97 protein-coding genes and 5 tRNA genes (2 of these 102 only partly in view) are annotated in these 115,343 nt (G+C 48.4%); 49 read left to right on the top strand and 53 right to left on the bottom strand.

Going from position 1 to position 115,343, the window contains the following annotated elements:
* The 4 genes from ACHZA1_RS15275 to gcvT all read right to left on the bottom strand — a co-directional run.
* Positions 1-854 carry the 5' portion of an NAD(P)-dependent oxidoreductase gene (locus ACHZA1_RS15275; protein ID WP_320052728.1) on the bottom strand. It extends 70 nt beyond the left edge of the window, so only the first 854 of its 924 coding nucleotides appear in the window; the start codon lies at positions 852-854; the stop codon falls past the left edge of the window.
* Between the two features lie 78 nt (positions 855-932).
* On the bottom strand, positions 933-2,003 hold the full coding sequence (gene serC, locus ACHZA1_RS15270) for a 3-phosphoserine/phosphohydroxythreonine transaminase (protein WP_320052727.1): 1,071 nt from the start codon (positions 2,001-2,003) through the stop codon (positions 933-935).
* 371 nt (positions 2,004-2,374) lie between these two features.
* Positions 2,375-3,148, bottom strand: coding sequence for an MBL fold metallo-hydrolase (locus ACHZA1_RS15265; protein WP_320052726.1), 774 nt, complete (start codon positions 3,146-3,148; stop codon positions 2,375-2,377).
* Between the two features lie 92 nt (positions 3,149-3,240).
* Complete coding sequence (gene gcvT, locus ACHZA1_RS15260; RefSeq protein ID WP_320052725.1) at positions 3,241-4,344, bottom strand: glycine cleavage system aminomethyltransferase GcvT; 1,104 nt, start codon at positions 4,342-4,344, stop codon at positions 3,241-3,243.
* A gap of 244 nt (positions 4,345-4,588) precedes the next feature.
* On the opposite strand from gcvT, the gene ACHZA1_RS15255 reads away from it, so the two are divergent.
* Positions 4,589-6,154: a fused response regulator/phosphatase gene (locus ACHZA1_RS15255; RefSeq protein ID WP_320052724.1), complete on the top strand. Its 1,566-nt coding sequence runs from the start codon at positions 4,589-4,591 to the stop codon at positions 6,152-6,154.
* Between the two features lie 170 nt (positions 6,155-6,324).
* Here ACHZA1_RS15255 and ACHZA1_RS15250 read toward each other — a convergent pair whose 3' ends face one another.
* From ACHZA1_RS15250 to ACHZA1_RS15240, 3 genes are all read right to left on the bottom strand, one after another.
* The gene (locus tag ACHZA1_RS15250; protein WP_320052723.1) at positions 6,325-6,726 is read right to left on the bottom strand and encodes a hypothetical protein; all 402 of its coding nucleotides are present in this window, start codon (positions 6,724-6,726) and stop codon (positions 6,325-6,327) included.
* 106 nt (positions 6,727-6,832) lie between these two features.
* Complete coding sequence (gene clpB / locus ACHZA1_RS15245) at positions 6,833-9,430, bottom strand: ATP-dependent chaperone ClpB (protein ID WP_320052722.1); 2,598 nt, start codon at positions 9,428-9,430, stop codon at positions 6,833-6,835.
* Positions 9,431-9,628: 198 nt separating this feature from the next.
* Positions 9,629-9,832 (bottom strand): hypothetical protein, encoded by a 204-nt coding sequence (locus tag ACHZA1_RS15240; RefSeq protein ID WP_320052721.1) that lies wholly within the window; start codon positions 9,830-9,832, stop codon positions 9,629-9,631.
* A gap of 188 nt (positions 9,833-10,020) precedes the next feature.
* Between ACHZA1_RS15240 and ACHZA1_RS15235 the strand changes: the two genes are divergently transcribed.
* Both ACHZA1_RS15235 and ACHZA1_RS15230 read left to right on the top strand, forming a co-directional pair.
* Positions 10,021-10,992, top strand: a complete 972-nt coding sequence (locus ACHZA1_RS15235; protein ID WP_320052720.1) for a hypothetical protein — start codon at positions 10,021-10,023, stop codon at positions 10,990-10,992.
* 159 nt (positions 10,993-11,151) lie between these two features.
* Positions 11,152-12,198, top strand: a complete 1,047-nt coding sequence (locus tag ACHZA1_RS15230; protein WP_320052719.1) for a nucleoid-associated protein — start codon at positions 11,152-11,154, stop codon at positions 12,196-12,198.
* Between the two features lie 98 nt (positions 12,199-12,296).
* Here ACHZA1_RS15230 and ACHZA1_RS15225 read toward each other — a convergent pair whose 3' ends face one another.
* A complete protein-coding gene (locus tag ACHZA1_RS15225) occupies positions 12,297-12,701 on the bottom strand; it encodes a hypothetical protein (protein ID WP_320052718.1) in 405 nt (134 codons plus the stop codon).
* Positions 12,702-13,022: 321 nt separating this feature from the next.
* On the opposite strand from ACHZA1_RS15225, the gene ACHZA1_RS15220 reads away from it, so the two are divergent.
* A complete protein-coding gene (locus ACHZA1_RS15220) occupies positions 13,023-14,618 on the top strand; it encodes a glycoside hydrolase (RefSeq protein WP_320052717.1) in 1,596 nt (531 codons plus the stop codon).
* 361 nt (positions 14,619-14,979) lie between these two features.
* Here the strand turns inward: ACHZA1_RS15220 and ACHZA1_RS15215 are convergent, their stop codons facing one another.
* From ACHZA1_RS15215 to ACHZA1_RS15175, 9 genes are all read right to left on the bottom strand, one after another.
* Positions 14,980-17,163: a glycoside hydrolase family 3 C-terminal domain-containing protein gene (locus ACHZA1_RS15215; RefSeq protein ID WP_320052716.1), complete on the bottom strand. Its 2,184-nt coding sequence runs from the start codon at positions 17,161-17,163 to the stop codon at positions 14,980-14,982.
* Between the two features lie 5 nt (positions 17,164-17,168).
* Positions 17,169-19,619 carry a beta-galactosidase GalB gene (gene galB / locus ACHZA1_RS15210; protein ID WP_320052715.1) on the bottom strand — a complete coding sequence of 817 codons (2,451 nt, stop codon included), beginning with the start codon at positions 19,617-19,619 and terminating at the stop codon, positions 17,169-17,171.
* Positions 19,620-19,631: 12 nt separating this feature from the next.
* Positions 19,632-20,519, bottom strand: coding sequence for a hypothetical protein (locus ACHZA1_RS15205; protein WP_320052714.1), 888 nt, complete (start codon positions 20,517-20,519; stop codon positions 19,632-19,634).
* A 104-nt stretch (positions 20,520-20,623) separates the two neighbouring features.
* A complete protein-coding gene (locus ACHZA1_RS15200; protein WP_320052713.1) occupies positions 20,624-21,430 on the bottom strand; it encodes a hypothetical protein in 807 nt (268 codons plus the stop codon).
* A 149-nt stretch (positions 21,431-21,579) separates the two neighbouring features.
* Entirely contained in the window at positions 21,580-23,277 is a 1,698-nt protein-coding gene (locus ACHZA1_RS15195; RefSeq protein WP_320052712.1) for a RagB/SusD family nutrient uptake outer membrane protein, read from the bottom strand.
* Positions 23,278-23,288: 11 nt separating this feature from the next.
* Complete coding sequence (locus ACHZA1_RS15190) at positions 23,289-26,504, bottom strand: TonB-dependent receptor (RefSeq protein WP_320052711.1); 3,216 nt, start codon at positions 26,502-26,504, stop codon at positions 23,289-23,291.
* 37 nt (positions 26,505-26,541) lie between these two features.
* Positions 26,542-29,379 (bottom strand): TIM-barrel domain-containing protein, encoded by a 2,838-nt coding sequence (locus ACHZA1_RS15185; RefSeq protein WP_320052710.1) that lies wholly within the window; start codon positions 29,377-29,379, stop codon positions 26,542-26,544.
* Positions 29,380-30,318: 939 nt separating this feature from the next.
* Positions 30,319-34,416: a two-component regulator propeller domain-containing protein gene (locus ACHZA1_RS15180; RefSeq protein ID WP_320052709.1), complete on the bottom strand. Its 4,098-nt coding sequence runs from the start codon at positions 34,414-34,416 to the stop codon at positions 30,319-30,321.
* Positions 34,417-34,958: 542 nt separating this feature from the next.
* Entirely contained in the window at positions 34,959-37,022 is a 2,064-nt protein-coding gene (locus ACHZA1_RS15175) for a S9 family peptidase (protein WP_320052708.1), read from the bottom strand.
* A 549-nt stretch (positions 37,023-37,571) separates the two neighbouring features.
* On the opposite strand from ACHZA1_RS15175, the gene ACHZA1_RS15170 reads away from it, so the two are divergent.
* Both ACHZA1_RS15170 and ACHZA1_RS15165 read left to right on the top strand, forming a co-directional pair.
* Positions 37,572-38,345, top strand: a complete 774-nt coding sequence (locus ACHZA1_RS15170; protein WP_320052707.1) for a tetratricopeptide repeat protein — start codon at positions 37,572-37,574, stop codon at positions 38,343-38,345.
* Positions 38,346-38,470: 125 nt separating this feature from the next.
* Positions 38,471-39,844: a sodium:proton antiporter gene (locus ACHZA1_RS15165; RefSeq protein WP_320052706.1), complete on the top strand. Its 1,374-nt coding sequence runs from the start codon at positions 38,471-38,473 to the stop codon at positions 39,842-39,844.
* A gap of 124 nt (positions 39,845-39,968) precedes the next feature.
* Here ACHZA1_RS15165 and ACHZA1_RS15160 read toward each other — a convergent pair whose 3' ends face one another.
* Together ACHZA1_RS15160 and feoB are read right to left on the bottom strand one after the other, a co-directional pair.
* A complete protein-coding gene (locus ACHZA1_RS15160; RefSeq protein ID WP_320052705.1) occupies positions 39,969-40,175 on the bottom strand; it encodes a hypothetical protein in 207 nt (68 codons plus the stop codon).
* A 79-nt stretch (positions 40,176-40,254) separates the two neighbouring features.
* A complete protein-coding gene (gene feoB / locus ACHZA1_RS15155) occupies positions 40,255-42,774 on the bottom strand; it encodes a ferrous iron transport protein B (RefSeq protein ID WP_320052704.1) in 2,520 nt (839 codons plus the stop codon).
* A gap of 258 nt (positions 42,775-43,032) precedes the next feature.
* On the opposite strand from feoB, the gene msrA reads away from it, so the two are divergent.
* The 15 genes from msrA to ACHZA1_RS15080 all read left to right on the top strand — a co-directional run bounded on the left by msrA (position 43,033) and on the right by ACHZA1_RS15080 (position 56,911).
* On the top strand, positions 43,033-43,590 hold the full coding sequence (gene msrA, locus ACHZA1_RS15150; protein ID WP_320052703.1) for a peptide-methionine (S)-S-oxide reductase MsrA: 558 nt from the start codon (positions 43,033-43,035) through the stop codon (positions 43,588-43,590).
* A 412-nt stretch (positions 43,591-44,002) separates the two neighbouring features.
* Positions 44,003-44,413, top strand: coding sequence for an NADH-quinone oxidoreductase subunit A (locus ACHZA1_RS15145; RefSeq protein WP_320052702.1), 411 nt, complete (start codon positions 44,003-44,005; stop codon positions 44,411-44,413).
* Between the two features lie 6 nt (positions 44,414-44,419).
* Complete coding sequence (locus ACHZA1_RS15140) at positions 44,420-44,980, top strand: NADH-quinone oxidoreductase subunit B (protein ID WP_321426933.1); 561 nt, start codon at positions 44,420-44,422, stop codon at positions 44,978-44,980.
* The gene (locus ACHZA1_RS15135; protein WP_320052701.1) at positions 44,980-45,492 is read left to right on the top strand and encodes an NADH-quinone oxidoreductase subunit C; all 513 of its coding nucleotides are present in this window, start codon (positions 44,980-44,982) and stop codon (positions 45,490-45,492) included. The genes ACHZA1_RS15140 and ACHZA1_RS15135 overlap by 1 nt, the downstream gene beginning before the upstream one ends.
* A gap of 47 nt (positions 45,493-45,539) precedes the next feature.
* Entirely contained in the window at positions 45,540-46,754 is a 1,215-nt protein-coding gene (locus tag ACHZA1_RS15130; RefSeq protein WP_320052700.1) for an NADH-quinone oxidoreductase subunit D, read from the top strand.
* 38 nt (positions 46,755-46,792) lie between these two features.
* Entirely contained in the window at positions 46,793-47,320 is a 528-nt protein-coding gene (locus ACHZA1_RS15125) for an NAD(P)H-dependent oxidoreductase subunit E (RefSeq protein ID WP_320052699.1), read from the top strand.
* A gap of 11 nt (positions 47,321-47,331) precedes the next feature.
* The gene (gene nuoF, locus ACHZA1_RS15120) at positions 47,332-48,642 is read left to right on the top strand and encodes an NADH-quinone oxidoreductase subunit NuoF (RefSeq protein ID WP_320052698.1); all 1,311 of its coding nucleotides are present in this window, start codon (positions 47,332-47,334) and stop codon (positions 48,640-48,642) included.
* A 7-nt stretch (positions 48,643-48,649) separates the two neighbouring features.
* On the top strand, positions 48,650-49,588 hold the full coding sequence (locus tag ACHZA1_RS15115) for a 2Fe-2S iron-sulfur cluster-binding protein (protein WP_320052697.1): 939 nt from the start codon (positions 48,650-48,652) through the stop codon (positions 49,586-49,588).
* 8 nt (positions 49,589-49,596) lie between these two features.
* Positions 49,597-50,619 carry an NADH-quinone oxidoreductase subunit NuoH gene (gene nuoH / locus ACHZA1_RS15110; RefSeq protein WP_320052696.1) on the top strand — a complete coding sequence of 341 codons (1,023 nt, stop codon included), beginning with the start codon at positions 49,597-49,599 and terminating at the stop codon, positions 50,617-50,619.
* Positions 50,620-50,631: 12 nt separating this feature from the next.
* Positions 50,632-51,201, top strand: a complete 570-nt coding sequence (locus ACHZA1_RS15105) for an NADH-quinone oxidoreductase subunit I (protein WP_320052695.1) — start codon at positions 50,632-50,634, stop codon at positions 51,199-51,201.
* 97 nt (positions 51,202-51,298) lie between these two features.
* Entirely contained in the window at positions 51,299-51,799 is a 501-nt protein-coding gene (locus ACHZA1_RS15100) for an NADH-quinone oxidoreductase subunit J (protein WP_320052694.1), read from the top strand.
* A 2-nt stretch (positions 51,800-51,801) separates the two neighbouring features.
* Positions 51,802-52,131 carry an NADH-quinone oxidoreductase subunit NuoK gene (gene nuoK / locus ACHZA1_RS15095; RefSeq protein WP_320052693.1) on the top strand — a complete coding sequence of 110 codons (330 nt, stop codon included), beginning with the start codon at positions 51,802-51,804 and terminating at the stop codon, positions 52,129-52,131.
* A 22-nt stretch (positions 52,132-52,153) separates the two neighbouring features.
* Entirely contained in the window at positions 52,154-54,043 is a 1,890-nt protein-coding gene (gene nuoL / locus ACHZA1_RS15090; RefSeq protein WP_320052692.1) for an NADH-quinone oxidoreductase subunit L, read from the top strand.
* Between the two features lie 30 nt (positions 54,044-54,073).
* On the top strand, positions 54,074-55,513 hold the full coding sequence (locus ACHZA1_RS15085) for an NADH-quinone oxidoreductase subunit M (protein ID WP_320052691.1): 1,440 nt from the start codon (positions 54,074-54,076) through the stop codon (positions 55,511-55,513).
* An 18-nt stretch (positions 55,514-55,531) separates the two neighbouring features.
* Complete coding sequence (locus ACHZA1_RS15080) at positions 55,532-56,911, top strand: NADH-quinone oxidoreductase subunit N (protein WP_320052690.1); 1,380 nt, start codon at positions 55,532-55,534, stop codon at positions 56,909-56,911.
* 99 nt (positions 56,912-57,010) lie between these two features.
* Here ACHZA1_RS15080 and ACHZA1_RS15075 read toward each other — a convergent pair whose 3' ends face one another.
* Positions 57,011-57,820: a helix-turn-helix domain-containing protein gene (locus ACHZA1_RS15075; protein ID WP_320052689.1), complete on the bottom strand. Its 810-nt coding sequence runs from the start codon at positions 57,818-57,820 to the stop codon at positions 57,011-57,013.
* A 78-nt stretch (positions 57,821-57,898) separates the two neighbouring features.
* Positions 57,899-58,258 carry a VOC family protein gene (locus ACHZA1_RS15070; RefSeq protein ID WP_320052688.1) on the bottom strand — a complete coding sequence of 120 codons (360 nt, stop codon included), beginning with the start codon at positions 58,256-58,258 and terminating at the stop codon, positions 57,899-57,901.
* Positions 58,259-58,528: 270 nt separating this feature from the next.
* On the opposite strand from ACHZA1_RS15070, the gene ACHZA1_RS15065 reads away from it, so the two are divergent.
* Entirely contained in the window at positions 58,529-59,257 is a 729-nt protein-coding gene (locus ACHZA1_RS15065; protein WP_320052687.1) for a hypothetical protein, read from the top strand.
* Between the two features lie 547 nt (positions 59,258-59,804).
* Here ACHZA1_RS15065 and ACHZA1_RS15060 read toward each other — a convergent pair.
* From ACHZA1_RS15060 to ACHZA1_RS15040, 5 genes are read right to left on the bottom strand one after another with little or no spacing between them, the layout of a single operon-like run.
* The gene (locus ACHZA1_RS15060) at positions 59,805-59,981 is read right to left on the bottom strand and encodes a hypothetical protein (protein WP_320052686.1); all 177 of its coding nucleotides are present in this window, start codon (positions 59,979-59,981) and stop codon (positions 59,805-59,807) included.
* Between the two features lie 45 nt (positions 59,982-60,026).
* Entirely contained in the window at positions 60,027-60,821 is a 795-nt protein-coding gene (locus ACHZA1_RS15055) for a hypothetical protein (protein WP_320052685.1), read from the bottom strand.
* Between the two features lie 42 nt (positions 60,822-60,863).
* On the bottom strand, positions 60,864-61,286 hold the full coding sequence (locus tag ACHZA1_RS15050) for a hypothetical protein (RefSeq protein ID WP_320052684.1): 423 nt from the start codon (positions 61,284-61,286) through the stop codon (positions 60,864-60,866).
* Entirely contained in the window at positions 61,283-61,636 is a 354-nt protein-coding gene (locus ACHZA1_RS15045) for a phage holin family protein (protein ID WP_320052683.1), read from the bottom strand. Before ACHZA1_RS15045 ends, ACHZA1_RS15050 begins: the two co-directional genes overlap by 4 nt.
* A gap of 59 nt (positions 61,637-61,695) precedes the next feature.
* Positions 61,696-61,914, bottom strand: a complete 219-nt coding sequence (locus ACHZA1_RS15040) for a YtxH domain-containing protein (RefSeq protein ID WP_320052682.1) — start codon at positions 61,912-61,914, stop codon at positions 61,696-61,698.
* A gap of 188 nt (positions 61,915-62,102) precedes the next feature.
* Here ACHZA1_RS15040 and ACHZA1_RS15035 point away from each other — a divergent pair, with 188 nt between their 5' ends.
* The 3 genes from ACHZA1_RS15035 (at position 62,103) to ACHZA1_RS15025 (ending at position 65,598) form a co-directional block, all read left to right on the top strand.
* The gene (locus ACHZA1_RS15035) at positions 62,103-62,837 is read left to right on the top strand and encodes a hypothetical protein (protein WP_320052681.1); all 735 of its coding nucleotides are present in this window, start codon (positions 62,103-62,105) and stop codon (positions 62,835-62,837) included.
* A gap of 403 nt (positions 62,838-63,240) precedes the next feature.
* Positions 63,241-63,714, top strand: a complete 474-nt coding sequence (locus tag ACHZA1_RS15030) for a DUF6252 family protein (RefSeq protein WP_320052680.1) — start codon at positions 63,241-63,243, stop codon at positions 63,712-63,714.
* A gap of 540 nt (positions 63,715-64,254) precedes the next feature.
* Complete coding sequence (locus ACHZA1_RS15025) at positions 64,255-65,598, top strand: BNR repeat-containing protein (protein ID WP_320052679.1); 1,344 nt, start codon at positions 64,255-64,257, stop codon at positions 65,596-65,598.
* A 92-nt stretch (positions 65,599-65,690) separates the two neighbouring features.
* On the opposite strand, the gene ACHZA1_RS15020 is transcribed toward ACHZA1_RS15025, so the two are convergent.
* The 8 genes from ACHZA1_RS15020 to ACHZA1_RS14985 all read right to left on the bottom strand — a co-directional run bounded on the left by ACHZA1_RS15020 (position 65,691) and on the right by ACHZA1_RS14985 (position 74,629).
* The gene (locus tag ACHZA1_RS15020; protein WP_320052678.1) at positions 65,691-66,911 is read right to left on the bottom strand and encodes a glycoside hydrolase family 88 protein; all 1,221 of its coding nucleotides are present in this window, start codon (positions 66,909-66,911) and stop codon (positions 65,691-65,693) included.
* A 195-nt stretch (positions 66,912-67,106) separates the two neighbouring features.
* A complete protein-coding gene (locus tag ACHZA1_RS15015) occupies positions 67,107-68,357 on the bottom strand; it encodes a glutamate-5-semialdehyde dehydrogenase (protein ID WP_320052677.1) in 1,251 nt (416 codons plus the stop codon).
* A 64-nt stretch (positions 68,358-68,421) separates the two neighbouring features.
* Complete coding sequence (proB, locus tag ACHZA1_RS15010; protein WP_320052676.1) at positions 68,422-69,510, bottom strand: glutamate 5-kinase; 1,089 nt, start codon at positions 69,508-69,510, stop codon at positions 68,422-68,424.
* A gap of 1 nt (position 69,511) precedes the next feature.
* Positions 69,512-70,312 (bottom strand): pyrroline-5-carboxylate reductase, encoded by an 801-nt coding sequence (proC, locus tag ACHZA1_RS15005; RefSeq protein ID WP_320052675.1) that lies wholly within the window; start codon positions 70,310-70,312, stop codon positions 69,512-69,514.
* A gap of 18 nt (positions 70,313-70,330) precedes the next feature.
* Positions 70,331-70,774, bottom strand: coding sequence for a hypothetical protein (locus tag ACHZA1_RS15000; protein ID WP_320052674.1), 444 nt, complete (start codon positions 70,772-70,774; stop codon positions 70,331-70,333).
* 871 nt (positions 70,775-71,645) lie between these two features.
* Positions 71,646-72,623: a dihydroorotate dehydrogenase-like protein gene (locus tag ACHZA1_RS14995; protein WP_320052673.1), complete on the bottom strand. Its 978-nt coding sequence runs from the start codon at positions 72,621-72,623 to the stop codon at positions 71,646-71,648.
* A 587-nt stretch (positions 72,624-73,210) separates the two neighbouring features.
* Positions 73,211-73,885, bottom strand: coding sequence for a YggS family pyridoxal phosphate-dependent enzyme (locus ACHZA1_RS14990; protein ID WP_320052672.1), 675 nt, complete (start codon positions 73,883-73,885; stop codon positions 73,211-73,213).
* Positions 73,886-74,137: 252 nt separating this feature from the next.
* Positions 74,138-74,629 (bottom strand): hypothetical protein, encoded by a 492-nt coding sequence (locus tag ACHZA1_RS14985; protein ID WP_320052671.1) that lies wholly within the window; start codon positions 74,627-74,629, stop codon positions 74,138-74,140.
* Between the two features lie 881 nt (positions 74,630-75,510).
* On the opposite strand from ACHZA1_RS14985, the gene ACHZA1_RS14980 reads away from it, so the two are divergent.
* Together ACHZA1_RS14980 and ACHZA1_RS14975 are read left to right on the top strand one after the other, a co-directional pair.
* The gene (locus ACHZA1_RS14980) at positions 75,511-76,266 is read left to right on the top strand and encodes a hypothetical protein (protein ID WP_320052670.1); all 756 of its coding nucleotides are present in this window, start codon (positions 75,511-75,513) and stop codon (positions 76,264-76,266) included.
* Between the two features lie 195 nt (positions 76,267-76,461).
* Positions 76,462-77,013 carry a TlpA disulfide reductase family protein gene (locus ACHZA1_RS14975; protein WP_320052669.1) on the top strand — a complete coding sequence of 184 codons (552 nt, stop codon included), beginning with the start codon at positions 76,462-76,464 and terminating at the stop codon, positions 77,011-77,013.
* Between the two features lie 166 nt (positions 77,014-77,179).
* Here ACHZA1_RS14975 and ACHZA1_RS14970 read toward each other — a convergent pair whose 3' ends face one another.
* The 5 genes from ACHZA1_RS14970 to rpsA all read right to left on the bottom strand — a co-directional run bounded on the left by ACHZA1_RS14970 (position 77,180) and on the right by rpsA (position 83,492).
* A complete protein-coding gene (locus tag ACHZA1_RS14970; protein WP_320052668.1) occupies positions 77,180-78,595 on the bottom strand; it encodes an inorganic phosphate transporter in 1,416 nt (471 codons plus the stop codon).
* A 196-nt stretch (positions 78,596-78,791) separates the two neighbouring features.
* Positions 78,792-80,321 (bottom strand): glutamine-hydrolyzing GMP synthase, encoded by a 1,530-nt coding sequence (gene guaA / locus ACHZA1_RS14965; RefSeq protein WP_320052667.1) that lies wholly within the window; start codon positions 80,319-80,321, stop codon positions 78,792-78,794.
* A gap of 14 nt (positions 80,322-80,335) precedes the next feature.
* Positions 80,336-81,268, bottom strand: a complete 933-nt coding sequence (locus ACHZA1_RS14960; RefSeq protein ID WP_320052666.1) for a ribonuclease Z — start codon at positions 81,266-81,268, stop codon at positions 80,336-80,338.
* Positions 81,268-81,618, bottom strand: coding sequence for an STAS domain-containing protein (locus tag ACHZA1_RS14955; RefSeq protein WP_320052665.1), 351 nt, complete (start codon positions 81,616-81,618; stop codon positions 81,268-81,270). Before ACHZA1_RS14955 ends, ACHZA1_RS14960 begins: the two co-directional genes overlap by 1 nt.
* 20 nt (positions 81,619-81,638) lie before the next feature.
* Positions 81,639-83,492 carry a 30S ribosomal protein S1 gene (gene rpsA / locus ACHZA1_RS14950; protein ID WP_320052664.1) on the bottom strand — a complete coding sequence of 618 codons (1,854 nt, stop codon included), beginning with the start codon at positions 83,490-83,492 and terminating at the stop codon, positions 81,639-81,641.
* A gap of 323 nt (positions 83,493-83,815) precedes the next feature.
* Here rpsA and ACHZA1_RS14945 point away from each other — a divergent pair, with 323 nt between their 5' ends.
* The 4 genes from ACHZA1_RS14945 to ACHZA1_RS14930 all read left to right on the top strand — a co-directional run bounded on the left by ACHZA1_RS14945 (position 83,816) and on the right by ACHZA1_RS14930 (position 88,781).
* Positions 83,816-85,150: a UDP-glucose/GDP-mannose dehydrogenase family protein gene (locus ACHZA1_RS14945; protein WP_320052663.1), complete on the top strand. Its 1,335-nt coding sequence runs from the start codon at positions 83,816-83,818 to the stop codon at positions 85,148-85,150.
* A gap of 8 nt (positions 85,151-85,158) precedes the next feature.
* Complete coding sequence (locus ACHZA1_RS14940) at positions 85,159-86,100, top strand: UDP-glucuronic acid decarboxylase family protein (RefSeq protein WP_320052662.1); 942 nt, start codon at positions 85,159-85,161, stop codon at positions 86,098-86,100.
* A gap of 63 nt (positions 86,101-86,163) precedes the next feature.
* On the top strand, positions 86,164-87,039 hold the full coding sequence (gene rfbD, locus ACHZA1_RS14935; RefSeq protein ID WP_320052661.1) for a dTDP-4-dehydrorhamnose reductase: 876 nt from the start codon (positions 86,164-86,166) through the stop codon (positions 87,037-87,039).
* 2 nt (positions 87,040-87,041) lie between these two features.
* Positions 87,042-88,781, top strand: a complete 1,740-nt coding sequence (locus ACHZA1_RS14930; protein WP_320052660.1) for a phospho-sugar mutase — start codon at positions 87,042-87,044, stop codon at positions 88,779-88,781.
* A 90-nt stretch (positions 88,782-88,871) separates the two neighbouring features.
* Here the strand turns inward: ACHZA1_RS14930 and ACHZA1_RS14925 are convergent, their stop codons facing one another.
* A complete protein-coding gene (locus tag ACHZA1_RS14925) occupies positions 88,872-89,114 on the bottom strand; it encodes a hypothetical protein (protein ID WP_320052659.1) in 243 nt (80 codons plus the stop codon).
* Positions 89,115-89,223: 109 nt separating this feature from the next.
* Between ACHZA1_RS14925 and ACHZA1_RS14920 the strand changes: the two genes are divergently transcribed.
* Positions 89,224-90,189, top strand: coding sequence for a secondary thiamine-phosphate synthase enzyme YjbQ (locus ACHZA1_RS14920; protein WP_320052658.1), 966 nt, complete (start codon positions 89,224-89,226; stop codon positions 90,187-90,189).
* 2 nt (positions 90,190-90,191) lie between these two features.
* On the opposite strand, the gene ACHZA1_RS14915 is transcribed toward ACHZA1_RS14920, so the two are convergent.
* Positions 90,192-91,604, bottom strand: a complete 1,413-nt coding sequence (locus ACHZA1_RS14915; protein ID WP_320052657.1) for an ATP-binding domain-containing protein — start codon at positions 91,602-91,604, stop codon at positions 90,192-90,194.
* A 72-nt stretch (positions 91,605-91,676) separates the two neighbouring features.
* Between ACHZA1_RS14915 and ACHZA1_RS14910 the strand changes: the two genes are divergently transcribed.
* From ACHZA1_RS14910 to ACHZA1_RS14875, 8 genes are all read left to right on the top strand, one after another.
* A complete protein-coding gene (locus tag ACHZA1_RS14910; protein ID WP_320052656.1) occupies positions 91,677-92,300 on the top strand; it encodes a hypothetical protein in 624 nt (207 codons plus the stop codon).
* 4 nt (positions 92,301-92,304) lie between these two features.
* Positions 92,305-93,159, top strand: a complete 855-nt coding sequence (locus ACHZA1_RS14905; RefSeq protein WP_320052655.1) for a DUF3822 family protein — start codon at positions 92,305-92,307, stop codon at positions 93,157-93,159.
* The gene (locus ACHZA1_RS14900) at positions 93,150-93,689 is read left to right on the top strand and encodes an RsmD family RNA methyltransferase (RefSeq protein ID WP_320052654.1); all 540 of its coding nucleotides are present in this window, start codon (positions 93,150-93,152) and stop codon (positions 93,687-93,689) included. The genes ACHZA1_RS14905 and ACHZA1_RS14900 overlap by 10 nt, the downstream gene beginning before the upstream one ends.
* A gap of 97 nt (positions 93,690-93,786) precedes the next feature.
* Positions 93,787-93,860 (top strand) — tRNA-Asp (locus tag ACHZA1_RS14895).
* Between the two features lie 40 nt (positions 93,861-93,900).
* Positions 93,901-93,974 (top strand) — tRNA-Asp (locus tag ACHZA1_RS14890).
* 40 nt (positions 93,975-94,014) lie between these two features.
* Positions 94,015-94,088, top strand: a tRNA-Asp gene (locus tag ACHZA1_RS14885).
* Positions 94,089-94,128: 40 nt separating this feature from the next.
* A tRNA-Asp gene (locus ACHZA1_RS14880) sits at positions 94,129-94,202 on the top strand.
* 153 nt (positions 94,203-94,355) lie between these two features.
* A complete protein-coding gene (locus ACHZA1_RS14875) occupies positions 94,356-95,357 on the top strand; it encodes a lipid A-modifier LpxR family protein (protein ID WP_320052653.1) in 1,002 nt (333 codons plus the stop codon).
* A gap of 23 nt (positions 95,358-95,380) precedes the next feature.
* On the opposite strand, the gene ACHZA1_RS14870 is transcribed toward ACHZA1_RS14875, so the two are convergent.
* Both ACHZA1_RS14870 and ACHZA1_RS14865 read right to left on the bottom strand, forming a co-directional pair.
* Positions 95,381-97,261, bottom strand: a complete 1,881-nt coding sequence (locus ACHZA1_RS14870) for an ABC-F family ATP-binding cassette domain-containing protein (RefSeq protein WP_320052652.1) — start codon at positions 97,259-97,261, stop codon at positions 95,381-95,383.
* Positions 97,262-98,410: 1,149 nt separating this feature from the next.
* Positions 98,411-100,810: a TIM-barrel domain-containing protein gene (locus ACHZA1_RS14865; protein ID WP_320052651.1), complete on the bottom strand. Its 2,400-nt coding sequence runs from the start codon at positions 100,808-100,810 to the stop codon at positions 98,411-98,413.
* A gap of 393 nt (positions 100,811-101,203) precedes the next feature.
* Here ACHZA1_RS14865 and ACHZA1_RS14860 point away from each other — a divergent pair, with 393 nt between their 5' ends.
* From ACHZA1_RS14860 to ACHZA1_RS14850, 3 genes are all read left to right on the top strand, one after another.
* Positions 101,204-101,470, top strand: a complete 267-nt coding sequence (locus ACHZA1_RS14860; RefSeq protein ID WP_320052650.1) for a hypothetical protein — start codon at positions 101,204-101,206, stop codon at positions 101,468-101,470.
* A gap of 64 nt (positions 101,471-101,534) precedes the next feature.
* Positions 101,535-102,452 (top strand): alpha/beta hydrolase, encoded by a 918-nt coding sequence (locus ACHZA1_RS14855; RefSeq protein ID WP_320052649.1) that lies wholly within the window; start codon positions 101,535-101,537, stop codon positions 102,450-102,452.
* A gap of 28 nt (positions 102,453-102,480) precedes the next feature.
* Entirely contained in the window at positions 102,481-102,987 is a 507-nt protein-coding gene (locus ACHZA1_RS14850; protein ID WP_320052648.1) for an isoprenylcysteine carboxylmethyltransferase family protein, read from the top strand.
* A 67-nt stretch (positions 102,988-103,054) separates the two neighbouring features.
* On the opposite strand, the gene ACHZA1_RS14845 is transcribed toward ACHZA1_RS14850, so the two are convergent.
* The 3 genes from ACHZA1_RS14845 to ACHZA1_RS14835 all read right to left on the bottom strand — a co-directional run bounded on the left by ACHZA1_RS14845 (position 103,055) and on the right by ACHZA1_RS14835 (position 105,953).
* Entirely contained in the window at positions 103,055-103,459 is a 405-nt protein-coding gene (locus ACHZA1_RS14845) for a VOC family protein (RefSeq protein ID WP_320052647.1), read from the bottom strand.
* Between the two features lie 149 nt (positions 103,460-103,608).
* Positions 103,609-105,747, bottom strand: a complete 2,139-nt coding sequence (locus tag ACHZA1_RS14840; RefSeq protein ID WP_320052646.1) for a Tex family protein — start codon at positions 105,745-105,747, stop codon at positions 103,609-103,611.
* A gap of 77 nt (positions 105,748-105,824) precedes the next feature.
* Positions 105,825-105,953 (bottom strand): anaerobic C4-dicarboxylate transporter family protein, encoded by a 129-nt coding sequence (locus tag ACHZA1_RS14835; RefSeq protein ID WP_320052645.1) that lies wholly within the window; start codon positions 105,951-105,953, stop codon positions 105,825-105,827.
* A gap of 156 nt (positions 105,954-106,109) precedes the next feature.
* Between ACHZA1_RS14835 and ACHZA1_RS14830 the strand changes: the two genes are divergently transcribed.
* Positions 106,110-106,196 (top strand) — tRNA-Ser (locus ACHZA1_RS14830).
* 2,280 nt (positions 106,197-108,476) lie between these two features.
* Here ACHZA1_RS14830 and ACHZA1_RS14825 read toward each other — a convergent pair.
* From ACHZA1_RS14825 to ACHZA1_RS14815, 3 genes are all read right to left on the bottom strand, one after another.
* Positions 108,477-109,769 (bottom strand): hypothetical protein, encoded by a 1,293-nt coding sequence (locus ACHZA1_RS14825; RefSeq protein WP_320052644.1) that lies wholly within the window; start codon positions 109,767-109,769, stop codon positions 108,477-108,479.
* 175 nt (positions 109,770-109,944) lie between these two features.
* Positions 109,945-110,505, bottom strand: coding sequence for a hypothetical protein (locus ACHZA1_RS14820; protein WP_320052643.1), 561 nt, complete (start codon positions 110,503-110,505; stop codon positions 109,945-109,947).
* Positions 110,506-110,516: 11 nt separating this feature from the next.
* Positions 110,517-110,843, bottom strand: coding sequence for a hypothetical protein (locus ACHZA1_RS14815; protein ID WP_321426935.1), 327 nt, complete (start codon positions 110,841-110,843; stop codon positions 110,517-110,519).
* A 139-nt stretch (positions 110,844-110,982) separates the two neighbouring features.
* On the opposite strand from ACHZA1_RS14815, the gene ACHZA1_RS14810 reads away from it, so the two are divergent.
* Positions 110,983-111,642 (top strand): hypothetical protein, encoded by a 660-nt coding sequence (locus ACHZA1_RS14810; RefSeq protein ID WP_320052641.1) that lies wholly within the window; start codon positions 110,983-110,985, stop codon positions 111,640-111,642.
* Between the two features lie 104 nt (positions 111,643-111,746).
* Here ACHZA1_RS14810 and ACHZA1_RS14805 read toward each other — a convergent pair whose 3' ends face one another.
* Complete coding sequence (locus ACHZA1_RS14805; protein ID WP_320052640.1) at positions 111,747-112,136, bottom strand: DUF6591 domain-containing protein; 390 nt, start codon at positions 112,134-112,136, stop codon at positions 111,747-111,749.
* A gap of 111 nt (positions 112,137-112,247) precedes the next feature.
* On the opposite strand from ACHZA1_RS14805, the gene ACHZA1_RS14800 reads away from it, so the two are divergent.
* Together ACHZA1_RS14800 and ACHZA1_RS14795 are read left to right on the top strand one after the other, a co-directional pair.
* A complete protein-coding gene (locus tag ACHZA1_RS14800; RefSeq protein ID WP_320052639.1) occupies positions 112,248-112,490 on the top strand; it encodes a helix-turn-helix transcriptional regulator in 243 nt (80 codons plus the stop codon).
* Positions 112,491-112,559: 69 nt separating this feature from the next.
* The gene (locus ACHZA1_RS14795; protein ID WP_320052638.1) at positions 112,560-112,910 is read left to right on the top strand and encodes a hypothetical protein; all 351 of its coding nucleotides are present in this window, start codon (positions 112,560-112,562) and stop codon (positions 112,908-112,910) included.
* A 206-nt stretch (positions 112,911-113,116) separates the two neighbouring features.
* Here ACHZA1_RS14795 and ACHZA1_RS14790 read toward each other — a convergent pair whose 3' ends face one another.
* From ACHZA1_RS14790 to ACHZA1_RS14780, 3 genes are read right to left on the bottom strand one after another with little or no spacing between them, the layout of a single operon-like run.
* Positions 113,117-113,287: a hypothetical protein gene (locus ACHZA1_RS14790; protein WP_320052637.1), complete on the bottom strand. Its 171-nt coding sequence runs from the start codon at positions 113,285-113,287 to the stop codon at positions 113,117-113,119.
* A gap of 26 nt (positions 113,288-113,313) precedes the next feature.
* Positions 113,314-113,442, bottom strand: a complete 129-nt coding sequence (locus ACHZA1_RS14785) for a hypothetical protein (protein ID WP_320052636.1) — start codon at positions 113,440-113,442, stop codon at positions 113,314-113,316.
* 60 nt (positions 113,443-113,502) lie between these two features.
* Positions 113,503-114,729, bottom strand: a complete 1,227-nt coding sequence (locus ACHZA1_RS14780) for a site-specific integrase (protein WP_320052635.1) — start codon at positions 114,727-114,729, stop codon at positions 113,503-113,505.
* 255 nt (positions 114,730-114,984) lie between these two features.
* On the opposite strand from ACHZA1_RS14780, the gene ACHZA1_RS14775 reads away from it, so the two are divergent.
* Both ACHZA1_RS14775 and ACHZA1_RS14770 read left to right on the top strand, forming a co-directional pair.
* Complete coding sequence (locus ACHZA1_RS14775; protein ID WP_320052634.1) at positions 114,985-115,194, top strand: helix-turn-helix domain-containing protein; 210 nt, start codon at positions 114,985-114,987, stop codon at positions 115,192-115,194.
* Positions 115,191-115,343 carry the beginning of a HipA N-terminal domain-containing protein gene (locus ACHZA1_RS14770; protein ID WP_320052633.1) on the top strand. 177 nt of this gene lie beyond the right edge of the window, so only the first 153 of its 330 coding nucleotides appear in the window; the start codon lies at positions 115,191-115,193; its stop codon lies beyond the right edge, outside the window. Before ACHZA1_RS14775 ends, ACHZA1_RS14770 begins: the two co-directional genes overlap by 4 nt.

Genomic DNA, 115,343 nt, shown 5'->3' with positions numbered 1-115,343 from the left:
CCTGCATTTACGTTGGCCTCGGCAGTTTCGGCACCCATCTTCTTAGGGGTGAAGAATACGCGGTTGCCAAATTTTTCCTTCAGCTCGGCAGCGTTTCCTGGCTCGATATCCGAAACGTACTTAAAGTCGGGGCGCTCGGCCATCATCTTAACCAGCTCCGCCTCGTGGATAACCTCCTTACGAGCGGTGTTAACTAGCACGCCACCATTAGGCATCTTCGAAAGAAGGTCGAAGTTGATCGAGTTCTTGGTTTTATCGTTGGCAGGAATATGTAGCGATACGTAGTTGCAGGTAGCGTAAAGCTCCTCTACGGTACTGCAAACCTTGATACCCTCAGCAGCCATAGCCTCAGCCGACACGAAAGGATCGAAAGCGTAAACTTCCATTCCAAAGCCCTTGGCGATAGTTGCCACGCAGCGACCAACGTTTCCGTAGGCATGGATACCAATCTTCTTACCCTTAAGTTCGGCACCAGTACCTGGTTGGAACGAGTTACGGGCAATGTACACCATCATGCCAAAGGCAAGCTCGCCAACGGCATTCGAGTTCTGACCAGGAGTATTCATGGCTACCACACCCTTTTCGGTGCAAGCAGCAAGGTCAAGGTTGTCGTATCCGGCACCGGCACGTACAACCACCTTAAGATTTTTAGCGGCTTCAACCACCTCGCGGGTTACCTTGTCGCTACGAACGATAAGTCCGTCAGCATCGGCAACAGCCTTAAGAAGTTCGTCGTTTGAAGTATACTTTTCGAGAAGGGCCAATTCGAAACCAGCGCCTTCAACTATCTTTCTAATTCCATCAACAGCTTCCTTCGCAAAGGGTTTCTCTGTTGCAACAAGAACTTTAGCCATAGTAATAAGATCTATTCAGTTAGTAGTGTAAAAAAAGGTTGACTGCCGAAACAGCCAACCTTCCAAAAATATTTTATGCTAAGCGTTTTTCTTTTCGAACTCGCGCATGCAGTCAACCAAAGCCTGAACGCTTTCAATAGGAAGCGCGTTGTAGGTAGAAGCACGGAAACCACCCACCAAACGGTGTCCCTTAATACCTTCCATACCTTGGCTCTTAGCAAACTCTAGGAATTCTGCATCCTTCTCCTTGTGCTCAGGAGCCATAACAAAGCAGATGTTCATGATCGAACGGCTTTCCTTCTCGGCAGTTCCTACGAACATAGAGTTGCGGTCAATTTCGTCGTATAGCAACTGAGCCTTAGCCTTGTTAAGCTCGTACATCTTCTCTACGCCACCCATTTGCTTCATCCACTTAAGGGTTTCATTAACCGCGTAGATTGCAAATACAGGAGGAGTATTGAACATAGAACCATCCTTAATGTGAGTTCTATAGTCGAGCATGGTTGGAATTTGACGGCTAACCTTGCCAAGGATATCCTCGCGGATAAGCACGAAGGTAACACCAGCAGGTCCAAGGTTCTTTTGCGCACCACCGTAAATCATACCATACTTGGTAACATCAACCGGACGGCTCATGATATCAGAAGACATGTCGGCAACTAAGGTTACAGGGCAGTCTATATCGTGATGGATTTCGGTTCCGTAAATGGTATTGTTAGTGGTGATATGAACGTAGTCAATATCCGATGGAATGTTGAAGTTCTTTGGGTAGTAGTTAAAGTTAGCCTCAGCCGATGAAGCTAAGATCTCAACCTCGCCAAATAGCTTAGCCTCCTTAATTGCCTTCTTTGCCCAAACGCCAGTTTCAACATAGCCAGCCTTTTTTTCCATAAGGTTGAAAGGAACCATTGCAAACTGAAGGCTGGCGCCGCCACCTAGGAAAAGAACATGGTAGTTATCTGGAGCACCAATAAGCTCCTTGAAGAGCTGTTGAGCCTCTGCCATAATTGGCTCAAAGTACTTGGTTCGGTGAGATATCTCGATAAGAGAAAGACCTATACCATTTAAATCACGTACTGCATTTGCAGTGTTCTCAATAACCTGAGGTGCCAAAATACATGGACCAGCACTAAAGTTATGCTTTTTCATAGCTACATGTTAGTTAAATTCAACTGATTTGTGAGTTAGGTAAAAATGCAAAAAAAACAGCAACATCACAACCTTACCGGTTATGGTATATAAGATTTTTCCACTGCCAAAATTACAGTTTAAAAGAGAACTTCAAATATCACAAACAATTTTTAACTAATTCAGCGTTACAACTACCAATTTGCCTGATTTTAATATCGGTATAATTTTTACTAAATATATAGGAAGCATAATAGTCCGATGCTTGAATCAAGTTCGTAGCTGCGCACCCAGCTTCGCTGCGAGGCTTCTTCGTCATCCTCGGCCATTGCCCACTCCTATGCGCCCCCTTGGTATCGACAGAAAGAAGCGCCCTCTGCCATCCTTTTCACTTATATCGCAAAAAGTTCTGTTACTTGCGCTTGGTAGGCCACCTCCATTTCAACCTCAATTCCTCTGGATTTTAGCTCGTTTTGCACCGTCGTAAAGGCTAAGTCGTAGGTATTGCTGTTTTTACTAACGTGCGCTAAGTAGACCTTCTTCAGGTTGGGGTGGTAGCTATCGCCTATCAGCTTGCCAGAGTCGGCATTCGAAAGGTGCCCATTAGGGCTATGGATTCGCTGCTTTAGGTAGTACGGATAGTCGCAGCTTTGGAGCATATCGTAATCGTAGTTGGCCTCCAAAACCATGAGGTCGACATCGGCAAAATGGGCAACAACCTCTTCGGTACAGCAGCCGATATCCGTTGAAATGGCCATACGCTTGCCATTGGCCCCCTCTATGCGAAAGCCTACCGTTCGAACAGCATCATGGTTTACATCAAATGGAATAAACCTTACACCTTCGATTTCGAATGTGCCTTCAATGAAGCGTAGGTTGTGCGGCGCAATTTTCCCAAGCAAAGCTGCCGACGCCTGGTAGCTTTCTGGAGTAATGTAAATAGGGAGGTTCAGCTTACGGGAGAGGATTCCAACTCCTTTTATATGATCGTTATGCTCGTGGGTTACCAGGATTGCCTTAAGCATATGGGGATCGAGGCCAATGTCATGCATTCGGCCAATAAGCGTTTTAGCGCTAAAGCCGGCATCAACCAGGAATGGCAGGCCACCCACCTCAATATAGGTTGCATTACCTTCGCTCCCGCTTCCTAAAATCGAAATCTTCATTACTCCGTATTCCCCATTTGTGCGCCTTTCGACAGCGTTGTAAAAAAAAGGCGTAGGCAACGCCTACGCCTTAACTATTGGTGGTTCAAAAATTATCCTTTATAGAAAGGTAGCTTAGCAACCTTTGCCTTTAGCAGCTTGCCACGAACGCTAAGGCAGATTTCGGTGCCAACCTTTGCGAACTCTGGCTTCACGTAACCCATACCAATACCAATCTTAAGCATTGGCGACATGGTTCCTGAGGTTACCTCTCCGATTACACTACCTGCTGCATCGCAGATATCGTAGTGCTGACGAGGAATACCACGGTCGATCATCTCGAAACCAACAAGCTTACGGGAAACACCTTCCTTCTTTTGCTTAAGAAGTAGCTCCTTATCGATGAAGTTCTTTTCGTCGGTAAACTTGGTGATCCAGCCTAAGCCAGCCTCGATTGGCGAGGTGGTATCGTTGATATCGTTGCCGTATAGGCAGAAGCCCATTTCGAGGCGAAGCGTATCGCGAGCACCTAGGCCAATTGCGCGAATGCCCTCTTCCTTACCCGCTTCGAAGATTGCCTTCCAAAGCTTTGCGCCATCCGCGTTGGCTACGTAGATTTCGCAACCACCAGCACCGGTATATCCGGTTGTCGAGAGAATAGCATTCTTAATGCCAGCAACGTTTACCTTACGGAAGGTGTAGTACTCCATATCGGTAACGGTTTCCTCGGTAATCTTTTGGATAACCTGCATGGCTAACGGTCCTTGAATGGCAAGCTGGCAGATTTCATCAGAAGCATTGTAGATTTCCTTACCAGGTGTAAAACCAAATGCCTTACCCTGCTCAACAATCCAGCTCCAGTCCTTATCGATATTGGCAGCGTTAATAACCAATAGGTAGGTTTCACCATCGATGCGGTAAACCAAAAGATCGTCTACAATACCGCCCTTCCCGTTGGGGAAGCAGGAGTACTGTACCTTACCATCGAATAGAGCTGCAACATCGTTAGAGGTGATGTGCTGTACAAAGTCGAATGCCTTTGGGCCTTTCACCCAAACTTCTCCCATGTGGCTAACATCGAATACGCCAACCTTCTCGCGAACGGTAACGTGCTCGTCGTTAATACCAAAGTACTCTACTGGCATGTTGTACCCTGCGAAGGGAACCATCCGAGCACCTAACTCTATGTGAAAATTTGTAAAAGCTGTAGTTTTCATAGTGCGTTAAGCTATTTTGTGTCTAAGGCAAAGGTAGCGTTTTTCGAGCACCTCCAACAGTTTTTTCAAATCTGCCACTTCTTTTTAAAAAAATTCAAAAAAATGCGGTTTTCTGTTGAAAAATTGAAAGCAAACGGCGTAATATTGCTAACGGAAATGTAGGGCATTAGGATAATAATTTTCGAATCCATACGTTTTTTTTGTGCAATGAACTACTGGCTATTAATGAATAGGGGGAAATCTGGTGACACCAACAATTAGAAGTAAGCCCAAAGTATTGCTTGTTGACAACAACATCAACATCCTTAATACGCTTGCAACCCTGCTGCAAGATATCGACTGCGACATCTACAAGGCGACCAACGGGATGGAAGCTTTCGAGCAGGCCCTACACGTCAACTTCAACCTCGTCATTTCGGAGCTGTTCCTTCCCCAAATGGACGGAAACGAGCTGGTACGAAAGATCCGCCAGCTCAGCTACGGGAAAAGGTGCGTCTTCATCTTCCTCACCAACGCCATCAGCGAGGACATGCAGGTGAAGTGCATGAACGATGGAGCCGACGAGATCATCATTAAGCCGATAAAGAAAAAGATATTCAAATCGCAAATAGAGGGGATGATCTCCAGGATCAACGAGAACCAGACCTCCCGAAAAAAGCGCTCCAGAAATAGCCTCAACCCGGAGTTCGGCGAAATCGTATACTGCAAGGCCGAGAACGCGCATTCCCTGGTTGCCCACATCGCCCTTACGGTGAACGAGGTGACCAGCTACTGCGATTTTGAGGAGGTTTTCGCATCGAAGAGCATCTGGATGATCTTTATCGACGACAAGGCCACATGGGCCCTAAACCTGATCTACCGGATGGCCCACCACGTCGGGGCAAGCATCCCGATATGGCTCATCGCATCGCGCAAGGTATCGGAATCGCTGCAGATGAACTTCATCGAGAACGGCGGCTTTGGCATCCTCATCAAGTACAAGAACCCCGAGATCCTCGCCCACCAAATTGAGGTGCTGATCGATCGCGAAATCAGCATAAAGAACCAGTACGTCAGCTCGCTCAAGCAGGCCGTGCTCTCCTCACCCGTGCACTTCGCCCCCTCGCACAAGGAGGACTTCCCCACCTTTAGGCTCCGCATCAAGTACGAGCCCTTCACCAAGCCCGCCGGCGGCGACTTCTACGAGATCGTGAAGATGGGCAACGGCAACACGCTCATCCTCCTCGGCGATGTGATGGGCAAGAAGTGGGGCGCCTGGTTCTTTGCCAACGCCTACCTGGCCTACATCAGGGCCAGCCTTAAGGTATTCCCCGCCAAGAAGCAGCTCGAAATCGACAACAACCTGGGGCTGCTGCTCAGCGACATCAACCAGTTCCTGTACAAGGACATCCAGCTCTCGGATGCCTTTACCACCCTAACGGCCATCCTGGTAAACCCCAGCCAGCAGCAGGTAATCCTATCGTCGGCCGGCGCCATCTACCCCATTTTCTACTCGAAGAAGACCCAAAAGACGTCGGTCATCCCCATAAAGGGGAAGATCTTAGGAATTGTTGAAAACGAGAAGTACTCCTCCGAAATAATGCGCGTCCATCCAGGCGACCAGCTGCTCCTGGTAACCGATGGCTACACGGAGGCCTTCGACGCCACCAAGGAGAAGCAAATCGGAATCGAGAAGATTGCCTCGACCCTGGAAGCGCCGCTAAACGAGGGGGTCTTCGATCTCGACAAGCTGGAGCTGTCGATCATGGCCAACAACAGCATCGACTCGTTTAACGACGACCGCACCATGCTGCTCGTGGAGTTTAAGTAGCCCACCACGCCTCCAACAGCGAGCAGCCGAAATGCTTCTCCAACGAACATCCTGTAGGTTGGCTACTTTCGGGAGAACTAGCCCCCCCTACCCTCGACAGCTCCTCCCCGGCTCTCCGATGATGCCTCCCCCTCCCATGCGGCTCGGTGCGGCACTACCACTTTTTCCATTCAGGCTGTTACTTCTGGCATCCTGCCTGAGACCTTTTGCTCCCCGGTTGTCTCCTTTTGCTTCCTGTCTGAAATTTTTCGCGTCCCTCCTGTTGTTTTTCGCTTCCTGCCTGAAGCTTTTCGCATCCTGGCTGTCACTTCTCGCTTCCGGCCTGTAGCTTTTTGCCTTCCGGCTGTCACTTTTCGCTTCCTGCCTGAAGCTTTTCGCGTCCTGTCTGTCACTTTTCGCATCCTGTCTGTCACTTCTCGCTTCCCGCCTGTAGCTTTTAGCGTCCTGTCTGTCACTTCTTGCTTCCCGTCTGTAGCTTTTCGCATCCTGCCTGTCACTTCTTGCTTCCCGCCTGTAGCTTTTAGCGTCCTGTCTGTCACTTCTTGCTTCCCGTCTGTAGCTTTTAGCTTCATGTTTACATAAAAGAGCTAATATTCTACAGATAGTAGCGCAAAAAAAAAGGCCATCCGAAGCAGGGGAATCCTGCCCAGATGGCCTTCATGCTAGCTATCGTATGCCCTACTGGTTCCTATTTACGAATACGATGGCATCGTTCCTATAGCCTACCACGATGCTGTCGTCGCCGGTTACCGCGCCGCTCAGGATCTGCTTCGAGAGCTCGTTGACGATGAACTTCTGGATGGCCCGCTTGATGGGGCGTGCGCCAAAGAGCGGATCGAAGCCCACATCGGCAATAAAGTCGACGGCGCTATCCTCAAACTCGATGCTGATGCTGTTCTCGGCCAGCATGCGCCTCACCACCTCCAGCTGCAGCAGCACAATCTGCCTAATCTCCTCGCGGTTAAGCGGGGTAAACATGATGATGTCGTCGATACGGTTGATGAACTCCGGGCGTATCGTCTGCTTGAGCAGATCAACGAGCTGATCCTTCGTTTTCTCGGCCACCTCGCCCCTATCGGCATCGCTGGCAGCGGCAAAGCGCTCCTGTATCAGCTGCGAGCCGATGTTCGAGGTCATAATAATAATGGTATTCTTAAAGTTTACCACGCGCCCCTTGTTGTCGGTCAAGCGGCCATCGTCCATCACCTGCAGCAGGACGTTGAACACGTCGGGGTGCGCCTTCTCGATCTCGTCGAAGAGCACCACCGAGTAGGGCTTGCGCCGAACGGCCTCGGTAAGCTGGCCGCCCTCGTCGTAACCCACGTACCCGGGAGGCGCCCCGATGAGCCTCGACACCGAGTGCTTCTCCATGTACTCGGTCATGTCGATGCGGGTGATCATGTTCTCGTCGTTGAAGAGGAAGTCGGCCAGCGCCTTGGCCAGCTCGGTTTTCCCCACGCCCGTTGTCCCCAGGAAGATGAACGACCCGATGGGCCGCTTGGCATCCTGCAAGCCCGCGCGGCTGCGGCGAACGGCATCCGACACGGCCTCAATGGCCTCGTCCTGCCCAATCAGCCGCTTGTGCAGCTCCGCCTCCATGTGCAGCAGCTTGGCGCGCTCGCTCTGCACCATCTTCGACACCGGGATGCCCGTCCACTTCGACACCACCTCGGCGATATCCTCGGCGTCCACCTCCTCCTTAATCAGCGCATCGTTGCTCTGGCGCTCCTTCAGGATGGCCTTGGTGCGCTCAATCTCGTCCTGCACCTCCTTTACCTTTCCGTAGCGGATCTCGGCCACCTTGGCGTAGTCGCCCTGGCGCTCGGCCTCCTGCGCCTGAAAGCCCAGCTCCTCGAGCGCTATCTTCTTCTGCTGAATCTTGCTGATGAGCCCCTTCTCCTCCTCCCACTTCGAGCGCAGCTCGGTACGCTGCTCCGAGAGGTTGGCAATTTCGGTGTTCAGCTCCTCAATCTTACGCCTGTCGCCCTCGCGCTTGATGGCCTCGCGCTCAATCTCCAGCTGGCGAATCCTACGGTCGAGCTCGTCGATATTTTCGGGCACCGAATTCATCTCCAACCTCAGCTTCGATGCAGCTTCATCTATCAGGTCGATGGCCTTATCGGGCAAAAACCTATTGGTGATATATCGGTCGGATAGCTCCACGGCGGCAATTATGGCCTCGTCCTTGATGCGCACCTGATGGTGGTTCTCGTAGCGCTCCTTCAGCCCGCGAAGGATGGATATGGCATCAACCGCCGTAGGCTCATCCACCATAACCATCTGAAAGCGGCGCTCCAGCGCCTTATCCTTCTCGAAGAACTTCTGGTACTCGTCGAGCGTGGTTGCGCCAATAGAGCGCAGCTCGCCACGCGACAAGGCAGGCTTCAGGATGTTTGCGGCATCCATAGCGCCTTCGCTCTTCCCTGCCCCCACCAGCGTATGTATCTCATCGATGAAGAGGATGATCTCGCCTTCGGATGAGGTTACATCCTTAACCACCCCCTTCAGGCGCTCCTCAAACTCGCCCTTGTACTTGGCACCGCCAATCAGCGCCCCCATATCCAGCGAGTATATCTGCTTCGACTTCAGGTTTTCGGGCACATCGCCATTTACGATACGATGGGCAATACCCTCAGCAATGGCGGTCTTACCCACACCGGGTTCACCCACCAGAATGGGGTTATTCTTTGTTCTACGCGATAGGATTTGCAGCACCCTACGAATCTCGTCGTCGCGCCCAATCACAGGATCGAGCTTACCCGAGCGCGCCTGATCGTTTAGGTTGATGGCAAATCGTTCGAGCGCATTAAAGGTCTCCTCTGCCGACTGGTTATCAACCGTAGCCCCCTTGCGCAGCTCCTTGATGGCGGCAATCAGATCCTTTTCGTTAACGCCGCTATCCTTTAGCAGCTTTGCAACGCTATCGCCCACGTCCAAGATGCCAAGAAGAATATTCTCGACCGACACGTACTGGTCACCCAGCTTCTTCGAGTAGTCGATAGCCTTTTGCAGCGCTCTGTTGGAGTAGTTGCTCAACGAGGGCTCTCCACCTGTTACCTTCGGATACTTATCGATAATCTGCTGAAGGTTTCGCTCTACGGTTGGAACGTTAACGCCCAGTTTCCTCAGCAGAAAGCCCACCACATTCTCGCTCTGCGAGAACAACCCTTGAAGCAAATGCCCGGGTTCAATAATCTGGTTATGGTTTGCGGTAGCCACCTCTATGGCATGCTGAACCACCTCCTGTGCCTTTATGGTAAAGTTATTAAAGTTCATTTTTCGTCTCCTTTCGTTTTACAGGTTACCCCCATCAACTTACTTGCCACCCGTAATTCTCATGTCATTTTTACAGAACAAGGCCTCTTGTATGACAATATTTCACCCGTTTAAAAACTCTTTGGCCCATATCATCTTCCCGAAGGATTTCGCTTTTAGAAAATATCTCCTACTATAAAACGTTTATTGGAAGAACTACTAACTAACGGCAGAAAAACTTACCAGTACAGAATAACATTTCCCCGTAAACACCATGGCGTAGCCATACCAAACTGGCAGGAATTCTGTTCGAGTGAGCGGAGCGACTACAACGCCAATCAGCGCAACAGCAATGAAAGGACTAGAAGCAATCATTTGAGATAGCGACATTCCACCGCGACCGAGCGAGTTTATTCGTGCCAAGGTTTTTTCGTTCTTTTTGCCCTTACAAAAAGAACAGAAAAGAAGTAAATATTCCCTTTGAAATCGCTCGCATCTAGTAAAAGCCCTTTGAAACATGAAACTATATTTAAAGGCGAATCCCTGTTATCCTCCCTATTTTACCTTGATTTTAACCAGTGTACCTCGTAATTTGCGATTAAAATTGATGTATGAGACGATGGTTTAGAATCATAGTACGCCTGCTGATACTATTCACGCTGCTTTCCATCATCATCTATGTATTCATGCCATCAAACCTTTCGGTACAAGAATCCATCGACGTAAAATGCCCGCCGCGCCTAGTTTTCCTAAAGTTAGCCGACCCAAGCTACTGGATTAGCCGAAGCCGATTCTTCTACAGCAAGGCCAACCGCTTTCGCATCGACTCCACGGCAAACGGAAAGCCCTACATCTACCGATGGAATAACAAGAATGGAACAGCAGGGTTCATTCAGCAAAAGGAGGCCAAACGCTACGAGAGCGTAATCTACCAGGTTAGCTACACCCCGAAATCGGAAGGCGAGCTCAGCTTCAGCATATCGTACCAGAAGAGCAGCACAACCATTGTGGCCAATCTGGATATCGACCTGCCCAGATCCTTCGTGGAAAAGGTTAAAGCATACCTATGGTATATCCCCATAAAGCGTAGCCTCCGCAACGAGCTACAATCGTTGGCGATGGACTGCGAGATGAACGCTAAGCCGCTGAGCCTTTCCATCAAAAGGGGGATGATCCACGATTTCAAGGCATTTATAAGTAAATCGTACGTTCCCAAGAAACAAAGCGTTACAATAATAGGCGAGCTGCACAGAATGTATAAGTCGATTCCAGAATCTACCATCGTTGGACGCCCTTTTATACAGTATGTAAATAGCCCCTACAACGACACCCTGGTTTTAATAAAGGGCGTGCCCACAAAAAGCGAAGCCACAAGCCGCATCCCCAGCTACGCGCTATCGCTCTTCTCAAGGGTTGAAACCTTATCGGCCACCTTCAACTTTCGGGAAACGAACATCGACGATGTGTACAACCTGCTTGTTAGCCGGGCAAAGGAGATGAACATGGAGGCCGATGGCTATCCGCTAATCTTCTTCAGTTACAGGAATAACACCGCCACGATGCAGCTTCCAGTTAGCCGCTAAACGAGCAAATCAGCCCCAAACGGAGCCAATAATTAGCGGATGCCGCTTGTGGGTAAGCATCAAATGCTTACTTTTAAGCGACATTCGAAGACTGCGCTGCTACAAGCACCAGAATTGGGCTTACGGCGCATCGCAAACCACAAAAATACCAGCAAGGCAATGATACAGATCGCAGAATCGACCCTGCAACGGTTGATCGTTCACAGGGTAGGGAACAAGGTGTCGGATATGACGCTTGTAATATCGCAAAAGGAGATCGAGAACTTCGACGAGGCGCTAAGCGGCATGCTGATGCACTTCTTCTTCACCCCGTTTAAGGGCGATGCCTTCTTCAACTTCACCCACCCCACCGATGTCAACCTCAACGAGGTGTACACCTACTGCGCCAACATCTTCGATGATGAGAAGCAGTTTTTTGCCATGAGCGAGGCCATTGCCAAGCACCTCTACGAGATGTCGGACCACCCTAACATCAAGGAGGGCGAGCTGTACGTGGCGCTGGTTAAGGATATCATCATCGAGTCGGAGGTGTGCGACGCCATCGGCATCTTTAAGTCGGAAAACAAGGAGACCTTCCTGAAGGTAAACCAAGGCGCCGACGGGCTCGACCTGGGCAGCGAGAATGGCATCAACATCAACAAGCTCGATAAGGGCTGCCTGATATTCAACACCGAGCGTGAGGATGGCTTTAAGGTGTGCGCCATCGACAACACCAACCGCAGCAGCGAGGCGGTGTACTGGAAGGAGGCATTCCTGCGCATCAAGCCGCGCGAGGATAGCTACTACCAAACGCGCGGCTATATGGAGGTGTGCAAGGGATTCGTGAAGGAGGTGTTTAACACCGAAAACGAGGTGGATCGCGCCGACCAGGTGGTAATGCTCAACAAAACGGCCGAGTTCTTTAAGACTAACGAGGTGTTTAAGGAGGAGGTGTTCGAGGCCGAGGTGATGCAGCAGCCCGAAATCATCGAGGCATTTCAGGAGTATAAAGAGAAATACCAAACCATGAATCAGGTGGCCCTGAAGGAGGAGTTTAGCATCGCCACCGATGTGGCCAAGAAGATGCAGAAGAACTTTAAGAGCGTGATTAAGCTCGACAAAAATTTCCACATCTACATCCACGGCGACCGCGAGCTGGTGGACAAGGGCTACGACGACGAAAAGGGGATGAAGTTCTACAAACTCTTCTACAACGAGGAGAATTAGGATATCTTCAGAAGCTAGACGTTAGACGTTAGATTTTAGACAAAAACAGCATAAAAGAAAGCGGGATATTGGTTGTGCCCAATATCCCGCTTTCTTTACTACGCTTCGGCAGCCTTAATACTCTTCCTTGCGATATGCCAATGCGTGGTAAAAAGTATGATACAAACTATAATGAGCAACGAGCAGACGATTATCGTTCTATTCGAGGTGAAAAGCACCTGATCAATCTTGTCCTGCTTGGCAGTTTGATAAATTACCCGTAACGACTTATCGTCGGGTAAGGCATTCTGCAAATTACCCTCCTTCGATTGCATGCTCTTCATCAGATCAAGCTTGTAGGTCTCAAACGAGGCCAAATTATTCGCGGAAAACCCTGCATGCAGCGGATCGGTTTTATCGATTACCGCATTTACGAAGTTGGTTACGCAAATAATGAACGTTATTACGGATACCAGGCAAACAATATACCCGTAGATGTGCGTAAAACGGTTTGACTTTTCCATAGACGCGCTTTTGATTCGTTGATTTTGCATCTAATTTATGACACACCTCCTACTAAAATCAACCATTGATGGGGTTTTATCTATTTCATTCGATTTTAAACGTACCTTAAATTAGTAATTGACCTATAAGAAAATGAATCCGTGAAAACGGCAGTTGTTAGACACACAGCCAATACTTGGCAACACATAGATTTTCATCTACTTTATAAGCGGTAGCTTCAATCAGAAAGTGTAAATAGTGAGCAGCCTTAGCATCGAAATAAAGGAAAACGCTACTTTAGCAATCATCATTTTATCAGACTTAATTAATTGCAATGTAATATGAAACCTAACCTACTTTCGCTTACGATACTCCTAGGGGGATTGGCAACGGCAAGCTCGGCAGCACAAGGCGACCTACCATTGGTGGCAAAGCAGCCCGAGAGAACCATTAGCGTAGACTACGGCAAGGCCAAGGGCCCGCTAAATACTATGTTTAAAGAGTGCGTTGGGGCAGGACGCGCCAACGAAGGGCTACGCGCCGACTGGCAGCAGCAGCTGGCCTTCGTAAAAAAGGGATGCGACTTTAAGTATATCCGCATGCACGGCCTGCTTACCGACGACATGGCGGTGTACCGCGAGGATAGCAAAGGTAATCCGGAGTACAACTACCAGTATGTCGATGCGCTATTCGACTACTTGCTGAGTATCGGCATTAGACCGTTTGTGGAGCTGGGATTTATGCCATCGGCGCTGGCCAGCGGCAGCCAGACTATCTTCTGGTGGCGAGGGAATGTTACTCCACCGAAGGACTACAACAAGTGGGAGGGGCTAATTCGCAACATGACAGAGCACTTTACCGAGCGCTACGGAGCCGATGAGGTGAAAACGTGGTACTTTGAGGTGTGGAACGAGCCCAACCTAAACGGATTTTGGGCGGGGACGCAGGAGGAGTACTTCAAGCTGTACGCCTACACCGCGAAGGCGGTAAAGAGCGTAAACAGGGAGTACCGAGTTGGAGGGCCAGCCACAGCAGGTGCTGCGTGGGTACCCGAAACGATAAGCTACTGCAGCAAAAACGCGCAGCCGCTCGACTTCATCAGCACGCATAGCTACGGCGTTAAGCAAGGGTTTCTGGATGAGTTCGGAAACTCAGGAACAGTGCTAAGCAAGGATCCGATGGCCGTAAGCGGCGACATCCTTAACTCGCGCAGTCAGATTTCGGCAAGCGCAATGCCCAACTTGGAGCTGCACTACACCGAGTGGAGCGCATCGTACACCCCTGCCGATCCGATACACGACAGCTACCACGAAGCGGCGTATATCCTCCAGAAAATAAAGCAGGTGGGAACGGCGGCAAACTCGATGTCGTACTGGGTATTTACCGATATCTTTGAAGAGGCTGGCCCTCGATTTACCCCATTCCACGGCGGATTTGGACTGCTGAACACCCAAGGAATCGCTAAGCCTGCATATTTTGCGTACATGCTGATGAATAAACTGGGAAGTACTGAGCTGAGCAATGCGGACAGCTGCTCGTGGGCCTCGAAGGATGGAAAAGGTGGCGTACAGGTGCTACTATGGGACTTTACAAACACCCATCCCGGCGACTCGGTGAACAACCAGGCATACTACGTCCGCGATCTTCCATCGAAGGCAAAGGGAAAGGTAAAAGTCAGCATCGCCAGCGTGCCAGCAGGCACGTACAAGCTGGAGGTGTACAAGGTGGGCTACCGCGCCAACGATGCCTTTACGAGCTACATTGAGATGGGCCGGCCTCAGCAGCTCACCAAGCAGCAGGTGGAGAAGCTTAAGCGGGAGAGCAGCGGTTTGCCCGTATCGACGGAGCTGGTGAAGGTAAAGGGCAACGCGCCATTTTTACACGAGGTTGCGATTCGCGAAAACGATGTCGTCCTGCTAAACATGGTGAAGCAGTAAGCATACTTAGGGATAAAACCAAAGGGATAGGCGGGTTGCCTATCCCTTTTTTGTGCGCTAATGACTGATGTGCCACCCGCACATAGCCATCATACTTCCCCAAGCGCTGCAGGTTAAGCACCTGCTCCAATCTGGTTGATAATCATACCGCCCCTATACTACCACAGAATTCACCCTCTCTGATTCGAGGACTCCACGTTCGATGGTATAAAAGGTTCCTGCAGCTATCAACGCCCAACAACGGCGCCCCATTTGCACCGATATATTCAGGGATACCGAATAGAATTGCCAAAAAAAGGGGCTGTCCTATACATTTAGGACAGCCCCTTCCATCAGATGCCACGAGGCATCTCAAACCAAATTATCTGACATTGAATAAAACCTGCTGACGAATATCGCGAGACGAAGCCCCCAGAAGAAATTCGAAGCGTCCACTCTCCACTATCCACGATTTCGATTGCTCGTTGTAGTAGGCAAGGTCAGACACCTTAACCTTCAGCTCAACGCGCTTCTCCTGGCCAGGTTGCAACCATACCTTTTTGAATCCTTTGAGTTCCTTAACTGGGCGAAGCACGGATGCCTTTGGCTGGCTCATGTATAGCTGAGCCACCTCGGCACCAGCCACCTTTCCAGTGTTCTTAAGCGTAAACGAAACCTTAACGACATCATCCTTCGAATAGGCTGGCCGATCGACCTTAAGGCTATCGTACTTAAATTGGGTGTACGAAAGCCCATATCCGAAGGGGTATTCTGGAGTGATATTCTTTGTATCGAACCAGCGGTAGCCAACCAAAATATCCTCCTCGTAGTTCACCTTTAGATTTCGGCCTGGAAAATTACCAAGAGCATGTGCAGGCGATTGCTCCAACGATACAGGAAGCGTAAATGGCATCTTGCCCGAAGGGTTAACCTTTCCGGAGAGAACATCAGCAATAGCGTTGCCGCCCTCCATACCGTTGTACCACCCCCACAGGATTGCTGGCACACGATTATCTATTCCAGCAAGTTCTACTGGAGAGCCCGCAATAATTACCACCACTGTTCTAGGATTTACCTTTGCCACCTCCTGGATGAGCTTCACCTGTCCGTAAGGGAGTTTCATATCCGGCTTATCGGTTGATTCGGTGTCGAAGTCGTGGTTTAGCCCGCAAAATACAAAGGCTACATCCGACTTCTTAGCTAGCGCAACCGCTTCGTCGATAAGCACCCAATCAACCTTATTGTAGTCTACGGTACCCTTTGCTACCTCCTCGAACGATTTCGATTGTTTGGCATACCCTTGCGCAAATGCTAGGTTTACAGCAGTTCCAAACTTCCTCTGCAACGCTTCGAAAGGAGTAACCTCATATAGGGCCTTAATCTCTGAACTTAACCCACCATTGGAGTGCTTACGCGTTGCATTATCGCCGATAACGGCAACCGATTTTAAGTTCGTAAAATCGAAAGGAAGCGTACCTCCATCGTTTTTGAGCAGCACGATAGACTCGCATGCGGTGTTATAGGCAACCTGCTGATGCTCCTTCGTATTAAAAGCACCATGAGCCCTAGCATTGGGTTCGAGCACCTTAGTGCGAAGTATTACCCTAAGAATATTAGCCACCTTTTCGTTAACGGTAGCCTCCGAGACCTCGCCTCTTTTAACGGCATCCACCAAGGGTTTGGCGAAGTACCACTGGTTGTAATCCTTAATCTCGGTTCCCATTTCGAGGTCTAGACCTGCGTTGGCAGCCTTTACGGTAGAGTGCACGGCATCCCAGTCGCTCATGAACACACCTTTAAAACCCAATTCGTCGCGAAGAACGGTACGCCCTAGGTAGCTGTTTTCCGAGCACCAATCGCCTCTAAACTTATTATAGGCACACATTACCGTTAGCGCATCGCCATCCTGAATGGCAGCCTTAAAGGCTGGAAGATATATCTCGCGGAAGGCACGCTCGCTCATGCTAACGTCAACGGTCCCCCTATTGATCTCTTGGTTATTTGCGGCGTAATGCTTAATGCTTGCAGCAACATCTTTAGATTGAAGCCCCTTTACGTAAGGGACTGCCATTTGAGCATTCAGGTAAGGATCTTCGCTTAGATATTCGAAATTACGGCCACAAAGTGGCGTTCTAATAATGTTCATTCCAGGACCAAGCAGAACATCTTTACCCCTAGCTCGGGCTTCCTCACCTAGCGCCTGTCCGCGCACAAACGCAATATCCCTATTCCACGTTGCCGCCAAAGCAGTACCTGTAGGCATGTAGGTCGACGAATCGTCCGTTTGTCCGGTGTAGTTCCAGTTGTCCCTATTGATCTCGGCACGTACACCATGAGGGCCGTCAGAGAGAGTCCACTCAGGAATCCCCAAGCGCTTAATTGCCCCAATGCGAAACTTAGAGTTGGCATGCAGAAGCGTACACTTCTCCTCCAGCGTCATTTTAGAGAGCAGCTGCTTAATTTTAGCCTCATCCTTAGCCGGCAGACCTGTACCCTGCCCGCTTGTAGCACTACCAGCACAGATTATGCAGGTAGCCATCAGCAAAACTTTTCTAGTTAACTTCATAAAAATCACTTTGCAAGTATTTGAACTTCGGCATCCATCAAGCCAACAGATGCCGCCTTAAGTATAATCGTTCCTTTTACCCCATTGGCATGAATAACAGCCAAACATTTTCCATGAAAAGCCGTAATCGACGATGCCTTTAAAGACTCTAAATAGGTTGGGCTACCGTTGTCAACCCCCGCAATTCCACCCTCGCCCCGAATGGAAAATGAAACGAGATTATTGGCGTTGGGGCATTCGTTGCCATCCTTATCCTGAACCGAAACGCTCACAAACGAAAGATCCTTTCCATCGGCTAGGATAGTTTTTCTATCAGCCTGTAGAACAATCTTTGCAGGAGTTCCGGCTGTTTTACGAATATCAGTCTTCACAACCTTTCCATTTTTTAGCGATACCGCTTTAAGCACGCCTGGCTCAAAAGGGACCCGCCACATTACGTGCAAGTCGTCGTTCAACTTACGCTTAACACCAAGCGAGCGCCCATTAAGGAACAGCTCCACCTCGTCGGCATTGTTGTAGTAAGCCCAAACATCCACCAGCTGCCCTGGGGCCCAATTCCAATGAGGGAAAAGATGCAGCACCGTGCTATTTGTCCACTCGCTCTGATACATGTAGTATACATCTTTGGGGAAACCAGCAAGGTCAACAACTCCAAAGTAGGAGCTACGGGCTGGCCATGGATAAGGCGTAGGCTCGCCAAGGTAGTCAAAGCCCGTCCAAATAAACTGTCCCGATAGGAATTCGTTCTTTTTCATCACCTTCCACGTTTCTTCATGGGTCGATCCCCATGGAGTTCTACAATTCTCGTATGCCGAGCACGATAAATCAGCATTCCCTTTTTCGAGAGGCAGATCCCATCGTGTAGGCCAAATACGAACGCTATCCGATGGCAAGTCGTAGCTTCCACGGGTTTGTAATGCCGAGACCGTTTCGGTTGCTATGAATTTCTTTCCAGGATAATCCTTATGAAAATCGGCAAACTTAGAGTGGTTGTAGTTGTATCCGATAAGATCGAGCGCACCAGATTGAATTAGGTTATTCCCCTGACCAACTTCGTTATTGGCAGCTGTTATAGGACGTGTAGAATCTAAGTCGCGAACAATAGCTGCAAGCTCGCGAGTAATCTGCTTGCCTGTAGAATCGCCCCACTGCTCAGGAATTTCATTGCCAATACTCCATATCATAACCGAAGGATGATTTCTATCTCGCTTAATTTGAGCAATCAGATCCTTTTTATGCCATTCATCCCAGTATAGATGGTAGTCGTGAGGGTTCTTTTGCTTCTTCCACATATCGAAAGCCTCATCCATAACAATAAAACCAAGGCTGTCGCAGAGCAGAAGAAGTTCTGGAGCAGGTGGATTATGCGATGTACGGATGCCGTTGCATCCCATTGCCTTCAGTATCTGAAGTTGGCGCTCCAGCGCCCTTGTATTAACGGCAGCACCTAGGCAGCCAAGATCGTGATGAAGGCAAACTCCATTTATCTTCATGCTCCGACCATTCAACGAAAATCCTTTATCTGGATCAAACTGAAATTGGCGAATGCCAAGCGGAGTGGTGTAGCTATCAACCCTTACCCCATCAACCCAAACCTCCGATAACATCTTGTACATATAGGGTCTATCTGTAGCCCAAAGTTTCGGATTAGCGACTTTCAGACGTTGGGGAAATTCGAGCGTATCGTCAATTGAAATATTCTTAACTATTCCGTTCTTAGCAACGACCTTCCCCTTCGAATCAACAATCGACGTTTGCAAGTTTATCTTTGATCTCTTTGACGAAGAATTAACAAGGGTCGTCTTCACATCAACCGTTGCAAAACTCTTCGCTATTTCGGAAACTACAATATGCGTTCCCCATTGAGGAATATGAACTGGATTAACAGCAACCAATCGAACATTCCGATATATCCCCGATCCAGAATACCATCTCGAATTTGGTTGCTTCGAGTTATCAACCTTAACTGCAATTACATTTTCTCCGCCATTAAGCTTAATATAAGGAGTTAACTCGTAGCCAAAAGAGATGTAGCCATAAGGTCGGCGTCCTAAATAGTGATCATTAATCCAAACTTCACTATTCATGTAAATGCCGTCAAACTCAACAAATATTTGCTTTTCTACAAATGAATTGTCGAGTTTGAAAGTTTTACGATACCACCCAATACCACCAGGTAAAGCTCCACCTCCAGGAGTTGCTGGATTGTCTTTGCTAAACTTGCCTTCAATGCTCCAATCGTGAGGGAGATTTAGGAGCCTCCACCCTGCATCATCAAAGCCAACCTTCGAAGCCTCCCCCCTTTCTACGGAGCTAAACCTCCAAGATTTGTTGAAATTTTGAATTAGTCGATCGCTGGTTTTCGAAAATGCGGAACTAAAACCAACAGAAAAGAAAAGCACCAATAAAAAAGCATTATGCCTTATTCTAAATAGTCCAAACAACACATTAAACATCAACCTCTTTTATTAATTGTAGTATTGAATATCACGAGTGGTGGTACATTCCAAATCCCCATTTACGTATTCTAGTAAAAAAGTATAATTACCATGTTTATCATACTTATACACATACGTCCTTCTTTCCTTTATAGAGTTATCACCTGATAGAGTAATCACTTTTGTTTTATTTCCATGCGAATCATACACATAAGAAGTTTTCATTATCGGTCTATTTCTTCCATCAAATTGTCGTACATCTACAATTCTATCCTTTTCGTCATAAGTGTAAGTCTGCCTTAACAAAAGGCTATCATACATTGTCTTGTTTGCACTCTCTGTCAGTAATCCACTACTATATTTATTGATTTGTCGCCATGTTTGATGAATTGTTGAATCAACAAATACCTGTTCTATAATTCTATTCTCCTTGTCGTACTTATATGTAATTTTCAGACTTGCATTTTTTTTAGAGCTATAATAAAATTCTTCCGCCTTATTCTTATTACTATCATAAATAAATCGAGAATCTACATAGGAATATCCATTAGAATTAAGTTGTATAGTATAATTCAGTTTCCCCATCTTATTATAGAAGTATCGAGTAATGTATGATAATGAATCATTCATTACATAACATATTTTCTTAATTGGTTGATTATGCATATTATATTCAAAGATCCACGTCCGAATCAGCGAACCATCAGGATTATATCCAGATTGCTTACTCACAAACCCTGAAGTAGTAAAGTTTACAACAGTAGCTCTTTTCCCCGATAGCGAATAACACGTCTCAATTATTGATTTCACTTCACCTTTAAGTAGTTGCCTGGTGCGGTCGTTTTCAACCTGCTTTGTCGAACATGAAACAATCGATAAAGAAAAAACTACCATCCAAAACATACAAATCCTCATCATTCAACCAAATTTGGGAAACATTAAAAATACCAATTATTAATATCAAGTAAGACCGCCTCAAACTTACGTCAAGGCGGCCTTATCTATTTTAGGGAAAGTAGGCGTTAATAGGTAAACCCTTTACGCTTGTACATCGCAACATTATAAGCACCATACTCATGTATCGACAATTCATCATCGGTCATATTTGTAATATGGTACTTGCTGACAGCAGGCCAAGGAAAGTGTCCTCCAAGAACTTCGAATGCAGAGTATTTACTTTCACCATCGACAAAAGGTGCACCATTAAGCACATTAAAGAATGCTTTAACCTTACTGCCATCTGCTTTTGTATACACAAAGTTCGCAGACCCCTTAAGATCCATATAAACCTCATCGTTAATAACAGGTTTCGTTATGTCAGCATTATTTGCATCCAATGTCCACCACTCTGGTTTTACGCAGCCCACAGGTCCATTGCCAGCTATTTTCTTGGTTGGATCATTTGCATCGGTTGCCCACACCCATGTTTTACCATTACCACCACCTGTTAAACCATACCACGCAGGATCTTTCTCAAAAAAAGTTGGGTCATTTTTTGCAATAGTAAATGTTCGAGTCGTTGATACAGTTCCACCATCACAAAATGCAGTGTAGGTAATCGTAAAAGTACCTCCAAAAGGAATGTAAACCTCTGCTACATTTTTATTCGAATAACCGCCATTCCACTCCCAATATGAGATAACGTTTGGCACATTACTTTTAAAGATAAGCGAATTTGAACCAGGAGTCTTTTGTATAATTTCAAGAGCGCCCTCCTTATCAAGCTGTTCTTTGCTCAAAATCGAGCCCAATTCATCGCGATCTTCAATGGTATCGCATGCTGTAAACAGCATACATAAACCAGCAAAACACAATATAATTCTCTTCATACTAATTGTCTTTTAAAATTTGAGCGATTAGCCGACACTCGTCTATTTCGAAGAGAGGAGTCTTCTCCATAAAGTCAAAAACAACGCCTCTCTTCGTTCTAGAATTGAGTATTATCGCAAATAATCAATGATCAAAAGCCATTTTCCAATTAGAAAATGTAATCGGAAGAGTTTGTATAACCAGGATTCTGTACCAAAACTCCTTTTGAAAGTTGAATTTGATTGTTTGGAATCATAAGAAAACCACCAGTTGCTTTAACTCTCGCATCGATCTGATCGAAATAACCATTATTACGATCAGCATTAATGGTACTTGGAACCTTCATATTAAATATTTTAGCCCCAGTCATATTCTTCTTAAGCTGAACGCCAGCCTCTTTACCATACCAACGTAGCATATCAAAATAGCGAATACCTTCAAAAGCAAGTTCGTAACGACGCTCCTTCATAATGTTATCCAAATTTACAGGAACTGAAGTCAGTCCTACTCGACCACGAACATCGTCAAAATACTTTTGGGCATATTTACTTCCCAATTCTGCACCCATTAACATTACATCAGCTAAACGGAGAACAACGACATTTTGAGTATTATTCAATGAGAAATCGTCGTCAGCCCCATATAATTTAACGCTATAGTTCTGCTTTTTCCCACCATTAAGGACATTAATTGGAATATATTTTTTAGCAATATAGCCCGTTTCCTGCCACATCATATCCGCACCCCAAACAAAGGTGTCAGTACCTTCAGAGGTATCATCAACCTTCCAGATAGACCCTTGTTTTCTAATGTCGTCATTAGGCCACTCTTCATAAAACTTAGGGTTAACAGGCCCCATGCCCCAACCATGCCCAAAAGGAATTTGAGCTTCTGCATTTCTAAGACCAAAGAAGAGGTTAATCTTGTTACAATAGTAATTCTTCTCGCCCCAAACACTAGATTTAATAAAGTTGAAGTTTATTTGGAATATATTTTCCTTATTTGCACCTGTTTCGCCAACCCATACCAACTTATTGGCCTTTGCATAACCATACGAATCTTGAGCAATAGAATATGGCCACTGATTTCTAAAATCGCCAACCAACGAATGTCCGCTATGGGCAATACAATCGTCTACCCAGTCGATAACATTTTGCTTGGTAATAGTACCTCCTCCAGGTAAAGCAATTTCTGTTTTATTATAGTATCCAGTGTAGAAAAGAAACATTCTAGCCATTATACCTTCTGCAGCCCACTTTGTTGCACGCCCCATATTTTCGGTAGTTAATGGCTTTGCAGGAAGATCTTCTATTGCCGTTTTTAAATCTAACGCTATTTGACCATAGATTTCCTCTGGTGTAGCCTTGGGTAAGTTTACAGGTTCGGCAGTAAGTACTAATGGAACCTGACCAAACAAACGAGCTAAGTCGAAGTAGAAGTAAGCACGTAAGAAACTGGTTTCTCCAATAATTTTCTTTTTACTATCCTCACTCGTAAACTTAGCATTTCCGATAGTACTTAACAGCGAATTACAACGATATATCCCCTTGTAATAAGTTGCCCAACAACTGTTGTATTGATTATCATTGGTTACACGAAAAACATTCATCGCTTGAGGTTCTCTGTCATTTTGTCCACCACCACCAAAACGATCATCTGACATCAATTCCGAAATAAGCAAAATGTTATCGGTACCTGCAAAAGAAGGCAGTATGCTATAGGCTCCTACCAATGCTTGATTGGCTTCTTCTTCTGTTCCTGGGAAGTTTGACCCTGTTTTCTTTGTTAACTCTTCAGTATCCAGAAAACTCTGACTACATCCTACAAAAAAGAGCGCACAAAGTGCTAATAAATATATCTGTTTCATAAATTAACGAATTAGAATTTAATACTTGCACCAATTAGGAATGTACGAGGTGTTGGGTAAAAACCTATATCAACACCACGAACCCATCCATATGCTGTATCGTCAGAACTGGTTCCAATTTCTGGATCCATACCTGAATATTTAGTAAAGGTATACAGGTTTTGAACAGTAGCATATAGCCTGATTTGTTGAAATGGAAGTTTCTTTAACAAGTTCTTGAAGTTGTAACCAAAGGTTACATTGTTAATTCTTAGGTAATCTCCATTCTCAATATCCAAATCAGATGTGTTCATTAGATTGATGCTAGACCCACTTAGTACTCTGGGTATTCTGTTAGAGGTTCCCTCTCCATGCCACCGATTTAAAACATCGGTAGTATAGTTATCTTCTGGGCTTCCAGCACTATGAAACTGACGAGCAATCTGGTTACCTGCAACCCCATTGGCAGATACAGAAAAGTCGAAACCTTTATACTCACAGTTAAAGTTAATGGCATAAAGCGCATCAGGATTACCATCACCTAGATTAGTTTTATCCTTATCGTCGATAACACCATTGCCATCTTTATCCACAAAAATAACATCACCAGGCTCAGCAGAGGGTTGAATGACCTTACCATCCGCATTTTTGTAGTCTAAAATTTGCTGAGCATTTTGAAAAATACCTTTGGTTTCGTATCCCCAAAAGTAGCCAACAGGTTTGCCAACCTCAGCTCTTGCAATATAGGTTCCATTACCCCATAGCTTGACATTTGATGCCGCAATTATACCTTGACTATTGGCAATACGTGTTACCTCATTCTTATTGTAAGAAAGATTTGCTGAAACACCATACTTAAAATCGCCGAGGCGATCGTTCCAGTTTAGGCTTAATTCAAAACCTTTATTCTCGATGTCTCCTCCATTAATATAAGGCGCTGAATTTTCATCGATACCCCAACTAGCAAGAACAGGTGCCGCTAGAAGCCAATCAATTGTTTTCTTTTTATATAAGTCAAAAGAAATACCTAATCGGTTTGATAAAAGACGAGCATCAAAACCTAAATCCAATTGCTCCGAGGTTTCCCAAGACAAATCGGAAGTAGCAAGGTTCCCTGGATACGCACCTAACGATGGGGTACTCTTGGTATCACCAAAATAGTAGTTAGATGGTGCGGATGGTGCATTAAAACTAATTAATGAAAGATATTGAAAAGCTGGAATATTAGCGTTACCGTTGCGTCCCCAACTTGCGCGCAATTTTAAGAAATCGAGAGTACCTTTTAAGGAATTCATAAACGATTCGTTGGTAATCACCCAACCTGCAGAAGCAGATGGAAAATACCCCCAACGATTGCCCTTTGCAAAGTTTGACGATGCGTCTGCTCTAACTATCATCGACAACATATAGGTTTCCTTATAGTCGTAGTTGGCTCTACCAAAGTAGGATATTATTCTATTTGGTGCATAAGGTTTTCCCCCTATTGTTGCGGTACTTGCAACCTTTGCATTATCAATATAGGCATGTTTGTAATCATCAAAAATGCTGTTATCATTTGATACAGAAAGATCTTCACCAATACCGCTCTTTTCAGCCGAAGTACCAACTACCGCATTTATACTATGCACATCATTAATCTTAGTGGCATAAGACAGCGTATGTTCCATACTCCAGTTGTAGCCCATTCCCATATTCTGTGTAGTTCCATCAGAGGTTCTTTGGGCACTAGGACTTAACTCGTATGTAGGTACGTAGCTGCGATAAGAATTAGAATTTTGATTGTAGCTAAAACTGCCACGATAGGTTAGCCCCTTAATTGGTTGGACCGTAATATACGCGTTGCTATTTATGCTATAATTTTTCGAAAGATTTAAACCGTGACCATAGTACATCAAACCAATTGGATTCGCTTGGTTAGATGTAAATGGAATAGATTTATGATAGGTTCCAACAATATCATTTCCATTTGCATCACGAGCATACAGAGGTAGAAATGGATTAACACGGATAGCCTGATTAATGTCGTTGTACCACATGTTACCAGTTGCAATAACATGATTCTCTGACTTAGAATAGTTCAAATTTTCCCCAACTTTAACCACATCCCGTCCATTAACCTTATAAATGGTATGTTCCGAATTTAACCTAAAACTGTAACGCTCATAATGCGAAGGTACAGGTGTTCCAAAAATACCATCCTGAGAAGAATAGGTAAACCCTGACGAAAAGACAGATTGGTCTCCTCCTCCTGTAATGCTTACAGAATGGCTTTGAATTGGAGCATTCTTATTCTCCAATTCCTTAAGCCAATTCGTTCCACTCCAAGTCCCGTTCTGTATTCTATCCCAATCTCCAGCATCCATCATCGAAGCAAAATCATATGGTTTTAGATTCGAGTTAACCGCTGCCTCGTTCTGAATCATCGCATACTGTTTAGCATCTAGCATTGGAAGACGCTTGTACAAATTTTGTACTCCATAATAACCATCGTACGAAAGAGATACCTTGCCAGACTTACCCTGCTTTGTGGTTACGAGTACAACACCATTTGCAGCACGAGAGCCATAAATTGCAGCAGAGGCGGCATCCTTTAGAATATCTATTGATTCAATGCTTGAAGGATCGAGATAGTCGATATTACCAAGCACTACTCCATCTACAACATACAAGGGTTGAGAGTTTCCAATTGTTCCTATACCACGAATATTCACCTTAAAGCCGGCTCCTGGTTCTCCTGAATTTTTGACAATGTTCACACCTGGAGTTTGGGTTTTCAGTGCATTTAGGGGTGATACCGTACTCATCTTTTGGATTTGGTCTCCTTTTACCTGCACAGTTGCTCCCGTAGAAAGCTTCTTTTTTTGAACTCCATAACCGACCACCACAACTTCGTCAATTGCCTGTGCATTATCTTTAAGCACAACTTTGATTGGTTGTCCGTTGTACTTAACTATCTGGCCTTCGTAGCCAATAAAAGAGAATACCAGTTCCTGCCCGATAGCCACAGAAATTGAGAATCTACCATCAATATTAGTAACGGCACCATTCGTTGTTCCCTTAACCAATACGCTAACGCCAGGCAATGGACTGTTATCTGCAGCAGATACAACTACCCCATCTACCTTTTTTGCTTGGGCATACAAATCGGATGCACCTAGCATAAGAATACTAAACATTACTGCCGCCAGAACTAACCTGACATTCAGCAGACAGTACCTACAAGGTTCTGTTTTGTTTGGTCTTTTCATAAAATTCTAAATTAGGTTATTCACAGTTTTCGTTCCGTTATTTTACAAGGACGACAACCTTGTTGCCATCATATTCTATCTGCTCATCGGCAGGAGATTCTATTGTTTTAGGTGTTTGTTTACCAACCCAAACGATGTTAAAGCGAATGTTCTTCTGCATTTCAGGGTATTCGCCTTGTCGATTGCCAATTGTTAGGGTTTTATCTTTCTCGTTGTAGCTTATGTCTATAGTGGAGAAGTGTCCGTTTTGATAGCCATACGAGGTTCCATCGTCGTTGTACAGCCTAAAGGTTGCGTCCTTACCCGTATAAACCATCAAGGTTATTGGTTCGCTTGACTTCTCAGCAGCATATTGAACAGCAGGACCTACAGGAATTATCGACCCCTCCTTTGCAAATAGAGGCATCAGACCGTAAGGTGCTGCAACCGCTTTGGTTTGTCCTCCATCGGTGAAGGTTCCGGTATAGAAATCGTACCAGCCATTCCCCGAAGGGAAGTAAACACTACGCTCGCGCTGCTTATACTTATACACCGGGCAAACCATGAGCGCCGAACCAAACATGTACTGATCGGAAATGGTAAGCACATTGTGGTCGCTGGCGTAATCCATAACAAGCGCACGCATTATAGTGTAATCATCGAAAAAGGTTTTGCCAGCTAGCGTATAGATGTACGGCATTAGGCGGTAGCGAAGCTTATCATAATAAACCATGCTCTGATAGGCTGGATGCGTTTCTGGCGCGAGGTTGTAGATTTCGCGGTAAGGATACTGACCATGCACGCGGAATAGAGGGCAGAATGCACCAAACTGCAACCATCGGGTGTTGAGCTCGCGCCACTCCTCCAAATCTTCGCTTCCCTCTTTGGCCACCTCGTAGCGATGCTCGACGCAGAATCCGCCGATATCCATAGTCCAGTAAGGAATACCAGCAATGGCAAAGTTTAGGCCTGCTGAGATCTGCGCCTTCATATCCTCCCAACGGGTGCCAATATCGCCACTCCACACCGCTGTTGAGTACTTCTGCAGCCCAGCAAATCCGGAACGGGTAAGCAGGAAAACACGCTTATTGGCATCAACCGAGCGCTGTCCATTATAGATTGCCATCGCATTCATCAAGGCGTAGGTGTTGAAGTACTGGGTTGAAGAACCTAAGGCTGTTGGGGTCATGAGTTTCTTGCGGTACTCGATGCTGGAGTTCGAAAGAATATCGGGTTCCGAGGCGTCCATCCACCAAGCATCCATGCCCTTCGAGTAGATGTGCTCGTTCATCTGATTCCAGAATAACTTACGGGCATCGGCATTGTAGGCATCGTAAAAAGAACCAAGGTAGCCGTTGCCAATCCAGTCGAGGATGCTATCCTTTATGGCCTGCTTGTACATCCACCCCTTGCTGTCAAACTCTTTGTAATGCTGGGTGGTGGCATAGAACTTTGGCCAAACCGATATCATGATATGGGCGTTCAAGCCATGCACATCATCTATCATCTGCTTGGGATCAGGGAAGCGGCTTTTTTCGAATTCGTGGCTTCCCCAGGCATTTTCGGGCCAGTACGACCAGTCGAGCACAATATTATCCAATGGGATGCTCCGCTTGCGGTACTCCTTTATAACCCCAAGAATCTCGTCGGCGGTTTTGTACCGCTCGCGGCTCTGCCAGAAGCCCATGGCCCACTTGGGCATGATGGGAGCCTTACCAGTTAGCGCACGGTACCCTTTTACCACCTCATCGGCATTTGCCCCTTGTATAAAGTAGTAGTCGATCTGATTGGCCATTTCGGACCACAGCGACAGCCTGCCCTGCTCTTTGGGAGCAACTGGGCTGAGCGCCTTAAGGCTTATGTAGGACTTTCCTCCATCGGGTTTCCACTCTAGGCGGATATCGTACTTCTTCCCCTTCTCGAGCTTCATGTCGAACTTGTAGGTGTTCGGATTCCAGGCGGTTCTCCAACGTTCGGCAACCACCTCCTTGTTATCCACGTAAACCTTGGTGTAACCAGCGTAGTAAAGGCTGAACTTGAAGATTCCAGATTCCTTAGGTTCAATCTTCCCTTTCCATACAATCTTCGAGTTGTAGAATGGAAACTTATCGGGAAAATTGGTGATTGTCGTAAGGTTCTCGTAGTCTACGGAAGCCTCGCTACGCACGAGCATGGGCTTGATGGTATCGCCATTGGCATAGTATAGCGCAGATAAAGTACCTGGCTTGCCATTAGCATCGTAGAGATTAAACTGGTTTAGGTTCGCATACGCGCGGGGATCCCCAAATCTGGTGAGCGAATAGCAATCCCAAAGGATACCGTACCCCTTGTTCGATTGAACAACTGGGTTGGATACTTTTGTATTGTACTGGAACAGCGTCTCGTTTTTCCCCTTATAGTTGAACTCATCGGATTGATGCTGGCCAAGGCCATAAAACGCCTCGTCGGCGGGCGATTCGAATACCTGACGAATGGTGTACCCGTTGGTATTCTCTACGGTAATGGGGGCGAATGACTTTTCACCTCCGACCTTTTCCTGTAGTAGCACCTTACCCTTTGCATCGAAGAAGGTAACCGCCCCTGTTGCCTTGGCTACACTTGCGGTTAGCTTAGCGGTTTGTAGAAGCACCGAAGCCTTATCCTCCTTTACGGAAAAAGGAGCTGTTGCCCTTGCCGATTCATCAACTATTAGGCTTGGAGTAGCATTAAATGCAGCATCGGGGGTGGCCGTTACCCTTATGATATTGTCGGCATACACCTTTAGCCTAATCTGCCTTACGCCATGCTCCCCTTTCTTCTTCAGCATTACAGTCACGCCATCACTGCTCTTTGTGCCCTGAAATCCGAGCGTGACAACTGGTAGTAAAACAGCTAGCGAAAAAATTAGTCTTCTCATCTATAAATCTCTTTTCAGCCTTAACGGGCAGATGTGTTTGCATTCATTAACGCAGCCAAAGTATTACAATATGGGATTACCTACGGGGGTGATTTGATTTTGACAAGGGGGTTAAATGTATTTGGCGTACGATTTAACACTAAAACCCAGCGATTATCGCCAATTTATTACCAACACCCCCTACCTAGAGTTAACATTTAGTATGTCAACCAGTGCTAACTACGTTAAGCACAGTACCGCCTCCATGGCAGGTATGCAACAGGGCAAGTGAGCCACTACAAAGTAGGACTGCCGCCAATTTTAGAGTGGTAGTCAGAAAAAAGCGACCTAGCACAGGGAACCTTCGCGAAGAGCCGAGGAATTTCACTTCTAAAAGGTAGCAGTATGGGGCAGAACGTCGCTCCCACGAAGACCGAAGAGGCTGCCCCCCCCTATCGTATAGCTACGGCAGCTCTAATCGGTACCCGGAACTACTACCGTATAGCTACGGTAGCTCTAATCGGAACCCAAAACATCTGCCGTATAGCTACGGTAGTTCTAACCGGAACCGGAAACACCTTCCGTATAGCTACGGTAGTTCTAATCGGAACCGGAAACATCTTCCGTATAGCTACGGCAGCTCTAATCGGTACCCAAAACTCCTACCGTATAGCTACGGTAGCTCTAATCGGAACCGGAAACACCTTCCGTACATGCATGGAAACTCCCGTTGAAACTCAAAGATCCAACTTGTGAAGGTGCAAACCTCTGCCAGCTTTATCTCAACAGCTAGTAACCTGCTTGAACTGCTACGGCTGAAACAGCGTCAACCGACAGAGCACGGCAACGCCAGCCATTCGGCGACTGGCTTCTCACCAAAAGAGAGGAAATAGTTGATAGGGCGGCAGGCTACAGCCCTACGGTAAAAGAGCGACAGCCTGCCGAGTTTGATTCTCGGCGCTACACGCTATCCGACTCGCCAGGCTTGTCAAACTTCTGCTTGTACTCCGACGGCAGCACCCCAAATTCGTCCTTGAAGTAGCGACGGAAGATCTTCGGATCGTTAAAGCCCACCTTATACGCCACCTCCGACACGGCCAGCTGGCTCTTTTCGAAGTACTGCGCGGCGCGCTTTAACCGCAGGATGCGGATGAACTCGATGGGGGTTTTCCCGGTTATCGAAAGGAGCTTCTTGTAGAGGTGCACGCGGCTCATGGCCAGGTGGCTGCTGAGTTCCTCGACGGAGAGGTCGGGGTTGCCGATGTTGGCCTCAACGTAGTCGACCGCCTTCTTCAGCAGCTTATCGTCGAGCGAGCTGATGCTAATCTCCGACGGCTTAATCTCCTTCTTCTGCTGAAACTTCTGCTGTACGCTCCTTCGAAGCTCCACCAGCCGCTTTATTTTCAGCAGCAGCTCGTCCATAACGAATGGCTTGGAGAGGTAGTCGTTGGCGCCAGCCTCTAGGCCGGTCAGTTTGCTCTCCTCGCCCAGCTTTGCCGTTAGCAGGATAATGGGGATGTGCGATGTCCTAACGTCGTTCTGCATGCGCCGGCACAGCTCAAAACCATCCATTTCGGGCATCATCACATCGCTAACCACCATATCGGGGATTGCCTCCACAACCAGCTCCCAAGCCTCCTTCCCGTTCGGTGCCGTAATAACGTTGTACGACTCCTTGAGGATCGAAACCATAAAGTCGAGGAACTCGTCGTTGTCGTCCACCACCAGCAGCGTTGGAGCGTTGATTAGCACCTGGGTGTGCGCATCTTCGTAGGCAATTTCTGTACTAGTCCCCTCCTCTTGCTCCTCGATAAAGTTCTCCGGAACAAACGCCACCCGCTTTACGGGTAAGCTGATGGTGAATTCGCTTCCTCCACCAAGTTCGCTTTTTACATCGATAGTTCCCTCGTGCATCTGCACAAACTCGTAGGCGATATTTAGCCCAATGCCCGTTCCTGTCACCGTCTGGTCGTTGGGCTCTACCCTGTAGAATCGGTCGAAAATGTGCGGCTGATCCTCGGGACTTATCCCCTTGCCCGTATCGCGAACGATGATTTGGAGCACCTCGTCCTCCTCCTCTCCCGCGGCAGCTACCTCTACGGCCACCTTTCCGCCATCAGGCGTATACTTAAAGGCGTTCGAAACAATGTTGGCCACGGCCTTGTACAGCTTATCCGAATCGAAATCGGTGTAGTAGCTTTGTAGCGTCGAACTAAAGGAGAAATGCACCTGCTTCTTAGCCGAAACCTCCTCAAACGAGGAACAAATCTCCCGCACAAGGGATACTATATCGCCAGTAGACTTCTTTATGGTATGCGCATTGGCATCAATCTTTCTAAAATCCAGCAGCTGATTAACCATATTGAGCAGTCGAATGGAATTACGATGTGCCACCGATACAATTTTCTTATCCTCCACGTTGGATATCCGCCTAGCCAAGCGCTCCAACGGAGAAATAATGAGCGTAAGGGGAGTGCGCAGCTCGTGGCTGAGGTTGGTGAAGAACTGCAGCTTCATCTCGTCCAAGTCGAGCCGCTGCTGGGTTTCAAACCACTCCTGCTTCTCGGCAAAGATTTTTTCCTGCCTTCGGATAAAGAACATAACAATGCTGTAGATTCCATATACGGCCAACAGAAGATAGAAGATAAAAGCAGCAGGAGTAGCCCAAAATGGAGGTGCAATAGTAATTTCAAGCTTGGTAGGCCTCGAACTCCAAACCCCATCATTGTTGGCACCCTCCACCATAAAGGTGTACTTTCCCGGATTGAGGTTGGTGTAGGTAACCTTTCGGGCGCTGGCATTCACCTCGGTCCACTGCTTATCAAACCCCTCCATGAAATACCGGTATCTATTTTTCTGAGGGAGGAAGTAACTTAGCGCGGCAAACTGCAAGCTAAAGTTGCGCTCGTTATATTTTAGGTGGATGGTTTGAACCCGATCCTCTTCGTTAAGGAGCCCAATACTGCTACGGATGCTATCCTTCTTGCTAATCGACGAGTTTAGAACCGAGAAATCGGTAAAGGCAATCTTCGGAACAACCCTGTTATAAATAATTCGGGTAGGATCAAATCGATTAAATCCGCTTGGCCCGCCAAAAACGACCTCCCCCTTCGATGTCAGAAAGGCACTATTAACATTAAACTCATTTCCCTGAAGCCCATCGCTTTTATCAAACTCCTTCACGAAATACGAGTAATCACCATTCTGGTTTTGCTTTAGTTTAAGCACAAATAGCCCATTACACGTCCCAAGCCAAATGCTTCCCTGCCGATCTTCAGCAATGGTAACAACCGTTTCATGGAGCACATCCGACTTAACAGGTAGATTCTCAAACCGCGATTTGGCGTAGTTGAATACCTTTATTCCCTCCTTGGTAGCAATCCAAAGTAGGCCCCTACGGTCAACATGCACATCGTTTACAAACAAGTTTGTGGAGACCCGCTTGCTCCCCTTGACATAAAAGTACGGGCTGCTTGCACCTGTCGCTGGGTTAAGCCGAGTAATACCACTAGAGTGGGCAACGAGTAGGTACCCCTCAGGGTCCTCAACAACACGGCATATTTGCCCACCTCCCATTTTATAGTGAACGAACTTCCCAGTTCTTCCATCGAACCGATCCAAATCGCCATTAAGCGTACCAACCCAGAGATTCTTGCGCCTATCAACATACAAGCTGTAAATGCTATTTGAAGAGATACTTGTGCTTTTGACAGGATCCTTTTTATAGTGAACAAAGGTTTTACCATTAAAATAGTCTAGCCCTCCCATATAGGTTCCAATCCAAAGGTTTCCCTTCCCATCACCTTTAAGGCTCACTACAATATTGCTCGATATCGAATTGGCACCCTCACCAGAATGCTTATAAACAATCGGACTACCACCCTTTCTATCGTACTTAATAAGGCCACCCCCATTTGTTCCAACCCATAGGCAACCGCTATTATCTTCATAGTAGCAGTTGCAGTCATTTTTCAGATAATCTTCCGATTTCGATTGAGGATAAACCGTTGTCTTGAACTTAAAGACGCTCTCGTGATAGTAGGACACCCCCTGTTTATAGGTTCCAACCCACATTATGCCAAGGTTGTCGCGATAAACGCATGTCGCCGAGTTTTGTGCCAACGACTGCATATTAGTAGGATCACTCCTTAGGTAGTCCACCTTATTCGACCTAATATCGATAATATTAATTCCCCCATGATCAGTTGCTACCCATATTCTCTTTTTTGAATCCTCTTCCAATCCAAAAACCAAATTAGAGGAAAGTCTCATCCCCGAAGAACTGCTGCTGATACAATTCCAATACCGTGTACCCCTACTGTAATGGAATATACCATCATTCAACGAATAGGAGTAAATCCAAATATCCTCGTTACTATCTATAAACAGCTGGCTTGTCTTCGAAGTACTATACTTTTTTATAAGCAATCCATTCGATGATAAACGAGCATTAGAGAGAGAACTATAGCAATCAACTCTCCCATTACTATATAATATCCAAACCTTCCCTTTTCGAGAAAAAATGTCAACTACACGCAAGCCATTAGGTTGAACGCTCCGAAAAAAGCAGATTAGCTTCTTTCCACGATAATCCCTCTTGTATAGCGTTCCATTGGCAAGCAGGAACCAAATATTTTTACCCTTATCAAAAAAGATATTGTCCACGCCACTTCTTATCCCAAATCTTAGCAGCTCGCTTTTTGCATCTTTGATAAACGAATCCGATAAAGGATCATACACTGAATAACCACTTGCAGTTTTCACCCACAAATGCCCATCATATGACTCACCTATCTTTTTTATGATGTTATTGCCAATGGAATTTGGCATACTAGAGTTATGCTTGTAAACTTTAAAGTTGTACCCATCGAAGCGATTTAGCCCCGATGCTGTACCAATCCAAAGAAATCCTCTACTATCCTTCTGAATACAGCTGATTTCGTTGTTCGACAGCCCATCGGACATAGAAATCCTGCTAAAATTGATTGACTGTGCGCTTGTTCGTAAGGCAATAAGCAAACAAGCGGCAACAATCAGCCTAGCAACGCATTTTACCATTATTCAAGTGTTAATTTCGGCAGACCAAAATAACACTTATTTACATAAAAAACACTTCGCAATGGATTTTTTCCCTATATACCCCATTCTATTCCCTCCTATAAAAACAAACCCACACAACACTATAGTTTTCACAAGCATAAAAACCAATCTGAAGAATATTCAAAAATAAGCATTCCTGTTTTTTGACCCTAACTACATTCTAATGGAATATTCAACGTTAACGTAGCGGAACAATCAGCTAAGAGGTGATGGTGTGCAGCATCCCCTTGTAGGGTGTTAACGCCTCAAGGGTAGTTTTATTCTACTCTAGCACATTTCTACTTTCTAGTTTTCGTATGATGACAAGACTCGTTCCCCAATCGTTAATGAGAAGTAGCCCCACTTTGTGGTGGTAGTTTTTCATCGCAATACAAAGATTTTATCCTTGGGATTAATCTCTGATTGCACTTCAAACTTGAATCTTGCTTTCAAAAAATAAAAAAGCGCGAGCATTGCCCGCGCTTTTTCTATTTCTATCGATTAAAGACTACATCTAACATCTACTTCAGCCACTTATCCAGCCAACCGTAGAACTCGCGCTGCCAGAGAATGCCGTTCTGAGGCTTGAGCACCCAGTGGTTCTCGCTGGGCAAAAAGACAAACTTCGAGGGAATGTTCTTCAGTTGCGCAGCGTTAAAGGCAGCCATTCCCTGGGTGTAGGGAATGCGGAAGTCGCGGCCACCCTCGAAGATGAGCATTGGGGTATCCCAGTTCTGCACAAAGCGGTGGGGCGACTGGGCGTAGCTCTTCTGCGCAACAGCGTTGTTAACCTCCCACGATGGGCCGCCCATCTCCCAGGTATCGAAGAACAGTTCGTCGGTGGTGATGTACTCCATCTCGGAGTTGAACACGCCGCAGTGCGCAATAAAGGCCTTAAAGCGCTTGTTGTGGTTGCCAGCCATCCAGTAAACGGTGTATCCACCATAGCTAGGGCCAACACAGCCAATGCGCGCATCATCGAGCCAAGTCTCCTTCTTAACCGAGTCGACAGCCGCAAAGAGGTCGCGCATCTCCTGCCCGCCATGATCCTTGCTGATTTGGTTAGTCCACTCCTGCCCCATGCCTGTAGTACCGCGACGGTTAGGTAGGATTACCACGTAACCCTGCGAAGCCATCAGGGCAAAGTTCCAGCGATAGCTGAAGCCTTGGCTAACGGGCGACTGTGGCCCACCTTGGCAGTAGAGGATACCGGGGTACGACTTCTTGGCGTCGAACTTAGGAGGTAGCACCACCCAGGTGAGCATCTTCTTGCCATCGGTGGTGTTGATCCAGCGCTTCTCGAAGGTCGGCATCACCAGCTGATCGAGGATACCTTTATTAATAGAGGTAAGCTGGGTAACAGCACCACTCTTTAAGCTTATAGAGTAAAGATCGGCAGGAGCAACCAGCTGGGTACGATCGGTAATAACCGCGCCGTTGGCAAGCGCACAGCTGTGGTAGTCGTAGTCGCCCGAGGTTATAGCGGTGATGGTTTCCTTCTCCACATCGAGTTTGTGCACCTGCGAGGTGGCCTGAACATATGCGGTAAAGTAGATCGCCTTCGAGGCCTTATCCCACTGTAGGTTGTCGGCGCTGTAAGTCCAATTGGCAAACAGGTTGGCCTTCTTGCCCGAAGCCAAATCCATCACCATAATGCGGTTTTGGTCGGCCTCGAAACCATCGCGCTCCATGCTCAGCCAGGCCACCTTTTTACCATCGGGCGAGAAGCAGGGGCTCTTGTCGTAGCCCATCATCCCCTCAGTAAGGTTGGTGGTGGTGCCGCTGGCTAGGCTGTACAGGTATATGTCGGAGTTGGTGGTAAGCGTACGCTCCTTGCCCACCTTCTTCACGCAGGTGTAGGCAATGGCCGATCCATCGGCATTCCAGGCCACCTCCTCCATGCCCCCAAAGGGCTTAAGGGGGCTATCCCAACGCTCGCCGGGCATGATATCCTTTAGGTTCGAGGCGCGGCCGTTGGCGTAGTCGGCCAGGTAGATGTGGCTGTAGAGGCCATCCTCCCAGGTATCCCAGTGGCGGTACATCAGCTGGTCGTAGATCATTGCATCGGTTTTAGGAAGATCGGGGTAAACCTCCTGCGTTGTTTTATCCACCTTCGTTTCGATGGCGAAGAGGATTTTATCCCCCTTTGGCGAAAAGCTGTACCCCGAGATATCGGTTGCCTCGTCGGTTACAGCCTCCTCCTTGGTGGTATTGACGTCCATCTCCCAAAGCCTGCCGCCACGAAGGAAGGCCAGCCTAGCGCCATTGGCCCTCCACGAGAGGCTGTTTTCGCCCTGTGGGGTGTAGGTAAGCCTACGCTGGTTCTTTCCGTCGATATCCATCAGGTAGATCTCGGCGTTGCCCTTGTTCTGCGCCACATCGTAGTACGATACGGTGTAGGCAATCCTTTTTCCATCGGGCGATACCGCGTACTCGCCCAAGCGGCCCAACGACCAGAGCACCTCGGGGGTAAGCCGATCGCTGGCAAGCGTTACATCCTTAGGCCCAATTACGGCAGGCTTCTCCTGGCCCATTAGGGCGGTGGAGGCCATCATCAGGCAGAGGGTTGTGCTAAGAAGCTTCATCTGCTACGTTTTTTTATGATTTGAGGGGATGAAGATAGCGATTAGTGCCGCAGGTTGAGCGGCAATCTTCTAAAAGATTCGCTTGTGATTAGGCTTACAGGGGGGTAAGCCATCCACCAGAAGAGCGGCGGAGCACTTACAGGGGTGTAAGTCGTCCACCGGAGAGCGGCGGAGCAATTGCAGGGGTGAAAGTCGTTCACCGGAGAGCGGCGGAGCAATTGCAGGGGTGCAAGTCGTCCACCGGAGAGCGGCGGAGCAATTGCAGGGGTGAAAGTCGTTCACCGGAGAGCGGCGGAGCAATTGCAGGGGTGAAAGTCGTCCACCAGAAGGCGGCGGAGCAATTGCAGGGGTGCAAGCGTCCCTCCTTGCCATGTTCCTACGCAGAATCGCCAAGGAAGGGGAAAGGCCAACCAACAAAATCGAGCGCCCGACAGCTAACATCCGTAGCCGATGCTCGTGATGGTTCGTAATGCGCTTTTTGTTACCTTGCCCGTCCGTTACTGGCATGTGCCCCTTTAGGCGCCAACTACTGCTAGAACGTAAATGAGAATGAGATACAGCTCCTTTGCAGTACTGCTGCTCGCCACCGTAGCGCTAACGCTATCGACCTCCGGGAAAGGCCAATCGTCTAGCCCAGCTGAGGGATACCGCTGCCACATCTACAAGTGCTACGTGGAGGGCTCCATGGGCGGGTGGCTTAGCAGCCTAAAGGCCATGGAGAACACCTATGCAAAAGAGAAGAGCGACGAGCTGCTGCTCGAAATCGTCCGCACCTACTACGGCTACATCGCCTACGCGCTTAACCAGGAGCGTAAGGCCGAGGCGGACTCGATGCTCGATAGGGCATTCGCCTACCTCGACAGCTACCGCCACCGCCACCCCAACGATGCCGAGGCCACGGCCATCTACTCCTCCCTGTTGGGCTTTCGGCTGGCCGTTCACCCCACCCAGGCACTTACGCTTGGCCTCCAGAGCCAGCATCTTATTGCAAAAGCCATGAAGCAGGCCCCCAATAACCCTTGGGTGATGTACGAGCAGGCCAACGCGCTGCTCTACACCCCAGCATTCTTTGGCGGCGCTCCCCAACAGGCCCTCAGGCTCTACCTCCGCGCCATCGCCCTGCTCGAGAAGCAGGGGGGCAACGGCTGCTCGTGGAACTACCTAAACGCCTACATCAACCTAGCCTACTGCCAGATTAAGCTAAAGCAGTACGCCGCCGCCCAGCAGACCTACAGCCAGCTGCTAGCCATCGCCCCTACCTTTAAATGGGTACGGCAGGTGCTGGTGCCCAAGCTTCAGCAGAAGATGAGGAACAAGCGGTAAATGTGGGACATACAGGGGGCTCGTTGCCCGATTCTTTGCCGATTTGTGTTCTTCAGCATTAAGCGCATAACTATCCCGTTTTTTTCATCACATTTGCCGAGCTTTACAATCAACACTAACGTTCTATGACGCATAGCATCTTCCATCCGTTGGATGGAGCAACCCTTTCCACCATTTGGGCACTTCCCTTTTTGGGGATCATTCTTTCGATAGCCCTACTCCCACTGTTTGCACCCAACTTCTGGTCGAAGCACTACGGTAAAGTGTCGCTGTTCTGGGCGCTTCTGGTTATTGTGGGCGTTGGGGCGCTAAAGGGTGTCGGCATTTCGCTGCACACCGTTGCCCAGGTGATGTTCGAGCAGTTCCTGCCCTTCATCTTTCTTCTCCTAGCCCTCTATACCATTACCGGGGGGATAAAGATTCGGGGATCGCTAAAGGGCACGCCCAAATTCAACACCCTAATGCTGGCCCTAGGCGGGCTGCTTTCGAGCTGGCTGGGAACTACCGGAGCGGCGGTGCTCTTCATCCGCCCGCTGCTTAAGGCCAACCAGCATCGCCACAACAAGGTTCACACCATCATCTTCTTCATCTTTATTGTGGGCAACATTGGGGGAACGCTTACCCCGGTAGGGAATCCGCCCCTGCTGATGGGGTACATCAGCAAGATCCCGTTCTTTTGGACGCTCACCAACATGTTCCTGCCAACCCTGCTCACCACCGGCATACTGCTTGCGCTATACTACTGCATCGACCTTTACTACTTCAAAAAGCAGAAGAGCCACATGCACGATGCCGACTTCGTGCACATGGGCATCGAAGGAGCCTTGAACCTCGTGCTGCTCCTGTTTGCCATTGCGGCTGTGGTGATATCGAGCCAAGATTTAGGCATCGCATTTACGCTCTTCGGGGTAGAGGTTAACAACGCCGTGGTTATCGAATTGGCGATGCTAGCCCTCCTCGCCTGGGTATCCATGAAGGTTACCGCTACGGAAATACGCGAGTACAACAACTTTACCTGGCACCCAATTCTCGAAGTGGGGAAGCTATTTGCCGGGATTTTTATAACCATGGCTCCGCTTATTGCCATCCTACGTGCCGGAGAAACGGGCGCCATGGGGGGACTCATTGGCAGCCTTACCCATGCCGACGGCACGCCTGCCAACGGCTTCTTCTACTGGGCTTCGGGCATGCTGTCGGCGTTCCTGGATAGCGCTCCAGCCTACCTCGTATTCTTCAACATTGCGGCGGCGCCTGCCGAGAGCTTCAACATTCTCTCGCAAACCTATATGATTGAGAATATACCTCAAACCCTGATTGCCATTACCATGGGCGCATCGTTTATGGGTGCCCTCAGCTACATTGGAAACGCGCCCAACATGATGATTAAAGCCATTGCCGAGGAGAACGGCGTAAAGATGCCCTCGTTCTTCGGGTACATGCTCTGGTCGTTTGGCATTCTGATTCCGATCTTCCTCCTAATGCAGTGGATATTCCTGTAGCGCATACGGTACGATATACGAAAAAGGCTGCCTCAAGCATTTGAGGCAGCCTTTTTCGTATATCTCTTTATGTTGAATAAATTCAGCAGCATAAACTACCCGATGAAAATACTACTGAACGGATTCAGCAAGGTTTCTTCCCTATTTCAGCTTTAATCTTTCGGGCATAGCTCTCCTTGAGCTCGTTCTTGATGCCGCAGCTGGGGCATCCGTGGCTGGTACAGCCATCCTGAGGCTTTCGGGTAAAGAGGCGAACCAGCGCCACCACCAGGTAGGCCACTGCGCCACCCACTACCAGCCAAGTGAGAATAGTTTGAATTTGCTCGTTCATTTCTTAAGACTCTAGATGTTAGACTTTAGATATTAGAAAAACCAATCGGACCCGCATTCCTTAGCCTTGATACTTGTATCTATAAAACCATCTTGGCCACGTTGAAGACAATAAACGACACCACCCACGCCAGCGCAGTGGTGTAGAAAATGGTAAACAGCGCCCATCGCCAGCTGCCCGACTCCTTCTTAAGCGCAGCCACCACCGCCACGCAGGGGAAGTAGATAAGCACAAATACCAGAAATGAGAGCGCCACGGGCTGCGAAAAGACGCGCTCGCCCTTTTGTGGGCCAACCGTGTAGCTGTCGTCCTGCAGCTTCTTCATCAGCGACGAGGTGTTGCTGTCGTCAGAATCCTCCACCTGGTAGATTACGCCCATGGTGCTCACCACAATCTCTTTGGCTGGCAGCGCCGACAGCAGCGAGATGCTCATCTTCCAGTCGAAGCCCAACGGGCGCATGGCAGGTTCAATAGCCACGCCAATTCGCCCCAGGTATGAATTCTTCTGCCTTTCGGACTGCATCTCTGCATCGATATGCTTAATAAGGCTAGCGCGTTGCGATTCAAGTAGCACGTAATCGGCAGTATTGCCACCAAGCGATGCGGTTTGCAGCGTAAAGGCTTGCTCGATGGTCTTCTTCTTCCCCTCATAATCCTGCGAATACCTTACGCTACGGGGGTAGTATGATAGCACCCAAATAAAGATTACGGCAACCAGAATAATGCCCCCCATCTTGCGCAGGTACTGTGATCCCTTAAACCACATGTGGCGCGTAGTTGCCTTAAGCGTTGGAATGCGATAGGGCGGCAGCTCCATCACAAATGGAACATCTTTATGCCTAAACATCGTCTTCTTAAAGAGGAGCGCCATAGCAACGGCCAGCACAATCCCCAGCAGGTAGATGCCAAAAAGCATCGACCCTGCATTCTTTGGGAAGAACGCCCCCAGCACCAGGATGTACACCGGAAGGCGTGCGCTGCACGACATCAGCGGCGATATCAGCATGGTGAGGATGCGGTTGCTACGGCTCTCGATGGTGCGCGTGGCCATAATGGCGGGCACGTTGCACCCAAACCCCATAATTAGGGGGATGAACGACTTGCCGTGCAGCCCAATCTTGTGCATCAGCTTATCCATAATAAAGGCGGCACGCGCCATGTAGCCGGTATCCTCGAGCAGCGAGATGAAGAAGAACAGGATAAGGATGTTGGGCAGGAAGACGATTACATTCCCCACCCCGTTAATGATCCCGTTAAGCAGCAAATCCTTAAATGGTCCTTCGGACATCGAGCCATTCAGAAGGTTCATCAGCTTATCGATGCCCAGCTCCAGCAGCCCCTTGGGGTACTCGCCCAGCGCAAAGGTTGCGTAAAAGGTTACCCAAATGAAGAAGAAGAAAATTGGGAACCCGAAAAACCTATGGGTCATAAAGGCATCTATAGCCTCGGTATTCTTACGCTTGCGGCGACCACCCTCCTTGAACGTCTCCTTAAGGGCTCCAGCCACAAAGGCATACTTGGCATCGGTGATGATGGTTTCGCTATCGTCGTTGAGGTGCTTCTCCAGCTTCTTGATCTCCCTATCGGCAATGGCGATGATCTCGCTGCCGTTGTGCAGCGTCTCCACCAGCTTGCGGGCCTCCCTATCCTTATCCAGCAGCTTTATGGCGATAAAACGGGTAGAGTAGCGCACCAGCTGATGCCTATTCTCGGGCAAGCGTAGCAGCTGCTGCAGCGTGCAGATGGCAGGTTCTACGTCGTGCCCGTAGTTAATATGGATGTGGCGCGAAGTTTTATCGTGGTCGGTATAAACGTTGATGATGGTATCGTAGAGCTGCGTAAGCCCGCGCCCCTTCGATCCAACGGTAGGCACAAACGGAACGCCAATCATCTCGCCCAGCGCCTTATGGTCGAAGCGATCGCCGCTGCGCTCCAGCTCGTCGTACATGTTCAGGTCTACCACCACCTTCAGATCCATGTCGATGAGCTGCGTGGTAAGGTAGAGGTTGCGCTCGAGGTTCGAGGCATCCACCACGTTTACGATTACATCTGGGTTATTATCGGCAATGTAGTTTCTTACGTAAACCTCCTCAGGCGTGTAGGCCGATAGCGAGTAGGTACCTGGCAAATCGGTAATATTAAAGGTATAGCCCTTATACTTAAACTGCGCCTCCTTGTAGTCTACCGTAACGCCCGAATAGTTGCCCACATGCTCGTGCGAGCCCGATGCAAAGTTAAACACCGATGTTTTGCCAGCATTGGGGTTACCTACCAGCGCAACGTTGATCGTCTTTCCCAACGTCTTAGCGCTTTCCTTTAGCACATCGTCGGTAATAACGCCGTTGAAGTTATCCAGCACGGTATGCTTGGCCTCCTCCAGGGTTATAACATCAATGAGCGCAGCCTCATTCCTTCGAAGAGAAACCTCGTACCCCATAATGTTGTACTCCACCGGATCGAGCAGCGGCGCATTCTTCACCACATTAACGGTTTTTCCCTTCACAAACCCCATCTCGGTAATGCGCTTACGAAAGGCTCCACGTCCCGAAACCTTCGTAATAACGCCCGACTCTCCGGTGCTTAGCTCGCTTAACTTCATCTATGATTCCAATATTTAGCGATACAAATGTACCCACAATACTACCGTTCCCTATACCAATAATTAGGTATTTGTTGATAGCGGCAAGATGTCTGATGTAAGGTTTTCGGGATTGCCCCATACTCACCACCTCAATCATCCCCCCAAACAAAACCCAACGCGAAATGTTATACGCTAAAAATCGTTATGCGAAACCTACTCATCCCGCTTGCAATGCTGCTCGGATGCGGTACACAAGCGCCACAAAACAATACGAACATGGAAAATGAGAATGCCCACAAGTACGAAGTTGCCACATTCGGACAGGGCTGCTTCTGGTGCGCAGAGGCCATCTTCAAGGAACTTAATGGCGTCACAAAGGTAGAAAGCGGCTACTCAGGAGGGACGATTGCAAATCCCACCTATAAGGAGGTTTGCTCGGGCCAAACCGGGCATGCCGAGGTGATCCAAATCACCTTCGACCCAAGCAAAATCAGCTACGACGAGCTGCTGGAAGTATTCTGGAAAACCCACAATCCCACCACCCTCAACCGACAGGGCAACGATATAGGCACGCAGTACCGCTCGGTTATCTTCTACCACAACGAGGAACAGAAACGTCTTGCCGAAGCCTATAAAAAGAAGCTAGCTGACGAAAAGATTTGGGACAACCCCATAGTTACCGAAATATCCCTCTACACCAAATTTTACAAAGCCGAGGATTACCATCAGAACTACTATGAAAACAATCCCAACCAAGCCTACTGCCAGTACGTAATAGTTCCTAAACTCGAAAAGTTTGAAAAGATCTTTAAAGCAAAGGTTAAGAAAAGGTAGTAGTAACGCCAATTTTTCTCCGTTTACAACCCTTTTCTCTGTTTAGAGATGCGAGAAAAGGGGCTTTCAAAAGGGATGAACGATCTCAGATTATCAAATAATGTGAACTAATCTTTTTGCAATGCCCCTAGCCAGAAAAATTAGAAAAAAAGGAGATCTCGCACCTGTCAGTGTTATTACACTAACAAACAATAGAATAATAATGATTCCTAAAAAAATGAAGCGTACACATGGAAGTTTGGTTATTAGTGTTAGCACGATAACTGTTACAGTAATAACATTAAAACTTGTTAAAGGATAAAGAACAGCGGTTTTATAGAATTTTAAGTTGTTTTTTTTGGCCAAATTTGGACTCGCTTTCAACAAGAAGTTAAATTTCAATTTTATCATAAACTTAAAAAACGCCAAAAAGATGGAGCAACCTGCCATACACACTCCGTACGATTACCTGCCGATACTCATTCAGGCAGCGGTTGCACTTGGGTTTGTCGTTTTCGTTCTTATAGTTACCCACTACCTAGGACCAAAACGCAAAACCAGCCAAAAGTTGGAAAACTTCGAATGTGGAGTAGACCAAATAGGGAATGCTCGTAACCGATACTCGGTAAAGTATTTCCTCATTGCCATCCTCTTCGTCCTATTCGATGTAGAAGTAATTTTCATGTACCCCTGGGCTGTAAACTTTCGGGAGCTTGGAGCATTTGGTCTTTGGGAAATGGTAACCTTTACGCTTGTTTTCGTTGCCGGATTCTTCTACGTTCTTCTCCGCGGAGCATTCAACTGGTATAAAGATGCCGACACTTTCGAACCAATTAAAGAATAACATACCATGTCTGACCAAAATAAAGAGACTACCAACCTAAGGCTCGATAACGAAGACATTACTGGCCGCGGGTACATGACCACCCGCCTAGACGTTTTGATTGGCCTTGCTCGTAAAAACTCGCTATGGCCACTCCCCTTCGCCACCTCGTGCTGCGGTATCGAGTTTATGTCGACTATGGCTCCGCACTACGATCTTGCCCGCTTTGGAATGGAGCGCCTTAGCTTTTCGCCCCGACAAAGCGATATGCTAATGGTTATGGGAACTATCTCCAAGAAAATGGGTCCAGTTCTTCAGCAAGTTTACCTACAAATGGCAGAACCTCGCTGGGTGATTGCAATAGGAGCCTGCGCTTCGAGCGGTGGCATATTCGACACCTACAGCGTGCTACAAGGCATCGACAAGGTTATTCCTGTTGATGTTTACGTACCTGGCTGCCCACCTCGTCCCGAGCAAATAATTGAGGGCGTAATGAAAATCCAGGAGCTTACCCACAAGCACGAGCCACTACGCCGTAGGAACTCAGACGAATACAAAGAATTACTATCAAAATACGGTATAGAGTAATGTACACAATTAATACCAGTTTTATCGAAGAGGTACATTCGAACCTTAAGAAGCAGTTTGGCGATGCCATATACAGCTTCGAGATAGTAGGCGACATGCCTCAACTTACGGTACAAAAGGAAAAGGTTGCAGACATACTCGAATACCTTTTCAATACGGAAGAACTCGGTTTTACCTTTCTTACTACTCTTTGCGGTGTGCACTACCCCGATCAGGAGTTGGCATTTGCAGTGGTTTACCATCTGCACAACTTGTATAAGAATCAGCGCATCCGCATAAAGGCATTTGCCAAAGCCGACGACATCACCTTTCCTACGGCAACAAAGGTGTTTGCTACCGCCAACTGGATGGAGCGGGAAACCTACGATTTCTACGGAATCATTTTCGAGGGACATCCTAACCTTAAGCGCATCCTTAACATGGATGACATGGACTACTTTCCAATGCGTAAGGAGTACCCGTTAGAAGATGCCACCCGCGATGACAAGGATGACAAGATGTTTGGACGCTAACCGTCGAATACCTAGACATTGATACAATGATGAAAAACGATAATAACATGGTTCATCCATCAGACGATGTGGTAAAAAGCGAGCAACTCGAATACAATACGATAAACCTCGGTCCTACCCACCCTGCAACGCACGGTATCTTTCAGAACGTGCTCACGATGGATGGCGAATACATAGTAGACTCGGAGCAAACTATAGGGTATATACACCGAGCCTTCGAGAAAATCGCCGAAAGAAGGGCATTCTACCAGATTACCCCTTTAACTGACCGAATGAACTACTGCTCCTCTCCTATCAACAACATGGGATGGCACATGACCGTGGAAAAACTCCTTGGAATTGAGCTTCCAAAGCGAGTCGAATATATGCGCGTTATCATTATGGAACTTTCTCGCATTACCGACCACCTGGTTTGCAACAGTGTAATTGGGGTAGATACAGGTGCACTTACCCCATTCTGCTACATCTTTCAGGCAAGAGAGTGGGCTTACGAGGTTTTCGAAGAGATTTCAGGCTCGCGCTTAACCACCAACATTGGACGTATTGGTGGATTTGAACGCAACTTCAGCCAAAGGGCTTGGGATAAACTCAACTTCTTTATGGAGAACTACCCTCCTATGCTCAAGGAGTTCGAAGACCTGCTGATGCGAAACCGCATTTTTATGGATAGGACTATCGGTACAGGATCAATATCTGCCGAAAGAGCGCTAAACTATGGTTTTACAGGACCAAACCTCAGAGCTGCCGGTGTCGATTACGATGTTAGGGTGATGAATCCCTACTCGTCGTACGAAGATTTTGACTTCATCATTCCTGTCGGTCAAAATGGCGATACCTACGACCGCTTTATGGTGCGTGAAGAGGAAATGTGGCAAAGCCTAAGCATTATTCGTCAGGCGATGGAGAAACTCGACAAGATGGGCGATAAGGAAACATTTAGGGCTGATGCTCCTGATTTTGTTCTTCCTCCAAAAGAAAAGGTGTACAACAACATGGAGGCACTTATTTACCACTTTAAGCAGGTTATGGGCGAGATGCCAATCCCAACAACCGAGATTTACCACTCTGTCGAAGGTGGAAATGGCGAGCTAGGATTCTACCTCATTGCCGATGGAACTCGTACTCCTTACAGGCTACACTTCCGCCGTCCATGCTTCATATACTACCAAGCTTATCCCGAAATGATAAAAGGAGGACTACTCTCTGATGCAATTGTAACCATGAGTAGCCTCAACGTTATTGCCGGGGAGCTGGATGCATAGTAAACCTGCCGTAGCAAAATTGAAAAAAGAAGTAACCAATGAATAATACAGCACAACCACAATTTTCGCCAGAATCTCTAGAGCTGGTTGAAAAGATAAAGAAGCGCTACCCTGCAGGCAAAGAGCGTTCGGCGTTGCTGCCTATACTGCACATAGCGCAAGCAGAGTTCAGTGGATGGCTAAGTACAGAAACGATGGACTATGTTGCATCGCTCCTAGGCATCCTGCCCATAGAGGTGTACGAGGTTGCCACCTTCTACACCATGTACAACCTCGAACCTACAGGCAACTGCGTTATCGAAGTATGTCAAACAGGTCCCTGCCAGCTAAAAGGAGCAGGCGACATCATCAAGCATTTTGAGAATAAGCTAGGAATCAAGGTGGGCGAAACCACAGCTGATGGCAAGTTTACCCTTCGTGGAGTTGAATGTCTTGCCGCTTGCGGAACGGCTCCTGTAATGAAGGTGGGCTGGGACTACCACGAAAATCTCACCACCGAAAAGGTAGATGCTTTCTTGGAAGAGCAGATGAAGACCTGCAAATCGTCGCACACTAATCCATATTAATTAAGGGAGATATGGTAAAAATATTAACGGAAAATATAGACAACCCTAATCTACACAAGATTGACGAGTACCAACGACTTGGAGGGTACCGTTCGATAGAAAAGGCGTTGAAAACCATGACCCCAGATGAGGTGGTTGAAGAGGTTAAGAAATCGGGGCTCCGCGGACGTGGTGGTGCCGGTTTCCCAACCGGAATGAAGTGGAGCTTCATCGACAAGAAATCGGGAAACCCACGATACCTTGTTTGTAATGCCGACGAGGGAGAACCTGGAACGTTTAAGGATAGATATCTTATGCAGCTAAATCCCCACTCGCTTATCGAGGGGATGATAACCTCGAGTTACGCGCTTGGTGCAAACACCGCTTATATCTACGTTCGTGGCGAACTATTCTACGTTATTCGTATCCTCGAAAAAGCCATTGAAGAAGCCTACGCAAAAGGATTTCTTGGCAAAAACATACTCGGAACAGGATTCGACCTCGACCTATACTGCCAACCCGGTGGTGGAGCATATATCTGCGGCGAAGAAACTGCGCTTATAGAAAGCCTTGAAGGAAAACGCGGAAACCCACGCCTTAAGCCTCCATTTCCTGCAGTTTCGGGATTGTACAACAACCCAACGGTGGTAAACAACGTTGAAACGTTGGCTACAATACCTTGGATCGTAAATAACGGTGGCGATGAATATGCCAAAATTGGCATTGGCAGAAGCACCGGAACAAAGTTGATCTCGGCTAGTGGTCATATCAACAAACCTGGTGTTTACGAAATTGCCATGGGTATTCTCGTTGAGGAGTTTATCTACTCCGATGAGTATTGCGGGGGCATCCTCGCAGGACATGAGCTTAAGGCTGTAATCCCAGGAGGTTCATCAGTACCTATCCTTCCAAAGGATTTGATGCTGAAAACCGTCAACGGTGATGCTCGTCTTATGTCCTACGAAAGCCTTGCTGATGGCGGTTTTGAAACAGGAACTATGCTTGGCTCTGGGGGCTTTATCGTAATGGACGAAACCACCTGCATCGTACGCAACACGCTCAACTTTGCACGATTCTACCACCACGAATCATGCGGACAGTGCAGTCCCTGCCGAGAAGGAACAGGCTGGCTTGAGAAAATTCTACATCGCTTCGAGTACGGAGGTGCCTCTATGAAAGACATCAACCTGCTTGTAAGCATTTCTAATAATATCGAGGGGAAAACGATTTGTCCGCTTGGTGATGCTGCTGCTTGGCCTGTAGGTAGCGCGGTTCGCCACTTTAGGCACGAATTCGAAGAGCACGTTCGCAACAACGGCTGCACCTTCCATAACCAACATTAGAAGTAAAATGACAATGATAAAACTAACCATAGATAATATCGAGGTTGAGGTAGAACCAGGAACAACCATCCTGAATGCTGCTCGCAAAATTGGCGGAAAGGTTGTACCTCCTGCCATGTGCTACAACTCGAAAATTGATTGTACGGGAGGAAAATGCCGCGTATGCTTGGTTAAGGTTACCAAGGGAAGCAATGCCGATCCACGTCCAATGCCTAAACTGGTAGCCTCATGCTCTACGGCTGCTCAAGATGGAATGGTGGTTCAGAACATCACCTCACCTGAAGTGCTTGAAGCGCGTCGAGGCATCGTGGAGTTTCTGCTACTTAATCACCCGCTCGATTGCCCTATTTGCGATCAGGCTGGCGAGTGCGATCTTCAAGATTTAGCAATGAATCATGGATCGGTAGAAACACGTACCGAGGAAACCCGCAATACCTACCACGAAACCGACTTTGGCAAGTACATCAAGTTAAATAAGAATCGCTGCATTCTTTGCTACCGCTGCGTATACCTAGCCAACCAAATCACCGATAAGCGCAGCCATGGCGTACTTTTCCGTGGCGACCATTCCGAGATTTCGACCTACGTAAATAAGGCTATCGATAACGATTTCTCTGGAAATATTATTGATGTGTGTCCAGTAGGTGCACTTACCGACAACACCTTCCGTTTCAAGAGCCGCGTATGGTTTACCAAACCTTACGACGCCCACCGCGACTGCCCCCACTGCTCGGGCAAGGTGGTGCTTTGGATGAAGGGCGATGAGGTACTCCGCGTTAGCGCGCCTAAAGACAAGTATGGCGAAACCGAGCATTTCATCTGCAACGAGTGCCGTTTCGAAAAGAAGCAGCTGTCGGATTGGACGCTCGACGGTCCTCGCAATATTGAGCGTGCGTCGGTAATTTCGACAAACCTATATGTAAACATCGACAAACTGAAAAAATAGAGATGACGATGGATCTATACGATTTACTATTTAAGGCAGCACTGGTAGTGGTTATCTTTATGATATCGCTAGTGGTTGCCATGTATGCAACCTACGGCGAGCGTAAAATTGCCGCTGTTATTCAGGACCGCATCGGTCCGGATCGTGCAGGCCCTTGGGGAATACTTCAACCCGTTGCCGACGGTGTTAAGATGTTCATGAAGGAGGAGATAATCCCCACCATGGCCAACAAGTGGCTCTTTATACTGGGTCCTGGCATCGCCATGACAACCGCCTGTATGACCAGCGCTGTAATCCCTTGGGGTGGGAACCTCGAAATTATGGGACGTACCTACACCCTACAGGTTGCCAATCCTAACATCGGTATCTTATACGTTTTTGCGATGGTATCGATAGGTGTTTACGGAATCATGATTGGAGGATGGGCATCTAACAACAAGTACTCGCTGCTAGGCTCTGTTCGTGCCGCATCACAAATGATCAGCTACGAATTGGCAATGGGTATGGCTATCGTGGCGCTTATCATGCTAAACGATTCGCTTAGCCTCACCGACATCGTAACCCATCAGAAGAACTTCCACTGGAATATCATTTACCAGCCACTAGGCTTTCTGATATTTATGACCACTGCCCTAGCCGAGTGTAACCGCGCACCTTTCGACCTGCCAGAGTGCGAATCGGAGCTTATTGGCGGCTACCACACCGAGTACAGCTCTATGAAGCTGGGCTTCTACCTCTTTGCCGAGTACATCAACATGTTCATAAGCTCTGCCATAATATCAACTCTCTACTTTGGTGGCTACGATATTCCATTTGGTGATAGCCTTGGACTGTCGACCAACGTACTAACGCTGCTTGGGGTAGCATTCCTATTTGTCAAGATACTCTTCTTCATCTTCTTCTTTATGTGGATTAGATGGACGCTCCCACGTTTCCGCTACGATCAGCTGATGAATCTGGGTTGGAAGGTTCTTGTTCCACTAGCCATTTTGAATATGCTGATTACCGGCTTTATGATAACCTACCTCTAAAATTGAGCTGCAATGGAAAGATTAACCAATAGAAGTAAAGAGGTATCGAACAAAAAGATGACGTTTGCCGAACTGATATACCTACCTGCGGTACTATCAGGACTGGCAATCACCTTTGGCCACATCTTTAAAAAGAAGGCAACTCTAAAATACCCCGAAAAGAAGCGCGAATATAGCGCCGTTTACCGAGGCATGCACGTCCTTAAGCTCGATGACGAAGGTCGCGAACGCTGCACAGCATGTGGACTTTGTGCTCTTGCATGCCCTGCAGAGGCAATCACCATGACTGCTGCCGAGCACAAGCCTGGCGAAGAAAACCTCTACCGCGAGGAGAAATACGCTGCTGTTTACGAAATAAACATGCTTCGCTGTATTTACTGCGGCTTGTGCGAGGACGCATGTCCGAAGGAAGCCATCTTCCTAACACCTCGAATCGTGCCACCAGAGTACAAGCGCAAGTCTTTCATTTACGGAAAAGATTTCCTTGTTGAAAAGCCTGATGCGCGAATCGACATAAGCAAACGTCAAACCGATGCCGTTCGCGAGTTTAAATTAGACAAGCGATTTAAGCATAATAAGTAGATACTAGATGCTAGACATTAGATTTTAGACTCAGTTGGTGCAAAATCATCTAACATCTAATATCTAAAGTCCAAATTTTGGATAACAATATAAAAGTATGAGTCTTATATTTTACATTTTGGCCACGTTAGCAGTGATATCAGCGCTTGGTGTGGTGTTCGTAAAGAACCCTATCAATAGCGTACTACTGCTAATCTGCACCTTCCTTACCATTGCGGGGCAGTACATTCTGCTCAACGCACAATTCTTGGCGGTAGTGCATGTTATCGTGTATATGGGGGCTATAATGGTGCTGTTTATCTTCGTGATTATGCTCCTAAACCTCAACAAAGAGAAAGAGTCGTTCCAAAAGCTAATGGTAAAAGTCGCGGCACTGCTCACATCAGGACTGCTTTTGCTTGTGCTTCTTGCAGCAGCAGCCAAGGTAAGCCTTGCAGCACCGAATGCAGCACCTTCAGCCGACTTGGGATTGGTTCGCAACTTAGGATTGGTGCTCTTCCGCGACTACTTATTCCCCTTCGAAACTGCATCGGTGCTGTTCCTTGCAGCAATGGTTGGTGCGGTTGTGCTGGGTAAACGTGAACCTAAAAAGGCGTAACCATGGAAAAAATTATTAGCGCAATACAAGTAGTACCCATAGAGCACTACATCGTACTTAGCCTAGTGCTTTTCTGCATTGGGGTTATGGGCGTGCTCTTCCGCAAGAATGCCATTGTCATTCTCATGTGCATCGAGCTTATGCTCAACTCCGTGAATCTTCTGTTGGCAGCCTTTTCGGCCTACCACAACGATCCCAGCGGACAAATATTCGTATTCTTCATCATGGTGGTGGCAGCTGCCGAGGTCGCAATAGGTCTATCTATCCTAGTTACAATGAAACGTAACAACGATTCGGTTGACATCGACCTGCTGAAACGCCTTAAGGGTTAAACTTAAATCTAAACAGTAAAACATGACACAGATTATTGCATGGGCCATCCCACTTTTCCCGCTGCTTGGATTTATGGTAACCTACCTCTTTAGGTTAAAACTCCCAGCCAAGGTTGCAGGTACCCTCGCATCTACAATGGTGCTTATTCCATTTATCATAAGCGCTATCCTGTTCTTTAATGTAGAAGGAAAGGAAACTGTAGAACTATTCAACTGGATTAAGGCTGGCGCCATAAACGTTCCCTTTAGCTTCTTTATCGATCCGCTATCGATAACCATGATGCTGATAGTTACCGGCGTTGGTTTCCTTATCCACGTCTACTCCATTGGCTACATGGGACACGACGAGAATGCAAATACCTTCTTCTCGTACCTTAACCTGTTCATCTTCTTTATGCTGATGCTGGTTATGGGAGCCAACTACGTGATTTTATTTATTGGATGGGAAGGTGTAGGGCTTTGCTCGTACCTACTTATTGGCTTCTGGTACAAGAATACCGACTACAACAACGCTGCCCGCAAGGCATTTGTGATGAACCGTATTGGCGACCTTGGTTTCCTTATCGGCATCATCCTTATATTTTTCACCTTTGGAACAGCAACCTATACTGATGTATTTGCTCAGGCTGGAACACTAGGTTCAGGAAATCAAACCTTAACCCTTATTACCCTGCTTCTGCTGGTAGGTGCAATTGGTAAGAGTGCCCAAATTCCGCTCTTCACTTGGTTACCCGATGCAATGGCTGGTCCAACTCCTGTTTCGGCACTTATCCACGCCGCAACCATGGTAACGGCAGGTGTTTACCTTATTTCCCGTAGCAGCATCTTGTACGCGCTTACGCCATTTACCCTAGATGTGGTAATGGTTGTAGGACTTACAACTGCGGTATTTGCAGCAACCATTGGTATTTTCCAAAACGACATCAAAAAGGTGCTGGCCTACTCTACCGTTAGCCAACTTGGCTACATGTTCTTTGCACTTGGACTAGGCGCCTTTTCGGCTGCCATGTTCCATGTTACCACCCACGCATTCTTCAAGGCGCTTCTATTCCTTGGTGCTGGTAGCGTTATCCACGCACTGAGTGGCGAGCAGGATATTCGTAACATGGGAGGTCTCAGTAAGGCAATACCTGTTACCTACGCAACATTCCTAATCGGTACGCTTGCCATCTCGGGAATTCCGCCATTGGCAGGATTCTTCTCTAAGGATTCGATCCTTGCAGCAGCATTCGAGCATAATCCTTGGCTTTGGGGTATTGGCGTTGCAACCGCCTTTATCACCTGCTTCTACATGTTCCGCGTTGTGTACCTCACCTTCTTTGGAGAATTTAGAGGAACGGCAGAACAGAAGCACCACATGCACGAGTCACCTAAGGTGATTACCATTCCGCTCATTATCCTTGCTGCTCTTTCTATTGGCGGTGGATTCCTAAACGTACCCGCCATCTTTGGTGGTGCAGATAGGTTTACCAGCTACCTTAAGCCTTCGCTAGGCGGACAAAACTTCGAGCCTGCGGCTGTAGAGCATACCACCGAACTGCTAACCATGTTTATTCCGGTAATTATGCTGCTTGCCATCATCTACATTGCCTATAAACTGTACGTTAGCAAGAATGTGGTTCCTGAAGCCGATAGCATCGAGCGTAAGGGACTTGCCAAGGTTATCTACCACAAGTACTATATCGACGAGATCTACAACGCCATCTTCGTAAGGCCCTACAACAAGCTCTCGGAAGTTGTTCTTTCGTGGTTCGACAATTCCGTTATCGATGGTGCGGTAAATGGTCTAGGCGTAGTAATGATGCGCTGCGGATCGCTGGTTCGCAGGGTGCAGAGCGGAAGCATCAACCTGTACCTTTACTTGATGGCTGGTGGACTGCTTGCCATCCTCATTTACCTGCTGGTAGCATAACCGAGTGTAAAATCTACTTAAAAGAAATATATGCTTACAATACTACTCATACTTCTTCCTTTTGTGGCCGGCAGCCTACTGCTCGCCTTTAAGGACGAAAAGATGGTAAAAAGAGCCGCGCTAGGAATGTCGGTTGCCATATTTGCAGCAACATCCATCGCGCTTGCGCTCTTCTCGAACACATCGCTCTTTACCATTGACGTGATGTGGATCGCAGCAATCGGTTCGCATCTACACCTTGGGCTCGACGGTATCAGCATCGCAATGGTGCTGCTCACCACCGGACTAATGCCCTTTATCTTTTCGGTTAACGATGGAGAGATTCGTCGCGGAAAGGTATTCTACGCGCTGATGTTCTTTGCACAAGGTGCCATCCTTGGCGTGTTTACCGCCCTCGATGGCTTCCTGTTCTACATCTTCTGGGAACTATCGTTGATCCCCATCTACTTCATCATCCTGCTTTGGGGTGGCGAGGGTAGCCGTAGGACAACGCTCAAATTTTTTATCTACACCGCTGCGGGTAGCCTTTTGATGCTAGTTGCCTACATCTTCGTCTTTATGAACTCGAGCACCCACTCGTTCGACATTACGGGGATGTACAACCAGCACATTTCGGCGGGCAACCAAAGCTGGCTATTCTGGATGATCTTTGTGGCATTTGCCATTAAGGCTCCCGTGTTCCCGCTCCATACCTGGATGCCCGAAACCTACACCAAAGCGCCCATGAAGGGCACCATGCTCCTTTCGGCCATCATGTCGAAGATGGGGATCTACGGGATGATCCGCTGGATGCTTCCAATTGTTCCACTTGGCTCGGCACAGTGGGGAAACACCGTTATGGTTCTGGCCATCATCGGCGTGGTGTACGCCTCCATCATTACCCTAAAGCAAAAAGACCTGAAGACCTTCTCGGCCTACTCGTCAATGGCCCACATCGGACTTATTGTTGCCGGACTTTTTGCCTTTAACCTTGTGGGTATGCAGGGGGTAATCTTCCAGATGGTTGCCCACGGCATCAACATCGTTGGCTTGCTCTACATCATCAGCATAATGGAAACCGAAGGTGGCAGCCGCCTTATCAGCAGCTTTGGAGGTTTGCGCAGCAACACCCCTCGCCTGTCGTCGCTGTTTATGATTATCACCTTTGGAATGGTTGCCCTTCCGCTTACCAACGCCTTTATTGGCGAGTTCCTCCTTATTACGGGAATCTTTAAGGTGAGCATCTGGATGGCTGCTACGGCAGGGCTATCTATCATCCTTGGGGCAATCTACATGCTCTACATGTTCCAAAAGACCATGCTGGGAACAGCAGGTCCCGAATCTGCCAAGATTATCGATGTTAAGGGTTGCGCGTTTACGGCTCTTGCCATCATCGCCCTACTAATTGTGGTAACGGGCGTGATGCCTCAACCTATACTCGACGTTACCTCGTCGGCTGTAGATAGCATCCTAGCTTACCTTAACTGCTAACCCTAAACCGACGACGAAATGGAAGCATTAATATCCTTAACAGTGTTTGGTATAGCACTTATCTATACCGAACTATTGAAAAATAAGAAGAAGCTGCAGGTATCCGTTGCCCTTTTAGGGGTGCTGGTTACCGCCGCGCTTACCTTCATGTGCTGGAACAACCCAACAACCTACTTCAACCGCCTATGCGTGGTTAACAACTTTGCCGTAGGCTTTAACGGCGCCATGCTGCTAAGCTTAGCGCTGATACTGGGCGTTTCGGGCTACTACTACCGCAACTTTAAGGAACACGTAAGCGAGATATTCGGGTTGATGTTCTTCTCGGTGTTTGGCGGATACCTTATCACCGGGTACAGCAGCCTTATCATGCTCTACCTGGGCATCGAGACGCTATCGATACCTCTTTACGTTTTGGCAGGTACCCGCAAGCAATCGTACCGCTCCAACGAGGCATCGTTTAAGTACTTTATGATGGGCTCGTTTGCCTCTACGATTATGCTCCTAGGCATTGCGCTGCTCTACGGTGCAACTGGAACCTTTAGCGTAGATGTATACAGCAGCTACCTGACCTCGACACCACAGGTGCCAACCATCTTTTACATGGGCGTGCTGCTCATCCTAGTTGGTATGCTGTTTAAGGTGGCCGCCATGCCCTTCCACTTTTGGGCTCCCGACGTATACGACGGCTCGCCAACCATCATCACCTCGTTTATGGCAACCGTGGTTAAGATTGCCGCCTTTGCCGCCTTCTACCTGCTCTTCTCGAAAGCGCTAATAGGTGTAATGAATATCTGGAGCCCCGTGATATGGGCTGCAGCACTGCTTACCCTTATTGCCAGCAACGTAGTTGCCATCAACCAAACCAGCGTAAAGCGCCTAATGGCCTACGCCAGCATCTCCAGCTCGGGATTCCTGCTGCTGGCAATTCTGGCAAGCAATGCCACATCGGCATCGGCCATACTCTACTACATGGTAGCCTATGCCGTTTCGGCGATCCCCGCATTTGCCGTGATTATCGCCATCCGCAAGGTTAACTGCGGCGACGACTCGTACGATGCCTTCAACGGATTGGTGAAGCGTAGCCCCCTACTGGCCTTCACCTTTGCCATTGCCCTGCTATCGCTAGCTGGTATTCCTATCACCGCCGGATTCTTTGCCAAGTACTACCTGTTTCTGGCAGCCATCCAAAGCGGCTTCATCTGGATTACCATTGTGGCCGTTGCGGCAGCCCTGCTGGGTATCTACTACTTCTTCCGCCTGCTCAACCGCATCTTCCTTGCCGAAAGCAACGCGGCCCCCATTGAGGTTCCCCTTGCAACCAAGCTGGTGCTCATCATCTCGTCGATTATTACCATTGTGCTGGGTGTTGCGCCAGGGCTCATTACCGGACTAATCTAGCCAATAGGTTACCCTTCATAAAAACACCCGATAGGCAGAGCGCTTATCGGGTGTTTTTGTATAAGGGGCTGTTGTAAATGTTGGATAAACAGGAAAAGGCTACAAAAAGTAGTCGGAATAGGGCTCGCACTCCGAGAAGTACTGGGAGGGCGTTTTGCCCGACAGCTTCTTGTAGTCCGATATCATGTGCGACTGGTCGTAGTAGCCGCACCTGTACGCCAGCTCGGTTAACGACAGGTCGGCATGCTGCTGCTTCTCGAACAGGGTACTCTGAAACCGCACGGCCCGCAAAAACTGCTTGGGCGATGCGCCAATGTACGACAGGAAAGAGCGCTCGAGCTGCTTTCGGCTTAGGCATGCCTCCGAGGCAAGCTCGTCGATAGCCACCATTCCTCGCTGCCGGTTTACCAGAGCGAGGCAGTGGGCCATCCGGTTTACCTCGTACTCCTTGCTGCTCTTCCGTAGCTGGTTCAGCAGAAAGCGCTCGGCAATACCAACCCTTCCCTCAAACGTGCAAGCCTCGTACAAGCGGCACTCCAACTCGGCAACCGCATCTTTTACCAGAAGCTTTAGGGGGATACTTTGGTCGAAGAGCTCGTTGGCCCGGATATCAAAAAACATGCTTGCCCCGTGGGGGTGGAAGGATATGGTAAACATGGAGAGCGGCTCGGAGATGGCCAGGTCGTAGAACCCATTTTGCTGACCGCTCAGGATGGAGGTATCCTGCAAATGCCGGCTGCTATCGATAACCGATGGATGCGCCCCCAGGTAGAACATCAGCTCCATGAGCCCGTTGGGCACAATGCGCTGGATATGCTCTGCCCCACCCGCTACGCAGCTTTCTATAGCCCAGTACTGCTTTACGAAGAGGGACAGGGGATACGATGGCGTTGCGGTTTGGTAGTTCACGGCGTGGGAATTTGTGGTAAAGGTAGATGTTTTCCGAAAAAGGGGCAATTCCCTAATGGAACCACCCCTCCAATATTTCTAGCTATCGCCGTACAGGCCAACCTTGTTCCCCTCGCTGTCGATGAACAGGGCAAAGTAGCCGCGCCCCTCTACCTCGATCTTGGTTTTGGGTTGAACCACCTTGCCACCATTCGCCACCACTCGTCGGAGGGCACCATCCAAGTCGTTGCCGGTATTGAGGCTTACCAAAGTACCCTCCTTTGATGGTTTAAAATCGGGAGCATACGCAATTGATCCATCGCCCGAGGGGAAGCACGCCATCTTCTCGGTTCCACACTCAAACGCCTCCAGCTCGATGCCCAGCACGGCATTGTAGAACTTTACGGCCCTCTTAAAATCGGCTGCGGGGATGTCTACCCACGTCACTAGCTTTTCCATTTCTCTTGCTGTTAAGATTAAACATTCGATAACGGTGCAAAAGTAGGCTTGGGCTAAAGAGCAAAATTGTAAAATTGCGACATTGTGCCACGCGATGGCAGCACCATTAACCGAGCAAGAAGCCGTAGCGTTTAGGACCACCGCTTTATGAACCGCTTGCCAAAATTGGCCATCTCCGCCTCCCTCCTTTCAATAGCATTTTTACAATTAACTATCTTTTTATATTTTTAGGCCGAAACTTAATCTTTTTTAAACCAATACCAATTACAAATGGCACTACGTAAGTACCGAGGCACCGATGTACAGATGCTGCTGGCATTGGGCCAAATTGCCGACCACGGCGTAGAGCACGTTGAGGTTCTCAGCGCACGCCGTCCACAGTGGAAGAATCCGTACTTCCCCAACCTAAAAGCAACGATTACCGCCGCCCTCAGCAAAAATGTTGGGGTAGATCCTCTCGCACAAGTTAAGGAAGCAACCGCCTCCGTAGACAGCACCCTCGAAGCCGCCCACCGCGGGCTTATGAACCTAAAGGTTGAAATTGAGGTTGGCTTTACGAAAAACCCAACCCACATGGATGCCCTTCTCACGCTCCTCGGCCTTAAGCAGCTGAAGGCTAAGAACAGCAAGCAGTCTACCTACATCGACACCATGCTTACCCTAAAGAAAAACCTCACCCCTACCGTTAAGGCCGAGCTGGTGGAGGCCGGATCGAATCCCGATGCCATCGATGCGCTGCTGCTACAAGCCATGCAGCTCGTAGCGGCCAACGAAAAGCAGGAAGGGCTAAAGACCAACCGTAAGGGGACAAACTCGGTTAACGTGGATGAGCTCAACGCCATCTACGAAGAGGTGATATCGGTATGCAAGCTGGTTGACACCTACTTTGTAGGCAACGATACGCTACTGGAAAAGTTCAACTTCGTTAAGGCGCTAAAGGATCAGGGATACGTTCCACCCGTAAAGAAGAAGACCCCTCCCAAAACGGACAACAAGTAAGCACCCCTCTCGCATAAAAAAAGCGGCAACCACTTCTGGTTGCCGCTTTTTTACACCCATATCCAGTTGGCAAACGTGCATTTCGAGAACCAGCACATGATTTTAGCCTAGCTAAATGTGCATCTGCCAATACAAAGCGTGCATTTAAAGAGATATACCGTGTAGTTAGCAATTCAGAGCATGTGGCTAGGTAATCAGAACGTGTGGCTGGAAATTCAGAGCATGCGGCTAGACAATCAGAACGTGTGGCTGGAAATTTAGAGCGTGCGGCGAAACAATTAGAGCGTGTGGCTGGAAATTTAGAGCATGCGGCTAAACAATCAGAGCGTGCAGAAGGAAATTTAGAGCATGCGGCTAAACAATCAGAACGTGCAGAAGGAAATTCAGAGCATGCGGCTAAACAATCAGAACGTGCAGAAGGAAATTCAGAGCATGCGGCTAAACATTTAGAGCATGCATTTCGAAAGGTAGCATGTGCAGCAGGACGCCTGCCACATGCAGGTAGGCAGCCAGCGCCACCAGAACCCTTATACTCGCGAGGAGTACCCTACTCGTTCCTCCTATTCTTCTTTCCCAGCACAGCTCCAGCAATGTACATAACGCCCCCAAGCGTTAGGGATATCGCCTCAACCGACTTCTCGCTTACGTACAGGTAGCCATTCCAAACGATCAGCAGCAGCCCCACGCCTGCGAGAATGTACCCGATCACCAGTTTTGCTTTCATCCGAGAGCTAGCTCAGGAGATGAATCGTCGCCGAAATCAGGAGCCTTACGCATCCTCGTCGTCAAAGATCCGGTCGCGCAGGTCGGGCCGCTTTTCCCAAAGCTCCTGCAGCTTTTCCGAGAACTCCTTGTAGGGCATGTGCAGGTCCTCCTCCGGGAATTCGAACTGGATGAACGTGGAGATATGGTCGCACCGCATCATGTAGTCCTGGTAATCCTCGCGGATATGAACGGCGTATATGATCCACCCATCGTGGTTCAGCTCGAGGAGCTCCTTGAAGTGCTTGAAGAGTATGGGCTGAACAATATCGTAGAACTCCCGCTGGCGCCCCTCCTTCCAGTCAAAGGCCTCCTGCGCCTCCTTGCGGTCTTCCTCTATCATCTGCTGCTTCTGCTCGTCGGTGAGCCAATTAAACTGGTCGAAGAACGACTCCTCCAGCACCCTAGGCGTATCCGGGCGGGCATAGAAATCGACCAGCTTCTCGAAGTCGGTATACTTCTCGCGCAGGTCCACCCCAGCATTTTCGTCGTACACCAGCTCGTAGAGGCGCACCAGCAGGTAGGGCCCAACCAAGCCGGCAATCCTATCCAGCTCGTCCAGCACGGCCTGCCGCGTCTCCTTCTTGATGATGGGGTACTGCTTATCCATCAGCTTTCGGATGGGCGGGGTAAGCTCCCGCATCGCCTTACAGAATACGTTGGTGTGGAAGCACTGCACCTCCACATCGTCGTAGCCGGTTGTCCGCAGCTCTACTGGAAAGTACATGAAGTAGGTATCGAACCAATCCTCAAATTCGGTCCTCTCGTATTCCTCTTCGTCGTCTTCGCTATCGTCAAACATACCGCATAAGTTTGGGTTGAACAATGTAGAACCGCTACGGGCCTATTCATCGAGGTCGCCGGTCTCCTCCTTTCCGTTATCATGCTTGTGCAGTAGCAAATTTAGCATGCTAGAGATTAAGGCCTTCATGTGATCGGAATATTTTGCAGCGAGGGAGGAAAAGGCCATTTGAAGCGTAACGCCCAGCAGCTGCTTCAGCATATTTGGGGGGGGCGAGGTGGTAATGTCCGCTATTTTTTTAGAGATGAACCGGGAGACAACAAGCAGCATTGCTTCGATAAAATCGGTTTGCACGTCGTGCGAGGCCACTATGTCATGCAGCGTTTTTCTGATAATATTGGTGGGCTTCAAGCTCTCGTAGGCAACGTAGAGCTGCTCCTTGAGTTCTTTCATCTCGGCCGATCGCCTTTCTTCTAGCTGTAGTATCTGTTCCTTGAGTTGGTCTGCTGCGTCGGGCTTCCTCATTGCGCCGTTTTTTTAAGAAGTTGCCTAATGATCAGATTCCGGAGCGGTCGCTTAATCCAGCGCATCCGGCATATAAATATCGTTACCGCAACAAGGGCAAAGAATGCTCCGACCATAAAGAACCCCATGTAGGGCTTGCCCATGGCAGTGCCAACCCATATCGCCAGCCCAATGCTCAGAAGTATGAAGGAGAAAACAACAGGCACCACAACCGCCCATATGCTAGCCACCGACGAAATTGCTTCGGATGCTTTATCCACGCCCTTTAGCTTAAGCAATTCGATGTTCGTCTTGCCATACTGCTGCGTTTTCTCTATAAGCGATTCTACCTGTAATGTTTTATCCTCCATACGCTGTTTGGGGTTTAAGCTGGTATTAACTCGTTCATCTCCGAGAGAGGAACTTTCGGCTAGGTTGTAGCCTCCTCTTCCTCGCCACCGCCATGCTTCCCGGCAAGGTCATCTACAATTTTGGAGAAGCGTTCCTTGATATCCTCCGCCACATCGTGGCTCTTTTTGGATATCTTCCTACGAGTTTCGCATCCCTTATCGGGCGCAAACAAAACGCCGATGAGCGCACCTACAGCTACGCCTGCCAATACGCCTACTACAATCTTTCCCGTGCTCATCTCATATTAGGTTTTAATGATTAAACTTACCATAGGAGTAACAGCTGGCTAATGCTTATAGAAAAAAATACACCGTGTAAATGTGTTAAATTTCCGAATAGGGCAGCGCTGATATCCCTTCGTTAAGATGATGATAGGCAATTTGCAAACGTTCTCGTTTTGTATAATTTCGCCACAAAAAAATTAGAATGAGAAGCATCCTAACCTATGCCATCTTTGCCGTACTTTCGCTTCAGGCGGTAGCAGCAGCAGCCGAAAGTGTCGACTCTACAGCCGCAAAGCCAAGCGACTTGTCGCTCTCGCTCGAGGTTAAATCGCGCCACGCCTGGCGTGGAGGCCTTACCACCCGCAGCTGGAACATGCAGCCAACCCTCGAGTACGCCGGCATCAAAAACCTAACGCTTGGTGCCTGGGGATGCTACACCATAAACAACGAGTACGCCGAGGTTGACCTCTACGCCGCTTACGGCCTAGGCCCATTTTGCGTTACGGTGTACGACTACTTTAACCCCATGCCCAACGAGGATGCGCAGAGCCACCACTTCTTCAACTTCGACAAAAAGGTTACGGGACACCTTATTGATGCCACCATCGACTATGCCTTCGGCAGCATTCCGCTAAAGCTGATGGCCAGCACCATTGTTTACGGAGCCGACCTTAACGATAGCGGGCATAACCGATACTCCACCTACTTCGAGGCGAGCTACGAGCATACGCTTGGCAGCGGGCAAACCATCAGCTACTTTGTTGGAGGCACCCCACACACGAGCATGTACTACAGCAATGCCAACGTGGTAAATGTAGGCATGAAGGTATCGCAGGATGTAAAGATTGGCAGCTACACGCTTCCCGTAAACGGATCGATCATCGTAAATCCGGCTAGGGGAAACACCTACTTCATTGTTGGCTTTTGCCCCTTCTAGCGTTAACCTGAAGTATCAGGTATCAAGACGCAAGTATTAAGACGATGTTTTGCAAAACATTTTGGGTAATGCTTCGGAAAAAATAGAAAAGGGCTGTTGCGATGGTGCAACGGTCTCCTTTATTTCTGGCTATCATAAAAACCCGCTGCATCATCCCTTTTGATTGCTAAAAAGTAAATGTTACCGCCTTAGGCAGGAGCCAACCAAGGCAGCTTATTCTCAAGGCATAACCATTCCCCTCTTCGGGTGCAATGGGAAACGGCATCGGCAAGCGAACCCCGATTGATACCCCATTTTTGCTATCTTCACCCGAGCTAACGGGCAAAGCCCCTGATTGGGAACAGGTGGCGCCCCTACAAGCACTAAATGGCTGATGATTCTTTTAATTTAAATCGATACTACTATGAGAAAGCTAATTCTAGCAGCGGTTGTTGCCTGTGCTGCACTTTTCACCACCTCGTGCGATAAGGATAACGATGGAAACATCATTATCCCAGCCATAAGCGCCACCATCGACGGCCAAGAGTGGATGGGACTTGCCCCAAAGGGTTTACTAACCAGCGGGGTGCTAACCATCGCCAGCACATCGCTCGATGGCAAGGCTATTGATATCACCGTAAAGGGAGATAAGGAGGGTACCTACAAGCTTGAAATTGGTTATGCTCAATGCCTAGCATTATACAAGCCATCGCTGCTAACCACCACAGAAGCATCTTTGGCCAGCACCACCGGCAAGGTTGTTATTACCAAGTTCGATACCACCAAGAAAAGGGTTTCGGGAACATTTGAGTTTACGCTTGTCAACACATCGCTTACCGCCACTGCACAAATCACCAAGGGAACCTTCACCGATGTGTCGTACACTACGGTGCAGTAGAACCTAAGCAAAGAATAGCAAAGCTCCGCTCCGCAATGATTCGCTCATTCGGAACGGAGCTTTTTCTTTTCTACCCCTAGGCCTCATCGTCCTAAAAAATAGAAAGGAAGCGAGGGGTGACCTCTTCATCGGCCTAAAAAATGAAAAGGAAGCGGGGGATGACCTCTTCATCGACCAAAAAATGAAAAGGAAGCGGGGGGTGACCATTTCATCGGCCTAAAAAATGGAAAGGAAGCGGGGGGTGACCTCTTCATCGACCTAAAAAACGGAAAGGAAGCGGGGGATGACCTCTTCATCGACCTAAAAAATGAAAAGGAAGCAAGGGGTGACCTCTTCATCGACCTAAAAAACGAAAAGGAAGCGGGGGATGACCTCTTCATCGACCTAAAAAATGAAAAGGAAGCAAGGGGTGACCATTTCATCGACCTAAAAAATGGAAAGGAAGCAGGGGATGCATCTGCGAATATGCTACTTTTGCCTCCCAGCAGCAGGCTGACATCGGCTGCTGGCGTTTCAGGAATCACCAAAAAATATGGAAAGATGAAGCATAGAGCAACCCTACTACTAGCCCTACTGGCCATCCCGGCATGCCAGGCGCTAGCCCAGCTGTCGCAAGTTGGACTAGGATGGGCGAAGAATGCCGTCAACGCTCCCGTTTTCCGGAAGAACTCCGTGGTGTCGTTCAACGGCACGCAGTACACGGCCTACTACGACTCCACCGCGCACCTGGTGGTGGCCAAGCGGAAGTACCCCAGCAACCACTGGGAGGTCAGGCAAACCAAGTTCACCGGCAAGGTGAGCGACGCACACAACTCCATCAGCATTATGGTGGATGGCGACGGCTACCTGCATGTGGCCTGGGACCACCACAACAACCAGCTCCGCTACTGCAAAAGCCTTTCGCCAAACTCGCTCGACATGTCGGAGCTATCGCCCATGGTAGGTACCCAGGAGAACGATGTAACCTACCCCGAATTCTTTAAGCTGCCCAGCGGCGACCTCCTGTTCATGTACCGATACGGCATATCGGGCAACGGCAACCTGATCATCAACAAGTACAGCATAAAGGAAAAAACATGGAAGCGCCTACACGATGTGCTGATTGACGGCGAAGGCGAACGGAATGCCTACTGGCAGGCATGCGTCGATGCGAGGGGCACCATCCACATCTCGTGGGTTTGGAGGGAGACCTGGGATGTATCCACCAACCACGACCTCTGCTACGCCAAGTCTACCGACGGCGGGCTAACCTGGCAGAACTCCAAGGGGGCTGCCTATAAGCTCCCCATAACCGCAGCTACCGCCGAATACGTTAGCCGCATCCCGCAGAAGAGCGAGCTAATCAACCAAACCTCCATGTGCGCCGACTCGAAGGGGAACGCCTACATTGCCTCCTACTGGAAGCCCAAGGGCGAGCAGGTTCCGCAATACCACCTGGTGTACTACTGCAGCGATAGCGCAAGATGGATCACCAAGCAGGCATCTAACCGGCAAACGGCCTTCTCGCTTAGCGGAGGGGGGACCAAAAAGATTCCCATATCGCGCCCTCAGCTACTGCTAAAGGAGAACAAGGGGAAACCGACCACCATCTACCTCGTTTACCGCGATGCTGAGCGCAACAGCAAGGTATCGCTCAACATTAGCAATGATGCTAGGTATTCGAAGTGGGAGACCTTCGACCTCACCGACTTCTCGGTGAACAGCTGGGAGCCAAGCTACGACACCGAGCTCTGGAAGCAGGCGTCTACGCTAAGCCTATTTGTTCAGAATATGGGGCAAGGCGATGGCGAACACCTGGAGAGCCTCCCTGCCCAGCCGGTATACATCCTATCGCTGCCAGCAAAGCTTAAGGCAAAGAGCAAAGGCTCCTTTACAACCAAGTAAGCCTCGGCACCGAGCTATAAAAAATAAGAGGGTACTCCCAGCGGAGCACCCTCTTATTTTTATACCGTAGCAGCAGTCGCTGCAGGAAGCGGCTAATGCTTTGCGTCTAGTACAACCTTCTTGTAGCGGAGCATTGCCTCAATAAAGTAGTAATCGGCATAGCTTAGCGGAACATCTACTTCCGTCTTTCCGGGAATCGAGCCTACGCTGTGCTTAAGGATAAACCCGCCATTCTTCCCAAGCTCGGCCCTGTAGGGTGCTGCCGATAGGCTTCGAATCTGCTGCTCGGCAATTGCCAGATACCTCTTTGCGGTAGCCTTGTCAACATACTGGCTAAGTTCGATAAGCGCCGAGCAGGTAAGCGCACCTGCCGATGCATCGCGGTAAGCATCGGGGATATTGGGCGCATTGTAGTCCCAGTAGGGAATTTTATCCTCGATAGGCTTCAGCTGCTCCATCACGTATTCGGCAATACGGCGAGCCCAGTCTAGGTACTTCTTGTCCTTCGTCTCGCGGTACATCACCGTGTAACCGTATAGCGCCCATCCTTGCCCTCTCGACCACGACGAGCCATCGGCATACCCCTGCTCGGTTTGCTGCCTGCGCACGCTTCCGTCGGCAAGGTTGTAGTCTACCACATGGAACGAGCTGTAGTCGGGTCGAAAGTGGTTCTCCATGGTAACGTTGGCATGGCTAACGGCAATTTTGTAGAACGACGAATCACCAGACATACGGGTAGCCTCGGCCAGCAGCTCAAGGTTCATCATGTTGTCGATAATAACAGGGCATTGCCACCCCCTATTTTTATTCCACGAGACAATATCCCACGACTGAATGCATCCAACCTTCTCCCTAAAGCGGGTAGAAAGCGACTTAGCTCCGGTAACAAGCACCTCCTTATAGGCCTTGTTTCCCGTTATGCGATAGCCATTGCCAAAGCTGCAGTAGAGCATAAAACCCACATCGTGATTATCGGTGGTGTACTTCTGGTTCTCCACCCTCGCCGTGTACAGCTCGGCCATTTTCTTCACCTGCTCGTTCTTTGAGTACTCGAACAGGTACCACAACGATCCTGGAAAAAAGCCGCTTGTCCACCAGTCGGACTTACAGGTAACCAGCTTACTGTTCCAGTCGGTAGTTTTGGGCAGCAATGTCGATGAATCTTTTAGCGTGTTGGCTAAAAACATGTGCTGCTTTACGGCAAAGTCCATCGAATTCTTTACCACTTCGGACATAGGCTGCACCCGAGGCTTTTGGCCCATCAGCGCACCCGAAATGCATAGCGCAATAAGAATAGTAACTCCCTTCTTCATTTCCATAGGTTTAAATACGCCGATTCTCCATCCAAATTTAGGCATCCTATTTCCTAAGAAGGAAACCTAAACTATCAGCTAAGGAGTACAGCTTCTAAATTTTACTGATTTCGCCAAAGATATACGAAGCAGTACAAATTACAAACCCCACCAAGGAGTCTCCTTAATGGGGTTTCCATAAATAAGAAATGGCCGCTACTGCCGCACCTGCCCATTACCCTCCACAATCCACTTGTACGAGGTTAGCTCCTCCACTCCCATCGGACCACGAGCATGCAGCTTCTGGGTGCTGATACCAATCTCGGCACCGAGCCCAAACTGGGCGCCATCGGTAAATGCAGTTGATGCGTTGGCGTACACCGCAGCAGCATCAACCCTCTTTAGGAATTGATCCACCCGATCCTTATCCTCCGAGATGATAGCCTCGCTATGCTTGGAGCTGTAGGTGGCAATATGGTCGAGCGCCTCATCAAACGAGTTAACCGTTTTAATGGACATCTTGTAGTCCAAGAACTCGGTTCCGAAATGCTCGTCAGCAGCATGCTGAAGTAATTCTGCAGGGTAATTCTCGTCAAGGGCAACATAGGCTCTGGCATCGGCGTATATGGTTACCTTTTTCTCCGCAAGCTTGGCGCAAAGAAATGGCAAATCAGGAAGCCGCTCCCTATCGATAACCAGGCAGTCGAGCGCATTGCATACGCTTACCCGGCGGGTTTTTGCGTTGGTGATAATAGCTTGCCCCCTTGCCGAATCGCCAGAACTCTCGAAGTAGGTATGGCAGATGCCGGCTCCTGTCTCTATAATAGGAATTGAAGAGTGCTTTCGTACAAAATTGATGAGTGCTTGACCTCCACGAGGGATAATAACATCCACCAAGCCATTTGCCGAAAGCAGCTCGGCAGCGGCAACCCTATCAATTGGCAGCAGGTTTACAATGTTCGTATCAACCCCGAAATCGGTAAGCACACTCTTTATCAAAGACACAATGGCAACATTCGAATGATGGGCATCCGAGCCTCCTTTCAGGATGGTAGCGTTGCCCGACTTAAGGCAGAGCGCAAACACATCGAACGTAACGTTAGGACGTGCCTCGAAGATAACCCCTACAACCCCCAGCGGCACCGACACCTTGGTTAGCTTTAGCCCATTGGCTAGCGTTCGCTGCTCTCTGATCCGATTTAAAGGAGAAGGTAGCTCCGCCACATTCCGCAGATCGCTAGCGATAGCCTCAATGCGCTCCCCACTTAGCAGCAAACGGTCGTACCTAGGATCGTCGTATCTCATTGCTGCCGCATCTTTGGCATTTGCCTTAAGAATGACATCAGCGTGGGCAATCGCTCTATCGGCAACAGCATTCAGGATGCTGCCTACAAGAGCATCATCCAGGAAGCCCACCGCTCTCGATGCCCGTTGCGTATTTTCCAGTATCGATTTAATGCTACCCATTCTAATGGTATTATATTAAAAGGAGATGGATGTAATATTGCACCTCTACCATTTGTCCCTTGAGTTACTCGGGAAGGTAGAGATAGTCGTAGTGAATAAACGGCTTTGCCTTTTTGCTGCCAAGCAGCGCCTGGGTTTTAACCGAATCGTACTGAGCCTTGCCAACACCCAGCTGGTTACCCTTAGCATCGTAAATAGAAACCAGATCGCCCTTCTTGAAGTACCCCTCCACCGAGTCGATACCGATAAGCAGCAGGCTGGAAGCCTTATCGGAAAGCAGCACCTCGCGTGCACCATCGTTCACCACAACAGCCCCCTTGGCAAAACTCTCGGAGTGGGCGAGCCACTTCTTGATGGTTGACGAAGGCTTAACCGATGGAACAAAGTGCGTATTGGGCACGTCCTTGTTGCTGTCGAGCAAATCTACCAGCACATTCTCGCGTTTGCCGTTGGCGATATGCACGTTGATACCCTGCTTGGCAATCTTACGGGCAATGCTAGCCTTGGTAATCATGCCACCACGGCCAAACTCCGATTTAGTTTCGCTGATGTAATCCGACAGTCCCTTGGCGTTATCCTTTACCTCACGAATAAGCGTAGAGTCGGGTTCGCTAGGATGCCCCGTATAGACACCATCGACATTGCTAAGGATGATGAGCGCCTCGAACCCCATCATAGAGGCGATAAGCCCCGAAAGCTCGTCGTTGTCAGTAAACATCAGCTCGGTAATGGAGATGGTGTCGTTCTCGTTAATTATAGGAATAACCCCATTCTCCAGAAGCGTCGTCAAGCAGTTCTTCATGTTGAGGTAGTGCCTGCGGTCCTTAAAGTTTTCCTTAGTAGTAAGCACCTGCGCGCAGGTAATGCCGCACTCGCGAAACAGGTCGTAGTAGCGGTTGATGAGGCGCACCTGCCCAATAGCCGACCACAGCTGGCGAGAGGAGACGTCGTCGAGCTTACGCGCCGGCTGCAGCTCGCTGCGCCCTGCCGCTACTGCCCCCGACGAAATTAGCACAACCTCTACCCCCTCCTTTTTCAGCCTCGAAAGCTGATCGACCAGCGCAGCCATACGTGCCACGTCGAGCATCTTATCGGCTCGCGTAAGCACGTTGCTACCAACCTTTACGGCTACCCGTTTATAGCGCGCATCCATACTACTTCTTTTTATCTATCTTCTTGTACGATGTTACAAGTCCTTGAATAAGCGATGAACTGAATCCCTGATGCTCCATCTCGTTAAGCCCCGATATGGTAATGCCCATTGGCGTAGTTACCTTATCGATCTCCCTCTCGGGATGGTGACCCGATTTCAAAATAAGCTCACTTGCCCCCTTCATTGTTTGAGCGGTAATAAACTGAGCCATCTCGGCGCTAAAGCCAATCTCGATTCCGCCCTGCGTTGCGGCACGCATAAAGCGCAGCGCAAAGGCAATACCGCACGATCCGAGCACCGTAGCTGCCGCCATCAGCTCCTCGTTGATAATTGCCGTGGAGCCTAACCCATTAAACAGCGATTCTACGATATCCTGCTTATCGCTCCACTTCTTGTCGAAGGCAATACAGGTCATCGACTCGCCAAGGGCAATAGCGGTGTTGGGCATCGCCCTGAAAACAGGGACTTCGGTACCGGCAGCTTTCTGCAGCTCGGCTAGATTTACTCCGGCAACAAACGACACCACAATCTTACCCGAATTTAGCGCCCCCTTTACTTCTTGTAAAACATCAATAACCTGATAAGGTTTTATGGCAAGTATAATGATATCGCAAGCGGCTACCGCATCGACGTTGCTCGATAGCACGTTAACCTTTCTCTCCTTTAGGTGGTCGAGCAGATGGGTTCTGCGCCGAGTGATGTACACATTCTCGGCAGCCATTGTTTGAGTGTGAAGAATTCCCTCAACAAGGGCTGAGCCCAAGTTTCCTCCGCCAATAATGGCAACTTTTTTTTCGTTCATAGTCCTTCGGTATATTTTCTAGTCGATCTCCTGATCGTACTTCTTGCAAAGATCGCAAATTCCCCTGTAAGGGCAAGCCAGCTCGTGGGTCGTGCAAGGCTCTATAATCCTAGGGGTGTAGTATAGCGCCTTCGAATCGTCGAGCCACAGGTCGCGAAGAAAGGTGTAGCGCATATGCAAGGGCAAATTTGCAGGAAACGCCACAATTTTACCTAGCGCATTAAAGGCATTCTCTAGCGCATTGGCTAGCGAGCCCGCTTGCTCGTGGCTAAGCGTAGCCACCTCAGGCAGTCCAACCCTTTCGACCTTATACCTGCGGTTGAAGATACCGAAGTAGGTACTAATGGATAGGGCTTGGTTTTTTACCTTTTGTGATTTGGTGGTTGCCGCGGAGGATATTACTGAACCCATTTCGGCAATATCCACAATACGCCTTAGCGATTGGTTTATGCAAAGTTCCATAACGAAAAAAATATTGAAGGATGAAAAAAGTTTACTTACCCAAGGGAGGTGGGGGATGCGCGGTTGCTACCGCACTTTTTGCCAAAAGCGCCGTGCAAATCTTTCCGGGTAATTTCGATGATACTGGTTAATCATAGTTGAAGATTGTGACACGATTCGAGGGCAATATAGAAACTAAAATCACACCTGATACCGAACCTATATTTTATTACTATTCTTTAACAGCACCCTAAACCTAAACAGGGGGACGGCAGCAAAAACATACAGTTTATCTTAACATCACCCCAAAACAAAGCACCCCACAAAAGCAAAAACCAGAAAGAGGTTTCATCTTTCAGGTTTCAATATGTAAGTTTTCTACAATACATAAATATCCTACGGACAATAGCTGTACTGTAAAAGTACCGCGTGGCGGTTATAGTTTGGTTTTATAACGAAAAGGGTAGGTATTAGTGATGAGTTAACCCTTTTCTTAGAGAATATATTCAACCCCTTGGGGGTTGTTTTCATCTTCCGATCAAATTCCCCGAGTTTCACTCGGGGCTATTAAAGTTAAAGCCCTTACGGGCTTCAAGTAGTAGAGATGATAGGTTGATTCTATACTAATGTAGAGTATTATCGCATAATGGTTGCTAATCTACAATCCGAAAGGATTGAATTCTAATAGCCCCGCATGCAATGCGGGGAAACAAAGTCTAGTATAATCACAACCGCAGCGCGGTTGAATAGCGAAATGAAAAGAGGACATTCCTCACCCAAAACGTTATGAGCCTATAGTTTTGTAAAGTTCCCTTCCACCCTTATTGTTCTTATTCTCCGAAAAGAAATGTTGTAATATTTTTACAGATGCACGTCCGTGCCTTTCCTCGCCCTACTCGTGGCTGCTATAGTAGCGCATAAACTGCGACCGCTCGTAAACACCCAGGTCGCCCAGATTTCTAGGGTTCATCAAGCCCCTAAAGTCTTCTATCGACTCGTACTGATGCCGATCCATCCATCCGCCAATAGAATCGAGCATCTCGCCAATGGTACTAAGCCCTTTTTTGTAGAGCACCGAGCAAACCTCCACCACGGTGGCTCCGGCAAGCAGCTGCTTGATGGCCGCCTCGCCGCCGTGAATGCCCGTTGATGCGGCAACATCAATCGTAGGAACTGCCGCCGAAACAATGCCCACCCAGCGCAACGACTCGCGGATGTCGGAGGGCGTACTGTAGACGCTGGCCGACCCTACCTCCAGGGTTTCGATGTTGATATCGGGCTCGTAGAAGCGGTTGAAGAGCACCACCCCGTTAATCTTACGGAAGTAGAGCTGATCGACCATGTGGGGAATGCTGGTGAAGGTCTTGGCCATCTTCACCGATAGCGGAATGGAAACAATGCTGCGCAGCCTGGTGGCGATGGCCAGGTACTGCTCCTCGTACGCTGCCGCATTCAGCTCCTTTTTCGATGCTAGGAAGTAGATGTTCAGCTCCAGCGCATCGGCACCGGCGGCCTCTATCCGCTTGGCGAAGTTCACCCACTCGCCCACCGAGGTGCAGCTAATGCTGGCGATTACGGGAATCGACACCGCCATTTTTGCCTCGCGAATCAGCGTCAGGTACTCCTCCACCGAGTTGTTCACGGCGTAGCTCATGATGTAGTCGTGGGCCTCGGGGTAGTCGCCCTCGCGCTCGTAGGCGTGCGCATCGTGGGTAAGCTGCTCCTGAAAAAGCGACTTAAGCACCACCGCAGCGGCACCGGCATCCTCCATCTTTTTTATGTTTTCGACGGATGATGTCAAGCCCGAGCTGCTTACGACTACTGGATTTTTAAGGGATAGCCCAAGATACCTTACGCCTAATGATTTCATGGCCAAATGTCGTTTTGATGAATCACCAGACAAGTTATGAAATCATCGGGAGGAATGCACCTAAGGATTGGGCATAAAGCCCATATCGCTAAACGAATGTGATTTTTGAAAGAAGATTGATGGTAAACACTAGGGGCTGTTTTTCCTCTCGCTTAGGCAATGTCATTAACTTAAGCATATCGTTCAATCAGCGCTGTCATTCCGGGCTTGTCCCGGGATCTCCTGAGGATATAAAATTGCATTCTGGAGGAGATCCCGGCCCATAGCCGTCAAGCTAAGCCTGAATTCAAAAGGATAAATGCCCAATAGCAGCACGTTATCCCCTCCTCGGGAGGGGTAGGGGTGGGTTAAGAACGCGAAGAGAAGCGGGAAATGTTTATTTAAACGAACAAACCCACCCCCTGCCCCTCCAAGGAGGGGATAACCAATTTCAATCATGCACTAATGCTTGATATCTATCTTTATCCTTTCAAAACGTAGCACTAAGCATCCTTAGCTTGACGGCTATGGATCCCGGCCTTCGCCATGGTGTTTACGGAAGAAGGTTATACGAAACTGCTAAACTTGCCTCCCTAAAAAGAACCGTCTTATTTTAAGTACACCCGCCCGCCAAAGATTGCCGAGCCCACGCGTACCATGGTGCTGCCCTCCTCGATGGCAATGCGGAAATCGTCCGACATGCCCATCGAGATCTCCTTAAACGAGGGCTCGCTGGCGTAGTACTTCTGCTTGATCTTCGTATATATCTCCTTAAGGTTGTGGAACTCGCCGCGCACCTGCTCCACGTTGTCGGTAAAGGTGGCCATGCCCATCACGCCCACCATGCGGACGTTGCGGAGTTCGGCCAGCGCGCCCGATTCGAGGAGCTCCGCCAGCTCGGCGTAGTCGAAGCCAAACTTGGTCTCCTCCTGGGCGATGTACATCTGAAAGAGGCAGTCGATTACGCGGCCACACTTGGCGGCCTCCTTGTCGATTACCGCCAGCAGCTTGGGCGAATCTACCGAGTGGATGAGCGCCACAAACGGCGCGATGTACTTCACCTTGTTGGTTTGCAGGTGGCCAATCATGTGCCACTCGATATCCTTGGGCAGGTCGGCCCACTTCTGGGTTAGCTCCTGCGGCTTGTTCTCGCCAAACACGCGCTGCCCGGCCTGGTAGGCCTCCTCGATGGCCTCGTTGGGCTTGGTCTTCGATACGGCTATCAGCGTTACGCCGGCAGGCACGTCCTTTCTTATCTCGCTTAGGTTTTCTCTTACGCTCATCTCGCTCTGTTTTTTCGGCACCAAAGGTACCAAAGGCGGAGGAATTGCGAAGGGGTGCTGCTCGTTTTTGTGCAGCTATTCGGAAGGTAGACGAAAAAGATTTCGCGTTTTCCCCCTAGCTGCTGCATCAATTCGAGACGCACTGCTCGCGTCTCTAAATTGCCATCCCCGTTCCACCAAACAAAAAGCCCCTCGCCGAACGACGAAGGGCCTACCTGTGCCTTGGTTTGTAATAGGTTTAGTGCTTCTTACTTACTTGTTAGGTTGATCTTTCTTAGGTTTACTCTCCGCCTTGCGGGCACGCGTAAAGAACTCCTTAAGCGCATTGTAGCTAGCCTCGGCACCAGGGGTGTCCGAGCGACGTTTGAAATCAATATACCGGTAAAGTACCAACGAATCGTTGTAGTTATCGTAGTCGTGCATCATCTTGGCGCTCTCGAAACGGCTGATGATACCATTGGCAAGCAGCAGAACGCTCTCGTAGAACATCCGTGCGCTATAGTCCTTTTCGTACTCTACCCAGTCCACCTCTAGCGGAGCCAGCTGTGGGTTAATAGTCTTAATCTCTCTAGACTTGTTGATAAAGAGCTTATTCTTTTCGTTAACCGAACCGAAGAAGCCCCGTTTATCCGCATTCAGATCAGGTAGCTTAGCATCAACAATAGCCTTAATGCTGTTTAGGGCCGTATTTATCGTCTTCTTTTCCTCCTCCGTGAGAAGGTCTACAATTACATTAGAATCCATAATTTATTCATTTTTTAAGGCACAGGTAACGTGCGATATTAGTATTTTTTAGGTTTACTACAAAGTATTGCCATCTTTATTTTTCATTTCATCAAAAATAGTAGGCGCATACCATGCACACCTACTGTCCTATATCGATTATACATGTCGAGCATTCCCAAAACGGCAACTATTAACATCCACTATGCACGAGCTGCTGCAATTAGCAAACGGTAACACCTCCGATAGGCATTGGAACACCCCCAATACCCGAGCAACCACCCCTACACGCCCTTGGTTTAGGTTCGGAACCTAAACGGACCACCTGTATAGGTGGTTCCGACCACCTCCATAGGTGTTCCGTACCACCTTCGAGGCCCATCCGACCACCTCTATAGGTGGTAGCGACCACCCCAACAGGTGTATCGGACCACCTGTATAGGTATTCCCGACCACCTCCATAGGTGTTCCGTACCACCTTCGAGGCCCAACCGACCACCCTTGTAGGTGGTAGCGATTACCCCAACAGGTGTAACAAACCACCTTGGAGGCTCACCATTGCACCTAGTATTCAAACCCGAGGCTTGGCTTAGCCTTGTGGATGCTTTTTCATACAGCTAACAAGTACAACGGCACAAAATAATGCCTACTTTAGCCGCCAATCTTTATTATCAAAAACCTTAGAAAACGGATTTGGTAGTGGACTATTTTAGTTAAGTTCCAATTCGGGATAAAAAGTTGTGTTTGTTGCGAAATAGAATTGGAATGAGGAACTACGTTTGTTTTTCGATTTTTGGATAATGTAGTAGTTACGACTCAATATTAATATAATCATAATGTAAATACAATTACACGAGAACACCCAATATAACAAGTAACAAATCAACGCTAAAAAAACTAACATGAAAATTAGAACATCTTTAAAACGAAATTCAATCATTTTCTTTTCAACAAGTATTATTGTCTTGTCTATTTACTCTTATTATCAGAAAACAAACATTGAGCATCTTGAAAGCAGAATTGACACATTAAACAATAATTTCAGGACTCTAGTTTTAAAAGATTCTTCTTTTATTGATAGAATAAAACTAATCCAATTCAAAGAAGATTCTTATATAAAGCAATTAGATAGAGATACAAATCTCATACTTTGGTTTATTGCAATTGTTTTTGGTTTATTTGGTTTAATATCTTATTCATCTTTCAATAGAAGAGTGCAGATAGTAGAAGAGGACCTTCAAGAAAAATTCAACAATTCAGTAGGTGAGTTAGACCAACTTAAGGATAGCCTAATTAATATTAGAGCAGATTTAGAATCTGAGTCTTCAACTGTAAACTCACAGTTAGCAGAAGGTTTCCTAAAAGAAGGAAATTCTGACTACTATTTATTCTATAGTTTATTATCATTAAACAAAAACGCATCATGTTATTCACGAATATCAAATAACAAACAGCTTTCAGAAGCAACATTAAAGTCCATTACTACACATCTTGTTTGCGTAAATTCAAAATTAGACACTATTAAACCTAAGCCTAAAATATCAGAAGATACATACTTAAACATAACTTATAGTATAAGATCTATAAACGACATCGAATTGATTGAATTATTATCAACAACCAATAGGTTAATTACTATAGAAAAAAACATGTCGTAATTAAAAATACCCTAGTTCGCCGTAGCCTAAATCGAAGTAAAGGTTCGGCAACCTTTGCATTGTCCGTCGAACATAAATAGAGGATTTAAGCAGAAGGCAATCGTGGTTATTTCGTAGAGCCGTTGTACTGCAACGGCTCTACCACTACAATACAGCATAAGAAAAACAAACACCTATAATAACAAGTACACATCTATGAGACTACTACTATGCATGGCAATCGCCTGCTCAACCTCCGCCTTTGGCCAAATGTTCATCAAATCCAAGGAAGCCGACAAGCAGGATAGCCTTTTTATGCTAAACCTAGGTAAGCCCTATCCGGCCTTCACCGCTACAACGCTAGAAGGGAAAACGGTTACGGAAAAGGAGATGATCGGGAAGGTCACCTTTATTAACTTCTGGTGGCAGTTCTGCGGCCCATGCATTGCCGAATTCGATGCGCTAAACGCGCTATACGGCAAGTTTAGGAGCAACCCTAAGTTCCAGTATCTATCCTTTACGTACGATTCCATAAGCGATGCAAAGGAAATGGTACGAAAGCATGGGCTTCCCTACCCGGTCTGCTCGATACCACAAAAGGAATGCTACCGCTTAAATTTCGGGAAAGGATTCCCCACCACCATTATTGTAGACCAAACGGGAAAGGTTGCGTTTCTGGAATCAGGAGGGGGCAAAGACAAAGAGATAGCATCGCAACTGGTGCTGCAATTCGAAAAGGAAATTGAGAAGCTGCTGGAGAAGGAATAGCTTTGCACACGAGCAAGCCCTAACAGGTTTTAAGGTCCTGTCAGGGCTACAAGCATAAAAGGTCGCCCCGAAAACGAGGCGACCTTTTAATTTGATCTAACGCCAAAATCTAAATTTTAAAATCTAGCGTCTATTATCTAATGTCTAACATCTAACGTCTTCTTCCCTAGCCCAACAGGTAGTACAGCCCTAAGAATATCCCACACGAAAGGACTACGGTAACCGGGATGGTTATCACCCAAGCAATAAGAATGTTCTTTATGGTTTTTTGCTGTAGATTCTCTAAGCCTCCCTGCGAAACCATGGTACCCGCAATACCCGAAGAGAGGACATGGGTGGTACTTACCGGAAGCCCGAACACGGAGGATAGGCCAATAGTACTGGATGCCACTATCTCGGCACTAGCGCCCTGAGCATAGGAGAGGTGCGATTTGCCGATCTTCTCCCCGATGGTCACCACAATGCGCTTCCACCCGATCATCGTACCCAAACCTAACGCCATCGACACCAATAGTAATACGGGCCATGGGGCGTACTCGGTAAACTCCTTTAACGTCTTTATATTCTTGCTTAACCCCTTATATTCGCTCTCAGTTAGGCCAATCGCGGCATTGTCCTTATTGGCCTTAAGGATGGTTTCGTACGATTTGCTCATCAGCACGATGTCGTTGCGAACCTTTAAACGGTTTTCCGCCTTAATCTCATCCTTCACCTCCGATTTTTCGATCTCTGCCTTAATTTCGGCCACCTCAAGCTTAATCGCAGCAAGCTTCTTCTGATGCTCAACGCTAAGGGCGTTAGCATTCATCTTGTTGGTGTACGACTCGATGGCATGGATGTTACCATACATATTACTTACGCTCTTGGAATTATCGAGGGCAAAATATGCTGGTGCTAAGCTGATAAGGATTATCATGATAAGCCCTACACCCTTCTGTCCATCGTTCGAGCCGTGGAAGTAGCTCACGCTGGTGCAGGTAAGCACGAGGATGCTACGAATCCAGAACGGAGGTTTCTTATTGGGGTCGGCCTCTCTAAAAAATCGCTTCTTCTTAACCACCCGTTTAAAGATAAACATCATAAGCATGGCCAACCCGAAACCCAGCAAGGGGGAGAACAGCAACGCAAGACCCGCATCAACCACCTTCTTCCAGTTCAGGGCCACATTGCCATCGACGTTGATGAACATGAAGGCGATACCCACCCCAAAGATGGATCCCAGCAGCGTATGCGAGCTCGAGCAGGGAATCCCAAAATACCAAGTCCCGAGATTCCAAAATATGGCGGTCAGTATAAGCGCAAAGACCATCGCCATATTATGCGCTACGTTTTGATCGACGAGCATCTCGAGGGGGAGCAGGTTAATGATAGCCATGGCCACCGCCAGACCGCCAAAGTATACGCCTAGGAAATTCCAGATCCCCGACCAGATAACGGCCGTACGAGGCTTCAGCGATTTGGTGTAAATAACCGTAGCCACCGCATTGGCGGTATCGTGAAAGCCATTGATGAACTCAAAGGCCAATGCTGCTATAATGCTTACTATAAGCAGTAAGGTCATGCCATCACTCAGTCCAAACATAATTTTAAAATTTAAGCCACAAAGGTACCAAATCGGACAAGGGGAAAGTTAAGGCAGCGTTTTTAGTATATTAAGATAACGTTAAGTCAAGAAACACCTGTCAGGGCTACAAGCATAAAAGGTCGCCCCGAACCCGAGGCGACCTTTTTACTATTTCTAACGCCAAATTTAACATCTAGCGTCTAATATCTAATTCCTACTCCCACTCAATAGTTGCTGGTGGTTTCGAGCTGATGTCGTATACTACGCGGTTAATCCCGCGCACCTTGTTGATGATATCGTTGGATACCTTTGCAAGAAACTCGTATGGAAGGTGTGCCCAGTCGGCGGTCATACCATCGGTAGAGGTTACCGCACGAAGCGCCACCACAAACTCGTAGGTACGCTCGTCGCCCATAACGCCAACCGATTGTACGGGTAGCAGCATTACGCCAGCCTGCCAAACCTCCTTGTAAAGATCGGCGTCGCGCAAACCTTGGATAAAGATATGGTCGGCCTCCTGAAGTAGGGCAACCTTCTCCTCGGTAACCTCGCCTAGAATACGGATTCCAAGACCGGGACCTGGGAAAGGATGGCGTTCGAGGAACATAGCAGGAATCTCCAGCTGACGGCCTACACGACGAACCTCATCCTTAAATAAAAGGCGAAGCGGCTCAACCACCTTAAGGTTCATCTTATCGGGTAGTCCACCCACGTTGTGGTGCGACTTAATGGTCGCCGATGGGCCATTTACCGACACCGACTCGATAACATCGGGGTAGATGGTGCCCTGAGCCAGCCACTTTACATCTTGTATCTTGTGCGCCTCTACATCGAACACCTCGATGAAGTCGCGACCAATAATCTTACGCTTTCCTTCAGGATCGGTTTCGCCCTTAAGGTCGTTCCAGAACTTGTGGCGAGCATCAACGCCAATAACGTTTAGCCCAAGAATCTTGTAGGCCTCCATAACGCTCGTAAACTCGTCCTTACGGAGCAAGCCGTTATCAACAAAGATACAGGTTAGATTAGCGCCAATAGCCTTTTGAAGAAGAACGCCGGCAACGGTAGAATCCACCCCACCCGAAAGGGCAAGGATAACCTTATCGTTACCCAGCTGCTCGCGAAGCGAGTTTACGGTAGTCTCCACGTACGAAGCAGGAGTCCAATCCATAGAGCAGCCGCAGATACCAGCTACAAAGTTCTTGAGCAGCTGCAAGCCTTCGGTGCTGTGGTACACCTCGGGGTGGAACTGAATACCCCAGGTTTCCTCCCCTTCGATCTTGTAGCCAGCCACCTTCACGTCGTGCGTGCTGGCAACAATGTTGTAGGTATCAGGGATCGATACGATGGTATCGCCATGCGACATCCACACCTGCGATTGGTGGCTGATGGTGTGGAAAAGAGGATCGTCATCAACCACATGGGTAAGCTTAGCACGTCCATACTCGCGGCTGTTCGAGGCCTTAACCTCGCCACCGTAGTAGTGCGATAGAAACTGCGCTCCGTAGCAAACGCCAAGGAGTGGCACCTTACCTTTTATGGTTTCCAAATCGGGCACTGGCGCATCTTTATCGCGCACCGAAAATGGACTTCCCGACAGAATCACCCCCCTCACCGACGAGTCGAGCGCAGGAAAGTGGTTGTAAGGATGGATTTCGCAGTAAACATTAAGCTCGCGCACACGGCGTGCAATAAGCTGGGTGTACTGCGACCCAAAATCAAGAATTAAAATTTTCTCTTGCATATTAGTGTGGATGCTTAGTCCTTAAATCGTTTCAGTTCAATAGCGAAGGTTGATCCTTCTTTTGCCAGTTCGACATTCTCGAACTCCTCTTTAGCCTCGCGCAAAAATACCGAATAATCCTTATATCTGGAAGAGAAGTGGCCAACTACGAGCTTTTTAGCATTTGCCAGTCGGGCAATCTTAGCCGCCTGCTTTGCCGTGGAATGCCCGGTTTGGGCAGCCATCTTCTTAAGCTCCTCGGTGAAGGTTGCCTCGTGGTAGAGCAAATCTACATCCTTAACGTACTCGTGTACCCTGTTCGAATAGGCCGTATCCGAGCAGAAGGCGTACGAGCGGGGTTCGTAGGGGAGGTAGGTTAGCGACTCGTTGGGTATCACCTCACCATTATCGAGCATGAGGTCGGCGCCATTCCTAATTCGCACCACCTCGGCCAGCGACAGCTTGTACTTTTCGATCATCCACTTGTGGATGTTACGGTGCGGCGCCTTCTCCCTAAACAGGTATCCAAAGCACGACACCCGATGCTTAAGCGGGAAAGCCTCTACCTGCAACGAATCATCCTCATAAATAATCTCCTTCGACTTCACCGCTACCTCGTGGAATTCTATCTTATACTGAAACTCCTGTCCGAAGTACTTCAGATGATCGTCAAGAATACTCTTTAGTAGGCGATGCCCGTAGATGTGCAAGTCAGCCTTGCGCCCAAGCAGGTTCATGGTTGATAGCAAACCGTAAATGCCAAAGATATGGTCGCCATGCAGGTGGCTGATAAAGATGTGATTTATCCGTACCAGCTTAAAATGGTTACGACGTAGCTGGGTTTGGGTTCCCTCTCCGCAATCAATTAAAAAAAACCGCTCATGCACGTTGAGCGCATGAGCGGTTGGATATCGGTCTAAAGTCGGCAGAGCCGAACTTGTTCCTAGGATAGTGACGCTAAACTCCACTAAACTGCTGAGTTTTGAAAGAACGACCTAACTTCCTCCGGAGTTCCAGCAATGTTAAGTACGGTATCGAGCTGCGATAGCTTAACCAGCTGATCTACGGTTTCGGTTAAACCTGTCAAAACAAAGGTTCCATTTGCATTTTTGCACAAACGGTTAGCAACGAGAATAGCGCTTAACCCCGACGAATCACAATACTGGCAATTGCTCAGATCGAGAACTATATTAGATTCTCCATTGCCTGCAATAACCACCAACTCCGACTTTAAATCAGGAGCGATGTTGGTGTCAAGCTTAGAATCCACCACCTTAATCATGGTGTATTCGGGCAATTTTTCAATATTCAAATTCATCGTCTTTGCTTTTTATTCAACTATTCCTCAGCAGCGTTAGCCTTGCCTTCCATCTCAGACTTAAGAGCGGCTAGAGCATCGATATCACCAAGCGTAGTTGTTGGCTTATTCTCAACGTTAGTCTTCACCTTCTTAACTGTAGACTTTTGAGCACCGGCAGGCTTTGCCTTCTTATCAGCGCCTTCCGACTTCTTAGCGTCCTCGAAAGTACGGCTGTGAGAAACGATGATTCTCTTAGCACCCTTATTGAATTCGATAACCTTGAACTCAAGCTTCTCTTCTAGCTTAGCAGGAGTTCCATCTTCCTTAGTTAGATGCTTAGGAGTAGCAAAACCATCAACACCGTAAGGAAGAGCGATACGTGCACCCTTATCTTCTAGCTCAACGATAGTACCTTCATGGATAGAATCAACGGTGAATACAGTTTCGAATACATCCCATGGGTTTTCTTCAAGTTGCTTGTGACCAAGGCTCAAACGACGGTTTTCCTTATCGATTTCAAGAACTACAACTTCGATTTCAGCTCCAATTGAGGTGAACTCAGATGGGTGCTTAACCTTCTTAGTCCAAGAAAGGTCAGAGATATGGATTAAGCCATCTACGCCCTCTTCGATCTCAACAAATACACCAAAGTTGGTGAAGTTACGAACGCGAGCGGTGTGCTTAGAGTTAACAGCGTACTTTTCGTCGATGTTTTCCCATGGATCTTGACGAAGTTGCTTGATACCAAGCGACATCTTGCGCTCTTCGCGATCGAGGGTAAGGATAACAGCTTCAACTTCGTCGCCCACCTTAAGGAATTCTTGTGCGCTACGTAGGTGCTGAGACCAAGACATTTCAGAAACGTGGATAAGACCTTCAACGCCAGTTGCAATCTCAACGAATGCACCGTAGTCAGCCATAACCACAACTTTACCCTTAACCTTGTCACCAACCTTAAGGTTAGCATCAAGAGAATCCCATGGATGAGCAGTAAGTTGCTTAAGACCAAGGGCAATACGCTTCTTAGCGTCATCGAAGTCAAGGATAACAACGTTAAGTTTTTGATCTAGCTCAACAATTTCTTCTGGGTGATTAACACGACCCCAAGATAGGTCGGTGATATGGATAAGACCATCTACGCCACCAAGGTCGATGAATACACCGTAAGAAGTGATGTTCTTAACGGTTCCTTCAAGTACTTGACCCTTTTCAAGCTTAGCGATGATGTCTTTCTTTTGTTGTTCAAGTTCTTCCTCGATAAGAGCCTTGTGAGAAACTACAACGTTCTTGAACTCGTGGTTGATCTTAACGACCTTGAATTCCATAGTCTTACCTACGTAAACATCGTAATCGCGGATTGGCTTAACATCGATTTGAGAACCTGGAAGGAATGCTTCGATACCAAATACGTCAACGATCATACCACCACGGGTGCGGCACTTGATGTAACCCTTGATAACTTCGTCCTTGTCAAGAGCCTCGTTAACACGATCCCAAGAGCGGAGAACTCTTGCTTTTTTGTGTGAAAGGTTAAGCTGACCTTTTTTGTCTTCTTGGCTTTCTACGTAAACTTCTACGACATCGCCAATTTTAAGCTCTGGGTTGTAGCGGAATTCGTTTAGCGAAACAACGCCATCCGACTTGTAGCCAATGTTAACTACAACTTCGCGCTTGTTCATTGCGATAACGGTACCGTCAACTACTTCGTTAACTGCAACGTTAGAAAGTGTTTGGTCGTACTTTGTAAGGATGCTCTCCTTAGTATCGTCGTACAGACCTTCTTCTGATTCGAACGCATCCCAATCGAATTGATCTACAGGAATAGAAGCGTTCTTTGTTGCAAATTGCTTTGCGTTACCTTCTTCACGAAGGATTTCTTCATTGTTTGCCATTTAAATTAATTTTAAAGCAACTAATGGGTTAGACATTATTTATAGAAAACTCTGAGCTCGCAAAGGTACTCTTTCTTTCCATACAAAGAATAGATTATCAGTATTTTTTTAAGCTATTATAGCACTCTTTATTGTGCCTTTCTGGCTGCAATTACTGGAATAGCCATTTCCACCCTTGACGTTCGCCATTTTTGTATAAAACAACAGCATTCCACACTTAGAGAACACTCTTTTTTATAATTTTGGAATCTTTTGAAACAGACGTATGCTATAGAGAAAGCATCCTTGCTGTTCACCAAATCGAGAAAATAAAATTATACCGAATGAAAATAGCAGTTGTGGGAACCGGATACGTTGGGCTGGTAAGCGGAACCTGCTTTGCAGAAACCGGCACTATCGTTACCTGTGTTGATGTAAACGAGAAGAAAATATCGCAGCTTAATAGCGGCATCATTCCAATTTACGAGCCAGGTCTTGAGAATATGGTTAAGCGCAACGTCGAAAAGCAGCGCCTATTCTTTACCACCAACCTTAAAGATGCCATGGTTGGCGCCGAAGCAATCTTCATTGCTGTTGGAACGCCACCCGACGAGGATGGAAGCGCCGACCTAAAGCACGTATTGACAGTTGCCTCTGAAATAGGAAGGAACCTTCAAGTCTATACTGTTGTTGTAAACAAGAGCACCGTACCCGTTGGTACAGCGCAAAAGGTAAAAAATGTAATTAAGCAGGAACTCGAAAAGCGAGGCGTAAATATTCCATTCGATGTGGCATCAAACCCTGAGTTTTTAAAAGAAGGTAACGCCATCGACGACTTCCTGAAACCCGATCGAATTGTTGTGGGCACAGAATCGGAAGAGGCTCAAAAGCTGATGGGTAAGCTCTACAAGCCATTCTTGCTAAACGGACATCCTATCGTATTCATGGATCTACTATCGTCAGAGCTAACCAAGTATGCCGCAAATGCCATGCTGGCTACCAAGATCAGCTTCATTAACGACATAGCTAACCTATGCGAGATTGTAGGTGCCGACGTAAACCTTGTCCGTAAGGGTATTGGATCAGATTCCCGCATTGGCAATAAGTTTATCTACGCCGGTGCTGGTTACGGTGGCAGCTGCTTCCCTAAAGATGTTAAAGCGCTAATCAAGACCGCACAGGATCACAACCACACGCTCGAGATTCTAAAATCGGTTGAGAGCGTGAACGAAAGACAAAAGCAGATTGTTTACCATAGGGTTAAAGACTTCTTCAACGGTAATCTAAAAGGTAAGAAGATTGCCATGTGGGGACTCTCGTTTAAGCCCAACACCGACGATATGCGCGAAGCACCATCGGTGGTAATAATCGAAAGCCTCCTTAAAGATGGAGCAACGGTTTCGGCATACGACCCTGTTGCCATAAACGAGGCAAAACGAATCCTTGGCGACACCATTCAATACGCAACATCGCCCTACGAGGCCACCAAGAATGCAGATGCGCTAATCCTGATTACCGAATGGTCGGAGTTCAGGATCATCAACTTCGAGGAACTGGAGAAGAATATGAACCAAAAGGTGATCTTCGATGGACGTAACATCTACGACCCAGAGGAGATGCGCGAAAGAGGATACGTTTACTACAGCATAGGCAGAAAGCCCATCAACGGACCGAAATAGTACCAGCAATGAGACAAAAAAGGATATTAGTAACAGGAGGTGCCGGATTCCTTGGCTCGCATCTTTGCGAGCGCCTGCTAAACGATGGGCATGATGTAATCTGCCTCGACAACTTCTTTACAGGCTCTAAGGGGAACGTAGTTCATCTCCTGAATAATCCTTTTTTCGAGCTGGTTCGACACGATGTTATTGCCCCTTACTACGCCGAGGTAGACGAGATCTACAACCTTGCCTGCCCAGCATCGCCCATCCACTACCAGTACAACCCTATTAAAACGGTAAAAACATCGGTGATGGGCGCCATCAACATGTTGGGACTGGCAAAAAGAGTAAAGGCAAAAATCCTGCAGGCATCTACCAGCGAGGTTTACGGCGATCCGCTCGTACATCCGCAGCTAGAGGAGTACTGGGGCAACGTGAACCCGATTGGTAAGCGCTCGTGCTACGACGAGGGCAAGCGCTGCGCCGAAACCCTCTTTATGAACTACCACTACCAAAACGACGTCCGCGTCAAGATCGTCCGTATATTCAACACCTACGGTCCGCGAATGAAGGAGGCAGATGGTAGGGTGGTATCCAACTTCATCATTCAGGCGCTACGCAACGAGGATATCACGGTTTACGGCAATGGGCTGCAGACCCGCAGTTTTCAGTACGTCGATGACTTGGTGGAGGGTTTGATTCGGATGATGGCTACCAACGATGACGTAACCGGACCTATCAACCTTGGCAATCCAACGGAGTTCTCCATCTTGGAGCTAGCCCAAAAGGTTATCGAGCTAACCAACTCCAAATCGAAAATTGTTTTTGAGCCGCTTCCCTCCGACGATCCCATCCAGCGACAACCCAGCATCGAAAAGGCAAAGGCAATGCTGGGAGGCTGGGAACCTAGCATTCAACTAGACGATGGTCTACGAAAAACCATCGAGTACTTTAAAAACACGCTATAAGCCTACTGGTCTTATTGTATAGCATATATTTAATGGTCATTTTTGCACCGTAAAACAGCCAATATGAATAGAGAAACCTATACCGTTATAGGATGCAACGGGCAGCTGGGAAGCGAGCTAAAGGAGCTTTCCGCCAACCTGCCGATTGATTTCAAGTTCTACGACTACCCCGAAATCGATATCACCAAGAAGGGTGAACTGCTGGAAATTCTACGGAAGGATGCGCCAACGGTTATCATCAACTGTGCCGCCTACACGGCTGTTGACAAGGCCGAGAGCGAAAAGGATGCGGCGCTTGCCGTAAACGCCAATGGAGTAAAGAACCTTGCCGAGGCTGCCGAGGCGCTGGACGCATGGCTGATCCAAGTATCAACCGACTACGTGTTCGATGGCACCAGCTGCCGCCCCTACGTGGAGACCGATGCCACCAACCCGCAATCGGTGTACGGAGAGACAAAGCTGCAGGGCGAGAAAAACGCTACATCATATAATAAAGGTATTGTGATTCGTACCGCGTGGCTCTACTCCACCTACGGCAACAACTTCGTGAAGACGATGCTGCGCCTAGGCAAGGAGCGCGAAAACCTAAACGTGGTATTCGACCAAGTTGGAACGCCAACCTACGCCCGCGACTTGGCCAAAGCCATTCTCGCGGCAGCCGAAAAGGCATCGGCCACCAACGATACCAATCTTGCCGGCATCTACCACTACAGCAACGAGGGCGTGTGCAGCTGGTACGACTTTACCCGCGAGATCTTCGACATCGAAAGGATTGCCTGCAAGCTGTCGCCCATCGAAACCAAGGACTACCCTGCCCCTGCCAAGCGCCCGCAGTTTAGCGTCTTCAACAAAAATAAGATAAAGACCACCTTTGGCATCGAGATTCCGCACTGGAAGCACAGCTTAATGGAGTGTTTGAGTAAACTAAATAACAAGTAGAGATGAGCAATGCAATTGAGCCACAGATTGCCGAAAAGGCAATGGTTTGGATAAACGGCAGCTACGACGAAGCTACCAAGAAAGAGGTTAAGCGCCTGATGGACGAAGATCCCCAGGAGTTAAAGGAATCGTTCTACCAAAGCCTAGAGTTCGGCACCGGCGGCCTACGCGGCATTATGGGCGTGGGTACCAACCGCATGAACATCTACACCGTTGGTATGGCAACTCAAGGCTTGGCCAACTACATCAAGACACAGTTTGGCAGCGAGCCAGTAAAGGTGGCCATTGCCCACGACAGCCGCAACAACAGCCGCCTGTTTGCCGAAACTACCGCTAAGATCTTCGCCGCAAACGACATCACCGCATACCTGTTCGAGAGCCTACGCCCAACCCCCGAGCTGAGCTTCGCCATCCGCGAGCTGGGCTGCAAGGCGGGCGTGGTGGTTACCGCATCGCACAACCCCAAGGAGTACAACGGCTACAAGGTGTACTGGAGCGACGGCGCGCAGATCATCGCCCCACACGATAAGAACATCATCGCCGAGGTGAACAAGATTAGCAGCGTGGACGAGGTGAAGTTCGAAGGCGGCAACGGCAAGATTGAGATCATCGGCGAGGAGATCGACCGCAAGTACATCGATAAGCTGGCTACGCTTACGCTATCGCCCGAAATCATTAAAAAGCATGCCGACCTGAAGATTGTGTACACCCCCATCCACGGAACGGGCGCCAAGCTGGTACCGCCAACGCTGTCCCGCTTCGGCTTCAAGAATATCATCCACATCCCCGAGCAGGACGTGGCCGACGGCAACTTCCCAACCGTTAAGTCGCCCAACCCCGAGGAGAGCAGCGCCCTAGCAATGGCTATCGAAAAGGCTAAGGCCGAAAATGCCGACATCGTGCTGGCTACCGACCCCGATGCCGACCGCGTGGGCGTGGCCGTAAAAACCGCCGATGGCAGCTTCGAGCTCCTCAACGGCAACCAAACCGCCTCGCTCCTCTTCTACTACATGCTGAATAGGTGGAAGGAGAATGGGCTGCTACAGGGCAAGGAGTACATCGTTAAGACGATTGTGACCACCAACCTGCTGGCCGATATCGCCAAGAGCTACGGCGTGGAGGTGTTCAACGTGCTCACCGGGTTCAAGTTCATCGCCGACATCATCGGCAAGAACGAGGGCAAGAAGAAGTTCATCGTGGGTGGCGAGGAGAGCTACGGCTACCTGGCTGGCGAGTTCGTGCGCGACAAGGATGCGGTGATTGCCTGCGCCCTGATCGCCGAAACCACCGCTTGGGCCAAGGAGCTGGGTAAGACCCTCGACCAGCTGCTGAAGGAGATCTACGTGAAGTACGGCTTCTACAAGGAGCAGCTGCTGTCGGTTACCAAGAAGGGCATCAGCGGGCAGGAGGAGATCAAGCAAATGATGGCCGACTTCCGCAGCACACCACCTACGACCATCGCCGGATCGAAGGTAACCCTGGTGCACGACTACAAGGTCGGCGAAACGCTCGACCTGGCCACCGGCAGCCGCAGCGCCATCGACCTGCCCAAGTCCGACGTGCTACAGTTCGTCACCGCCGACGGCACCATCGTATCGGTACGCCCATCGGGCACCGAGCCTAAGATTAAGTTCTACTTTGGCGTTAAGGGTAGCCTAGCCAGCGTTGCCGACTACGGCAAGGTGAACGCCGAACTCGACGCCAAGGTGCAGCAGATTATTGCCGAGTTGAAGCTGAAGTAGGTACGCTCGTACAGAAGCATCATAAAGAAGCCCCGCTGCTAATGCAGTGGGGCTTCTTTTTTTGTAAAATCGGAGAAAGGCTAAAGGTGCTTACTTCTTCTTAACCTCTTTCTTCATCACCTTCTTTTCACCCTTTTTCATCTCCTTTTTCTCACCTTTTTTCATTTCCTTCATTTCCTTCTTCTCACCTTCCTTCATCTCCTTCTTCTCGGTTTTCTTCACTTCCTTCATTTCCTTCTTTGCCTTTGGCTTGGCCTCTTTCTTCATTGGTTCCTGAGCCATTAGCGAGCCTACAAAAAGTAGAGCAACGGCAAGCGTAAAAATCTTTTTCATGATCAAAATTTTTAAAATGATTGCAAACATTAAAACCGAAAATTGTACCGCTTTGTTTAATTTTTCATACAAAAAAATACAAACGCTTATTCAATAAATGCTATGGGGGATGATGCCAGCGGTTCCGGTGCTGCACCGCTGGCATCTCTTGGCGCTACAGCACCCCACAACGCCATCAGGCATGCAGAATGGGCTGTCGCAACGCTGCGGCAACAAAATATGCATGCATAACGGGCAGCCGCAGACCTGCGACAGGCAAAAATGTATACATAATGGGCCGCTGCAAACCCGCAGCAGGCAATTATACATGCACAATTGGGTGCTGCAATCCTGCGGTAAGCAATTCTGCATGCATATTGGCAACGGGCAAATCCTCATGGAGATTTGGTCGCTGCAATGCTGCGGCAGGCAAATCCTCATAGGGATTTGGTCGCTGCAAACCTGCGGCAAGCAAATCCTCATGGGGATTTTGGTGCTGCAAACCTGCGACAGGCAAATCCCCATAGGGAATGGGGCGCTGCAAACCTGCGACAGCCAAATCTCCATAGGGATTGCCCCCACAGACCCCAGAATGGCACCAAGCCCCTTGCGGGCAAGCCATTTGTTGGTACATTTGCCGAGAAACCATCAAAAGAAAACCCTAAAAGCATACCGCCCCATGAAATCGTACCGCAAGGAGCTCTGGTTCGAGACGCACCGCCGCCGCCAATTCATCAACATCACCCCCACCATCGAGGAGTGCCTGCGCGAGAGCGGCATCCGCGAGGGGCTGCTGCTGTGCAACGCCATGCACATCACCTCTTCTGTCTTTATTAATGATGATGAGAGCGGCCTGCACCACGACTTCGAGGTGTGGCTCGAGCGGCTGGCCCCCGAGAAGCCCCACGCCCAGTACCGCCACAACGGCTACGAGGATAACGCCGACGCCCACATGAAGCGCCAGGTGATGGGCCGCGAGGTGGTGTGCGCCGTCACCAACGGCCAGCTGGACTTCGGCCCCTGGGAGCAGATCTTCTACGGCGAGTTCGACGGCATGCGCCGCAAGCGGGTGCTGGTAAAGATTATTGGGGAGTAGGCCTACTCGAAGAACTTATCGGGAAAGTTAACCAGGTACACCTTTTCGGTGGCGCGGGTAAGGGCGGTGTAGAGCCAGCGCAGGTACTCCTTCGACACCATGTCGTCCACGAAGTACCCCTGATCGACGAACACCGTCTTCCACTGCCCGCCCTGCGCCTTGTGGCAGGTCACCGCGTTGGCGTACTTCACCTGCAGGGCGTTGAAGAACCGGTCGCGGCGCATCTCCTTGTAGCGCTTCTGCTTCGACCCGATGTGCAGGTAGTCCTCCGACACCTTTTGGAAGAACGTCCGGCTCTGGTCGTAGCTCAGCGAGGCCGAATCGGAAGTTAGCGTATCGAGCATGATGTAGCAGTCCACCTCCAGATCGCCGTAGTCCACCAGCCGCACTGTCACCTCGGCAAAGCGGAAGTCGTAGCGCTCGTGGTAGCGCCGGATGCGCACCACCTCCACGATGTCGCCATTGGCAATAAACTCCAGTTCCTTAAAGCCCTCTGTCCAGAAGTAGTTGTTCTTGACCACCATCAGCAGGTCGCCGCGCACCAGTTCCTCCTCGCGGTACAGGATACGGCTGCGGATGCCCTGGTTGTAGCGGTTGGCCAGCTTGTTGGAGCGGCACACCACAATGGTATCCTCAATGCCAACCGCATCGTAGGTGTCCGACAGCTTTTCGATGAGGTCGCCGCCCGAGATGCGCTCGATGTCGGCAAACCCATCCAGGCAAAACTTCGGCTGAACAACCTCGTTGGATTCTATCATCGACCGGATGGACGTTGCATTCTCCAGAATCCCCGACGCCTGATCCTGGCGAACCACCTCGCGGAGCCACACCTCCTCCACATCGGCGTAGTAGCCGAGCGTTCTACGGTCGAGCGCTGGGCTATCCTCCCGCCCAACAGGAGGCAGCTGGGCGCTATCGCCAAGCAGGATGAGCTTGCAGCTACGTCCTGCCTTTACGTAGGTGATCAAATCCTCAAGCAGGTTTCCGCTGCCAAACGTGTTAGCCTCTCGGCTCGAATCGGCAATCATCGAAGCCTCATCAACAATAAAAACGGTGTCGCTCGCCATGTTTCTATCGAGGGAGAACTTCGAAATAAAGTCATCCGCCGTCTTCTGCCGGTATATCTTCTTATGGATGGTAAGGGCCAGCTCGCCCGAGTAGGACGAGAGCACCTTTGCGGCCCTGCCCGTCGGTCCCAGCAGCTCCACCTTCTGCTGCATGCCCAGCAGCACCTTAACAAACGCGGCAACTAGCGATGTTTTACCCGTACCGGCAAAACCATGTATCTTGAGGATATAGAAGGGTCGCTCGTCGGTAACAATAGCGGCTAACGAATCAATAACCGAACGCTGCCCTGCGGTAGGTTCGAATACAAATTCTTTCAGCACCAGCTCTTCCACATAATTTTTCAGCATAGGAAACGCCCCTCGTTAGAGTTTTTCTTTATATTTGTGTACAAATGTGACAAACATAAGCCATTCTATCAAATGAAAAAAGCGCTTCAAATCGTCCTTTTGGTGGCAATCGTGATTTTGGGGTACATGCTTTACAGCAGCATCGCAACCCCAATCCGATACGAGGACGAGCAGGTTAAGCGCAACGCCAAGGTGATAGAGCGGCTCAAGGATATCCGAACAGCGCAGGTAGCGTACAAGTCGGAGTTTGGCAGGTACACGGGCAACTTTGACACCCTTGTTCGATTCGTAAAAACGGGAAACTTCAACGTAGAACAGCGCATTGGATCAGCAGACGACTCCATTGCCGTTGCCAAAGGGCTGCTAAAGCGCGTTAAGATCCAGATAAAGGTGATCGACTCGCTCTTTAAAGGGAATACGGCAAGAGTAGACTCCCTCCCCTTTATTCCTTACGGGGGAGGTAGCAAATTCGAAATGGGCGCAGGCGAGATAATGACAGCATCAAAGGTTCCCGTTAAGGTTTTCGAGGTAAAAGCGCCAGACGCCATTATATTCCGAAGTTTTATTGCCCGCAATAAAGGATATAGGCAAATTCTGGTCAACAAAATAGACGAAAAGAAAAAAGCAGATAAATATCCAGGGTTAAAAGTAGGCTCTCTTACCGAAGCCACCAACAACACTGGTAACTGGGAATAACACTATGGTAAAACAAGAACTTCTTGATCAAAAACTTGCTCTCGATCAAACCGAGCAGTACAAGTTATCCATTCAAGTTAGCGTGAATGGATTTTCTTTTTGCTGTTTGGATGACAGAACAAAGCGATTCGTAGCCCTAAAAGACTACTCCATAGCCAACTTATCGGGAACGTTTGATGAGCTATGCTTTAGCATCGAGCGTATCGTAAAGGAAGACGAGCTGCTTAAACGCCCTTTCAAGGAGGTAAAATGCATGCTCGTTAGCCAAATGTTTACGCTTATTCCCGCTGAATTCTTCATAAAGGAGAAGTCGTTTGAATACCTAAAGGCATTAATCCCATTCTCATCGAATGAGGTAGAGGTTCACCACGCACAAGTAAAGAATAGTAGCATCATATCGGTTTACGCACTCCCCAAAAGCATAACATCGGCAATAAAGGAAATGCATCCAACAGCAACGTTCTACAACCAAAGCGTGCCTCAAATCAGCAAGCAGCTGGCAGAAAAAACTACCAGTCAGCATCAGCTGTCGATGTTCATTCACGAGAACTTGGCATGCTTTAGCCTGATGGACAATGGGAGCCTGAAGATATATACCACCTACGCCATCGAAAGTTCCAGCGATTTGGTATACTACGCACTTCTACTCCTAAAGGAGCACGAAATACAGCCCAACGACGTTGAAGTCTACCTAAGCGGCACCGTAGAAAAGCAGAGTTCTCGATTTGCAGAGCTAAGCCAATACCTGCCCAATCTTGCTCTCGATTTGGTTCCCAAAGGGTACGAATATTCCTACCTGTTTAAGTACAGAGCAGAGCACCAGTTTGCCAATCTTTTTAAGCTAGTTGAATGCGAATAGTAAGCGGAAAGTATAGGGGAAGACATATTGTCCCACCTAAGAATTTTAAGGCACGACCAACCACGGATTTTGCCAAAGAGAGTTTGTTCAACATCATTTCGAATAACTACAACTTCGAGAATATTTCAGCACTCGACCTCTTCTCGGGAACAGGAGGCATCAGCTACGAGCTAGCCTCGCGCGGATGTCCCGATGTAGTATCGGTTGAGCTAAACCCGGTTCATCATGGGTTCATTAAAAAGACTATTGAAGAACTTGGTTTTAAAGAACAAATTCGCGCCATAAAGCAGAACGCATTTGTCTTTCTGAAAGGCTGCAACCAAAAGTTTGACCTGATATTTGCCGATCCTCCCTACGACATGGAGGGCATTGAGCAGCTACACGACATTATTTTTGAAAAAAATATGCTTACTGACGAAGGTTGGTTTATCCTAGAACACTCGAAAGATAGAGAGTTCAGCGACAAACCATTTTTCATCGAAAGGCGCAACTACGGAAGCGTAAACTTTAGCATTTTCGGCAAAGAGTAGCGCCATTTTTTTTTCGGAGCTATTGCGGATAAAAAATCAATTGCTACCTTTGCAACGCAATTGAGGAAAGGCAAAAGCCCCAATCAGGAGCAAATCTGGTTCGGTAGTTCAGTTGGTTAGAATGCCGCCCTGTCACGGCGGAGGTCGCGAGTTCGAGTCTCGTCCGGACCGCTCTAGAAAAGCGGAAGTAAAGCAAGTTCTTAAAATTATTGGTTCGGTAGTTCAGTTGGTTAGAATGCCGCCCTGTCACGGCGGAGGTCGCGAGTTCGAGTCTCGTCCGGACCGCTCTAGAAAGCGGAAGTAAAAGCAAGTTCTTAAAATTATTGGTTCGGTAGTTCAGTTGGTTAGAATGCCGCCCTGTCACGGCGGAGGTCGCGAGTTCGAGTCTCGTCCGGACCGCTCTAGAAAGCGGAAGTAAAAGCAAGTTCTTAAAATTATTGGTTCGGTAGTTCAGTTGGTTAGAATGCCGCCCTGTCACGGCGGAGGTCGCGAGTTCGAGTCTCGTCCGGACCGCTCTAGAAAAGCAAAAAAAGAAGCCTCGCAAATAAATTTTGCGAGGCTTCTTTTTTATTATACCCTCATATAAACATGCAGCAAACTTCTTTTATTTTTTACCATTAGAAGGTTGAATTTGTTCTGTAAGCAGGACTGGATTAATATATCACCATGAAGAACCTGCTACAAACACTTAAAATCACAATCCTACTTTGCTTTTTCCCATTTTCAGGCATCTGCCAAGAAAAGGAGCTGGCATCATCGTTCTTACTTAAACTAGACAACGACTACCTGAGCATTAAAATGCGCGGTAGCGATCGATATTACACCTGTGGAATTCTTTTGGAGTATGCTTCACAAGCCAGAAGTAGAAATATCTTCGATAGAATTGCCATTGCTCCTTCTGATAGTTCTTTTCAAATTCGGTCTATTTCACTCGATCACCAAACCTATACTCCTCATCATATAGGTAATTCGCAACTCCAAGTTGGAGATTACCCCTATGTGGGACTTTTTGTGGTTAACTATGGCAATAGATTTTTAGAAAAAGACTACTCCTTCACCTCGACACTAACGCTTGGAATACAAGGCAAAGCAGCCCTTAGCTGCGAAGTTCAATCGTTCTTACACCAAAAGGTATTCCACTCAAACATTCCACAAGGATGGAAGTATCAGCTTCCAAATGACATTGCAGCGTGCTATACTTTTTCGTTTGACAAGAAGCTTTATAGCACAACACGCGCTGAATTTTTGGGTAATGCTACGCTACAATTTGGAACTCTTCATAACACCTTTAAACTCGGCGGGCTTTTTCGTTTTGGGAGATTTTATAATTTCTTCGATCCTCGTGCTTGGCTATTTACGAGGGAGAAACGCTTCGCAAAGAGACAACTTTACATTACAGTTGAGCCGTACCTGAAATTTGTTCAAGGAAACTCGCTGCTAGAAGGCGGACCTACAAATGCACCTGGACCTGCATGGGGGAAGCCTGGAGCGAAGTACTACCACATCAACCGCGACCAAATGGAGCGGATTGTATATGGTTATAGCTGGACCTTATGCTACGTTAGCCGATGGTATTCCATTGCATTCCAAGAGCACCTACAATCAGCAGAAATAAAAGGGTTGCCTGCTCACGAATATGGGACTGTGATATTTGCTATAAAGCTATAATACTACCACTGCCCCCCTATCTCCTACGCCAGCTCCGATAGCTCTAACCAACGCATAGATTTCTCGTCAATAAGGTCGATCACTACGCCAATTCTGTTGGACTTCTCTATGAGTTCGTCGGCGCTGAGCGCTCCTGAGTTGAGCTGCTGCTCGATCTGCGCTTTTTCGGTCTCCAAGTCGGCAATCTCCTGCTCCAATCGCTCGTACTCGCGCTTCTCGTTGAAGGTCATCTTGCGTGGGCGGCTGGTTTCCTTAACGGCGGGCTTCTCCTTTGCTGCGGCAGCCTGCTGGGCGGCCTTTTGTGCTTCGCGCTGCTCCTGCTCGCGCTGGATGGCCCACTCGCGGTAGTCGCTGTAGTTGCCGGGGAAGTCCTTTATTTCGCCATCACCATCGAAAGCGAATATGTGATCTACCACCTTATCCATAAAGTAGCGGTCGTGCGAAACGACGATTACGCAGCCGGTAAAGCTTTGGAGGTAATCTTCGAGCACCTGCAGCGTCATTATGTCGAGGTCGTTGGTGGGTTCGTCGAGGATGAGGAAGTTGGGGTTCTGCATTAGGATGGTGCAGAGGTACAGGCGGCGCTTCTCGCCCCCGCTTAGCTTGTAGATGTAGCTGTGCTGCACCTCGGGCGGGAAGAGGAAGTGGTTGAGGAACTGCGATACGGTAAGGTTGGTGCCATCGCCCAGCTTTACCACCTCGGCAACCTGGCGGGCGGCATCGATCACCTTCATCTGCTCGTCGAACTGGAGGCCCTCCTGACGGTAGTAGCCAAACACAACGGTTTCGCCGATATCGATCTTCCCAGAATCGGGCCTTATGGTCCCGACCAGCGTGTTGAGGAAGGTGGACTTACCCGTTCCGTTCTTGCCGATGACGCCCAGCTTCTCGAAGCGCGAGAAGGTGTAGGTGAGATCGTCGAGGATTACCTTATCGCCAAAGCGCTTGCTGACGTTGTTCATCTCGAAAATCTTGCTCCCCAAACGTGACGCCTCCACCTCTAGGCGAATGGCCCCGTCGTTGCGCTTCTGCGAAGCCTTATCCTTTAGCGTGTAGAAGGAGTCGATGCGGGCCTTCTGCTTGGTTCCGCGGGCTGATGGCTGGCGGCGCATCCACTCCAGCTCGCGGCGGAAGAGGTTCTGCGCCTTATCGACCTCGGCGTTGAAGCTGGCGAGGCGCTCCTCGCGCTTCTCGAGGTAGTAGCTGTAGTTGCCGCGGTAGGGTATTATGATGCCATGGTCCAATTCGAGGATGGTGTTGCAGACACGATCGAGGAAGTAGCGGTCGTGCGTTACCATGAGCAGGGTGATGCGGGTTTTGGCGAGGTAGTCCTCCAGCCACTCCACCATCTCGAGGTCGAGGTGGTTGGTGGGCTCATCGAGGATGAGGAAGTCGGGCTCGTTGAGCAGCACGTTGGCCAGCGCCACGCGCTTCTGCTGCCCCCCCGAGAGGGTTTCGACCTTCTGCTCGAAATCGTCGATCTTGAGCTGCGTGAGGATCATCTTGGCCTTCACCTCCAAGTCCCAAGCCTTGAGCACGTCCATCTGGTGCAGCACCTCGTCGAGCCCGTCGGTTTGGTTGTGCTTCACCATCTCCTCGTAGCGGGCAATCAGGTGCACCGCCTCGCTGGATGAGGTGAAGGCGGCATCGAGCACCGACATCCCCGCCCTAAACTCGGGGCTCTGCTCCAGGTATCCTACCCGGATATCGTTACGGAAGATGACCGATCCCTTATCAATCCCCTCGCGGCCGGCTATCATGCTGAGCAGGGTGGTCTTCCCTGCCCCATTGCGGGCGATAAGGGCCACGCGGTCGCCCTCGTTAATGCCGAAGGATAGATTCTCGAATAGGATTAGGTCGCCAAACGACTTGGATAGGTTATCGACTTGTAGAAATGCTGACATGGACGCTCTAAATTTTGGCCAAAGGTAAACATTTAATCAGATGCTCAACTCCAGACTTCGGATAAGGGCCAGGGATTTCATGTGAAAGTAATTGTCTTTTTAATGGTCACATGCATTCATGCTCGTTTCGCTTTTACCCCAATGCCTGCCAGCAAACCTACAACCAACGCTGTGAAATCCTAAGCGCCGCATCCACCCCTAAATCCCCGAAAGGGGACTTCGCGGTGGCTCATGGGAGGTCTATCTTTCCGTAGTCCGATAGCGTACCCCAACCGGATGCCGGGCGAGCATACTTCCCCGATAGCGAACCCCAACCGGGTGCCGGGCGAGTACACTTCCCCGATAGCGTACCCTAACCGGGTGCCGGGAAGGGTACACTTCCCCGATAGCGTACCCCAACCGGATGCCGGGAAGGGTATACTTCCCCGATAGCGTACCCTAACTGGGTGCCGGACGAGTACACTTCCCCGATAGCGTATCCCAACCAGGTGCCGGGAAGGGTATACTCCCCCGATAGCGTACCCCAACTGGGTGCCGGGCGAGTATACTTCCCCGATAGCATACCCCAACCGGGAGCCGGGCGAGTACACTTCCCCAATAGCGTAACCCAACCGGATGCCGGGCGAGTACACTTCCCCGATAGCGTACCCTAACTAAGCGTAGCCTCCTCGCTCAGCGAGGGCAATCCGAGGACTGGTAGTGGGTTGATGAAGAAGGCACAACAAGCATCATCGTAGACAAAAAAAAAGAGACGGATAAATAATCCGTCTCTAAGATAATGGCTTCACAGCCTACGATTCAAAATTAATTCACTTACGAGCAGTGTTCCCTTTTTTTGTCTTGTTCTTTACATATACTACAACCAACAGTAGGCTCACCCTACCTCTTTGTGCGTATTTTTACTTAGCCATCCTTGTGCTTTCGCCTTCCGCATCACGTTTACAGCGTATTGCGCCAGTAAAAAAAATGTACTTTTTTGGCGAAAATAGCATCAGAACACAAGCCCCAAGTATCAAGATTCACCAACGAAAAAAGCGCCTACCGCATTTTTGCGGGTAGGCGCTTCTGTTGGGGGCTTTACTGCTCACCTCTGACAGGGTTTAGAACCCTGTCAGAGGTAATTCAACCCAACCGTATTATTTGTCAAGATTAGTACTTCACCGTAGTTGGCTTTCCGTTGAATGGCACCGTTACGGTTAGCATTCCACCTGCTGCATCGAATGCGGGTTGCACCTTTTTGCCGTTGATGGTAACGGTAGCAGGTGCCTTATCAGCATTTACCACCCTTAGCGTAAGGGTGCGGCTGGCAGGCTTGCCGGGGTAGCTTCCGCCGTTGCTGGCGATGGTGATGGTACGCTTGCCATCGGCCTTAAAGGTGATGAGCTCGTACTGCTTGCGTTCCCAGCTCTTGTTGGTCTTTCCGTCGTCGTCGAAGAGGGTATAGCTCGATGGCTTGGCCGATGGATAGTAGGTAACCACCAGCTTAGCGGGGTTATACTGCTTGGTGTTCATCAGCCCCGGTGCCGTTGGGATAAACGAACCTCCCCGAACGAAGATCGGCATATCGGCAAGCGTTACCTTTTCGGTGATCCATTGGCCACCGGCAAGCACCCTTTGCGGATTCTGGTAGCTGTACCACTCGCCTCCTGCAGGGAGGTATAGCTTGCGCGAGGCGGCTGCGCTATCGAGCACAGGCGAGATCAGAAGGGCATCGCCCCACATGTACTGGTCTTCGGCCTTAAGGGCATCGCCGTCGGTAAAGCTGCGGAAGAAGAGCGGTTTTACCAGCGGCTCGGCGTTGGCCATGTGGTCGTAGCCTAGGGTGTAGTTGTAGGGCAGCAGGTCGTAGCGCATTTGGATGTACCTACGGGCGATGCTCTTGTAGGGCTCGGCAAAGAGCGCGGCCTCGCTGGGGTACTGTGGCAGCTCGGGGTTGAGCCCCTCCAGCGCGGTGCCATGGGGGCGCAGGATGGGCGAGAATGCCGACATCTGCATCCAGCGCACGTAAAGCTCGTTGTCCTGCTTGGCAAAGGTAAATCCGCCGGCATCGCTATGGATGTAGGGGATGTTGCTCATGCTCATGGTGAGCATAATGGGCAGCTGGGCGCGGAAGCCCGACCAGTGGCGACCCACATCGCCGCTCCAGGGGAAGATGATGTAGCGGGCGCTGTTGGCGTACCCGGCGCGGTTGAGGTTGAACAGGCGCACATCGGGGTACTCCTTCGCAAACTTGGTGAAGAGCATCTTATTCCAGAAGTGGCCAAAGATGTTGTGCACCTCGTTGGCCGCGTAAAGGCGGTTGCCGTAGCCCAAATCCTTCAGGTTATGGTACACATCCGCAGGGTGATTCTCGGGTTCGCCCAGGTCGCCCCACCAGCCCGATACGCCGATATCCATCTGCCTGCGGTACTTGCTCCAGAACCAATCCTTAGAGTCGTTGCGGAACATGTCGATGATGCCGCCCTTGCCGAAGTAGAAGTTCTGCAAGGTGTAGGTTTTGCCCAGGCTATCGACGGCCAGGAATGGGGCCGACTCCTCGTAGTACTTGGTTCCCCTTACCGTGTATGGCTCGGTGATGAGCACCGTGTTGATGCTGTCGGCCGTAAAGTCGGCAATCAGCTGCTTGGGGTTGGGCCACGCCTTACGGTTTACCCAATCGAGGTTGCCCACGTAGTTCTGGATGCTATCGCCAAACCAGAATAGGTCGATGATGATGGCATCCATGGGGATGCGCTCGGCCTTCATCTTGGCCTTGATGTCGCGCACCTGCGCCTCGCTGCGGTAGCCGAAGCGGCTCATGAAGCTGCCAAACACCCAGCGGGCCGGGATGGGCTGGGTGCCAATCATCGAGGTGTAGCGCTTCAGAATCTCCTCGGGGGTATTTCCTTGGATGAGGTAGAAGGTTAGCTCGCCGCTCTCGAAGCCCACGCTCATGCGGTTGGCATCGCTCTTGGCGATATCGGCAAAGCCCTTGGAGGGGTTGTCGAAGAAGATGCCGTAGCCGCGGCTCGACATGAAGAAGGGCAGGCTGTAGTTCAGGTTCTCCTCGCCCACCCCGTAGCCGTAGCTGGGACGGTTGTAGAGATTAAGGCGGTACCCGCGGCGGTTCATCGGGATGGCGCGCTCGCCACCACCAAAGATCTGCTCGCCGGGCATCAGCTCGAAGCTGAAGCCGTTGCTCGGCCCCTCCCTAAGGGCGGTTAGCCCGCTAAGGAGCGCCGTGCTGCCATCGCTAAGCGAAAAGGAGGAACCGTTATCGGTAACCATCATGGTGCCGAATCCCTTTGTTCGATCCCCCTTCGAGACCACCTTTACTTTCTGGGGCTTGGTGGTTACGGCATCGGAAATTTGCTGGGTACGGCTGTAGCCGTTGGGCAGGTAGGTTGCCTTTACGATTCCGTTACCCATACTCTGGAAGGTCCATCGGCCCTCCTTCTTTTGGCTGGTAAGGGATGCTGCATTGGGCAGTGCGGCCTCGCTCAGCTGAGCCACGGCCACCCCGCTAAGGGCAACAAGCCCGAAAATGCCAATCAGACGTTTTAGCTGCATACGCGTGTGTTTATCGCTTTAGGTTGATTCTCCTATTCTATTCGGCCAACAGCCCGAATTCAGCAAACGTTTGCGGAAAACTGGCGGTCAGCAGGTTGAAGGTAGGCTTTTGCGGCGAATTGGCAAAGGGGTATTTGAGGGGGCAAAACATAGGCCGCGCCAACCGATGCAGATGATTGCGATACCGATTTAAAGGGCGCTGAAGAGCCGATATACACCGCTGATAAATTGCGATACACTGCTATAGAATCGCGATACACCGCTGTAGTATGCCATACACCGCTGTAGTATTGCTATACACCGCTGATAAATCGCTATACACCGCTGTAGTATGCCATACAACGCTGTAGTATCGCTATACACCGCTGTAGTATCACCATACACCGCTGTAGTATGCCATACACCGCTGTAGTATCACCATACACCGCTGTAGTATCGCTATACACCGCTGTAGTATCACCATACACCGCTGTAGAATCGCTATACACCGCTGTAGTATCACCATACACCGCTGTAGAATCGCTATACACCGCTGAGGAATCGCTATACACTGCTGAGGAATCGCTATACACTGCTGATGTGCGGCTTGCTACCGCCGAGGAAGAGCGACAGCTGCCCCAATGGATGCCCGAGAGAGGACGAAAGCGAACATCGTTTTAATTTTCCCAAAAAGATTGGCAAATATCGGATCAAATGCCCACCTTCAGGTTGAAATTCAACCCCCATGAGCTACTCAATTCAACCGCTAGAGCTAACGCCCGACTACGAAGGTAGGGTCGTGGCAACCATCATCTCGAAGAGGACCAGCCAGCCCTCGAAGCGCGCCGTGCTGTACGTCCACGGCTTCGTCGACTACTTCTTCCAGGACCACCTGGCCGACCGGTTTACCGATGCGGGCTACAGCTTCTACGCGCTAGAGCTGAGGAAGTACGGGCGCTCGCTGCTCGCCCACCAGCACCCCAACTACTGCCGGGATGTCCGCGAATACTTCGAGGAGATCGACCTGGCAATCGAGAGGATATCCGAGGATGGCAACACGCAGCTGCTGCTGATGGGGCACTCCACGGGCGGGCTCATCACCTCGCTCTACGCCTCGACGGGGAGGCATGCCGAAAAGGTGAGCGCGCTGCTGCTCAACAGCCCGTTCCTCGAGTTCAACGTGGGCCGCTGCACCCGGCTGGCGTCGCTGGTGGTATCCACCATCTGCAAGCCATTCCCCTACGCCAACATCTGCGGGGTGCTCTCGCCCCTCTACGCGCAGAGCGTCCATAGTAGCCACAAGGGCGAGTGGGATTTCGACCTCGCCTGGAAGCCCATCGAGGGATTCCCCTCGTACTACCGCTGGATCTTGGCCATTCGCAACGGGCATCAGGCGGTTAAGCATGGGCTTAACATCAAATGCCCCATCCTGCTGATGCACTCCGCCCGGTCGTTCATCCCCAAAACCTGGTCGGACGACATCCAACGGGCCGACGTGGTGCTCAACATCGAGCACATGAAGCGCTACGGCAGGCAGCTGGGCCGCAGCATCACCTTCCACGAGGTGCCCGACGGGATGCACGACCTGACGCTATCGCGAAGGGATGTCCGCGAAGGCGTACTCGACAAGATGGTTGCATGGGCCGATGAGGTAATGGGGTAAGCGTCATTTAGAATAGGGAGGATGCCTTATGGATACGAGTAGGAAAAGAATAATACCGCCTATTTGGCTGCTGATTTTGATCTTCTTTACGCTGTACCTGCTGATCTCAATTGGCATCACCCACTTTCTAAGCCTTCCGGGTCATATCCCCTTCCCCTACTACTGGAGTATAGCCATAGGTTCCATCCTTTTGCTGGTTGGATTCTGCGTTTTGGATAGCGCCATCAAAACGCTAACCCTTAGGCGGGCTTCGGGAAAAGATATCTTTAAGCAAAAATCGGAAAGCAAACTGGTAACAACCGGCATCTACGCGCACGTACGCAATCCGGTGTACCTAGGAAACACACTGATGCTTTGGGGCTGGTTCTTCGTTCTTCAGTTCACCGTTGTTCTTTTTCTGACGATCCTATTTATGATCCACTTCTGCCTTGTGGCCAAGTGGGAGGAACGGGAGCTCACCGAACGATTCGGTGACGACTACCTGCAGTACAAGAAGAGGGTACCATTCATCATTCCTTCTCTTAAAAAGCGATAGAAAGATTACGGTGTGGAGTAAACTTAAAATGTAACGAAAGCCGTAACCTGACCGCGATGCCTCTCTCCTACTGCGGCATTGTACTCTCATCCATATAGAAAACCTCCCACAGGTGTCCATCGCAATCCTGGAAGCTGCGGCCATACATAAAGTCGTATACCTGAGGTTCACGAGGCTCGATGCCACCTGCGCTCAGCACCTTTTCCATGAACTCATCCACCTCCTGCTTGCTGTTTATCTGAATTGAGAGAATCACCTCCGAGTGTGTTGCTGTATTACAAACCTCCTTAACCGTAAAGCCCTTGTAGAATTTTTCGACAAGCAGCATCACAAAAATATTCTCACTGATAACCATGCATGTGGCATTCTCGTCGGTGAACTTAGGATTAAAAAAGAATCCAAGGTTGGTGAAAAACGCTATCGAGGCTTCCAAACTCTTTACAGGAAGATTCACAAAGATTTTCTTTTCCATAACCTGATGTTTTAGTTTGCTAGTAAACATTGCTGGTTAGGGTATGTTCATTCATCAAAAACACGTAGAAAAAATAAAAAGGACGAGCATCAACTCGTCCTTTTCATATAAGATCAGTGTAAATCTGTTTTATCTATGAAATCGGCGTTCTACAGCCCCTTCATCGAGAGTTGGATGCGCTTGCGGCTCTTATCCACCTCTACCACCTTCACCTTTACGTGCTGGTGCAGCTTCACCACGTCGAGCGGGTTGGCTACGTAGCGGTCGGCCAACTGCGAGATGTGCACCAGGCCATCCTGCTTTACGCCCACATCGACAAACGCGCCGAAGTTGGTGATGTTGGTTACGATGCCCGGCAGCACCATCCCCTCGCGGAGGTCGTCGATGGTGTGGATATCAGGGGCAAACTCGAACACCTTGGCGGCCGAGCGGGGGTCGCGCCCCGGCTTGGCGAGTTCCTGCATGATGTCGTTGAGCGTTGGAAGCCCCACCTTATCGTCGACGTACTTGCTCAGCTGGATGGACTTGCGCAGCTGCTCGTTTTCGAGCAGGTCCTTAACCTTACAGCCTAAGTCCTTGGCGATCTTCTCCACCACGTAGTAGGCTTCGGGGTGAACGGCCGAGTTGTCGAGCGGATTCTTGGCGTTGTCGATGCGGAGGAAGCCGGCGCACTGCTCGAACGCCTTAGGCCCCAGCTTGGGCACCTTCTTCAGCTCGGCGCGGCTGGCGAATGGGCCATTTGCGGTACGGTAGTCCACCACCCCCTGCGCCAGCTTTGGGCCAAGCCCCGACACGTAGGTGAGCAGGTGCTTGCTGGCAGTATTCACGTTTACGCCCACGCTATTCACGCAGCTCTCCACCACCGTATCGAGCCCGTTCTTGAGCTTGGTTTGGTCGACATCGTGCTGGTACTGCCCAACGCCAATCGACTTTGGGTCGATCTTTACCAGTTCGGCCAGCGGGTCCATCAGCCGACGGCCAATGGATACGGCTCCACGAACGGTAACGTCGTACTCGGGGAACTCCTCGCGGGCAGCAGGCGATGCCGAGTAGATGGATGCCCCATCTTCGCTCACCACGAACACCTGAATGTCGCGGGGGAAGCGGATGCGCTTCACGAAGGCCTCGGTCTCGCGGCTGGCGGTACCGTTACCGATGGCGATGGCCTCTATCTTGTACATCTCCACGAGCGTCTCCACCTTCTTCATGGCGGCTACGGTCTCGTTTTGGGGTTGATGTGGGTAGATGGCCTCGTTATGTACTAGGTTACCCTGCTTGTCGAGGCACACCAGCTTGCAGCCCGTGCGGAAGCCGGGGTCGAGGGCCAGCACGTTCTTCTGCCCCAGCGGCGACGAGAGCAGCAGCTGGCGAAGGTTCTCGGCAAATACGCGTATGGCCTCCTCGTCGGCCTTCTCCTTCGAGATGCCCATGAATTCGGTTTCGATGGATGGCCCAAGGAGGCGCTTGTAGCTGTCGGCAACCGCATCGCGCACAATGTCGGCAGCGGGGGTACGGTTTACCACAAATATCTTTTCGAGGTCGGCAATGGCCACCTCGTCATCGTTTGGCCCTATGGTAATCTTAAGGAAACCCTCCTCCTGCCCGCGGCGCATGGCCATCAGGCGGTGCGAGGCGCAGCGCTTCAGCGGCTCCGAGAAGGCGAAGTAGTCGGAGTACTTGGCGCCCTCCTCCTCCTTGCCCTTGGCCACCTTCGACGAGATAACGGCATCGCGACCGTACACGCGGCGCATGGTGTTGCGGGCGCGGGTATCCTCGCTCACCCACTCGGCAATAATATCCTTTGCCCCTTCGATGGCCTCTTCGGACGATTCGACCTTATCGTTCAGGTATTTTAGCGCCAGCGACTCTACGTCGCCGGGGAATTGCTTGATTAAGGTTGATGCCAGCGGCTCCAGCCCCTTCTCCTTGGCGATGGTGGCACGCGTGCGGCGCTTCTGCTTGTAGGGCAGGTAAAGGTCTTCGAGCTCCGATAGAACGTAGCTGCTCACGATCTTCTTCTTCAGCTCATCGGTAAGCTTACCCTGCTCCTCTATCGACTTAAGGATGGTTTCGCGGCGCTTCTCCACCTCGTCGAGCTTGCCATTTTGCTCAGCAATGCTGCCGATGGCCACCTCGTCGAGGGTGCCAGTGCGCTCCTTGCGGTATCGGCTTATAAAAGGAATGGTTGCCCCTTCGGCCAACAGCGCGAGGGTGTTCTCCACCTGCCACTTCTGCAATCCCAAAGCAGCAGTAATCAGGCTGACATGCTTTTCGTTAATATCTGACATTCGTTTTTCGTATTTGAACCCAAGTTTACCAAGATTTATCGAGATGGACAAGGATTATAGACTTTAGACATTAGATGCTAGATGTTAATCGAGAACCTTCCTGGTACAGCCAACCCCATTGTGCCCATAATCCCAAGGCCAATTCCACCCAAACGAGCACCAACAAAGATTGCAGTAAGAACAACAACTAGCTCAATCCAAAACATAACGATACTTTATTCGAATAATTTTGTCGCAAAAGATAAAACAACCACCCAAATAAGCCGCTCAATATCTATTCGGTAGAAGAATATTCGCATTTTACCCCCATTTTTTTTGGCATTACCCTACCAGAATAGCCTCTTTTTACTACTTTTGTCGCCGGAGAGATGCCAGAGTGGTCGAATGGGCCTGACTCGAAATCAGGTGTACTGCTTGCAGTACCGGGGGTTCGAATCCCTTTCTCTCCGCAGATTATCAAGCGCTTACAAAATCAACTGTAAGCGCTTGTTTTTTTATGTTGCACACGTTTTGCACACGGCTTGAGGGAAAGAATGAAAACGGATGATAATTTATAAGCAGGGTTCCTCAAGATGGGTAGTATTCTTACTTGATTTAAGAAAGCCTGACATGTCTACTACTTAACTGAATAAAAAGAATTCATCAGCGGGTATTTGAGAATGCAGATTCAAGAAACTAGAGCTTCAGTAGAGACTTTAATAATCCCTTAATGCATACAGACAAAGGCTCTATGGGGCACTTGGAGAAATCGTTTCAGAAATCACCAACTTCTATACTCTTTATAAATATTCCACTTATGCTACTGGCTATAGCTCAATAAGGAACTTTGGAGAAATCGTTTCAGGAATCATCAGCTCCTAGGTATCCATTAAATATTCCATTTATACTACGGGCTATTGCTCAATAAGGAACTTTGGAGAAATCGTTTCAGGAATCATCAGCTCCTAGGTATCCATTAAATATTCCATTAATGTTACTGGCTATAGCTCAATAAGGAACTTTGAAGAAATCGTTTCAGGAATCATCAGTTCCTAGGTGTCTTTTAAATATTCCATTTATGCTACGGGCTATAGCACTATAAGGAACTTTGGAGAAATCGTTTCAGGGATCATCAGTTCCTAGGTGTCTTTTAAATATTCCATTAATGTTACTGGCTATAGCTCAATAAGGAACTTTGGAGAAATCGTTTCAGGAATCATCAGCTACCAGGTATCCCATTAAATATTCCATTAATGTTACTGGCTATAGCTCAATAAGGAACTTTGGAGAAATCGTTTCAGGAATCATCAGCTCCTAGGTATCCATTAAATATTCCATTAATGTTACTGGCTATAGCTCAATAAGGAACTTTGAAGAAATCGTTTCAGGAATCATCAGCTACCAGGTATCCCATTAAATATTCCATTAATGTTACTGGCTATAGCTCAATAAGGGACTTTGAAGAAATCGTTTCAGGAATCATCAGCTCCTAGGTGTCTTTTAAATATTCCATTTATACTACGGGCTATTGCTCAATAAGGAACTTTGAAGAAATCGTTTCAGGAATCATCAGCTCCTAGGTATCCATTAAATATTCCATTAATGTTACTGGCTATAGCTCAATAAGGAACTTTGAAGAAATCGTTTCAGGAATCATCAGTTCCTAGGTGTCTTTTAAATATTCCATTTATGCTACGGGCTATAGCACTATAAGGAACTTTGGAGAAATCGTTTCAGGAATCATCAGCTCCTAGGTATCCATTAAATATTCCATTAATGTTACTGGCTATAGCTCAATAAGGAACTTTGAAGAAATCGTTTCAGGAATCATCAGCTACCAGGTATCCCATTAAATATTCCATTAATGTTACTGGCTATAGCTCAATAAGGGACTTTGAAGAAATCGTTTCAGGAATCATCAGCTCCTAGGTGTCTTTTAAATATTCCATTTATACTACGGGCTATTGCTCAATAAGGAACTTTGAAGAAGCCATTTCAGAAATCATCAGCTCCTCTACTCTTTATAAATATTCCATTAATGTTACTGGCTATAGCTCAATAAGGGACTTTGAAGAAATCGTTTCAGGAATCATCAGCTCCTAGGTATCCATTAAATTTCCCATTAATGCTACTGCCTATTGCTCAATAAGGAACTTTGGAGAAGCCATTTCAGGAATCATCAGCTCCTAGGTGTCTTTTAAATATTCCATTAATGTTACTGGCTATAGCTCAATAAGGAACTTTGAAGAAATCGTTTCAGGAATCATCAGCTACCAGGTATCCCATTAAATATTCCATTTATGCTACGGGCTATAGCTCAATAAGGAACTTTGAAGAAATCGTTTCAGGAATCATCAGCTACCAGGTATCCCATTAAATATTCCATTTATGCTACGGGCTATAGCACTATAAGGATATTTGGAGAAATCATTTCAGGAATCATCAGCTCCTAGGTATCCATTAAATTTCCCATTAATGCTACTGCCTATTGCTCAATAAGGAACTTTGGAGAAGCCATTTCAGGAAGTGGCAGCCTTAAGTATTGCTATGATTTCGCGACCCTTTCATGCGCTGTCTGGGATGAAGCGTTCTTCGAGGCTATAACGTTGCCCCAAAAAAGCATCGGGATTTGGCGAAAAGCCAAATCCCGACACAAGCTTCAGCATCGATAATTCTAGAGCATTTCGTGAGGTTGATATGACAGGGCCTACTTCGTCAGCTGTCAGGGAGCCATGTCTGCATCAACAGCTTTAATCCCAATCATCATCCCAATCATCATCATCAACCTCTTCCTCCTCTTCCTCCTCGTAGCTCGCCTTTCTTCTACCTCGGAAACCGAACAAATCATCATCATCGTCGTCATCGTCTGCTATTGGGCTATTTAGGTAATCGTAGAAGTCATCGTCGTCATCGTCATCTAGATTATACTGCTCCCTAGATTTGGAATGAAAGGAGCATCCTCTGTTGCTGGGATCCCAAGCTTCCTCCGTTTCCTCATACCTCAACCCATTGAACAATTGATCGCTTGAGGCTACATGGTTAGCTTGCTCCCTACCTTCCCATGACCTATTCCCATACCCCAAAGGCTCGTCATGGCTTACGCTTGAAGTACGCGTATCCTCCAACCCTGCCAGCATCTCGTCCGTGAACTCAAGGCTATCCCATTTGTGAGATGGAGCATCTTCAAAGAAGGGATCGGCCACAAAGCAACCATTCCTGTCCCGAATCCGTTTGGGCTTTTCTTGCTCCTCTTCTTCACCGTCATACCTGGCGGCCCAACTTGGCTGAAAGCTGTACCTCTTTTTGTCCCTACGATCCAGCAATAGGGTAAGACTAAAGCTATTGGGACTAACAAACTTGCTAAGCAGGAGCCTGCCGTCTGCTCTGTCCTTCCAGCTGAACTGTGCTATATCTATGCCTTGGCTATTGATAAGCTCATCCAGCGCGGCTTCATCGAACGTGCCATCGCTTAGCAGCACCATCCTAATTTTTGCTACGGTACTAGGATCCTCATTGGGGTGGAGCTTAAACCATGCAAGAACGGCATCAATTTTCTCCAAGGCAGCCTTGTTCTTGTAGTTAGTCAGGTTGAGCAACTTGACATTTGTTTTCCTCCGGTATTCAAGAAAGATGCTTTTCTTTCGCTTCTGCTTGACGACCTCGTAATCGTTATGGCCAACCTTCTCAATAACACCCATGTCTCGCAGGTAGTTCATGGAGGTTAAGTCCATTCCCCAGCTGATGTCCTTCTTGAGTCTCCTAACAGCTACCTCAATCTGGCTGGATTCCAAAATGTTGAAATGCCGCTTGGCGCAAGAGTTGCATACCTCCAGCTCGTTGAGGGTGTGCTGGTTTACAAGAACCGTTATGTTTTTGACTTCCCTAGGGCTGCAGGGGCACATCTTGTGCTCTGAGGTATGGTAGCAACCTCCCATCCCCCATTCCTTCTTTGCTTGGTTCCATTCCTGAGACTTGCTTAGGCTAAGCACCTTTTTTTGAAGCATTGTGGAAGGGTTGTCTGCAGTTCTTTTGATTTCTGCCATTGTTTTTATGGTTTTTAATTCAACAAAATGTAAAAAGGCTTGGTTCGACTAGGTAATGCAGCCCCCTGTTGGATACTGCATTACCATCCTCCTGTCGAATCCGATTAAAGGGAGGTGCCAAGGCTCCTGTAGGTTTTAAGGCTATGGACAGCTTCTAGCTATCTTGTTGGGTTGGCTAGTGAAAGCATCTTCCGGGCGATTTTGGACTTGTCTTTTTAAAGATCGGAATAGTATCGATGCTACGGCCGCGTGGTACCCTGCTTCGAATGGTATTCAGAAATATGCGGTTTACAAGGCGTATTAAGCCGATCTGCTTTACCGTGCGCTCACGCTTCCACTCGTAACCAATGCTGTGGTACTTCTCGAATAGCCCCTTATCTATGAGCTCTTCCTCAAGGCAGAAGCGTAAGGCGTCAACGTATAGAATGCTATCCAGCGAAAATTTGGCTTTCATAAATGAGTTGAGCAGCGCTAGGCCGCACAGGTGAGGGTATCGGGACATGCAGCAGCCTCCAGCCTCCAGCCTAGCCCCATTCGTTCGGTTGACAAGCATTACTGCTATGGTACGTGTTGTACATCCGCATATGCACGGCATCCCATCCTCATCGTGGTGAAATCCGTAAACCTTCCACTCTTCAATCGCAAGCTCGAGGGACTTGGATGAGCTGAGCTCAACTAGGTGCATAAGAAATTCGGTCTCCCACGCAATTCGAGTCTCTTTGTCAATTTTACTCATTTTTGTATTGTTTAGTTGTTTAATTTGTTGATACTGGATTGTCGTTGAGCCGATTTTACAATTAGGGTTACGGCCTCACCCTTGCCGCTAAACGGATCGGTCAGCTGGCCTTCGCACCAATCCTCTAGCTCGGGTATGCTGAATACCAGCCGCTCGCCAGCTTTTCGGAAGGGAATCTGCTTTTGGGCCGTCAGCTTGTAAAGCCTGGACTTGCTCATGGGGATGCCTCTCTCCCTGACGAAGCTGATGGCTTCGATGGAGTTCAAGGCAACCCTATCTTTTACCCAACCTTTCTGCGTGCTTTCGGAGCATCGCGTTAAATCATTACTTTCGCACATAATTTTAGACCTTGTTTGTTAATCATGATGCAAATATGGGGTGGCAAGGCAGGCAAAGTCACGTAAGAAAAGCCCCTTGTATGACCCTTATTTGCCCTTTGATAAAAAACAGCATCATGCACTTATAAATCAACACTGTATGGGAAAGACAATTTCAGGAATTACTCAAAATAGCAAGGAACTAAAAAGCTTGTTGGAAGAAGTCTGCTCAAAAAATGGGTGGCTTGCTCCTGTTACTGGAAGCGATAGAAAGGACTTGGTTGCAAAAATACAGGAGCGCCTAATAGAGCTCTACCCTGATTTTAAAGTTCGCCCTTCAATTCAAGAGTCGACATTAAGCAGGCTCTTCTGTAACGAAAAGTATGCCCATTCTTTCGGTATGGCTGAAACGCTAAACCCGCTAGCAAGGATGGCTGATCATGAAAGTTGGGTTTACTACGTAGAAAAGAAGAAGAGAGAAACCCAGCACACGAGCTACCCTAATTTCAATGCCGTTAACCCTACCGAGGAAGAGACGTTCTATGCGGTTGACCTTTTTGATGATGCAGAAAGGCTTCCTGTTGGCTCCATCCTAAGGATGGGATGGTACCCGCATCGCTATGCAGACCTTGAGTATATGGGGGACTGTGAGTTTAAAGTTGTAAGATACGCAGGCGCCACTCCTGAAATGTTAGGTCGTGTGGTGACGGGACGATGGTTTGAGGTGGTGGATATTAAGCCGAACCCGAATCAACGGGATGCTAAGCAGGATATTGCAGCTGTTCTCGGTGATGCCGAATACGAGTTTCTTGGCTTGTAGGCTGCTGATTAAAGCATATTCAAGAATAAATGAAATAGAAAAGTCCTATACTCCCCAAATTAATTGTTGGAGTATAGGACTCAATTATTGGGGCAGTAATTATGCTACTTCATCATTTCTGTAGCTGCATTGGTCAGCTTCGTTTGAAGCTTAGCAAACCTGCTCATCTGCTCTGAGGTCAACGTTGTGCTTGCATTCTGCAGCTTTTCGCCAAGCTCGTTGGCCTTATCCATCATGGCTGGATATTCAGAAACTGCGGACATGTCACCCGTATTTGCCTTTTTCATCAACTTAATGTACTGGTCGATATACTCTTCATAGCTGTTGAGGACATCATCCCAATTTTCACTGCTCGCTGTTTCAGTAGTTGTTTCTTTTCCTGTCAATTCTGTAGTTGTGGTGGAATCGGTACTTCCTTTTGTTTCCTTACTTCCACATGATGTTGCCAAAAGCACTGCAGAAAATACCAATGCTACGAACGTAATTTTTTTCATATCAAAATGATTTTTTGAGAAATTCGAAAGCAAATATAACACTCACACTGGTATGTGTATCTACGGATATTGATTTTTTATCATTGGATTGATAAAAAAATTTATATCCAATTGAAAACTAAGATAGAGCAACACGTTATTGATGCAGTAAAAAAGAAGCGCTTGGAGCAGAATATCTCACAGGCTACGCTTGCTTTCTGCTTAAACGTTTCAAAAGGGTTTATCGGAGACGTAGAGAGCCCTAAGATGCGCGCCAAGTACAACCTCAACCATATCAACGAGCTGGCAAAATTCTTCAACTGTTCCCCTAGAGAATTCCTTCCTGAGAGTTTTTTTGATGAAGATGCTCTTTAGCGAAAAAAGGCCAATCCTGCTGCATAAGTCACTAGTACCTCGTAGGTTCGCTGGAAATCTACGTTGCTTATGTTACTGGAATGTGCTGTGCGGGTATCCGTATACGAGCTGCTAAAGGATAGCCGATTAAATGCTGAATGGATAGCTAAAGTCATACCATCATTTAGGATGCTTTCAAGAGGTCTCAAAATGAAGCCCAAGCAAGCCATAATCTGGCTTGTGGTGCATGAGCTGGGCAAGGATAAGCCTGAGGGCATTTCATTGAGCGATATAGCCTCCTTTTCGGATGCCTCACAGACCGAAGTTTTTGGGTTTGCTGAAGAGTTTAGGTGGCTAGATCGTCGAGGGTACATAGTAGAGGTCGGATTACATAAGCAGCCCCTATCTCTAAAGAGATACAGGTGCGAAAAGGGCTACTAGGTGCGCATTTTTAATTATGCAATAGTTGCTTCACTTACTTCACTATGTTCACTTGCTGCAATTAGCATATAGGAGATTCTCCTTTATTAGGCCTCATTAATGAAGCAGGTGAAGTAAGTGAAGCCCGTTTCTATAATACCATTTTACTATGAGCCGCGTATGCCTATATAAGTCAATAAGGTATGGGATAAAAAAAAGGATGCCTGTTAGCATCCTCTTTTCTTAAGCTTGAAGCCTAGGTCGTTGACTAGGTGGCTTATTTTATCTATGGTTCGTTTGGTGTTGGAATCGTCAGCGCATTGCTCATTAAGCGTAGCTATAGCCTGATTTAAAGCCTCTATGGCTTGCTGAACCTTCTGCTTGTCCATATTCTTCATCTAGACTCTTTATTGAGATGTTTGAACTATAGCAGGTCAAGCACTTCCTCTACGAATCGCTTATTCTCTTCGTGCTCCCTTTTAAGCATATCGAGCTCTAGCTCTTCCTCAAAATCCTCGACATTGGCAATGATGTACTCTAAAAATCCTTTCATGGTAGGTTGCTTTGTTGTTATGTCACTATTGACAACCTATATATCCTACAAAAGCAGACTTTACAAGGAGAATTGGGTTAAAAGTGCCGCGTTTTTAATGCGCTCTTCCCGCTCAAAGCTGGCTAGATAAGATTCTGTCGTTTTAAGGTCTGTATGGCCCAACGATTCGCTGATGTAGGCGATATTGGCTCCTGAACGCTTTAGAATGGTAGCATAGCTGTGGCGAGCTGTGTAGGTGGTAATCTTACCAATGCCGAGCTCTTCACCTATAAGCTTCATGCGCTTGTTGATACGAACAATTACATCCTCAAGAATTGACTTTCTTTCAATAGGTGATTCCTTCCCTTTAAGAAAAGAAAAAAGGTAATTATCCTTACTAGGAGCATTGCCCCACCTATCAATAATCCTCTGAATTTCATCGGTAACTATAATTCTTATCTCTTTTCTACTCTTGGTGGTTCGAGCTGTCTTTTGTCGCACGAAGCATATCTCGCCATTAATGATGTCCGAAAATCGAAGCTTGATTAGATCTGCAATATTGATACCGTTACAGAGGTAGCACATAATCCACAAGTCTTTGTACTTCATGGTGGCTTCATTTGTAGTGTTATACTCAAAAATCGCCTTTATCTGGTTTTTGGTAAGGGCCTTCTTGTGTGCTTCCCCTGTCTTGATTTCAAACTTGCCCCGTCCAAACGGGTACTGAGACTCTTTTACTACTCCAGCCCTACGTGCATCGTTCATTACTATTCGAAGGTTTCTAAAATGCATGCCAATCGTGCTATACTTCTTGGTTTTAAGCCATTCCTGCTCGCATAGCTTTAACCAATTCACTGTAATAGAACTAAACTGAATATTAGCACCACCAAATCGTTCTATTAGCAGCAACGTATTAACGAACAGCTTCATCGTGCTGATGCGTCCATCTGATTTGAGTTCCTCAATCTTAGCTCGAATGGCTGTATTTACCGTATCGCCTGTTCCACGACCAAGCCTAAGATTTAAGAGATCAAAGGAAAACTCGCCTCTTTCCACCATATACTCTACATTCTTACGTACAAGAGAAAAGCTGCTCTCAATTTCTTCTTTCAATTTTTTAGCTGATGTCGTTTTGCTTTGCGGTAGCTTCTCCCATTCATCTTTGGAGATGCTTCTTCCGGTAGAGTAGTACTCGCGCTGGCGCTTATAGTTTACTCTGATCTTGATAGGGTACTCATTTCTAGAATTTAACTTTCGAGGATCAAGCATAGAGGAGACGGTAATGCCGTCTTTCGAATACGAAAACATATAAAAATGATTAGCTCCAGCAGCGGAATTGCTGCTGGAAGTCTATATATCCTATATTTTCGAGATGCATAAGCTGCTTGACGAAGATTGAATGAGGATTTCAATAGAAGATTGAAAAATATAGTGCATTACAATGCACTATATGGTGATATTTCAATGCGTGAAATAATAAGTGTGACACATAGTGCTTTAAAATGCACTATGTGTTGAAATAAATAAATAATATTGTATTTTTACATAAAAAAGAGCGGCAAAATGCACTTTGAAGAGTTGATAAAAGCGCGAAGAGAAGCGCTGCAGGTGACTCAGGAAACCTTAGCAGAGCTATCTGGCGTGGGGTTAAGGACGCTTAAGCAGCTTGAAAGCGGGAAAGGAAACCCGACGCTGCTAACACTACAGAAAATAGCCGATGTGCTAGGCTTGGAATTGTACCTAAAGCTTAAAGATGTAACTCGTAATAAATGAGACAAGCAAGAATTCTATACAAAGATGAAGAAGCTGGCATCCTGACACAGCATGATGATGGCTCATTCACATTTCGTTATGATACTCGTTGGATAGCAGATAGCAGCAAGCCTGCTATTAGCTTGACTTTACCTAAAACGGAGCAAGAA

The sequence above is a fragment of the uncultured Acetobacteroides sp. genome, from assembly GCF_963667355.2.
Classification (GTDB): Bacteria; Bacteroidota; Bacteroidia; order Bacteroidales; family ZOR0009; genus Acetobacteroides.
The sequence above is the reverse complement of the archived record's forward strand: the minus strand, read 5'-3'. Positions and strand labels throughout refer to the sequence as shown.

Coding starts and splice junctions, on each gene's coding strand:
- serC (WP_320052727.1), bottom strand. CDS start 2,003: ATGAAAAAGCATAACTTTAGTGCTGGTCCATGTATTTTGGCACCTCAG.
- ACHZA1_RS15265 (WP_320052726.1), bottom strand. CDS start 3,148: ATGAAGATTTCGATTTTAGGAAGCGGGAGCGAAGGTAATGCAACCTAT.
- gcvT (WP_320052725.1), bottom strand. CDS start 4,344: ATGAAAACTACAGCTTTTACAAATTTTCACATAGAGTTAGGTGCTCGG.
- ACHZA1_RS15250 (WP_320052723.1), bottom strand. CDS start 6,726: ATGAAGCTAAAAGCTACAGACGGGAAGCAAGAAGTGACAGACAGGACG.
- clpB (WP_320052722.1), bottom strand. CDS start 9,430: ATGAACTTTAATAACTTTACCATAAAGGCACAGGAGGTGGTTCAGCAT.
- ACHZA1_RS15235 (WP_320052720.1), top strand. CDS start 10,021: ATGAGACGATGGTTTAGAATCATAGTACGCCTGCTGATACTATTCACG.
- ACHZA1_RS15230 (WP_320052719.1), top strand. CDS start 11,152: ATGATACAGATCGCAGAATCGACCCTGCAACGGTTGATCGTTCACAGG.
- ACHZA1_RS15225 (WP_320052718.1), bottom strand. CDS start 12,701: ATGGAAAAGTCAAACCGTTTTACGCACATCTACGGGTATATTGTTTGC.
- ACHZA1_RS15220 (WP_320052717.1), top strand. CDS start 13,023: ATGAAACCTAACCTACTTTCGCTTACGATACTCCTAGGGGGATTGGCA.
- ACHZA1_RS15215 (WP_320052716.1), bottom strand. CDS start 17,163: ATGAAGTTAACTAGAAAAGTTTTGCTGATGGCTACCTGCATAATCTGT.
- galB (WP_320052715.1), bottom strand. CDS start 19,619: ATGTTTAATGTGTTGTTTGGACTATTTAGAATAAGGCATAATGCTTTT.
- ACHZA1_RS15205 (WP_320052714.1), bottom strand. CDS start 20,519: ATGATGAGGATTTGTATGTTTTGGATGGTAGTTTTTTCTTTATCGATT.
- ACHZA1_RS15200 (WP_320052713.1), bottom strand. CDS start 21,430: ATGAAGAGAATTATATTGTGTTTTGCTGGTTTATGTATGCTGTTTACA.
- ACHZA1_RS15195 (WP_320052712.1), bottom strand. CDS start 23,277: ATGAAACAGATATATTTATTAGCACTTTGTGCGCTCTTTTTTGTAGGA.
- ACHZA1_RS15190 (WP_320052711.1), bottom strand. CDS start 26,504: ATGAAAAGACCAAACAAAACAGAACCTTGTAGGTACTGTCTGCTGAAT.
- ACHZA1_RS15185 (WP_320052710.1), bottom strand. CDS start 29,379: ATGAGAAGACTAATTTTTTCGCTAGCTGTTTTACTACCAGTTGTCACG.
- ACHZA1_RS15180 (WP_320052709.1), bottom strand. CDS start 34,416: ATGGTAAAATGCGTTGCTAGGCTGATTGTTGCCGCTTGTTTGCTTATT.
- ACHZA1_RS15175 (WP_320052708.1), bottom strand. CDS start 37,022: ATGAAGCTTCTTAGCACAACCCTCTGCCTGATGATGGCCTCCACCGCC.
- ACHZA1_RS15170 (WP_320052707.1), top strand. CDS start 37,572: ATGAGATACAGCTCCTTTGCAGTACTGCTGCTCGCCACCGTAGCGCTA.
- ACHZA1_RS15165 (WP_320052706.1), top strand. CDS start 38,471: ATGACGCATAGCATCTTCCATCCGTTGGATGGAGCAACCCTTTCCACC.
- ACHZA1_RS15160 (WP_320052705.1), bottom strand. CDS start 40,175: ATGAACGAGCAAATTCAAACTATTCTCACTTGGCTGGTAGTGGGTGGC.
- feoB (WP_320052704.1), bottom strand. CDS start 42,774: ATGAAGTTAAGCGAGCTAAGCACCGGAGAGTCGGGCGTTATTACGAAG.
- msrA (WP_320052703.1), top strand. CDS start 43,033: ATGGAAAATGAGAATGCCCACAAGTACGAAGTTGCCACATTCGGACAG.
- ACHZA1_RS15145 (WP_320052702.1), top strand. CDS start 44,003: ATGGAGCAACCTGCCATACACACTCCGTACGATTACCTGCCGATACTC.
- ACHZA1_RS15140 (WP_321426933.1), top strand. CDS start 44,420: ATGTCTGACCAAAATAAAGAGACTACCAACCTAAGGCTCGATAACGAA.
- ACHZA1_RS15135 (WP_320052701.1), top strand. CDS start 44,980: ATGTACACAATTAATACCAGTTTTATCGAAGAGGTACATTCGAACCTT.
- ACHZA1_RS15130 (WP_320052700.1), top strand. CDS start 45,540: ATGGTTCATCCATCAGACGATGTGGTAAAAAGCGAGCAACTCGAATAC.
- ACHZA1_RS15125 (WP_320052699.1), top strand. CDS start 46,793: ATGAATAATACAGCACAACCACAATTTTCGCCAGAATCTCTAGAGCTG.
- nuoF (WP_320052698.1), top strand. CDS start 47,332: ATGGTAAAAATATTAACGGAAAATATAGACAACCCTAATCTACACAAG.
- ACHZA1_RS15115 (WP_320052697.1), top strand. CDS start 48,650: ATGACAATGATAAAACTAACCATAGATAATATCGAGGTTGAGGTAGAA.
- nuoH (WP_320052696.1), top strand. CDS start 49,597: ATGGATCTATACGATTTACTATTTAAGGCAGCACTGGTAGTGGTTATC.
- ACHZA1_RS15105 (WP_320052695.1), top strand. CDS start 50,632: ATGGAAAGATTAACCAATAGAAGTAAAGAGGTATCGAACAAAAAGATG.
- ACHZA1_RS15100 (WP_320052694.1), top strand. CDS start 51,299: ATGAGTCTTATATTTTACATTTTGGCCACGTTAGCAGTGATATCAGCG.
- nuoK (WP_320052693.1), top strand. CDS start 51,802: ATGGAAAAAATTATTAGCGCAATACAAGTAGTACCCATAGAGCACTAC.
- nuoL (WP_320052692.1), top strand. CDS start 52,154: ATGACACAGATTATTGCATGGGCCATCCCACTTTTCCCGCTGCTTGGA.
- ACHZA1_RS15085 (WP_320052691.1), top strand. CDS start 54,074: ATGCTTACAATACTACTCATACTTCTTCCTTTTGTGGCCGGCAGCCTA.
- ACHZA1_RS15080 (WP_320052690.1), top strand. CDS start 55,532: ATGGAAGCATTAATATCCTTAACAGTGTTTGGTATAGCACTTATCTAT.
- ACHZA1_RS15070 (WP_320052688.1), bottom strand. CDS start 58,258: ATGGAAAAGCTAGTGACGTGGGTAGACATCCCCGCAGCCGATTTTAAG.
- ACHZA1_RS15065 (WP_320052687.1), top strand. CDS start 58,529: ATGGCACTACGTAAGTACCGAGGCACCGATGTACAGATGCTGCTGGCA.
- ACHZA1_RS15060 (WP_320052686.1), bottom strand. CDS start 59,981: ATGAAAGCAAAACTGGTGATCGGGTACATTCTCGCAGGCGTGGGGCTG.
- ACHZA1_RS15055 (WP_320052685.1), bottom strand. CDS start 60,821: ATGTTTGACGATAGCGAAGACGACGAAGAGGAATACGAGAGGACCGAA.
- ACHZA1_RS15050 (WP_320052684.1), bottom strand. CDS start 61,286: ATGAGGAAGCCCGACGCAGCAGACCAACTCAAGGAACAGATACTACAG.
- ACHZA1_RS15045 (WP_320052683.1), bottom strand. CDS start 61,636: ATGGAGGATAAAACATTACAGGTAGAATCGCTTATAGAGAAAACGCAG.
- ACHZA1_RS15040 (WP_320052682.1), bottom strand. CDS start 61,914: ATGAGCACGGGAAAGATTGTAGTAGGCGTATTGGCAGGCGTAGCTGTA.
- ACHZA1_RS15035 (WP_320052681.1), top strand. CDS start 62,103: ATGAGAAGCATCCTAACCTATGCCATCTTTGCCGTACTTTCGCTTCAG.
- ACHZA1_RS15030 (WP_320052680.1), top strand. CDS start 63,241: ATGAGAAAGCTAATTCTAGCAGCGGTTGTTGCCTGTGCTGCACTTTTC.
- ACHZA1_RS15025 (WP_320052679.1), top strand. CDS start 64,255: ATGAAGCATAGAGCAACCCTACTACTAGCCCTACTGGCCATCCCGGCA.
- ACHZA1_RS15020 (WP_320052678.1), bottom strand. CDS start 66,911: ATGAAGAAGGGAGTTACTATTCTTATTGCGCTATGCATTTCGGGTGCG.
- ACHZA1_RS15015 (WP_320052677.1), bottom strand. CDS start 68,357: ATGGGTAGCATTAAATCGATACTGGAAAATACGCAACGGGCATCGAGA.
- proB (WP_320052676.1), bottom strand. CDS start 69,510: ATGGATGCGCGCTATAAACGGGTAGCCGTAAAGGTTGGTAGCAACGTG.
- proC (WP_320052675.1), bottom strand. CDS start 70,312: ATGAACGAAAAAAAAGTTGCCATTATTGGCGGAGGAAACTTGGGCTCA.
- ACHZA1_RS15000 (WP_320052674.1), bottom strand. CDS start 70,774: ATGGAACTTTGCATAAACCAATCGCTAAGGCGTATTGTGGATATTGCC.
- ACHZA1_RS14995 (WP_320052673.1), bottom strand. CDS start 72,623: ATGAAATCATTAGGCGTAAGGTATCTTGGGCTATCCCTTAAAAATCCA.
- ACHZA1_RS14990 (WP_320052672.1), bottom strand. CDS start 73,885: ATGAGCGTAAGAGAAAACCTAAGCGAGATAAGAAAGGACGTGCCTGCC.
- ACHZA1_RS14985 (WP_320052671.1), bottom strand. CDS start 74,629: ATGGATTCTAATGTAATTGTAGACCTTCTCACGGAGGAGGAAAAGAAG.
- ACHZA1_RS14980 (WP_320052670.1), top strand. CDS start 75,511: ATGAAAATTAGAACATCTTTAAAACGAAATTCAATCATTTTCTTTTCA.
- ACHZA1_RS14975 (WP_320052669.1), top strand. CDS start 76,462: ATGAGACTACTACTATGCATGGCAATCGCCTGCTCAACCTCCGCCTTT.
- ACHZA1_RS14970 (WP_320052668.1), bottom strand. CDS start 78,595: ATGTTTGGACTGAGTGATGGCATGACCTTACTGCTTATAGTAAGCATT.
- guaA (WP_320052667.1), bottom strand. CDS start 80,321: ATGCAAGAGAAAATTTTAATTCTTGATTTTGGGTCGCAGTACACCCAG.
- ACHZA1_RS14955 (WP_320052665.1), bottom strand. CDS start 81,618: ATGAATTTGAATATTGAAAAATTGCCCGAATACACCATGATTAAGGTG.
- rpsA (WP_320052664.1), bottom strand. CDS start 83,492: ATGGCAAACAATGAAGAAATCCTTCGTGAAGAAGGTAACGCAAAGCAA.
- ACHZA1_RS14945 (WP_320052663.1), top strand. CDS start 83,816: ATGAAAATAGCAGTTGTGGGAACCGGATACGTTGGGCTGGTAAGCGGA.
- ACHZA1_RS14940 (WP_320052662.1), top strand. CDS start 85,159: ATGAGACAAAAAAGGATATTAGTAACAGGAGGTGCCGGATTCCTTGGC.
- rfbD (WP_320052661.1), top strand. CDS start 86,164: ATGAATAGAGAAACCTATACCGTTATAGGATGCAACGGGCAGCTGGGA.
- ACHZA1_RS14930 (WP_320052660.1), top strand. CDS start 87,042: ATGAGCAATGCAATTGAGCCACAGATTGCCGAAAAGGCAATGGTTTGG.
- ACHZA1_RS14925 (WP_320052659.1), bottom strand. CDS start 89,114: ATGAAAAAGATTTTTACGCTTGCCGTTGCTCTACTTTTTGTAGGCTCG.
- ACHZA1_RS14920 (WP_320052658.1), top strand. CDS start 89,224: ATGATGCCAGCGGTTCCGGTGCTGCACCGCTGGCATCTCTTGGCGCTA.
- ACHZA1_RS14915 (WP_320052657.1), bottom strand. CDS start 91,604: ATGCTGAAAAATTATGTGGAAGAGCTGGTGCTGAAAGAATTTGTATTC.
- ACHZA1_RS14910 (WP_320052656.1), top strand. CDS start 91,677: ATGAAAAAAGCGCTTCAAATCGTCCTTTTGGTGGCAATCGTGATTTTG.
- ACHZA1_RS14905 (WP_320052655.1), top strand. CDS start 92,305: ATGGTAAAACAAGAACTTCTTGATCAAAAACTTGCTCTCGATCAAACC.
- ACHZA1_RS14900 (WP_320052654.1), top strand. CDS start 93,150: ATGCGAATAGTAAGCGGAAAGTATAGGGGAAGACATATTGTCCCACCT.
- ACHZA1_RS14875 (WP_320052653.1), top strand. CDS start 94,356: ATGAAGAACCTGCTACAAACACTTAAAATCACAATCCTACTTTGCTTT.
- ACHZA1_RS14870 (WP_320052652.1), bottom strand. CDS start 97,261: ATGTCAGCATTTCTACAAGTCGATAACCTATCCAAGTCGTTTGGCGAC.
- ACHZA1_RS14865 (WP_320052651.1), bottom strand. CDS start 100,810: ATGCAGCTAAAACGTCTGATTGGCATTTTCGGGCTTGTTGCCCTTAGC.
- ACHZA1_RS14860 (WP_320052650.1), top strand. CDS start 101,204: ATGCCATACACCGCTGTAGTATCACCATACACCGCTGTAGTATCGCTA.
- ACHZA1_RS14855 (WP_320052649.1), top strand. CDS start 101,535: ATGAGCTACTCAATTCAACCGCTAGAGCTAACGCCCGACTACGAAGGT.
- ACHZA1_RS14850 (WP_320052648.1), top strand. CDS start 102,481: ATGGATACGAGTAGGAAAAGAATAATACCGCCTATTTGGCTGCTGATT.
- ACHZA1_RS14845 (WP_320052647.1), bottom strand. CDS start 103,459: ATGGAAAAGAAAATCTTTGTGAATCTTCCTGTAAAGAGTTTGGAAGCC.
- ACHZA1_RS14840 (WP_320052646.1), bottom strand. CDS start 105,747: ATGTCAGATATTAACGAAAAGCATGTCAGCCTGATTACTGCTGCTTTG.
- ACHZA1_RS14835 (WP_320052645.1), bottom strand. CDS start 105,953: ATGTTTTGGATTGAGCTAGTTGTTGTTCTTACTGCAATCTTTGTTGGT.
- ACHZA1_RS14825 (WP_320052644.1), bottom strand. CDS start 109,769: ATGGCAGAAATCAAAAGAACTGCAGACAACCCTTCCACAATGCTTCAA.
- ACHZA1_RS14820 (WP_320052643.1), bottom strand. CDS start 110,505: ATGAGTAAAATTGACAAAGAGACTCGAATTGCGTGGGAGACCGAATTT.
- ACHZA1_RS14815 (WP_321426935.1), bottom strand. CDS start 110,843: ATGTGCGAAAGTAATGATTTAACGCGATGCTCCGAAAGCACGCAGAAA.
- ACHZA1_RS14810 (WP_320052641.1), top strand. CDS start 110,983: ATGGGAAAGACAATTTCAGGAATTACTCAAAATAGCAAGGAACTAAAA.
- ACHZA1_RS14805 (WP_320052640.1), bottom strand. CDS start 112,136: ATGAAAAAAATTACGTTCGTAGCATTGGTATTTTCTGCAGTGCTTTTG.
- ACHZA1_RS14795 (WP_320052638.1), top strand. CDS start 112,560: ATGTTACTGGAATGTGCTGTGCGGGTATCCGTATACGAGCTGCTAAAG.
- ACHZA1_RS14790 (WP_320052637.1), bottom strand. CDS start 113,287: ATGAAGAATATGGACAAGCAGAAGGTTCAGCAAGCCATAGAGGCTTTA.
- ACHZA1_RS14785 (WP_320052636.1), bottom strand. CDS start 113,442: ATGAAAGGATTTTTAGAGTACATCATTGCCAATGTCGAGGATTTTGAG.
- ACHZA1_RS14780 (WP_320052635.1), bottom strand. CDS start 114,729: ATGTTTTCGTATTCGAAAGACGGCATTACCGTCTCCTCTATGCTTGAT.
- ACHZA1_RS14775 (WP_320052634.1), top strand. CDS start 114,985: ATGCACTTTGAAGAGTTGATAAAAGCGCGAAGAGAAGCGCTGCAGGTG.